Origin of the sequence: Cecembia calidifontis (genome assembly GCF_004216715.1) — a bacterium.
GTDB lineage: Bacteria > Bacteroidota > Bacteroidia > Cytophagales > Cyclobacteriaceae > Cecembia_A > Cecembia_A calidifontis.
This window is the reverse complement of record NZ_SGXG01000001.1, coordinates 4,765,515-4,880,857: the sequence shown is the minus strand read 5'-3', so window position 1 is coordinate 4,880,857 and position 115,343 is coordinate 4,765,515. Positions and strand designations below refer to the sequence as shown.

Genomic DNA, 115,343 nt, shown 5'->3' with positions numbered 1-115,343 from the left:
GAGCTATTCTTAACAGTTTCCTGCTTATATTTGGTGATAGGGTCAGGCTTCTTGATACCTGACAATAAAACCATAATTTGAAGTTTACACACTTATCGGGATAGTGTCCATTTGAGGTTGAACTTGCCCTCTTTTGTGGAAGATAATTCGCTCACGTGAACATCGATACAATCTTCTAGGTTAGCATAAGTCGTACTTTCATCAGTTTGGAGCACGGCTTTTTTGTCAATCAGTCCTTTTATCAGTTTTTCGGCTGTTTTTGCCTTCAAGTTATCTATTTTGACCATCTTGAAATATCTGCAGCTTTTGTCCTTTTCTCCAGTAATTAGGTCTTCAAGAATAGATGATTCAGCCATAACAGCGACAGTAGCTTGTTTTTGGCTTCCACGGCCTTTCTTCAGCTTCGTCTTTTCCGAAGATTTTGTTGCCTTGCTTACAAAAGCCTCATCATATTCAACCATATCTTCTAGTTTATATTGGCTGTCACGTTTACCCATTGCTTCCCGGAGCTTGTGATACAGTCTGAAAACAGTCTCGTATCTGCTATGACCCATCTGCCTCTGTAGTTCAAGGCAGCTAAATCCCTTCTTGGTTGCGCTTACAAGAGTCATTGCAAGCAACCAAGTCCTCAATGGTAACTTGCTGTTTTCCATAATAGTACCATTTTTCAGTCCTGTCCTAAATTTACAATGTTTACATTGGAACATATTGAGAGAATTAAGCCAGTAGTGATCCTTGGAATTACAATTCTTGCAAATAACACCTTCTCTTTCCCTTTGTTCCTTCAAGTAATGGATGCAACTTGCCTCATCAGGATATCTTTCATTGAATTGTAGAATATTCATGGCCTTCTTATTTATTTACAGCCAATTAAACACTTACAATTCAGCCCTGAAAGTTATTGACACTTATTGTCAAAGTATAAAATTTGCCCACTTGTATGTAGGCGGATATTCATAAAAGGTAAACCAGGAGAAACAAAAAAAAGGTAGTGCCCAGATGGTTGTTGATATAGTTTCTGGTAATATTCAGATTGAATCTGAATGAATCTCTGAAAATGAGAATTAATCTTTCTGTACTGGGGAAATCCCTGGGTTCCCAGATAAAATTGGTCTCTTTTTCGAAAAGTGCTTTTTCCAAATCCCTCTTTTGCCCAATGATCCTTTCCCTGATATCGCTGAGTCGTATTACCAGATTGGACGCCCTGGATTGATAGCTGGCAGCCAATAACCTTTGCTGGTTAAGTGTGCTGTCTGTTTTGCTTAGATTTGTTTTTAAGGTGCTGATGGTTTGCTGGTATTCAGGTAGGAGGGTGGTGTCTCGAAGATTTGCCCTCAATAAGCCGTCTTGTTGAATGGAGTCCAATTTCAGTCTTGCCTCCATCAATTGCGTAACCCTGGCGCTGATTAACTTTTCACCATTATTAAGTTCTTCTGAAGTATATCCGAGCCAGTTTTCCAGTGCATTTAAAAACCTTAGGTTAATTTTAGACTCTTGGTTTTCTAGCCTATCCCCTACAATGATGGCAAAAGCCTCTACCCTTGGAAGAACACGCTCCAAGGTGCTGGTGTCCAATGTCTGATTTACCGTCTGGTTGATCCTGTTGAGTTGGAAAGTATAAAGCTGTGCTTTTTTAATGTTTTCTTCTAATGTGCTCCTGTCCAGTTTGGGGCTTTCTTCTTGTAATTGTTCATCAAAAAACTCCAATAAGCTATCAATTGGCGTGGTGATATCCTGGATGTTCTGTGCTTTGTTTGTCAGAGCGATCAGAAAAAAGAATAGCATAAGGGAAAAAGTCCTCAACATTTGCTTTATGGCTTTTTCTTTTAAATGTAAACAGAATTTTATTTCCAGTCTATGCCTGAGCGTCAAATACTGGTAATTTTATAAGGCTTGGGAACCTTAATTCATGAAGACAAAATGGCGGATTTTATTTGTTTTTTTCAGAAAAATAAGCCAAAACGACAGTTTTTATGGCTTGGTATGTTTTTTTCTGGTAGGTCAGTATCACGTTTAACTTAATAAAAAAACTATGAAACTTGTAAGATACAACCAATTTGAGCCAGCTTACCCAAGTACATTTGGAAGCCTTTTGGACAAATTCTTCAATGAATCTTTGTCCCAAACGACAAAGCAATTTATACCCGCAGTGGATATTTCCGAGGATGAGAAGCAATATGAAATCCAGGTTTCTGTTCCCGGTATGAAAAAGTCCGATTTCCACCTTGATTTAACAGAAGGCCGTCTGACCATTTCCGGTGAAAGAAAAATGGAAGAAAAGAAAGAGGGTAAAAATTTCCATTCTATAGAAACCCATTACGGCTCTTTCAGCAGGTCATTTTATGTACCGGAAACCATCAGCGTAGAGAATATCTCGGCGGTTTATGAAGATGGGCTTTTGAAAGTAGTTTTGCCAAAAACCGAAAAAAAGGTCAATAATTTAAAAATCGAAGTAAAATAAAGGAGAGTGGGGAAACCCACTTTCTGTTTTTTTGTTATTAACTTGTTGTCTGTTAGCTCATAGGAAGAATTCCTGTTAAACATTGTTAAAGCTATATGCCATCCTAAAAAAGAAGCTTGATTATTGCGGAGGTAAAATTATAAATTACGTGTACAATCAATAGAACTTAAAGCAGAGATCAAATGAATAGAAAGCAATTTTTCCTAGGAATTATCTTGGCCTCATTAATAGGAGGAGTGGTAGCCCTAGCCGGGGCTAACTACCTTTCTAAACAGAATTCGGCTAACAATTTCACAGAGAAACAGGAGTCCAGTCTTGTTAACTGGTTGAACAATGAAAAGTTTACTATTCCTGATGGAATTAATTTCGTGGCCGCAGCAGGATTGGTTACACCTGCGGTGGTCCATGTTAAAAGTACAGTTACGGTAACCCAGGGACAGAGAGGAGCAGATCCTTTTGAGGAATTTTTTGGATTTAGGATGCCTGATAGGGGACAAGTGCCAAGAGAGGGAAGAAGTTCAGGTTCAGGTGTTATCATATCCCCAGATGGCTATATCGTCACCAATAATCACGTGATCGAAAATGCTTCGAGAATAGATATTTCTTTGGAGGACAATACCAGGTATTCAGCCAGGGTTATCGGTACTGACCCCACCACGGATCTCGCCTTACTTAAAATTGAAGCAGAGGGTTTGCCCTTTGTGAAATTTGGTGATTCTGATCAGATGAAAGTTGGACAGTGGGTATTGGCTGTAGGGAATCCATTTGATTTGACTTCTACTGTTACTGCTGGGATTATCAGTGCCAAAGCTAGAAATATCGGAATTCTGAGAGATTTGGAGAATAACCTACAGATTGAATCTTTCCTTCAGACAGATGCAGTGGTGAACCCGGGTAACTCTGGTGGGGCCTTGGTTAATTTGGCAGGGGAACTGATCGGCATCAATACGGCGATAGCATCCAGGACTGGGACTTTCAATGGTTATGCTTTTGCCATACCATCATCCATCGTAAAGAAAGTAATGGATGATCTATTGGAGTTTGGTGCCGTACAAAGGGGACTTCTTGGTGTTCAAATAAGGGATGTCAGTCCCGAGCTGGAAGAATACCTGGGAGAAAAAATTGGAGTAAACCGTGGAGTTTACATCATGGAGGTAAATGAAGGCAGTGCTGGTGCAGAAGCCGGTCTTAAAAAAGGTGACGTTATTATTGGAGTAGATGGAGTTGAAACCTTCAATGTTGCCAAGCTTCAGGAAATGGTGGCCAGAAAAAGACCCGGTGATAAGGTAGAAGTCAAATTCCTGAGAGCCGGCAAAGAAATGACTGCCAGGGCAATCTTGAAAAATATTGCAGGTGACACCAAAATAGTCAGGAAAGAAGTGCCTAAGCAGGTTAGTTTCAGTGGTATTGTCTTTGAGGATGTCAAAGGAGATGTTAAAAATAGGCTCAAGCTTCAGGGTGGAGCGTCGATCATTTCTGTGGATAATGAAGCATGGAAGAAAGCAGGTGCCAAAGTAGGTTTCATCATTACCTCTGTCATTGGGCCTGAAGGTAGGTACAGGATTTCCAATGCCGAGGACATGTCCAATATCCTGAACAAAAGTAAAGGCGAAGAAGTGGTCATCCTTGGAGTTTATCCAAATGGACAGGAGTATTACTTTGAAGTAAAAATAGAGTAGTGTAATAAGTTGTTTTGTGTTTGATAGTAAAAAAGGTCGGCCCAGTTTGGGCCGGCCTTTTTTTATTTTCTCACCCAATCCTGTCTTTCTATCTTCCTATATTTTGAATATCTTGGATGAATTCTCAAAGAACACATGGATCCCATAAAAATCTCCACAGCTCAATTTGAAAACAGAAGCGGTGATAAAGCCTATAACCTTGCTGTTATAGATAAACTGGCTGGTCAGGCAGCGGCAGAAGGATCCCAGGTTATTACCTTTCACGAATGTTCCATTACAGGTTACACTTTTGCCAGGAAACTTTCCAAAGAGGAATTATTGGCAATATCCGAAAGGATTCCAGAGGGAGAAAGTGTGCAGGAATTGATCGCGATATTTTCAAATCCAATAGGAATGGATGATGACCAATTGAAAAACGGGTGTTCCATGATTATAGATCCATTTGGAGATATTTTGGAAGAGTGCAGAAGTTTTAAAGACTCCTTTGTTACCGCTACCCTCTACCCCAAGAAACTAACTGATGCAGGAGGTAGTCGGTATATCAAAGCAAGACGTCCAGAATTATATAAAGACATTATTGGCCAAAGTCACCAGCCCGAACAAAAGGTTGCCTGGTTAAAGTCCTGATTTAAAAATTTGAATAGTCTCAATTTAACCCAAGAACACCAACATGAAAAGTTTCCTTCTTTTTTCCATAGGATTGCTCCTCATTATCAATCCAGGCTGGACACAGACAGCGTCCATCAAAAAATCCCCTCCTCTGTCAGAAGCTGCCCCACAAAGTGTAGGCATTTCTTCCGAGCGATTGAAAAAACTCGATGCCATGCTGGAAGAAGCAGTGCAGAATAATGAAATACCGGGCTTGGTGGCCTTGGTGGCCAGAAACGGAAAAATTGTCTATCATGCAGCCAAGGGCAAAGCGGATGCCGGGGACGAAAAAGCCATGTCCAAAGATGCCATCTTCAGAATTGCCTCCCAGACAAAAGCCATTACCGCCACAGCTGTGATGATGCTTTGGGAAGAAGGTAAATTCAGATTGGATGACCCTATCTCTAATTGGATCCCGGAATTCAAAAACCCACAGGTCATTCAGAATTTCCGGTATGCAGATACTACTTATACTGCCCGGCCCGCCAATAAGGAAATAACCATCCGCCACCTGCTTACCCATACCTCAGGGTTGGGATATGGGGTGATTGACGGAGATGAGCGGATGAAGATGATTTACCAAAAAGCCGGTATCGTAGATCTTTACACCACCGAAAATGTCAGCATTGCTGAAAACATCAAAAAGCTGGCTGCCCTGCCGCTGCACCACAACCCGGGGGAGAAATACACCTATTCCGAAGGTTTGGATGTGTTGGGCTATTTGATAGAAATCGTCTCCGGAATGCCTTTTGATCAGTTTTTGAGAACAAGGCTTTTTGATCCTTTGGGTATGAATGATACCTGGTTTTACCTGCCCGATTCAAAGTCAAATAGGTTGGTCAAGGTTCAGCGTAAAGTGGATGGGAAATGGGAGAATTTTCCGGTCACTTTCTATGACCCTCAATATCCCATCACGGGAGCAAAGAAGTTCTTTTCGGGAGGAGCCGGACTTTCCAGTACAGCAAAGGACTATGCGATTTTCCTGCAAATGTACCTGAACGGTGGGGAACTTAACGGTGTAAGAATTCTTAGCCGTAAAACTATCGAATCGATGATGAAAAATCAGGTTGGGGACCTTTGGTCCGGGGCAAAGCATTATGGCTTGGCCTTTGGGGTAGTGACCGAAAAGGGTGTGGCTGAAGGAGGTATAGGAAGTGAGGGTACTTTTGACTGGGGAGGTTATTTCAACACGCAGTACTTTGCCGATCCGCAGGAAAAAGTCATTGGCATCCTGTTGAAGCAGACGAGTCAAACTTCCGGTGATCAGACAGGCTGGAAATTCAGGCAAATGGTGTTCATGCTATTGGATGATTAAGGGTAAGGGGCCGGAACTGGATTCAATAAAGGAAACCGGCCCTTGAGTATTGGGTCTTGTTTCTGTCCATTCTCTTAAACTCAATTGCTCACTGTCTGATCCTGTAATTTAAACTCAGATTGATCTGCCTGCGGACATTGAGGAAGTCTCCAACCGTGAGAAATCCTTCTCCTTCCAAAATATAGCGGTCTCTTCTGGAGTTGAAAATATCGGCGATATTTAGAACAAGCGTGCCCCGCCTTTTTAGGACCTCCTTACTGGCTGAAATATCCATAAAGAAGATTCCTTTTCTGATCCCTTGTGCTATCCGCTGCCTTCCCTGGTAATTGTTTCTTACCTGGGCGGTGATTCCGTTGCCAAAGCTGAACCTGGAATTCTGCCGGGCATTCCAAGAGTAGGTGGTGGCCGTAAAGCTGTTTTGTATATTGCTGCCATCTACAGCAGCATAGAAGAAATTCATGTTAAAGTCGATTTTCCACCAATTGAAAATCTGGTAATCCGTGGCAAATTCCAAACCGAAAGACTGTTCTCCCAGCAAATTCTCTGGCCGGATAGTAGCATTTCCTTCATTGTCCACTGTTCGGATCCGCTCGATTTTATCTGTCGTATTCCTATAAAAAACAGTGGAAAACAAGGTGCCTTTTTCGAAATATTTGATATGCCCCAATTCTATGGCATCAGTAAACTCAGGGTCAAGATCGGGATTTCCGCTAAAGAAATTCCTGGCATCTGAAAAGGTCATAAATGGACTGAGGTCATTGTAAAATGGTCTCCTGACCCTTCTGCTGTAGCTGAGCTGCATTCCATTTTCCTTATCGAAATTATAGGTCAGATGGGCACTGGGAAAAAGGTTGAGGTAATCCCTGGGGTTCACTTCATTGGTTTTGACCAAAGTGGTCTTGACATCCGTCCATTCAGCCCTCATTCCGCCCTGGTAACTCAGTTTTTTGGTTTTATTGCCAAGAATGCCGTACCAAGCATGAATGTTTTCCTGATAGAGAAATATGTTGTCCAGTCCAGGGATAGGATTGAAATTGCCCTGCTCATCCCGCTCTTTGACGACAAAATCATTTTCCATGTTTCGGAAGCTGCTCCGAAGCCCGGTTTCAAGTTTACCTTCCGAACCAATGGGTTTGGTATAGTCTACCTGGATCAGGTATTGCTTCTCAAATTCATCGTTTATGGAGGTCTGAAGTAGAGACCGGGAGGGAATAGGATTTCCTTCCGGCGAAAAAGTATTTTCGGTAAAAACCTGATCTGAATTTTCCCAATAATCCAGGTAAGTAAGTACGGTGGTCAGTTCATGTCCTTTTTGTTCAAATGACCTCTTGTAGGTAAGTAATACCTCAGAATTTGGTTCCTTCTCCTGTTCGTCCTGTCTTCTTAAAGAATAGCTTTGAAGATTTTCTGCGTCAAACAGGAAATCGTTGTACCTGATATCTGTGATCCTGTTGGCATCACTTCTTCTGAGGAGGTAAGAACCTGTTAAGACACTTTTTTCATTGAAATAATAGTCCAGTCCTGCTCTGACATTATTGTCTAATGTATATAACCTTCCATCGGTTTCCTGTTTGGAGATAAATAAGCTGTCCCCACCAAATGCTTCCTGGTACAAGGTGCCCTCCCTTAGGATCTTTCTTTTGGCCACACCGTAGTTAATGAACCAGTTGATTTTTTTGTGCCTGTAATTCAAGTTGGCAGACAGGCCCAGGTTGGTGGGATTACCGGCAATCACTTCAAAAGAGCCGTTAAAACCTTGATTACTTTCTTTTTTTAGGATGATGTTGATGACTCCGGCCATACCTTCTGCCTCATACCGGGCGGATGGATTGGTAATGATCTCCACCCTTTCCACCATACTCGCAGGCAATTGCTGTAAGCCTTGGCTACCTTTAAAACTCACCAGTCCTGAAGGTTTTCCGTCCACCAGAATCCTTACGTTATCTGAACCGCGGAGCCGGACATTTCCCTGAGAATCTACGGTCACTGAAGGCAGGTTCATCAGGATATCGGCAGTAGTCCTGCCTGCATTGGCGAGGTCTTCGCCTACATTGAAGATTCTTTTGTCCAGGGATAATTCCATCAAAGGCTTTTCACCCTGAATGATCACTTCGTCCAATTGGCTTAAGCCGCTGCTCAGCTCAATTATTCCAACATCTAAGGGGGAATTGTTTCTTGATAAAGTGAAAAGATCAGATTGGTAGGCTTCATAACCCATGAATTCTACTATAAAAAAGTATGAACCATAGGTCAGGGATATCTCAAATTTCCCATCAGCATCAGTGATGCTTCCTGCCAACATTTCCTTTTCCACATTGTACACCGTTACGGTGGCAAAAGGTAAAGCTGATTGAGAGTCTTTTTCTATTATAGTGCCTTTAATCAGTCCCTTTCCGGATTGTTGTGAAAAGACAGAACCGACCGTCATCGCAAAAATTAAGGTCAGTAGAATTTTTATACCCTTGGAATGGAAAATTTGGGAGTACGCAGATTTCACTTTGATGGGTGAGGCTTTATAGGTTCAGGTTAAGTTTAAGATTTTGAAGAATTTCTCTTCTTTATCTTAGTCCTACTTTTTCAGGTTTAACTTCTAACCTTAAGTTGGCTGATTTTTTCTGACTTGATTAAGTAGGATAAGTAATGTAGTAAAAATACCATGGTCTTTTTTGTCTTTTTTGACCAGTGGGTGTTTGGCGATTTTAGTTCCAAAAATTTCAAAATGTTTTTCAAATATCAGATTTTTTTATGAAATCATTTGCTTGCCGGCAAAATGTGTATTTGTGGTAAGAGAATGTTAAATTGATGCATGGAAAATTTCACCGACAATGCTCTCCGAATCCTACAAGAAAGATACCTTTGGAGGAAGGGAAATGGGGAAGAACTGGAGTCCCCGGAAGAAATGCTCCGGAGGGTGGCAAAGTATGTGGCTCAGGCGGAATTGAAATGGTCAGGGAAAGCAGAAGCGGAAAAGTGGGAAAGCTTCTTTTTTGACATGATGTCCACCTTGGTTTTTTTGCCCAATTCGCCTACCCTGATGAATGCGGGCCTTCCCAAGTCTCAATTGAGCGCTTGTTTTGTATTGCCAGTAAAAGATAACCTTTCTGGAATTTTTGATACCCTCAAGTTGGCGGCTTTGGTACATCAGAAGGGTGGGGGCACAGGTTTCAACTTTTCAAGGCTCCGGCCGGCAGGCGATCCTCTGGGTTCTCAAGGAGGGCATGCATCAGGACCAGTTTCTTTTATCAAGCTCTATGATTTTGCTACAGAACAGGTCAAGCAGGGAGGGAAACGCAGGGGAGCCAATATGGGGATACTGAATGTGGATCATCCCGATATTTTGGAATTCATCCGGCTTAAGGTTAACGGCAAAGCTTTGCAAAATTTCAATCTTTCGGTAGGAATTTTCGACCGTTTTATGGAAGCGGTGGCCGAGGGCAGGGATTGGCAACTCATTCATCCCAATTCTAGAAAAGTGGCCCAAACCTTACCAGCTAAAGAAGTTTGGGAAGCCATTTTGGAAGGGGCCTGGGAAAACGGAAACCCGGGCATGGTCTTTCTGGATACCATTCATGCAGCCAATCCCTTGTCTAAAATTGGAAGGATTTGGGCGACCAATCCCTGCGGAGAAGTTCCCATGTTGGATTACGAATCCTGTAACCTGGGATCGGTCAATTTGTCCAGATTCGTCAGCAATGGGAAGGTGGATTACCAAAAACTGAAAGAGACCGTCAGAACTGGAATCCGGTTTTTGGATAACGTCATTGAAGTCAACCATTATCCCACCATTAAAATAGAGAAAGCAACCCTTTCTAACAGGAAAATCGGATTAGGGGTGATGGGTTGGGCGGAGATGTTGTTGCGGCTTCAGATTCCATACGATACAGAGGAAGCTGTCCATCTTGGGGATCAGGTCATGTCCTTTATCTGCCGTGTAAGTCAGGAAGCTTCCCATGAATTGGCATTGGAAAGGGGCTGTTTTCCCAACTGGGAGGTCAGTGCCTTCAATCCCCAAAAGGTTATGCGGAATGCTACAGTCAACAGTATTGCCCCGACAGGTACGATTTCAATTTTGGCGGATACCTCTTCTTCTATTGAGCCCCTATTCGCACTGGCTTTTCAAAGGAAAAAAGTTTTGAATTCAGGGTCTTTGACTACAGAAGTGCATCCATTGTTTAAAAAAGCAGTGGAGGAAGGGGGATTCCCTGTTCAGGAAATTCTGGCCGAAGTCAGGGCAAGCGGTAGATGCGGCCATATTGCGGATTTGCCTTATCAGCTGAGATCTGTTTTCAAAACTGCCCTGGAGATTCAGCCTGAATGGCACCTTAAGCATCAGTTGATCTTCCAAAAACATACCGACAATGCCGTGTCAAAAACTGTTAATCTACCGGAAACGGCTTCCCCCAAAGATATTGGAAGGATTTATTGTGAAGCTTGGAAAAATAAGGCCAAGGGAATTACAGTTTTCAGGAACAATTCCGGAAATGAGCAGGTAATCTATCAGGGAATAGGCAAGTCCTGCAAAGTTTGAAATTAAAATCTCCGAAAAAATCGGATCCTCTTAAGGATTACAAAAATCACAGTACATGGGATCCTCCGTTTGTTTTTCATTTGGAAAAGGAATTTCTTTTTGAAATGAACAGGCAGCACAAATCATCAGATGGCTTAATACCGACCGTGTGGGCCTTCCACAGTGGGCACATGGTAGTCCTTGTATTCTTTCTGTCACGCTAAAGCCAGGAGTCTGACAGTTTGGACAGTTATTGAGCGCTTTTTGAGCCAACTTATCACTCAGCTTCTCAATGAATGTCATCCTCATAGGATTATGCATAGCCCGCATATCCGTTTCTACATAAACATCTCCAAATGCTGTTTTCAATGCTTTGAAATGACGCAAAAGTGTATCGGCAGTATGTATCCCTTTGTATATCGGAGCTTTGGCCTCTTTATGGGGGCGAAGAATGAGTGCATGTTCCGGGAAACCTGTTCTTTCCGCAAATCTTAACAAATCCTCTTCTGAAGAAACTTGTAAACCATCGAAGTTGGTTTCGGTCGTCAATTCCCTGACCAGGATTTCAAGCCCATGCCTTTGGTCAATCAACAGGATGATTTCCTCATGACCAGCTATAAAGGGAAAGTAAGGATGCGGGCCAAATGAACCCTCCGTAGCCACTCCCAGGTCGATATTTGCCTCCCTCATACCTACCTGGCATTTTTCTCTTACGGTAGCCAAAGCATCTTTTTTCCTTTCAATTTCCCCGCTGAATGTACCCAGGCTGTCAGTATCAAATTCAGAAGAGAGGACACAACTCACCCCCAATAACCTTTCAAGTACAGGTGCAATGGCATGGTGTTTTTCGTGTTTGGTGGTGATGATCAATTGTCGACCATGAAAGATTGACTGCATATTTCAAACGGCTTAATTTTATTTAGAAAAAATCTAAATAAATATTGACTGGTATTTTTTTCCAGATTAAGTTTGTGCTGTAATTTTAAATCAATCTAAATAAAAACGCAAATTTGGTATGAGGTTCATCTTTACATCTTGTCTTCTTTTACTGTTGGTAAGTTTCCAGGTACAGGCTCAGAAGAATACTTTGAGGGGGGTTATTGTGGATGAAAAACAACAGCCTGTAGTAGGTGCTTCTGTTTATTTACAAGGTACAGTGAGGGGAGTTCAGACGGATGCTTCGGGTAATTTTATACTAAGGGATTTTCCAAAGGGAAATTATATTTTGCGTGTAAGTATGATAGGGTTCAAAGATGCTTCTATTACTTTTTCCATAGAGGAAAGAGAAACCAAGGAGATGAATTTGGTGATGGAGGAGGATTTGTTATTGTTGGATGCCTTTGAATTTTCTGTGAGCAGGGGGATTATGGGTCAGGAAAAAATGCCAGAGGTGGATAATTTCCGAATCAATGCCGCCCGAAAGAACGAGGTGATAAGGGTAGGTGAAATTAATGCCAACCTTGCCATGAATAATAGCAGGCAGATTTTTGGACGTACACCAGGAATTTCTATCTGGGAAAATGACGGTTCAGGTATCCAGTTGGGCGTTGCTTCCAGAGGATTGAGCCCTAACCGGTCCTGGGAATTCAATGTTAGAATGAACGGCTATGATGTTACTCCAGATCCAATGGGTTATCCTGAAGCTTACTTTACCCCTCCAATGGAAGTAGTCGAGCAGATTGAAATTGTAAGAGGTGCTTCCTCGCTTCAATATGGTCCTCAGTTTGGCGGTTTGATGAATTTTGTCATGAGAAAGCCGGATAAATCCACCAGATTTACTTTCGAAACTTTGAATACGGTAGGTAATAATGGGCTTTTTAGTACTTTCAACTATTTAGGGGGTACTGAAGGTAAGTGGAACTATACCGCATACTATCAGAAAAGGATTGGTAATGGCTGGAGAGAAAATGGTTATTTCAATACTGACCACGCTCACGTGGAAGTCAATTATGCAGCCAATAATAGACTGAAATTAGGTTTGGAAATGACTTACATGACCATGGAAAGCCAACAGCCCGGAGGACTCACAGATGAGCAGTTTGCACAGGACGCAAGACAAAGCACCAGAGGAAGAAACTGGTTCAGTACGCCTTGGTTTGTCCCGGCACTTACAGCGGAGTATATTGTTTCAGAAAACACCAAATTGAGCTGGAAGGCTTATGGGACATTTGCTGAAAGAAGTTCAGTAGGATTTATGAGACCGATCAATCAGGAAGACGATCTGGGCAGCCGTCAATTGGACAGGGATTTTTATACCACCTATGGTTCTGAATTGAGAATGATTACCGATTACCAGCTTTTTGGTAAAAAACAGACTTTGGCATCAGGTTTACGCTATTTCAATGGAGTAATTGACCGTAAACAAAACGGACAAGGAGATGCAGGTACAAGAATGAATTTTGATTTGATAGAAGGGGGTGTGTACAATAGGGACCTGGATTTCACCAATATCAATTATGCAGCCTTTGCTGAAAATATTTTCAGGTTTTCGGATAAGTTTTTAGCCACTGCCGGTGTCCGTTTAGAAAGCATTTTTTCCAATATGGAGGGCAGATTCAATATCGTCAATGGACAGGAAGTATTGCTCAGTCCACAGTCGAGAACCAGAAATTTTCTACTCTTTGGTGTAGGGTCTGAATATAAGCTTACAAAAAGCACAGAATTCTATACCAATTTCTCACAAGCGTACAGGCCGGTATTGATTTCCGATCTTACCCCACCTGCGACTACCGATATCATTGATGAAAATCTGCAGGACTCCAGGGGGTACAATTTTGATTTTGGATACAGAGGAAGTTTAGGCAGTTACCTGAAATTTGATGCCAGCTATTTCTACCTCAAATATGCAGACCGAATTGGTACCATTGCGCAATTGAATCCCAATGGATCCATCAATCAGTTCAGGACTAATTTGGGCAATTCGGTAAGCCAAGGCTTTGAAGGATATGTGGAATTTGATCCGATAACCGCTTTTATGAAAAGCTCCAGATTCGGATATGTCCACCTGTTTGCTTCTCTTGCTCTTGTTGATGCCCGCTATGGGGATTTTATGACTACGACGGTTGTAGATGGGGAAATCAGGCAGGGTAACCTCAAAGGAAATAGAGTGGAAAATGCCCCAAGAAAAATCAACCGCTATGGTGTAACTTATCAGTTGAAAAACTTCTCGGTCACCTGGCAGTTGAGCGATATTGGAGAAGCTTTTGCGGATGCCTCCAATACCGTGGCGCCCAATGCCGCCGCCACTGTTGGTCTCATCCCGGCTTATCAGGTGCAGGACCTCTCAGGAAGTGCCATTTTTGCAAAAAGGTATATTTTCAAAGCAGGTATCAACAACCTGACGGATCAAATGTACTTTACCAGAAGGGCAGGAGGTTATCCAGGACCTGGCATCATGCCAGCTGATGGCAGGACTTTTTACCTAACATTTGGTTTGAAACTCTGATAAGTATCGGATAAATTGACAAAAAAGCTGCATTAAATCCCAGGCAGCTTTTTTGTGGATAAATTGTGGTTATCCTTGGTTTTTGTGTGGAAAATTTGTGGGTAAATATAATTTGCTTAAATTTTTGTTTTTCAGCTATTTAAATGCTATTTATGATCATATCAAGTAAGAGATAAAAGGCCGGAAGTAGAATTCCGGGCAAGGATTGAAAACCTGAAATGTGATTGTGAAGGGGCTGGAGATAAATTCGATAGTCTGAGAAGGGTAACACCGCAGAAACATTGACATCAAGCTTGAGATTCGAAAGGATTGAAAAGTCAAGGTTTGAAAATCTAAAGCCATGAATCCGGGCAACTGGGGGAAAGTCAAAATAACTGTAGCTTGGCATAGTTTGAGGGTCAAGGCTTTCAAATTACGAAGCGGGAATAATCTGAGAAGGTTGTTCCCGCTTTTGTTTTTAAAAGAATCATCGAATTTTACCCTTACCTAGACTGCAACTATCCGCTGCCCATCTTTTCGACAAAAAAAGGAGGCTGATCCTATTTAGGAGACAGCCTCTTTTTTGGTTTGATTTGGGTGTTAAACAACTTCGTTGTTGAGTAATATGGCATCCAGATCTTCTCCCGGAAGGGCAATGATTGCTTCTCTTTCTTCATCCCACTCAATTTTTCTTCCAATTTTATAGGACAAGCCTCCCATATGTGCTGTGATGGCCTCTTCAAAACCTTCCTGAATGCCACAGCTTGGATCTCCTCCATTTCGGATACAACTCAGCCATTCCCTGATGTGCAGGAAGGTGGAGTCCACCCTTTTTCCATCCCTGTAAGTCCAGAGCAGCCCTTTGTCTGCAAAGTATTTGGCAGTGGCAGAGGTTACCGCATCCACTCCGTTGGCACTTGGATCATACTGGTAGATTGGAACCTTTGGATCAATCCTACCTTCCTTGATCAGTTCCCTGTATTTGGTTGATCGGGGATCTGCATAAATTGTCAGCGTATTACCCAGTTCCATGGAGGCGTCATGCCCCATCAGTAGGGTGCCTCTGTCAAACTGATTTCCCAAGGTAGCACTGTACACCAGTGTCATGCCTTTTTCCTTTCCTGCTTCCTGACTGCCGCCGGAAGTAAAGTCCGGGAATTCCATATTGATGTGCATGACATCCGGTACATTCCTGCCATCTCTATGGGTATAGATTCCCCCAGAGGCGGATACATATTTTGGAATACCCATTTTCAAAATGCAGTTGATTCTGTCATAATCATGGGTCAACAGATCTCCCGATAAACCTGAGCCATAAGCCCACCATTTTCTCCATCGGAAGAAATGCTCAGCGTTGAAAGGAATTTGTGGTGCAGTGCCCAAAAATTCATTCCAGTCTATGGTAGATGTGGAAGCATCGGGATGTATTTCATATTGCCAAGCGCCATTGTCATCATTCCTGTTAGTTGTGGTCATAATCAGGGAAATATGTCCTAAGGTATTTTTGGCTATGGCATCCATGGCAGTAAGGAAACTCTGGGTCTGCCTGTGCTGATGCCCAACAGCGAAAACCACTCCCGGATTTTTTCTCACGGCATCTCTCAATTCGTAAGTTTCCTGTATAGTATGGGTCATCGGTTTTTCCAAATAAACATGGACTCCTGCTTCTACCGCTACTTTGGCCATGGGGGCATGCCAGTGATCCGGAGTCGAAATGATGACAGCGTCCACTTCACCGCTGTTGATTAAGTCCAGATGGCTCTTGTACCTTTTGCAGGTATTGCCGTTGCTGTTAAATGAGCGAAGTGCTTTTTCCGCCCTGACATCAAAGATGTCGCAAATGGCCGTGAGCTTTACATTGAGGTTTTCCTGGGCTTTGAAATCCTCCAACCTTTTGTCATTGGGGTTTTCGGCTGAAGACTTGGCCATATCTTCCAACCACTCCTGGGTGGCAAAGCCCAATGAGCGCATCAATTGTTCTCCCCTGATGCCGAAGCCAATAAGCCCTACACGCAAGGGCTCACCGCTCATCGGACCCGAATCAGGTGGAGGGGTGGCTTTGATATTGAGTTTTTCAAGCAAAAACTCCCTTTCCAGTTTAGCTTTTTCGGTATTGCTAAGGCCGGCATACCAAACAGCCCCTAAAATCGGAACTCCTGCAAGGCTTTTGAGCAAATCCCTTCTCGAAAATCCTTTGAATAATTTTTTATCGTTTGACATGGTTGCAGTGGTTTAAGGAGTGGAAGTTTGTACCTGTTTTTTTACAAATAGCCTTTCCAGACCAAAATGGGTGGAAGTAGGGAAAAGAAAAATCACCATCAAAGCAGCAGCCTCAATCAGGTTTTTGTTGACGATCCAATAGCTGCCTTCAGTGATGCCCTGGGGATATCCCGGAAAGGGAGGATGGGCGAAATAGTATAACAGCAATAAGCCTATGCCTATGATGCTGGCCAGTTTGGTTTTGAAACCAATCACCAATGCTACTCCTACCAGGAGAAGTGCTGCAATATTCATGGTGTCCACAATTGAAATCATGGATTCGCCGGCAAGCCACTGAAAGAAAGATTTCATGTAAGTGGCGCTCAGTAGATACCCCTTGGCAGTCCAATAAGGGCTGTAAAGTTTGATTACACCTTCATAGAGAAAGTGCCAGCCTACAAACAAGCGCATCAATACCAATGCGCTAGTCTGGGCGGTGGAAAGTTTTATGGTCTGGGACATATCCTAATAGTTTGAATGAACAGACGATGTTAGGGTCTTTTGTCCTAAAAAATCATGATCTAAGTCAGTTAATAGCCTGATAATTGATTGTAATTCAGGAAATCAGTAGCTCATTTCATCTAATTTCACTTTTCCTCTGTAAGTCCAATAAATGATAATGGTGTAAGAAGTTACAAACGGCAATCCAAATGCCGCCAAAATTGCCATTGTCCTTAAGGTGTATGGAGAAGAGGAAGCATTGTAGATGTCCAGGTTAAACCCCGGATCAAGGTTGGAAATCATCATGTTGGGGAAAATTCCCAAAGCAAACAACATGACCACAGCGGCAATCATACTTGCAGAAGAAATAAATGTCCAGCCATAACTACCCTTGTGAAGGGTCCTGGGAATGTTGGCAATAGCTAAGATGTTCAGGGCTACCACAGTCCAGGCAAAGATGGAAATCAGGACTTCATGTTTTTCTATCAATGCGTGTTTATTACCAGGCAAATCAATCATTCCAAAGGAAAAATTTGCGATCATTTCCGGTTTGAGGTATAATGTCAACAATGAAAAGACAACGAAAAGCGGCACAAATATCCAGTATGCCACTTTGATCCATTTTTGGACCTGCAATTGAAGCTCTCCCTCGGTTTTCATATTCAGATAGATGGCTCCGTGAAGTGCAAACATGCTTAAAGCAAAAATTCCCGCGGTAAGCGCATAAGGGTTCAGCAGATCAAAGACATTTCCCTGGTATTCCATGTCATCTCCAATGGCAAAACCCATGACCACATTTCCTATGGCCAACCCAAATAACAAAGCTGCAAGAATGGATCCTATTGAAAAACCCTTGTCCCAAAAACTTCTCCACCTGGTACTTTTTTCCTTGCTCCGGAATTCTATCGATACTGCCCTGAAAATCAAGGCAATCAATAAAAGCATAAAGGGCAAGTAAAAGCTGGAAAAAGCAGTGGCATAAACATTAGGAAAAGCTGCAAAAAGAGCACCTCCGGCCGTGATCAACCAAACTTCATTGCCATCCCAAACGGGCCCTATAGAATTCATTAAAATTCTTCTATTGTAATCACCTTTTGAGAAAAGGTGTAAAATTCCTACGCCTAAGTCAAATCCATCCAAAATTGCGTAGCCAATTAATAAAACCCCTACAAGAATATACCAGATAATATTATAGTCCATGGTGATTAATTCGTTTTGATGACATCCATTTTTTCCGATCTTTTTTTGAATCCGGCCTCAATAACCTGCAAATGATCTGGGCCATGCTTGATTTCCCTGTCCAAGACATAAAGCCAGACAAAGAACAAGAGGGTATAGACGATCATGAACAGGACCAGTGATATCATTACTTCTTCTGAGGTGATGGATTTCGATATCCCTTCACTGGTACGCAACAGCCCCTGAACTATCCAAGGCTGCCTGCCTCTTTCTGCAGATATCCATCCAAGCTGATTGGCTATCACAGGAAGAGCTACTGCGGGTAAATAGAGCTTCAAAAGCCAGGTCATCTCAAATAATTTCCCCCTCCATAGCATAAAAAGACTGAAAAGCGTCAGGGCAATAAAAAACATCCCCAATGCCACCATCAGATGGTAACTTTGAAACACTCCTTTTACAGGGGGCCAATCTTCTTTTGGGAACTCCTTTAAACCTTTAACTTCTCCTTCAAAGGTTCCGTGTACAAGGTAGCTTAACATCCCAGGGATAGCTAAACCGGTAGTCTCCTGAGTGACAGGATCGGTCCAGCCAATTATGTAAAGAGGGGCATTTTTTTGGGTTTCGTAAAGGCCTTCAAAAGCAGCCAATTTAGCCGGTTGGTATTTTTCAACCACCTGGGCATGGGTATGTCCTATCAGTGGTTGCGCCAAAGAGCCCATCGCAGCCACCATAAGCGCTATGGAAAAGGATATTTTGGCAAATTCAAGGTGTTTCTTTTTCAAAATGTAATAAGCTCCCACACTCATCACCAAAAATGCGCCCTGAATAAATGCGCCTACAATTACATGACTGAACCTTACCATGGCAGATGGGTTGAATACCATCTCCCAAAAATCTGTAATGACAGCCCTTCTGATTCCGAAGTCTTCCACAATTTCGAAAGCAACGGGTGTTTGCTGCCAACTATTGGCTACTACAATCCAAAAACCTGACAGGATAGAACCCAGTGCGACCATAATGGTAGCGAAAAGGTGCATGCCAGGTTTGACGCGGTTCCATCCAAAGAGCAGGATGGCCAAAAAACCTGATTCCAGGAAGAAGGCAAAAATCCCCTCAGCTGCCAAAGGAGACCCGAAAATATCCCCTACAAATCTTGAATAGGTGGCCCAGTTGGTTCCAAATTCAAATTCCATGACAATTCCGGATGCAACTCCTACAGCAAAGTTGGCCGCAAATATTTTGATCCAGAACCGGGTAATTTTCTCATAAATTGCCTTACGGGTAATCAGGTACAAGGATTCGAAAATGACCAAGAGCAATCCCATGCCTATGCTAAAAGGCGGGAAAATATAATGGAACATGATCGTGAAAGCGAATTGTATCCGCGAGAGGGTTTCTACATCCCAATTCATAAGCTTTTGCCTTTTGAAGGTTTTCGGTATAAAAAGAAAGCCGATCCAATAAAGATCAAGCCTGTTAAAATTTTAAGTATTTTGGGTGTATGAAAACTGTAAATATGTTCGGGTAAGAATGGTAGTCTGGCAGTTATCCTGTACATAAGCATTAGGATCAAACCTATCAGAAAAAGCCACTGTACAGAATTTTTTTTCATTTTTTCCGTTTTTTGAAACTGTTTTCGGAATTTATGATTTAAAATTACGGGGCTTGTTTTAATAAAAACGTGATGTAAATCACGCTTTCAATTATCATATGAAGGGAACAGATAGGGATATCGAAAAATTGATCAGTGAAAAATTTCCTCATTTTGAGGAAAAACTGGTCAAAGCAATAGCTGAGGAGGGTGTTTTGGTCAATTTTCCTGTCGATGAGTTGATCATGGATATCGGCCAGAAAGTGGAACAAATACCCTTGATCGTAGATGGAATTGTCAAAGTTTTCCGTGAAGATGAAGATGACAATGAAATATTTTTGTACTATCTGAATGCCGGAGAGGCTTGTGCCATTACCATGATCTGTTCTGCCAGGGAAGGGTACTCCAAGATCAAAGCCATTCCTATGGAAGATACAAGAGCCGTGGTTTTGCCGATCAGTAAGCTGGATGAATGGATGCCCAAATTCCAGTCCTGGTACTTTTTTGTAATGGACAGCTATCAGGATAGGTTTGAGGAATTATTGAAAGTAGTGGATGCCATCGCTTTCCGTCAAATGGATGATCGTCTCATTGAGTACCTGGACAAAACTGCCAAGGCCAGTCAGTCCACAATTATCAAGGAAACACAAAGTCAAATTGCCCTTGAGTTAAACTCAAGCAGGGAGGTGATCGGCAGATTGCTGAAAAAGTTGGAACAACAGGGTATTGTCAAGGTGAAAAGAAATCAGATTGAGTTGATCAAATAAAAAAAAAGCGGGTAATCCCGCTTTTTTTTATAATTCCTTTTTAGCCAAATAGAAGTCAATCATCTCATAATCACTTGCTTCTCTTTCCTGCATTTCGGCTACAGTTTTTGGTGGAGGAACGATTACTTTTTCGCCGGGGGTCCAGTTCAATGGAAGGGCTACTTTGTGTTTGTCAGCTGTTTGTAATGCAATCAAAACTCTTTTTATTTCATCCATGTTTCTGCCCACATTCAAAGGATAGTACATGATCAGTCTGATTTTGCCATTTGGATCAATGAAAAACACTGCCCTTACTGCTGCTGTTTCGCTTTCACCTGGCTGAAGCATCCCGTAAAGCTTGGAAACTCTCATGTCAATGTCCGCAACGATCGGGAACTCAAATAGTACACCTGTATTTTTCTTCACATTATTGACCCAAGCAATGTGGGCATGAATGGAGTCAATACTTAAACCCACCAATTTGGTGTTGTGCTCGTCAAAAAACTTCTGATCCAGTGCAAACCCACTCATTTCTGTAGTACATACAGGGGTAAAGTCTGCAGGGTGAGAGAAGAAGATGGTCCAGCTGCCTTTTATATATTCAGAAAACTGCATAGGACCAGTCGTAGTCATCGCTTTGAAATCGGGAGCCTGGTCACCAATTCTTGGCATGGAGATTATTTCTTGTTCACTCATAACTTTATTGATTTTATGGTTATCGTATAATTTTTAATACTTCAAATTTCGGTATAACCTATCGCTTGATATGAGACCCAGATCACTATGGGAAGACAAATCCTATAGAAAAAATCTATCGGCAATCGGTTTTATAAATTTACTCAATTTCCTCCAAAATTGCCATAACCAGCTTGGCAGAATTGATCGATGCTGGCTCCACAAATTGGTTGAAATTGACACGGGCATTGTTATTGGCATTGTCACTGCAGCTTCGAATAACAATAAATGGTATATTCAGTGTTTGGCAGAGATGGGCTACTGCTGCTCCTTCCATTTCCGTAGCGAGGGCATCAAATTCCTTGAATAACCACAGGGCTTTTTCATTGCTGCTGACAAACATGTCACCAGTGGCGATTACTCCTGCAAAAACTTTGGGCTGTCTTTCTGCAATAGGGACAAAATCTACTTTTTCGGCCGCTTGGATACTTTTTGCCAAGAGTTTTTCATCAGCCTCTACAAAGAGATTTGTCAAATGTCCTCCTGTGAGTTTTCGGTAGGGAGTCACAGAAAAGCCCAAAGAATCAAACTTTCCGAAATCATGCTGCATAAGTTTTTCACCAATAACCAAATCTCCGGGCAGGGACTCTGGATGCAATCCTCCTGCCACCCCGGTGAAGATGAGGGCGCTGAGCTTGAAATTTTGGGTGAGCACTGCAGTGCTGTAGGAAGCATTGACTTTACCAACCCCTGCTTTGAGAACGACTACTTTTTGGCCTTGGAGTTTACCCGTATAAAAATCAATTCCTCCCCGGTGTAGCTTTTTCGGTTTTTTCATGTTCTCCAAAAGGATAGCGATTTCCTGATCCAAAGCCCCCATAATGGCTATTTTTTGGGCTTGGGTGCTTAGGTGAACAAGCAGGAAGAAAGATAGCAATAGGATTTTTTTCATTGCCAAAGGAAGAATAAGGACAGTAGGGATATGATGATTAAGATAGGGTTGATCTCTTTTGATTTGCCGCTTAGGAGTTTTAGGACAGTCCAGCTCACAAAACCGAAGGAGATTCCGGTAGATAAGCTGTAGGTAAACGGAATCAAAACCATGGTCAAAAATGCAGGGATCGCTTCGTCTGACTTTTTCCAATCAATCATGGCTGCGGGCATGATCATAAAAGAACCTACCAGCACCAAAGCGATTGAACTTGCTATGGATGGGATAATAGACAACAGGGGAGAAAGAAACATGAATGGAAGAAATAATAAACCTGCCGTAATGGCTGTTTTTCCTGTCCTTCCTCCTGCTTCTATGCCCACAGCAGACTCTATAAATGCCGTACCCGAACTACTGCCTACCAAACCTGCAAATAAGGTGGCAAAAGCATCTGTCAGTAAAGATTTCCGCATATTTCGGGGTGTTCCATCTGGGTCCTTAAGTCCGGAAGCCTCCGCTAAGCCCACAAAGGTAGATATGCCGTCAAACAAAATCGTAAAAGTAAAGACAAAGATCACAGAGAGATAAGAAAACCTCAGAGATCCCAGGATATCAGCTTTACCCACCAGGCTGAAATCGGGCCAGGAAAATGCCCCCTCGTAGTTTACCAAAGTGGGTACTCCAAAATTAATGGCTGAGGCATCGCCCCACCACCTTCCAATGGGCCAGGCCAAGAGCGTGGTGAACAAAATCCCATAAATGATAGCGCCGCTGACTTTTCTTACAATCAATGCACCGGTCACAAATAAACCCAAGAGGAAGGTTAAACTGATGGGATTTTGGAGGGAGGCCACACTTACCAACGTTTCAGGATTGTCCACGATGAAATGGGCATTTTGAAAGCCAATGAAACAAATAAAGAGCCCGATTCCTGCCGCTACGGCATGACGGATTGCATGAGGAATCGCTGCGATGATTTTCTCCCGTGTTTTGAATGCGGACAACAAAAGAAAAATGATACCGGACCAAAAGACCGCTCCCAATGCTTCCCCGTAGCTGAGTCCGTAACCTTTTACCGCTATATAGGCAAAAAAAGCATTGATGCCCATTCCCGGAGCCACCACTATGGGGTTTTTTGCATACAGTCCCATCATCAAGCTTCCGAATGCGGAAACCAAGACTGTGGCAGTCAAAACAGCAGAAAAAGGCATTTCTGCGGCTGAAAGTATGGCCGGATTAACGATAATAATGTAAAATGAAGCAAGAAATGTACTGATCCCCGCAAGGATTTCAGTTTTGAGCGACTGTTGGGAATTTTCCATTTTTTCTGGGTCAGGGGAAAAAGGTGATTTCCTGATTAATATTTTTCAGCAGTCCATTGTGTCTAAGAAGGGCTGAGAGGCCTTTCTACTGGCGTAATGGGTAATTTACTTTTTTTGACCTTTTTGGCCAAGGTGAGTATGACCACGGTAATAATGATGACGAAAGTGCCCAACCAATCCATGAACGTGAACTGAAGATTTAACCAAATCACCGCGGTTAGGGCAGCGGAAAGTGGCTCAACCGAGCAAAGCAAACTGGCTGTTTGTGCGCCGATGAAATTCAGGGAAGCAAGGAAAATGGAAAAAGAAATGACTGTGCCAAACAGGATGATGTAAGAAAAAGCTGCCCATGTCCCCAAATCCCAAAGCCCTGAACTTTCCCAAGGATTGGTGTAAATGGAAAACGAAATCCCTCCAATCAACATTCCCCACCCTGTGACAGTCGGAGCGGAATACCTTCTCAGCAATTGAACTGGCTGAATGGTGTAGAAAGCCAAAGCAATAGCAGACAGAATACCCCAAAATACTGCTGCTTCAGAGATGACCAAACTGTCCCAAGTTCCATGGGTAACCAAGAGGAAAGTGCCTGTCAACGCCAAAATCAAGGCCAGGTATTCCATGAAAATGGGCCATCGCCTGTTTTTGACGGCATAAAATGCCACTACAAACACGGGGCCTATGTACTGCAAAACTGTTGCCGTAGCCGCATTGGATAGGCTGATGCTGTAAAAGTAGGTAAACTGAACGGCTACCATCCCTAAAATACCAAAAAGCAGGACCTGAACCGCATCCTGAGGCTTTCTCCAGATTTTCCATACATCTGAATTTTTCCTGACGATGGCAAAAGTTACAAGGATTAATCCAGCAATTAACATCCTCCAGGATACCAACCAGGCAGGATCTACATTTCTTTGTTCAAATAAAAATTGGGCACAGGTACCGGAGATACCCCAGAATATGGCAGCAGACAGGGCCATGATAAAGCCGGAAATGATCTGACGGTCTGTAGCAGAAGACATAGGTTAGGTTGGAGAAAGATTTTGCAAATAAAGCGCATTTTTGGGAATAAGTTTGCCCAGCCACCTGTATAAAATTTTATGCTTATCGGATAAATGCGGGTTTTGTTTTTTACATTTAAGCTAAACCACGCTGCCTTTTATCTATGAAGATTTCTATGAAATTCAATTGGGTGCTAACCTTGTTGATTTTGATCTTGGCCTGTAGCCCCAAACCCTCTGAAACGATAGTCTCCAAAAGACCCAATATTATTTTTATCATGTCAGATGATCATGCCTATCAGGCGATATCTGCTTATGATAAGCGATTGATCCAAACGCCAAACATCGACAGACTGGCCAGCATGGGCATGTTGTTTACCAATGCCAGTGTGACCAATTCGATCTGTGCCCCATCCCGGGCTACCATACTTACAGGTAAGCATTCCCACCTCAACGGTAAAGTGGATAACCATTTCCATTTTGATACTACGAATATCACCTTTCCACAAATTCTCCAACAGGCCGGTTACCAGACAGCCATGTTCGGAAAATTACATTTTGGCAACAATCCCAAGGGCTTTGACCAGTTTAAAATCCTTCCCGGCCAAGGGGCCTATTACAATCCTGAATTCATTACCAAGTATGAAGGCAATATTACTGTCAATGGTTACGTGACAGACATTATCACCGATATGACCTTGTATTGGTTGGGAAATGAGCGCAAAGAAGACCAGCCATTCTTATTGATGTACCTGCATAAGGCTCCTCATAGGTCTTGGTTGATGGCGGAAAGGCATTTGGAGGAATTTACCAACCGGACCTTTCCAGAGCCTGCCACGCTCTTTGATGATTATAGTGGTAGGACTTCCCCGGCAGCAGAAGCTGAAATGAATATCCTGAAGCACATGAGCTGGGCGGGGGACCATAAGGTTTTTCCTGAATTGATGGATGAATTGGGGATTCCAGAAATTGGCTTTGATAAGCCCAGGTATGAATTTGAATACAGCCGGTTTGATGCTTCACAAATGGAGAATTTCAGGAGAGCTTATGGCAAAGTAAATGAAGCTTTTGCCAAGGTTTATCCTAGCATGACAGATGAGGAGAAAATGCGCTGGAAATACCAACGCTACATGCAGGATTATCTGGGAACCATACAGGCGGTAGATGAAAATATGGGCCGCTTGTTAGATTATTTAGAAGCCAATGGCCTGATGGAAAATACCATCATCGTGTATACCTCGGACCAAGGTTTTTATTTGGGAGAGCATGGTTGGTACGACAAGCGATTTATTTATGATGAGTCCTTTAAGACACCTCTCCTGATATCCTGGCCAGGAAAAGTAAAAGCAGGTTCCCGATCAGATGAATTGGTTCAGAATCTTGATTTTGCCCAAACATTCCTGGAGGCTGCAGGTATCCAAGCTCCCTCGGACATGCAGGGAGAGAGCCTGATTCCTATTCTCACAGGGCAGAATGATAAATGGACTCGGGATGCAGTATATTACCATTATTATGAGTACCCAGCCGAACACATGGTCAATAGGCACTATGCCATCGTGACCAAAGATTACAAATTGGTGCATTATTATTACGTGGAAGATCAGTGGGAATTATTGGATAGAAATAAGGATCCCCTGGAGTTAAAAAATTTTTATGATGATCCGGCCTATGTAGAAATCAAAGCAGATCTTCACCGAAGACTTGCGGCACTTAGGGAAAAATACCAGGACAATACCGCTATCTCTCAGCGCTATATCGATGAATTTATGAAAGATGCCCTGGATGGGAAAGTATTTGGGGTAAGTAAAGAAAAGGCCTATGAGATTATGCAGAGGCGGGAAAGGGGGACCGAGCGTTAAAAATTAGTCCAGTTGACTAATTTAGCGAGGGGCCAGGATGTAGGGTGGGAATGTGAATAAGAGCCAAGTAAAAAGGCAAAAGTAAAAAGGGGGGGGTCGAAAGTCGGATTTCGGAACTTTGAAGTCGGATTTTAAACCATTAGGAAGTTCAGAAATTAAGGGTTTCATTAAGAAGATGGATTTCGAAAGTGGGATGTCGAAGGTCGGATTTGGGAACACAAAAACGGGTAAAGGCCTGAAGGGCCGATCTGTGTTAGCCCGGGGAAAACCCCTGTGTAAAAAGATCAAAGCCTAAAAATGTATCGTAATAGATTCCTGAAGATTTAATCCTCACCACCTATCCAGTCCAAGTAATTTCCTGCCCAAAGGTGATAAAACAGCTGTTTCATATCTGGTCTGTTCCCAGTTTCTTGGATCTCCCGGAAATGCATATCCTGTAGGGGCTGTACGGTTTTTCCAGGAATTGATGCGCCATTCTCTAAGAAGATCATTCTCCTCCTCAGCGGGCACCATCGAGATATACTGCGCCATCCTGACTTTATCGGATCGGTTGGCACGGATGCCATGGGGCAGCAAACTGTTGAAAATCAATAAATCACCTGCTTCAAGTTTGACTTTGACAATCTTGTCTTCCATACCGCTGATATCAGGAAGGAAGCGGTTTCTATCAGTTGGCTGGGTAAGTTTCCATGTCTCATACTCCCGGTAAAGTTCAGGGATACACTGAAATCCACCCATGTTTTCATCCGTTTGGTCTGCCAATGCCAGTACACCCTGTACATTTTGAGGCCTGGTTTCCGGGTCATAATCCCAATGGATGAAAGCCTTGTATTCATGGCCGGGCCGGATTGGGAAATTTAAGTTGGCCCGATCGATTGTCACCCATAGCTTTTCAGTACCCCAAATATCCACAAAGGCATGATAGATTTTCGGCATTTGCCGGTTGTTCCAGAGATGTTGATGATTGTACACTTCCACCATCCCGGTCCCTACCAATTCCTTCATTTCCATTTCATTGTAGGGGTTTTTATACCAGGTATCGGGATTGTTGGGATCCTTGTCTTCAAATTCCCACAGAAAATCTGCTGTATCTTTTACCTGAGATTTGGGGACTGCATTTTTGATGACAACATAACCATTCTGGATCCAAAATTGCCAATCTTCCTCGCTGAGTATCCTTAAGGGTTTCCCATTTGATCTGTCATTGAGACGGTTGCTGCCGTTGACGGAAGTGGTAGGGTTACCGGGTAAGTCATCAGAACCATCTATTTTATCCTTTGTATTTTCATAACCTGTTTGCATAAGGCTTACCTGAACTGGTGATAAGACAAGGTAGTCATAATCAATGATTTGGCAAATAGGATTTGCTGAAGGTTGGATAAATTTCAAACCTTACTTTATCATTTTATGGCTTATCAATAAGCCCTCTAATCCGGAGCCAATGTTCAAAATTAATTGTCCATTGGTCTGAGCTTGTTCCTTTTTTCGCAAATCCAAATCCATGTCCGCCATTTTCATACACATGCAATTCTGAAGGATGGCCTGCTGCAAACCAATCCTGATAGAGGGATACACTGTGGGGCATAAAGTCCAGCTCATCATCAGAAGCAACAGCCACGAAAATCGGGGTCTTTTTCTGCGGCATTAACGAGCCTATAACTGCTTTTCTGTAAAGGTAAACCGGAGCCAGAAAATCAGGTTTCCATTCTTCAGGAGCACTTAATGCTACAGACATCGTGACAGTTCCTCCAGCCGAAAAACCCATAAACCCGATTTTTTGGGGATCTATGCCCAATTCATCGGCATTGGTCCTGAGATATTTCATAGCCTCAATTCCATCATTTTTGGCCATTTCCACGACAGGGGCATTGATGGAGTCAAGTTTATCCTTGTCCTGCATTAAGGGCATTAAGGTTTCAAAAGGGTTATCGGTTTTACTTTTTACCAATCTGTATTTCAACACAAAAGCCGAAATACCTAATCCGTTTAACCATTCAGCTATCCTGATACCTTCATTGTCTATGGATAAAATATGAAATGCGCCTCCGGGAGCTACGATTATGGCTGTGCCATTGGCATTATCCTTTGGTGCGGGAAAATGCAACAATTCCGGTTCCGATACATCAAAGAGGATGCGGTTGCCAGGAGATGGGGTAATTACTTTTTCTGTCCAGGTCCATTCTTCAGAACCGGTGGCCTTTCCAGCATATAGCTTAATGCTGCTTTGGGCGTGTAACCCGAGGCTTGAAAGAAACAAGAAGTAAAGGAAAAAAACGGCTTTCATCATTATGGTTGTTTTTATGGATTCCCTGAAAATTTAAGCCCCTGACTTGAAGTATTCAAATCAGGGGATAAGGGTTATTATCAGAAGAGATTAATCTTGGGAGTCTTTATTGGAAAATTGGATTTCAGCCACACTCATCAGGATATCTTCCTTGCCTGCGTCAGTGTTTCTGAAGATAAAGAAAACATCCTGTAATCCATGGGTTTTCTTGATTTTGATCTTCGCTTGAGGGGTGTTTTCCCTACGCCATTGAATGGGGTTCATACCTGCTGGTGGCCTTCTGAAGCCCTGGTTCAAGGGTTCCATTTTTGGGGATTGACCGATTATTTCACCCTCCGGACTACCCAACCTGGCTTCAATAATTCCTCCCACAGCTCCATTTCTTGGGCTCACATTGACAAAGATGTTGATAGCTTCCACGCCAGTCAGGTCAATGGATTTGAAACCGATGTGGGACTGATCTCCCACCATAAAGAAATTGATGCTTGGTGTGGTCAATAAATTGACTCCCTTTCTGATCTCTGCTGACTGAGGGTCTACATATGGGTTTTTAAGCGCTACAAAATCCACTCCACTTAGGGAAGCAATTTGGCCTGCTCCTTTGTCGGTATAGGAAGCCCTCAGAAGGAAACTTCCCTGCCCATCTTCTCCATCAGGAATTTCCGGTTTGATGCTACCGCTTAGTGGCAAAGGAATTACAGTTGGTTTCACTTCATTCATACTAAGGATAAAGTCCACCATTCTTTTGGCATCTGCCTCACTGAGTTCGGGATGGGCGCTCATTCCATGGTCACCCCATACGCCGCTGCCCCCATTGAGGATTTTATCCACCAAATATTCGATGTTACCCGGTGTTTTAGCATACTTTTCCGCCACGGCCACATAGCTTGGACCTATGGATGATTTGTCATATTGGTGACATGATTTGCAATCACTGCCTTCGATCAGATTTTTTCCTAGGTTCAGGATAGCCATGGTTTCTGCTCCGCTTTGCTTGGAAGCTATTTCAATCGGATCAAATCCGGATGGTACATAATCAAAGGTAATGGCGACTTCTTCTGCCTTGATTTTTCCCTCTTGGGTAGATCCGTCTTCCTTGTCCGAAACCATTACAGCATATTGGATTTCAGGTTGTCCAAAATAGAATGTCCTGTTTCCTGAAAATTCAATTTTTACCTGTGGGGGTTCGTTACCTGCAAAGATCTGGAATCCGGCGCTGTTTTGCTCCCCTTTGGTGTCCGTCACCGTTAATGTCACCTGATAGGTTCCGGCTTCATTGAAATTAAAAGAAGGGTTTTTTTCTTTCAAAAGCGTTTGTGTGCCCTTGTCTGAAAGGATCTTCCATTCATATTTTAATTTTCCCTGATCATAGGAATCATAATCCAGTGTGCCTTCAGCGGATAGATGAGCGGTAAAAGGCACAGCCCCGGCATTTTTATCAGCAGAAGCCTGTACAATTGGCTTTCGGTTACCGCCATTGTATTCGATTTTCACAATCCTGGAATTGGGGTTGCCACGGAACCAGGCAGAGCCATATTCCAGGATGTAGAGCGCGCCATCAGGACCAAAATCCATGTCTATTGCAGAACTAAAGGTTTCATTGGGCAAAAATCGCTCCATAGAGACATAATCCCCATTATTATCCATGGTCACGGCCATGATCCAGCCACGCATAAAGTCCACGATCAACCATTTGCCCTCATAGTAAGCCGGAAAGACAAATGGTGCATCTTTTTTGAAATCTGTTTTTCTAAAAACAGGTCCTCCTGTAGCGGAACGGCCGGAACTTCCCAGCATAGGGAATTCTTCTGAGACGCCATAAGGATACCAAATCATGGCCGGGATAGGAGGGGGGAGTTCTTTCAATCCTGTGTTGTTGACAGATTCGTTGACAGGGTTATTGACATCATAGGGTTCCCCATAGGTATTGGTCTCATAGTCATGTCTGGTATAAGCTTGGTTATCACCAATAAAATAAGGCCAGCCAAAAAATCCGGGGCCTTTGGCCTGATTAAATTCATCATAACCTTTAGGGCCCCAAATGGAATCAGTAACTGCATCAGGTCCCACTTCTCCCCAATACAGGTATCCTGTTTTGCTGTCCAAAGTTGGCCTCCATGGATTTCGATGGCCCATGGTATAGATTTCAGGACGGGTTTTTTCCATGCCCACCGGGAATAAATTTCCCTTGGGAATGCTGTAAGTGCCGTCAGGTTCGGGTTTGATCCTGAGGATTTTTCCTCTCAGGTCATTGGTATTGCTGGGTGCCCTTTGATCATCTGAGTTTTCATGCCCTGGCCTTTCATCCAAATTGGAAGTCCCTTCTCTTGGATTGACGGTATTGTTACCCGTAGTCAGGTAAAGATTTCCATCCTTGTCAAATACCATTCCACCGCCGGTATGGCAGCATTCTTCCCTTTGGGTAGGGACTTCCAGAAGGATTTTCTTGGAAGCCTCAATCAGTTCATTTCCTTTGAGTTCCCATCTTGCCAAAACATGTTTGGGTACATCCGGATCTGCATAGTACATGTAAATCCAGTTGTTTTTTTCATAATTGGGATCTGCGATTACTCCCATCAGCCCTTCCTCTGCTTCTCTGACCACCCCTTCTTTGTTGGTGTATTTGGTATTCACAGGAACAAAACCCACTTGGGTCAATTCCCCTGTATTTTCATCAAATACTTTGACCGCTCCTTTTCTTTCTACAAACAGGATGCGTCTACCGGGTAGAAAGGTCATTTCCATAGGCTCGTCCATTCCTTCTGTCAGGACTACCTTGGTAAAGCGGTTGTCTTCGGGCTTGATGCTGGGATCATCCTGGCGGTCTTTACAGGAGAAAAGCAGGAGGGTGCAGAAAGTAAATATCAGGCTAAACCTCATGGGATTTGGGATGCACATATATTGCTTACAATTTATTTGAGTAAAATTAAACTAGGGCCTTTCTACAGAATTCAAGGCATTTTTGTACTTCTTTAACGGCGTCAGAATTGCCCGGAACCTGGTATTCCAGCTCGATGGTGGCAGGAAATTTATATTTTTTGTCGCGCATCATCCTCAATACTTCTTCAACAGGCGTATCTCCCGTTCCCCAAGCTAAATTGCCTTTTCCGTTAGCGGGGGTTTGACGGTCTTTGATGTGCATGCTCCAGATTCTTGCCTGTTGTTTTTGGATGAGTTCCATCATGTCGGGATGGCCTGCTGCTATGTAGTGGCCAATATCGAAGTTCAGTCCATTGCTTTTGCTCTGTGCCAAGGAAGTGTCCCAAAAGGTAAAAGTCTGCTGCTCGTGTCCGTGATAGCCCACTTTCATTTTGTGGATATCTCCCAGTTTTCCCAGACGGAGGGTTTGAGCATCATCGGATGGATGCTCCAAGGTGATATGGCTGGCACCCAGAATTTTCGCTGCTTTCATGCCATAAGCTACTTCGGCGTCTGAATTATTTACGCCAAAAGCATTGGGCTTAAAAGCATAAACCTCAATTCCGGCATCTTTAAACATTTTGGCTGCCTGCTCAAATTTTTTGAAATCAGTCTTGTTTCTCCAATCCGCTACAAGCTTGGCGTATGCCTCTGATTGGGATCTGATTTCCGCCAATTCTTCCTTTTCACTTGCGGTCAGTTCCTCACCCCTTCGCTGTTTGCCCCCTAATTGGAAAGCCCTCATCCGGTTGAAGGTTGGTTGTGGCATCCCGGCAAAATATTCCACTGGTTCCCCCATCATTTCCACTGCACTTATGCCCGACTCTTTGATATACTGAATGTTTGCTTCAAGGCTCTGATCCTGCATAGAGCGATAAGAATAGGTTATACAACCTATCTGCACCCCATTGATCTTGGAATTGGGCTTATTGTAGGATTTGATGATGGCCGGAGCCCCTTCCAGCCACAAAGGCGTCAGGGATAGTCCAGTTGCAACCATTAAGGAGTTTTTCAAAAATTCTCTTCTGTTTTTCATCAGGAAATCGGGTTATTTGAGGTTGAGCAAATTAGCCTAAGTTTAGTTCTATGTGTAATAATAACATAATGAAAATCGACCGAATGAAAAATCAGCCGTTTAACTGGTGAAAATCAGGTATGGACGAATGATGAAATTTAAATATTTCAGTATTTGATTTTCAGGTTTTTGATGAGAAAAACGTAGGATAAGGCCAAAAAAATTGCCTGGATCAGGAATGAGACCGGAATGATTTCCAAACCAAAGGTATCTGTAAGAAAACCTGAAACAGCCGGCAGAATAGCTCCTCCAATCATGGCTGCAGAGACTTGGAAACCAATAATATTGGCAGCAAACTTTTCCCCAAAAAGGTTTGGCACCAGGGCTATCATCGAAGGGAAAATAGGAGCACAAGAAAATCCAATTAAAAAGATTCCTGTGAAGCTCATTAAAGTGGATAGATCAGTCATAAAAGCCCCCGCCCCCAATATGATCCCGGCCATGGCTATATACAGTACCTGAATGGCATTGTTTCTTTGCAATAGGAACCCGAATAAAATCCTCCCGATGGTTAGGCTTCCCCAAAATGTACTTACCCATAAGCCTGCTGATTCTTCCGGAATAGTCCTGGACTTGGTCAGGATGGTAAATAACCATTGGCCCACACTTACCTCTAGTCCTGTATATATGAAAAAAATCACAATGCTCAGCCAGACCAAGGGTTTTTGGAGGGTCAAGCGGTAAGATATCTTTTCTTGTTTGCTTTCTTTGTTATCCTCTTTTACTGCCCACATCTTGGAAGTAAGTAAGAACAGGATGCCAAGGGAAATCTGTATGGAACCCACAAAGAAATAACCTGATTTCCAGGTGTGCCCCATGGTAAAGAACCAGGTCAAGATGAGAGGGCCTGAGGTGGCGCCGATACCATAAAAAGCATGGAGCCAATTGACCACACTGGGGCTGAATTTTGCAGAGGCAAAAATATTGAGCAAAGTGTCTATGGCCCCGCCTCCGGCACCAAGAAAATAGACCGAAAAAATCAGAAAAATCCAGTAATCCGAAACCGCAAATCCAAATAAGCTTGTCCCTGTAAGAAAACAGCTGAACGCAAGGAGCCAACCCAGACTGATTTTGGACATGATTTTACTGTTCGTCAAACTGGAACTCAGGTAGCCCGCCACAAAAAACATCAAGAGTACACCGAGGTTGTCCAGAGGAATTCCCAGTTTATTAGAAATAAAAGGCCAGGCAATTCCCAGTAATCCATCGGGTAGACCAAGACTGATAAAAGCAATAAAGGATATGAGTATAAGGAATCTGAGTCGGAGGGATTTGTCCATAAGTGGAAAAGTAAGCAATTTGACTTTTCATTGAAACAGTTTCAATGGATTTGGATTGAAAAATTGGCCTGGCTGAATTGAATTTTTCAAAAAAAAATCCATGGGTCTCCGCTCTTCTGACTGCTATTATCTCATTTAGAACAAATAATCATGATGTTTTTTTGCTGTTATTTCAGCAATTCCATTAACTCCCCAAAATCCCAATTTTCCCTTAGGTAGTAGGCGAGGCGGTTGAGATGCAGGTGAGTATTTTCCAGGTTGACAATTTCCAATGCAATCATTTGGGGTACATCAGGGGAAAGGGTAGCATCAAAATACTCCGGATTGATATAAACAATCTGCGTATTGAGTCCCCATACCCTTTCAGGCATAGGAGCATTCAGTTCCTCAAGAAGATGTTGGATGGCGGCAACTTCATAACTGAAAATGATATCAAACTTTCTGATCGGTTTTTTCAATATGGACTCCGGTTGGGTGTCCAAATACTCCTTAATTAAATTGGTACTTTCTTTAAATTGTTTATCAATTTCAGCAGACTGAACTGAGATTTTATTTTTCTCCTCCTCCAGTTTATTTCTATAAAATTCTTCTGTCGTTTTCAGGGAATGTTCCAGGCTATTTTGCGATAAACCTCTTTCTTCGGCATTTTTCTTAATTTCAGCAATTCGGGCGTCCCGTTCTGCCAGTATTTCTTCAGGACTGTATACTTGGGTATGGTTGACGATCAGATTTCTGACTTCCAGATAAAATTTCTCCAATCCAATCAAGTACTCCTGGAGAAATTCCCTTTGGGTTAAAGGTATAAAAAAAGGCTTCTCAGAATTTCGGAGAATAAATGCATGTTTAAACCACCAACCGGTATAATTCACCACATAATCAGGAGCATCTCCCGGGTATTCATAATAATCAATTCTTCCATTGGAAGAATGTAATTCCGGAATTTCATAAATCGGTTTTCCATTCAGGAGATAGGGTCCATCTTTTGTCCTGATAGTAGTGGCAATATGGTCGAAATGGTTGAAACGGATATGTACCCATGCCGGACCAAGATATTCTTTAGCTTTTTCCCCCTCACAAGAGGTAAATCTTGAACTGATAGAAAGGTAATAATGTCCCAACCTTCCGGTGGATTGATACCAAGAATCACTGGCAAGTGCATCAGGATGTGGATTTCCAGGTGAAAAATGATTCCTTGACCAAACCCTAAATGCACCATCCAGTAATTTTTCATGTCTTTTGAACCAATCCAAGGCTTTGTTTAGACGGGGAATCATTGCTGGTTGAGAAGATAGGAAGGCTGCATTTAGGCGGTTATTTTTATCTATCCCAGTGGGATCTGTAAAATCATCAGACTTTGTCCACCTGATGGTCAAAAAACCGGGAGGACAAGGCTCTTGAGACCATCCTATTCGGATCAGGCCAAAAATCAAAATGCAAAAAAACAGCATGGATTTATTCATGGCACTGGACATTTTAACTTATTTGAGCAGGTTTGATTCAGTAAACCTTCTGTCAAAATAATAGGCGTTGGAATAGGCGGTGTTGGAACTGAAACTACCGTCTCTTGCTGTGGGTTTATCCGCCTGTAATACCAGATTCCACAATTGGATCCCTTCAAAAAAATGGAATCCATACCTGTAACTGGTAGATTCCAAAGCCCTGCTTTTTCTTTCTTCCAAGGCACCCAATTCATCCACCCCGTTTTTCTTGGTATACTTTTCCACCCAGCTTTCTTTGGGGTTGACAGTAAGTAAGCCATCCCTCGCTGTGTAATCTCCAAATTCCCTCACCACAATGATGGATTCAAAGGAGTTGCTGAAATTCCTTTCGGTGTATTCATAGGTACCGTTGTCCAAAAAATTATAGCGGCAGGTAGTGTAACCTGATGTGCCCCAATGGGCAGGACTGACCCAAAGCGGTGAAATAGAGGCTGACCTGTTCCATTTTCCCAAAAGCTGTTGGTCTATCATCAGTTCTTTGGGTAAAGGTTTGCTTTGCTCTTTTTTATTGGCATTAGCAACTATCGACGGATCAGAAAAATCCATGGAACTGCCAAAAGCTTCCAATTCTTTTTCATAAGTGGTTGAATTGCTGAGGAAGACATAGCTTGTCTTCCGTTCTCCATTGGAAATAGTCACCAGGACTACTGCCTGATTTTGGTTTTGGTAGGTATAAGGAGCAACACCCACGATTGCATTCCAACTGGAATTGAAGGAAGTCTTGAAAAAATCGGTCAATTCCTTGGGCTGATAATTTTTTACAACCAAGGATTGCCAATCTTCTTTAAAATCCACATCCAGGGAGCCGGAGGACTTTTCTTCCTGGTAAAGGATGATCCTGGCGAATTCACCTGAATTTTGATCGACCTTGGTGAAGGCAAGGTAGCCTGCTGCCGTATTTCTGATCCAATCTTTGGGGGCAGTAAAGGTTACATTCCCATATTTTTCAGCTTGTTGGGGAAATGTCCTGACAATTGTTCCAAAAAAAATAGTAGTAATCATTGTAGTCCTAAGTAGGCTTGTTCTGAGAAAATTGGTTTGAAATCCTAGAGCTTTCATGGCGTTTTGGTAGCTTGTTATCCTTAAATTTAAGTCTATCAATAGCCCTGCACCATCCCTTTTTTTCAGGATATTAATGTAAAAAAAAGCCGTGCAGGGCAATATTTATTGATTGAAGATGTTGCCTACGGTAGTTACTTTTGGAACATCTCCTCTGAAGCCACTTAAAATGGATATTTCATATTCTTTTGAAACCCCAATCGATGCTGCCTGTCTGATATCGAGACCGCTATCATTTGGGTCTGTTGATTTAGGGACATGTAATCCCAATTCTGTTCCTATTGAGGCTTTTACAATGATGTCTTTAAGCTGAAAATTCCCATCCAGTTTCACTGTCGTCACCAGTTCAGCTCCAATTTTTGATTCCAGTGATTTTCCCATAGTCACTCCTCTTTCTCGGACTTTTCCTCCTAGGTATAAAGAATGTTCAACAGTTTCTAATGTCGATGGGTCATATTTTTGTCCACCTCCGAATTCTATATCATAAAGTTTACCGCCTACGGTCGCTTCCTTGCAGGTAAACTTACTTTTTACAAAGTGGAAATCAAGATCCCAGTAGGTAATGCAATGCGAGTCCTCCCATACTGACATCTTTCCATTTGCTTTAGGAGATTCTTTTGGAATTAAATCGCAACCAATTTCATCATAATTTACAACAGGGTATGGGTAGTATTTCTGAAGTTTGGCTAATGTATTCAAGTAATCACCGTATAAGGCATAGTTAAACTCTACAGGATCCTGAGGTAGAAAGTAGAGTGTATACCAATAGGTTAACTCTTGCAATTGTTGAAATGCTAAAGATTCCATTTCATGTACAAATGCATTGTTTATTGCAGCTGATTTTTCCATTCTTGATTTTTCTAAGCGCTTTCTCATTTCGCACAATTGTTTTATCAGCGCATTAATTTCACTACCTGAACCATTACCGTCTTCCAGGACAGCTATTCTATTGGAGGTTTCATTTATTTTTTGGATTTCAGGACCAAACGATTTCTCCATTGCGTCTATCTGAGCATCTCTGGATTTTTGTAACTTTTCTATCCTTTTTGTAAAACTGCTCGCATAGGAATCATCAATTTCAGCCATCAACACTTCTTGAGCCTGGATTTTAAAAGGGTGCCAAATTTGGGCAGCTAATTGATATTGTTTCTGAACATCTTCAAGACTGTTCATTTTTTTGGTGTTGATTGCCATTTGATTACTTATATTACTGTAGCCGGTAAGTATATTATCTGTGGCAGATGGATACTTTGCTCTCAATGCCTCAAGGGTAAGTTGGAGCCCATGAAAAAAATCTGCAATATCCTGTTCCCTGCTTAAAGCTACATGTACATTTTCAGGTACTTTTGGCATTGTAAACCGTTTCGTAATGGCAATTTCTTTGTGTTTACCCTGGTGATTTATTTTAATGGACTCTATTCTTTCCTGAGTTTGGCCAGGATCGAGGTCTTTTAATTCGTAGTAAGCTTCCTGTGAAAATCCGCCTTTTAGTGCATTTTTAAGATAGACCTTTGCCATAGTATGATTACCTTCCTTTAATGCTATCCTGGCCAGGCTTCGGTTTGCTTCAGGGTGTTGTTCATAGGCTGTTACAGCCTTTTCCAGATATGGTTTAGCTTTTGTAACTTGACCGAGACTGAGCCATGCCTGTCCCAGATTGTTGTTGATGATACTGCTTTGGGGATATTTTGCATAGAGGTATTCAAGGATCGGAATGCTTTTTTCTGCATAGCCTGCCATAGTGATGACTGAGGAAAGATTGCTAAGAAGAACCTCATCCTGTGGATCTGAGATTGAAGCTTTCAGCAAGAGATAAGCTGCAGGTTCTTGTTTACCTACCAGCCACATCATGTAAGCAGCTTCTTTGGTCTGAAGCCCTTTGTTCAAATGGGGGGTCACCTCCTTTTTTGCTTGCGGACTGAGGGCCCGCTCTGCGCCGTTTTCGAAATTTTTGATATAATTCAACAGCTCTGCTCCATTCTTAGGTGTGGCTTTTATACTGGCCAATACTTTTTCGTCCGGCTCAGGAATCATTCTTGGATTGGATTCGGGGCCTTCTTCCATCATCCTTTTGACGTCATCTGGGTTATGTCCCAGTTGCCGGATCATCTTATCCGCCAATTTGTCAATATCCTCCTCATCTTCATCAAAAATTTCTTCTTCAGGATCTTCTACCTCTTCTTCAGATTGCCCTTCTTTCTTTTCAGAATTTTTTCCTTTTGAATTGCTTTCTTTTTCATCTTGCTTTTTTCCTCCCAGTACTTCCGGAATGGCTTTTTCCTTGAATTTTGACCCCAGCCCTTTCAAAGGGGGTTGTTTTCCTTCCTTGACCTGTGCTTCTGCTTGTATGCTGAAGAACAGAACAGCAATCACGATAAAGAATGCTTTAACGGATCTTGAAATCTTGAGGGTTTTCATATGGCATTCATGTTATGGAGTTTGGAATATTCTTCATTTTAGTATTTTAGTAAGCCCAATTATTTTGGGTTTTGGTCTTTGATGCAGCGGCAGGAATAGCCGTTGTTTGCGAGCGTGTAAATTCTTCCTACAGCATCTGTATTGTAATGCACATGGTGGTTCCAGAGATACAAGAGACCATACCGGTCATCATACACCGTGTAAGTCCAAAAATTTCCGTACTGCCCCATTGTGGTGAATTCCCCATTAGGGATCCTGGAACCTGCAGGGAGTATCCCAAAACCGCTGGAATTGTCCCCTGTGAATGAAGAAGGGTTCCATCCGGTACCTGTTTTAAGTTTTGGGGCTATATTTCCCCTTTCCCCTGTCCGTTCCAGTTCAGAGGCGGCCAAGCCAAGAAATTGCTCCAGATCCCGCCATTCCTTATCACTTGGAATATGCCAGCCAATGGGGCAAAGTTTTCCTGTGACGACGGCATAGCCATTGTAAAGCAGGCCATATTTGGAAATATTCTTGGGATTGTTTTCATAGGCTGCATACGCGCCGGACTTGGTACTGGACCAGGCTGTGTCATCCAATCCACCGGAAATGCGTGTGGTGTCCCTGTAATGTGTAGTCTTCAGGTTTTCTTTGAACCAGTACTGATTACCGATTTTGATCACCTCGTAGCGGTTGCTGTCGATGTCGTAGACAGGTCTGAGATTAATGTCCAAACTGTCAGATTTGGGATTGTTCTGTGCTGAACTTTGGCCAAAAGCCAACATGAGTGAAATGGAAAACAGAATTGTCAACAGGAATTTCATAGCAGAATTTTTAGGAAAGCTAATGCATTCCAGGAGCCTCCGACATCCTGTAAAAAGGGGATTTTATAAAAAGAGATGGGTTTAGGGCTCTTTTGCCAATACCCTGGAAATAAGGCATTGTTCAAGGCCTTTTAAAAAAGTCATCCTTTAAATTAAAAATTCGCAAAACTTCAAATAATAATTGGTTTCTCGCAGCGGGCGCAGGGTAGCCGCTGCGATCGCAGCGTGAAATTTTAACTTGTTATTGATGCCGATAAGTTGCTTTTAAAAATGGAATTAAAGAAAAAGTAGTTGCTTGCCTTCATTTCCAGTGATTTTTACGGTACGATGAAAAATGTAAATCAAACAGGTTATTTTTTTTTTAAATGTCACCTGCGATTGATCTGCCAAAAGGGCTTTGAATTGGGGGATATTTTCCTCAATGCCTTTAGAAATTGTGCTGTAAATATGTTCAAATACCGGATCACCATGACTGATGGTAAGGACAATGCTGAACATTTGGGGAGCAGAAAGCGGGAGCTTGGTATTGTAATAAGACAAATCAGGTCTGATCAGGATAAAGGAATAGGGACTCCCTAATTCCACAAACTTATCTAAAGGATAACCGCTACCATCACTGGCAATAATGGCAGGTTCTGAAAGCTCCTTTTCACTTAGATTTTTTAGCATTTCGTTGATTTCATCTATAGGTTGTTGATACCAAAGTCTGGTAGAAGCATTCCTTTCAGTATAGTAAACCATCACTTCTTCGGGAAGGTTTTTGGTTTTCATACAGTGTAGGATAGTGTCTTAATAGGAATTAAAGTTTAGGGATTACTTTGCATTCACATGCTTTTAGGTTCAAGAGATTAATGGCTATTGATTTTTAATTGGATTGGAATTTCTGACCGGTGGCAATGGTGGAATATGGTCAGGAAAGGCAACTGTATTGTTTGCGCTTCCGGTTTTTGTGGATGGAGTTGATCTGTTATCCGGCAATTTGTTGGCTTTGGCGAGGTACAGATTGCTGGCCTTTTCATCCAAAGAAAGGAAGGTGAAGTAGGTCACTCCCTGCTTGCTTACCCAGGCAAAATTGTCATTGTCAAGGGGATTGACCTGGAATCCTGACTTCTCCAACAACATCAGCAAAGAATCCGCTACAAAACCCGATGCCGACCTCGAAGGAAGGATGTACACTTCTGTTCCGGAAAGCTTGACTTTGGGATCGGAGATTTCGGCTTCCAATAAGGAGGCCGCTGCTGCTACCGATAAAAAACGTTTGTCCTGCTTGCTTCCTTTAGGTAATGTAATATCGAAGGCCGGGATGGAGGATACAGGGACTACATTCTTTTGCGCCATTGCCAATGTTGGAAGTAACCCTATCAAGAAAAGAAACAGCAAATTTTTCATGGTGAGCCAAGATTGATTTTTTGGAAATTTAGAGGGTTTTTGATCCTCGTTCTATCCCGTAAAAGCAGGATTTTTCACCTGCTAAAAATCCTGTAAAACAGGGAGAAGTCAGGAAATGAAAATTGGTAAGTTTGAAAAAAACATTAGCCTTTCTAATTGCGGAATCCTTGAAGAAATTGAGTAGATTATTGGGGATAATAAGCCATTCCCGATCAGCCCCTATGAAAAGACTGTTTTTCCTGATATCCCTGTTGATTTCCCCATCTTTGTTTGGGCAACAGGTTTTGAATTTGGACAGTCTTCTGGGTCTTTTGCCCAATGCCAAGGAGGAAAAATCCACCGTGGAACTATATTATCTGATCGGACAGCAAGTGGAGAATTCAGAACCGGAACTGGCCAAGTCCTACTACCGCAGGGCACTCGATCTGAGCAAAAAAATCGGCTATCCAGTTGGGGAAATCAAATTTGCCCATAATTACACTTTTGTCCTCAATATGGAGGGAAAATTTGATTCTGCCCTCTATTACAATCTAAAGGCCATTGACCTGGCTAAGGAGATTCAGGACTCCCTGCATTTGGGCAAGGCCCTATTGAATACCGGGACGGTTTATCGCTACCTGTCCGAATATGAAATTGCAGCGGAATATTATCAACAGGGCAAAATGGTTTTTGATCAGATTGGGGAAGAGGATATGAAGGGGTTTATCCTAAACCTTCTTCAAATCCTTTACTCAGATTTGGGGTGGCACCAGCGCTCTATTGAGGTGGGAAAAGAAGCTTTAAGCTATTATGAGCAGGCCAATGATCCAATCATACTGGCAACTGTCCTGAATAATTTGGGCCTTCCTTATTCGAGGCTTGGCCAAAACGAGAAAGCAATTCCGCTTTATTACAGGGCTTTGAAATTAGGAGAGTCAATCCGGGATTTCAACATACAGGGTACAGCTTTATTGAATTTAGGGGATAGCTATGAGCAAACCCAAGATTTTTTGAATATGGAAAAAAACTTTAGTAAAGCTTTGGAATTGTTTGAACAAATGGACAGAAAGGATGGGAAAATAATTGCTTTACGGGGCTTGAGTATTGCGAGATTGTATCAAAAACAGTTTCAACAAGCTTTGGATCTCATCAATCAGTCTTTGGATTTGGCCGATGAAAATAACTTCCCGGTCGAAAGGCAAAAATCCTTACTGCATCTTTCCAATGTTTTTTTTGCTTTGAATGATATTGGCAAGGCAAGAAAATTCATGAAAGAGGCTTCAATTCTGGCAGATAAAATAATCAATGACGAAATCCAGGAAAAAACTCTCGAACTTGAAAAAAAATATGAATCTGAAAAACAGAAAAACCAAATCCTGAACCTGGAAGCGGAAAATGCAGCCCAAATGGCAATAAGCCAAAAAAGGATCTTGGTCATCTGGATCCTGGTTATATTGGCAGCTTCTTTGACCATTATTGGACTTTTGATCCAAAGGAAAAACCTGCACAAACAAAGGCTTCAGGAGCAACGTATCCGGGAACTCGAAACAGAAAAACAGCTGACCGCCGCAGAGGCTGTCATCAAAGGAGAAGAGCAGGAGAGGAGCAGATTGGCCAAGGAGCTCCATGATGGGTTGGGCGGGTTACTTTCAGGGATTAAATTTTCATTCCAAACGATGAAAGGCAATCTTGTCCTTACCCATGAAAATGCCCGGCTTTTCGAAAGAAGCCTGGATATGTTGGATACCTCTATAATGGAAATGAGGCGGGTTGCCCATAATTTGATGCCGGAAAACCTGATCAAATTTGGTTTGGATGCGGCTTTGAGGGATTTCTGCGAAGACATCAATCAGACTGGGGTGATCGATCTCCGCTATCAGTCATTCGGTCTTCAGGGAGAGCCAATCGATCAGACCTCTTCTATTTCCATTTACAGAATCGTACAGGAGCTCGTCAATAATATCCTCAAACATGCAGAAGCCAGAAATGGCCTGGTGCAGATTACGAAAACAGGAAAACAGGTTTTATTGGACGTGGAAGATGATGGTAAGGGATTTGAGCACTCCAAGATGCTGCTCAGCAATGGGATCGGTTGGTCCAATATTAAAAGCCGATTGGAATACCTGAATGCAAAGTTTACACTGGACTCCGCTCCGGGAAAGGGAAGCAGTATCCATATTGAAATTGAATTGCCATGAAAACAAGGCTTTTTATAGTTGATGACCACTACCTCGTAATTGAGGGCATACGTTCCATGCTGCAGCAGGAGGAGTCTATAGAGTGGATGGGGCATGCGACCAATGGGGAATCCTGTTTGGCATTTCTTCAAATACAAGAGCCTGAGGTGATTCTGATGGATATCAGTATGCCGGGAATGTCTGGAATTGAGCTTTGTAAAGAAGTAAAAAGCCGGTACCCTGGTATTCGGATTTTGGGGCTTAGCACCTTCAATCAGCGCAGTTTTGTGGAAAAAATGATAGAAAGCGGGGCAAGCGGCTATGTTTTAAAAAATGCCAATAAAGAAGAACTGCTCAAAGCGATACAGGCGGCCAAAGCTTTCAAATCCTACCTGAGTTTTGATGCCTCACAGGTTTTGAAAAGCAATTTGGAAAAAGAAGCACCTGTTTTAACCCGAAGGGAAAAAGAGGTGCTCGACCAAATCGCAGAGGGCATGACCAATCAGGAAATTGCTGAAAAACTCTTTATCAGTGCTACCACCGTGGACACCCACCGCAAAAACCTGATGCTGAAATTTGAGGCCAAAAATGTCGCCTCATTGATCCATCTTGCCGCGAAAGCGGGCTATTTGTAAGACATTTACTGTTTTGTCGCTACAATCACGCCCCGGAAATACCCGATGGATTCAGCGATTCCGGAGAAAGGATTGTCAAAATTACGTTCATGTTCCAAACTGCACACCCCGGAATAACCGGTTTTTCTCAGCATCTGTACCAAGGCGGGGATATCTAAGATGCCTCTTCCGATTTCTATGGATTTTCCTTCCTTGCTCGCCGCTGTGACATCCTTGATGTGCATGTCAAATATACGGTCATTGTATTTCTCCAGATCGGCTACCGGATCTTTTCCGTTCCGGGCAGTATGGCCTATATCCAGGCACATGCCCATTCTCGGATCCAGGTCCTTGATATGGGACCAGATATCATCGGCATCCGGATAAAGGGCAATATCAGGCCCGTGCATGTGGATGGCATATTTGAAATCATAGGCCTTCACTTTTTCATTGATGTAGGGGAGGAGCTCGTGATTGGGTACCCCTACGATCAGTTTTACCCCAACTCTTTTTGCGTAGTCAAAAGCATTGTCCACATCCGCTTTGCTTCTCATGTAGATAGGGCCTACTGCATAGCCGGTCACCCCTTTTTCCGCCAGTTTTTGGTGGAAAGCGGCGATTTCCTGTTCGGAGCTGTTGAAGGGCAAATGAAAATCCTTGATGCAGAGGTATTTGACCTGATTGGTGGCCAGGTCGTCCAAAGTCCTGTCCAGGTCGAATTTATGGTAAGTATATCCTGCCATCCCTATTTTGAAGTGTTCATTGGCCTCCGGGAGTTTTTGGGAAAAGGAGAGAAAATGGACGCAAAGGAACAGGGTTAAAGAAATACAGAGGGAAAGGTAAGTTTTGCTCATGGTTTTTTGGGATCTTGTGAATTGTGGTTAAAATTAAGTTTACTTGGCAAAAAAAGAAACCCATTTTCTTTTGTGACTTATGATGTTTCAATTAAGGCCTGATCCCATTTAATACAGCGTTAAAAATTTTATTTTTTAGTTGGTTATTAAAAAGTTATAGTTTATATTGACATAATTAAATAATGCACTATGAAAACAAACAAACAAACATTTATTATTTAAATGCTTTGTTATCGGGTTGATGCTTTCAGTAGCGATTTCAGCAAATACTGATTTTTACTTTTTAGGAACTTGTAATGGTATGACTTTGCCATCAAGTATTAGACCTGCCCTTACAGCTATGGGGATGCAATCTAATGGAAGTGTTTCAACATTTAATCCTAATTTGTTAAGAAATGAATTGTCTCAAGGTTATCTAGCTATTTTTTATGGTCATGATAATGTTTTTACAGAATGGCACATATGGACAAGTGATGGATATAGGAGACATAATTATAAATCTTACAATTGTGATACAGATGGCTGCGTAGAGTGGCATTATTCATGGTTTTATATGAATTGGGGCTGGAATGGTGGTGCAAATGCTTGGTATGCTTCTGGTGTGTTTCAACCCAATGGATCTAATTCCAATTACAACAATAATTTAAGAATGATAACTGGTATCCTATGAAAAATCACATTTTATTAATAATAGTTATTCTATTTGCCAGTTGCGATAGAATCAAATATCCTGAAGGTTCATTTCCTGTGACACCAGTAAACCTTGATTTTATAAACTCTTCCTCAGATGATATCAATTCAAATGCCCATTTTTTTGAAGATAGGATTGAATTTGTTTTTTCAACCAATAGACCTGGTCCATTTGGCAATGATTTTAATCTATTGACTTTCAATATTGCTTTTTCTTGGGATCAAAAGGAGGGAATATTTGCAGTAAGAGAATTGAGTCCAAATTTTCAAACTGCTAAATATACCAGTATAAAAAGGTTAGCAGAAAGTACAGCATCTCCCTCTGATGAAAAGGGGCCTTATAGTTATCAAGAAGCAAAAGATAATATGATTTTATTGTTTTCTCGTAATTATGAAGGAGTACATTCAATTACTTCATTACCTCAAAAGCCTGTAACTTCATTAAATTCCAATAGCCTCCCATACTTTCGTATGAAAGAAGATTCCTCTAATGAAATGTATCCCTGTTTTTATGGGAAGGAATTTATCAAGGGAAATTTGAACGGAGACGGAATTCCTGAAAAAATACTCTTTAGTTCGGATAAGGATGGTCAATTTGATATTTATGAGATGGACATTCCAACAGGAATGACACCTTTGGAATTTCTGGCTGATTCCGCACCCAAGGAAATCAGGAAGCTATCCATCAATACTTCATCCAATGACCATATGCCTTTTGTGTTGGGAGATAAGCTTGTATTTGCTTCGGACAGACCTGGTGGATTGGGAGGATATGACCTTTATTATGCCAAGAAAACAGCAGAGGGCTGGTCTAGTCCTGTTAACTTTGGGCATCCTATTAATTCTGAGTTTGACGAATACAGGCCTATTATTTCCCCATCAGAAATGTTTCAAAATAACCCGATGATATTTTCCTCCAACCGACCGGGAGGTAAGGGAGGCTTTGACCTGTACTATGTAGGGGTGCCTAAGTGAACTTAAGGATGATTTAAATCTTTTGCTCAGGCCATTTTTCAGAATAATTTTATGAAGAAGGGGGTCTGAGTTTTTTAAAAATTGTATGAAAGTAGCCAATAAAGTAATCATCGTAACTGGTGGAGGGAACGGCATCGGAAGGGAACTGGTGCTGGCATTGCTCCAAAAGCAGGCCAAAGTGGTTGCTGTGGACCTTTCCATGGACAAATTATTGGAAACCCAGGAATTGTCCGGAATACATGGAGGACGCCTGCTGCTTAAACAAATGGACATTACTGATAAGGATAAAGTAATGGCTTTTCCGGGAGAAGTAATTGCATATTATGGACAAGTGGATGGGTTGATCAACAATGCAGGCATTATACAGCCTTTTAAGGTGCTCAATGATTTGGAACTGGAAGCAGCAGTAAAGGTCATGAACGTGAATTATTATGGTCCGCTTTACCTTATCAAAGCCTTTTTGCCGCATTTTATTCAGAGACCGGCGGCACATATAGTCAATATCTGCAGTATGGGAGCCTTTTTACCGGTTCCAGGACAGTCCGTGTACGGGGCTTCCAAAGCTGCCCTGAAGTTGTTGACAGAAGGGTTATATGCAGAACTCAAAGGTTCCCCTGTTAATGTTACCGTAGTTTTTCCAGGTGCTACAAAGACCAATATTGCAGCCAATTCGGGGATTGAAATAAAAGTAAATGCCCAAGCTGATTCAGGCTCCTTTAAAATGCTGCCCGCTGACAAAGCCGCCAGGCAGATAATTGAAGGAATGGAAAAGGACAAATTCAGGGTTTTGGTGGGTTCAGATTCAAAATTCATGGACTTTTTGTACAGGTTAAATCCTCATTACGCGGTAAACTTTATACAAAACAAAATGAAGGGCTTATTGGGGCGATAATTTCCGTCCCTGTAATAAAGATTCCCAAATTCATGGGCAAAGTTTAATTTTTACAGAACCAACCCAAATAAACCCCAAAATGAAAAAAATACATTTCTTGATCTTGCTGATTGCCGGCCTTGGCCTTTGGATTCATCCGGTTTTTGCTTTTCTGCCCAATGATGCGCCTTCCACAGGAGGGGACTACCGCTGGGTAGTGGAAGGCTTTGATTGGGGGCCAGCAGTCAATAAAGTCATTCTTTCCTTACCGGAGAGCACCAGGGAAGCCCATGCGGCCCATTACCAGGTCTTTGCCAATAGGTCATTGGAGGGCGTGGAAATTCCCGCAGATAATGCATCTGGCATGCGTTCGGTGGTCTATGCCTATGTGTCTGATGAAAATGGCAACAGGTTGGAGGAAGGGAAGCATATTACCTTAGTCCTATCCGTCAACCCCTCTATGCCATTGGGATCCCCTTTCCAATATACCAGGATCAATAACAGGGGAGGTAACTATTGGGTAGATTACAGGTTAACCGTCATTCATACCAAATCCGGTCAGGTATGGAACAATCCCGTAGGCAAAATCATGCCTTTGGTGGATAATTTTGACCTCAAAGGAAAATACACTTACGGCAACAATCAGTCTATGTCTTTTGCGGCTTACGCTCCTTCCCCAATCAAAGGCAAAGTGCCTTTGATCATCTGGCTGCATGGAGGGGGCGAAGGAGGGTATGACCCTACTGTTGCCTTATTGGGCAACAGGGCAGCTAACTACGCCTCGCCTGAAATCCAGGTTCTTTTTGGAGGAGCCTATGTCCTTGTCCCTCAAGCCCCAACTTTTTGGATGCAGGCAGCAGAAGGGATGACCAGAGGCAAGGACAATGACGTGTACAATGCAGCACTTTTTGACTTGATTAGGGATTATGTGTCCAAAAATCCCAATATAGACCCCAAGAGAATCTATGTGGGGGGGTGTTCAAATGGTGGCTATATGGCACTCAAACTCATCTTAGAGCATCCGGATTATTTTGCCGCGGGCTATATCAGTGCTTTGGCTTACAGCAATGAGTTCATATCCGATGCACAGATCCAAAAGATCAAAAATGTGCCTATGTGGTTTATCCATGCCAAGGGAGATCCCACCACAGTGGCAGATCAGACGGTGGTTCCATTATACCATAGGTTGAAAGCAGCCGGGGCCAAAAATGTGTTCTTTACCTTTTATGATCATGTCACGGACATTACAGGATTTTTTGGAGGGGAAAATTACCGATACAATGCCCATTGGTCATGGATTTATAGCCATGCCAATTTGGCAAGAACGGATTTTGATGGCTCTCCGGTAATGGTAAATGGACGGCCTGTAACCATCATGGAATGGATGGCAGCACAGCGCAAAAAGTAATAATAGCGATACGGATTATTTTAATGATTTGACTGGGGGCATTTGTTTGATTTTGTCCTTAGTCAATTTTTTATTTTCGTTTTTTTTCAGGTGAAAAAGCCTTAAATTGTTCAAAGTTACCTCCCAGACCACAGGATTACCGGCTTGAGGCCGGATTGAGTTTCAAAGCACTTATTTTCAGTTTATTTAACAGTTGCCTGATGCATTTTATGCCTGTTGAAACAGTCCGCGATAGGCATCAATGCTTCTTGTCCCAATTGATTTTTTCGATAAGTATTCGAAAAAATCGATTTCTTAAGCCGGTTCTAAAAAATTAAATTTGTCTTTATATATGATCATCCTTTAAAAACAAAATAATATGTATATGAAAAAAATCATGCTACTCAGCTTCTTGTCTTTCGCCTTCATCTGGGGCGTAAATGCACAGGAAAGCCACAAAGGAGCCCATGTGGACGGCTGGTCCGGAGCCACAAAAAAGAGCAGTACTGCCATGAGGGCTACAGGAAATACTGACTGGTGGCCCAATCAATTGAATTTGAATATTCTACGCCAGAATTCTTCCCTGTCCAATCCCATGGATCCAAACTTCAATTACATTGAAGCATTTAAGAGTCTGGATTACGAAGCGCTAAAGGCAGATCTCCGCGCTCTGATGTCAGATTCCCAGGATTGGTGGCCTGCTGACCATGGTTATTATGGAGGTCTGATGATCCGTATGGCATGGCACAGTGCCGGAACTTACAGGACCGGTGATGGCCGTGGAGGTTCCCGTGCAGGACAACAGCGTTTTGCGCCTTTGAACAGCTGGCCTGACAATGCCAACCTGGACAAGGCCAGAAGATTGTTATGGCCTATCAAGCAGAAATATGGCAACAAAATCTCTTGGGCAGACTTGATGATCCTTGCCGGTAATGTGGCTTTGGAGGCAGCAGGATTTGAAACTTACGGATTTGCCGGAGGTAGAGAAGATGTATGGGAGCCTGAAATCGATGTGTATTGGGGTGCTGAAAATGAGTGGCTGAGTGATGCCAAGCGTTATTCCGGAGAAAGAGAGTTGGAAAATCCTTTGGCTGCCGTTCAAATGGGTTTGATCTATGTGAATCCGGAAGGTCCAAATGGCAATCCTGATCCACTTTTGGCTGCCCATGATATCCGTGAGACGTTCGGAAGAATGGGTATGAATGACGAAGAGACTGTGGCTTTGATTGCCGGGGGGCATACTTTGGGTAAAACCCACGGTGCAGGTCCTGCCAGCTATGTAGGGCCCGAGCCTGAGGCAGCCCCTATCGAAGAGCAGGGTTTTGGTTGGAAGAGTTCATATAAATCAGGCAAAGGCGCTGATGCCATCACTTCAGGTTTGGAAGTGATCTGGACACTTACACCAAATGAGTGGAGCCAAGGTTTCTTCAAAAGCTTATTTGAGCATGAGTGGGAGCTTACCAAAAGTCCTGCAGGAGCCCATCAGTGGGTAGCCAAAGATCCGAAGGTGTTGTACCCTGATGCTTTCGATCCGAACGTGAAGCATAAGCCAACCATGTTGACCACTGACCTTTCTTTGAGATTTGACCCTGTTTATGAGAAAATCTCCAGAAGGTTCTATGAAAATCCGGAAGAGTTCAACAAAGCCTTTGCAAAAGCATGGTTTAAGTTGACCCACAGGGATATGGGGCCAAGATCCACTTATTTAGGTCCTGAAGCACCTAAAGAAGACCTGATCTGGCAGGATCCTATCCCGGCCGTGAACCATGAATTGGTTAACGCCCAGGATATCGCCGCTTTGAAAACCCAACTGCTCAATTCCGGTCTATCTCTTTCTGAAATGGTTTCTACCGCTTGGGCTTCTGCTTCTACTTACAGAGGTTCTGACAGAAGGGGAGGTGCCAATGGTGCCAGAATCATGTTGGCACCCCAGAGAAACTGGGAGGTAAACAATCCTGCTCAGCTGAACAAGGTGCTGGCAGCTTATGAAAAAATCCAGAAGGATTTCAATGCCAAGTCGAGAACCAAAAAAGTCTCCATGGCTGACCTGATTGTATTGGGTGGTACTGCTGCCGTAGAAAAAGCAGCTGCAAATGCAGGATTTAAGGTTAATGTGCCCTTCACTCCAGGCAGGATGGATGCCAGTCAGGAGCAGACGGATGAGGCTTCCTTCGCATTGCTTGAGCCAATGGCTGATGGTTTCCGTAACTACCTGAAGAAGCAATACACTGTTTCTACAGAGGAACTTTTGGTGGACAAGGCACAGTTACTGACCCTCACCGCTCCTGAAATGACTGTATTGGTAGGTGGTATGAGGGCTTTGAATACCAACTATGATGGCTCTAAGCATGGCATCTTCACTGATAAGAAAGACATGTTGACCAATGATTTCTTTGTGAATCTATTGGATATGAGCACAGAATGGAAAGCGATTGACGATACCAAAGAAAAATTTGAAGGCAGGGACAGAAAAACAGGTGAATTGAAATATACCGCTACAAGGGCTGACCTGATCTTTGGTTCCCACTCTGAATTGAGGGCTTTGGCTGAGGTGTACGCCCAGGATGACAACAAAGAGAAATTTGTAAAAGACTTTGTTGCCGCATGGACCAAGGTAATGAACCTTGATAGATTTGATTTGATCTACAAGTAATCAAAGCGCATCTTACTGTGTTTAAATAATTAACAGTGCCTTTGCCTTTTTAGAATTATCAGCAATAGTTCTACCAAGGCGAAGGCACAACTTTTTTATCCATCTTCAAAAATTCATCAATGTTTCTAATTTTGGAGGTAAATGGGATCAGTGACACTTTTGATATTTGCTGTATTGTTACGGATTTTTTCCAATCCCTTTTCCAATGTTATACAAAAACAGCTGACCGTCAATCAGCATCCCTTTTTTGTCAATTTCATTTCCTACGCAGTTCTGGCCATACTAAGTCTTTTTTTAATCGTGGATTTTCCTTTACACCAATTGCCGGTAGGATTTTGGTTCTATGTCATATTAGGAGGTATATGTGGGGCTTTTGGTAATGGTTTTTTGCTGAAGGCTTTAGAGTTGGGGCAATTATCCGTTTTAGGCCCAATCATTGCCTATAAATCTCTGGTGGGGATTGTTTTTGGCTTTGTATTACTGGGTGAAGTTCCGGGAATCTGGGGATTTTCGGGAATTGTCTTGATCATCTTTGGGAGCTATTTTGTTCTGAAAGATCATTCCGGGAAATTTTCCTGGAGATTATTCAGACAAGAGGCCATTTTGTACCGTTTTTTGGCTTTGTTATTGACAGGTATGCAGGCGGTTTTTGATAAGCAGGTGATCTTACATTCCAACCTCACCCTGGCATTTGCCAGTTGGTGCTTTTTTGGAGCACTCTTTTCTTTGCCCATTTTGTTTCTATTCAGGGTAGATATCCAATCAGAGTGGGCAAAAATGAACCAAAGTTATTGGGTCAAATACTTTTTCCTTATCCTGTCAATAGGCTTCATGGTGATGTCTACCAATTATACCTTCAGCCAAATGCAAGTCGGTCCGGCATTGGCCTTGTTTCAATTATCCATTTTGATTACTGTATTTTTTGGTTACCGTTTTTTTCAGGAAAAGCATTTACTCCGAAAAATTATCGGCTCCCTGATTATGATCGGAGGCTCGGTATTGATTATTTTATTGAATTGAGTTGGTATTGTTTTAGCAATCGGGGAAAAATCCCTTGCCGGAACTCTAAAATTTCATCAACTTTCCCAAACCCATCTTTCGTATGGCCTTTAGCTTGAGCTCTTCGTTCAGGTTGATTTTTCCGGTAAAAAGGTCGGTCAGCACTTCACAGAATTTCTGCCCTTCTTTGTTGACAAGGTAATTTCTGATCTTGCCATAGGAATAAAAAAATCCCGAAAGCATTCCGTTGAACCGAAGCTCCGGTAAAATCCTCTCTTCCAGCGAAGACAGGTAAGTGCTTTCTGCCTTCTGGGGATTGTCAAAATGTTGGGAAATGGCTTTTCCGGCCAATATTCCCGAATGAATTCCATTGGTGATTCCCTCAGCAGTCAAAGGGTCAGCCAGACCGGCTGCATCTCCTGTGAGGAAGGTATTGCGGTTTGCCAATTTTTCCGTACGGAATCCCACAGGTATCTGAAAGCCATGAGCTTGCTCGGAAACAATTTGTTGAATGCCCAATTTTTTGATGTATTGTTGGTAATGATCCCTAAGGTTTATCCGCTCTTTTTTAAAAGTAGCCACACCAATGGATAGGTGTTTGGCCTTGGGAAAACACCAGGCATATCCATGGGGGATGGCATCTATATCAAATCTTGCCTCTTTGCTGAGTCTTTCGAAATCTTGGGCATGGACTTCTGTTTCATATTCCAGAGCAGGAATCAATTTTCTGGTCTCTTTCCAACCCGCCAGTTTTGCAGTAGGACCAAGGGCACCATCGGCAGCTACGACATATCGGGTTCGAAGCGTTTGTGAACCTGTATGCAGCAGGATTTCATCCTGAAAATCTATTTTTTGTAGGGCTTGGTTTTCAAGTAGGGTGGCTCCTGATTTGATGGCTTCCCCGCAGATCAATTGGTCCAGTTTGTCACGCATGACCATACTGATGATGGGAAAATCTCTTTTAGAAACAAATGGATTTTCTAAATGCTTGAAATAAATATGGATAAGGGAGTATTCTTTTTCTATAGCCTCATGCAAGTCAAACGGAAGCATTGCTCTTCCCCTGAAAACCAGACCGCCGCCACAGGTTTTGTACCTGGGCAATGTTTCTTTTTCCAAGATGGCCACTTTCAAACCGGCTTTTGCCATTTCATAGGCTGCCATTCCTCCCGATGGACCGGAGCCAATTACAACTGCATCAAATGTTAACATAGTTTTTTAGTAAAACCGGACCTTATCTCCTAAAAATAATGCTTTCAAAAGATTTTTTGTCTTTTAAAACCTGCCAGGTTTAAGGGTTAAATTTAAACAGGACATAACAATAATCAAGAATCCTACTGGATCCCATGAAAAATAAAACTGTTATAGAATAAGCGCTGACTTTGAACAGCCAGGAGCCTGTCCTATCTTTGGAAATAAAATCACAAATAGATGTTTGAAGGTCCCGACTATCCCAAACCCCTTGACGAGTCCCAATTTGAAGAATGGCTGGAAAAAGGCCGGTCCAGCAAGATTCCATTTGCCTATTTGCTCGTATTTTGGGATGAATTGGAGGGAAAATACCTGCCTTATTTCACCGAGGACCGATCTGAGATCCAGCGGTATCCCCGATTGGGAAGTTCACCCGAGAATCAGCTTTTGGTGGCCGCTTATGATTTGTATTCTGAAAGTAGAGTGCTTTAAGAGGTATGCTGGGCCGGATTTTTTTTTTAGGAGTTCGGGTTCATTTCAGATAGCGCTCGCATACTCCACATACTTAAAATTATGGCTTCCGTCTTCAAAGAGCTCAATCAGGCCATAGCCTTTATTTGTCTGCTCATAAGGCGCATCATCCCACCAATTTCCAGAAACTGCCCCGCTGCAATGGTAATGTACGTTTTGGTATACCAGGGATTCTACGAGATGGATATGTCCACTGATGCAGGCCTTGACATTTTTGTGTTGGAAGAATAGGTTGATCAGTGACTTGGCATCGGTATGCATCCATGCTCCAGGGACTATCCAATTTCCTGTTTTGGCATTGTCTCCATCCAAAAAGGGTGTAGCACCTAAAATCGGAATGTGGGAAATAATAAAAATAGGTTTATCGGAAGGGATTTTTTTAAGGGTGTCCTCCAGCCATTCCCTTTGTGCCATATCAAGTTTTGCCGTGTACCAGCTCCCATCTTCTTTTTGATGGGTACTGTCCAAAACAATAAAATGCCAGCCATTGGACTCAAAGCTGTAATAAGGACTGTCCATGCCATGTTCTTTCATCACCCATGCTTTTCCCGGAAATTTTTCTTCCTGAGGGGTTCTTCCCCAGACATCATGGTTGCCAATGCAATGGTAAAATTTCAACTCAGGGAATGTGGCCCTGATTTCTCGCCAAACAGCCCACTGTGCTTCCGTTTCTTCTTCATTTTTATCAAGGGCATCCATAATCAGGTCCCCACCGTTTACAAAAAAATCAACTGGCTCTTCTTTGCTTAAGATGTGATTTATGCAATTTTTCACTCCCTCCTCAGCGCCCAGACCAGGTTTGATGTGCATGTCGGTAAGATATGCGAACCTCAAGACGGGAGATTGCTTTTTTTCATCAGCTTGATTTGGCGCTGCACAACTCAGTGGAAGCATACTGGTACTGAAAGCTCCAAGGCCTAATACATGAAGTAGGTTTCTACGGGAGATTTTATTTTTCATAAATAGGGAGTGCTAAGTATTCAACTGAATGGGTTAACGAATATCTTTTTGTCGGTCAGAATTTATTAGCAAATAAACTGAAATCATTTGACGGTCAATCTTTTTGAAAATAATTTAATTATTAAATTTTTGTGTTTTCAGCGATATTGCTCTTTGAATTTATTACAGGTGAGAAAAATTTTATTGTTGACCACTTTATTGATTCTTGGGATTTCTATCTCCCAGGCCCAAAGGTTGATGGATGATAGCCGGAGGACAATAGGTTTTATCGAAAATAACAGGGTGATGAATGCTTCCAGAAGCACAATTGGTTTTTTGGAAAATAACAGGGTTCTTGATGCCTCCAGAAGAACTGTTGGATTTTATGAAAATGGAAGGGTATTGGATGCTTCCCGGAGAACCATTGGATATATTGATCATGATAGGGTGATGGATGCCTCCCGAAGGACTATTGGCTTTGCAGAATCAGATAGGGTATTGGATGCTTCCCGTAGGACGATTGGTTTTTTTGAAGGAGTGCGAAGGGAGGAGGCTGCATTGTACTTTTTTTTCTTTTTCCGATAAGTATTTTTCCCAAAGGGGATCCTACGCAAACCTTTCCGTTGATTTTCAAAGCTTGTAGCAGATTTTTGAGACAGACCACTTAGATTGGAATTCAAATTGCATAACACCAGTCATTAAAAGGAGCTTCCTAACCGGATTGGTGTAAACTGCGTCGTCTAACCAGTTCTAACAATGCCATAATAACCATACCATGCCCACTAATCGTAGAGACTTTCTGAAAACCGGAGCCACAGCGGCCTTAGGTTTATCTGGCTTCACTTTGATTTCACCATCTGTCCTTGGTAAATCCATGGGCTATATAGCTCCCTCTGATAAAGTCAATTTGGCTTGTGTTGGAATCGGCAACAGGGGAAATGAAATTATCAAAGCACTGAATGATACCGGTCTTTGTAATATTGTAGCCCTTTGTGATGTGGATATGGGGGCCAGCCAGACACTGGAAGTCATGAATATGTTTCCCAAAGCCAAAAAGTATCAGGATTTCCGAAAGATGTTTGATGAGATGGGTGGGCAATTTGACGCAGTAAGTGTGGCTACACCGGATTTTTCCCATTTTCCCGTGACCATGATGGCATTAGCTGAAGGAAAGCACGTGTATGTGGAAAAACCCATGGCCCGCACTTTTCAGGAGGTGGACCTCATGATGGCAGCGGCCAAGAAAAACCCGAAACTTGTTACGCAAATGGGTAACCAAGGGCACTCCGAGGGCAATTATTTTCAGTTTAAAGCCTGGAAAGAAGCAGGGATCATCAAGGATGTCACTGCGATCACTGCGCACATGAACATGAGACGGCGTTGGCATGGATGGGATCCCAATATTTCCAGATTTCCTAATGCTGAGCCAGTTCCATCAACTTTGGATTGGGATGTTTGGTTAAGTCAGGCACAACCCCGTGGTTATCACAAAGATTTTCACAATGGACAATGGCGCTGCTGGTACGACTATGGCATGGGCGCTTTAGGTGACTGGGGGGCACATATCATAGATACAGCCCACGAGTTTTTGGACCTGGGTTTACCTTACGAAATCAATCCTGTGAAATTGAGTGGACATAATGCTTTCTTTTTCCCCATGTCCACGACACTGGAGTTTAAATTTCCTGCCAGAGGCGCAATGCCGCCCGTGACCATTACCTGGTATGATGGAATGGATAATATACCAGCTGTACCAGAGGGTTATGGTGTGTCTGAATTGGATCCCAACATTCCACCACCAAGCACCGGTCAATTACAGCCTGCCAGACTCAATCCCGGGAAGATAATTTACAGCAAGGAACTCACTTTCAAAGGCGGTTCCCATGGAAGTACACTCTCCATCATTCCCGAGGATAAAGCCAAGGACTGGGAGTCCAAGTTGCCTGAAGTACCACAGAGTCCATCTAATCACTATGCCAATTTCCTCAAAGCCTGTAAAGGGGAGGAGAAGGCAAGGTCTCCATTTGAAATAGCCGGACCGCTGAGCCAGGTGTTCTGCTTGGGCGTGATGGCCCAGCAAATGGGCTTAAAACTGGAATTTGATCGAGAAACGAGACAGATCATCAACAATCCACTGGCAAATCAGGTACTGGCAGGTATGCCGCCACGGAAAGGTTGGGAGGAATTCTACAGGGTTTAGTTAATGATTTATAAAAAAAGTGCCATTGGAATCCTCCGGTGGCACTTTTTTATATTTCCACCTTAGCGTCAATTAAAAATCGATATCAATTACTTTTCAAACTCCACAATATACTCGGATAGGTATTTCCCCAAGTCCGCATATTTGAAGAAAAGTCTTGCTCTTTTTCCAAGTTTTAAACTGGTGTTTTTCTCCAATATGTCTTCGGATGTATTCATTGGCTGAAGTGAGGGATACCAAAGTATATGTCCCGGTTTTTGAACCAAAAGCTGTGGGCTGGTCCAGGCTTGGGAATTATTGCCGTCTCCTAATTCCCGATGGGGATTAAAAGAGATGTAAAGTTTGTCTCCTATCCAGTTTTGGCCTTCCACAAATCCCATGAGCATCACCCAGCATTCCAAATAGGTATTCCAGCTGACAGAAGGTCCCCAATGAAAGCCTCCTTGAGCAGAAGATGCTGGACCTCCGCCTTTTTCAAGAGGAACCTGAAGCGAAGCAATTGGAGATCCGATACCATCCCAAGTGGCATTGAAGCCCTTGCCATCCCATCTCTTGGCCTTACCTTGTGGATCGTCGAGATCTTCTAATCTGATTCTGGCCACACTGATACATTGGCCTGACCAATCTTTCTCAAATGAGTAAGTGTTGGGATCATAATCGCCCGGGTAACTGTACTCCCCATAAAATAAGTAGAGGTATTCTCCAACGGCCACTGCACTAGGATCCCCTACACCTCCGGCAAAGGTTTTGGAAGTGTTATGGGGCTTCAGGACCATTCGGGCCTGTTTGTCCTCTAGGAAAAGCCCTTTATTTACCCAGTTTAGCCCACCGTCAGTAGACTTCATCACGCCGATCCTTGGTACAGCAGCCGGTGTAATTCTTTCTGTAAGGCCCAGTGGCCAATTTTCATCTATATAGCCTTCACCGGTTTCAGGGTTGTAAGGAAGTGTTTCAGGATAATTTTCATTGTGATAAATGGCATAAAGCGTTCGGCCAGAGGGATCTTTATGGTCCTGATATAAGGTTTCAAACCAAACTGCTCCGTGAAGTCCTTTCTGGCCAAGGGGAGCGTTTTTTGGCAGATTGGGGGCGATGTAGCGTTCAGCAGGAGTGCTAAAGACCTCATCTGCATTCGTTCCTGAAGCAAATTTCAAATCTTCTGCAAATCCCCAAACTGGATCTTCCCCATATTTTCCAGGAAAAATCCGGAGAGTATCCCCCACCCAAGCTTCGGCCATGTTACAATCCACAAAGTTGTTGAAGTGAAATGTGTCGGTGGGGATTAATCGGTAATTTGGGGTTTTAAATTCTATTGCCACTGCTTGTTCATGGGCGTTTTTTGATTGACAGGCCCAATTAAAGCAGAGAGTGGACAAAATCAAATATGGAATATAGCGGGAATTTTTAAACGGATCCATTTTAGCAGCGAATTGAACAAGAACTACAGAGGATATTTTTCTTATAGAAAGATAAATGAAAAATCTTTCTATACATCCTTGCATTGTTAAATTTTAAGTCCTTATTGATAGCATTTTTTTATTTGATTTCATTATAAATTCGCCTAATCTCATGGTTAAACTTTCTAGGTTCTTCAAATACCGGACTATGTCCGGATTTTTCAAATAAAATAAATTCCTTGTGGGGTGCAATCAAATGGTCTAGGTATTCTTTTACCAACTCCCATGGTGTGTTATAATCATATGCTCCTGAAATGAAATATACAGGAACTTCAACTTTCGGGATTTCTTTAAAAAAGTCAATATCGTTAAACTGTTCATCAAAAATGATATTGCCAGCGGAAAAAGCTGACCCTTTTCCATACCTGATCAAATCCGCAAACGAATATTCCCTGGAAAACCAAATAGAGAAAATCCAATCTGTGTAGGTCGTTTTTTGATAGCGTTCCCCTCCAAATCTTAATAACCAGTATTTTTGCCTAACACCACCCCAAAAACCTGTCGCATACATGTCTTTATAATGCCCGCTCTGAGGAGCTCCCATTTCTTCTAATTCTTTCAGGGCCTTTTTATGCCCCTTCTCCTTAGCCTTTTCCAGTGTGTACTGATAGGATAAAAACTCTCCTCTGTAAGCATGCAATTCCTGTCCAATACCAACGAATGCGGAATAATTTTCAGGATTTCTCTTTATAGCATACATGCCAAGTCTGGAACCCCAGGAGTGTCCGATTAATAAAATTTTTTCCTTATTAAAACGGCTTTTTAAATAGTCTACAAGCCACTCTACATCCTGTATATAGTTTTCTACGGTTATCTCTTCTTTGGTGATATGTTTTGAGAAAGACTTGCCCGCACCCCTTTGGTCCCAATATACAACAGTGAAATCATCTTCCAGTTCATGGTTGAATTTCCGCAACAATGCCGTGGCTGATGCTCCAGGGCCACCGTGCAGAAAAAGTAGTATCGGGTTGTTGATGTCTTTCCCTCTGATCAACACATATTGCTTTCGATCATTTATTTCTAAATAGTTGATTTCTGCAATACCGGAAGAAGTTTTTATTTTTTTAGTAGAGGTACAGGCGGAAAATACCATTCCAATAAATAAAGCTTGTATGTAGATTTTCAATACTGTCTGTTTCATAAAGTTCTAGCATATTTTGTTTGTTTTTTTGATTTAATGCCTGCCTAGCTTACTTTTTGCCTCAAAAATTGTGTGGGAGAAGCCTCTTTCAACCTTAGAAAGGGACTTTCTAAGAAGCGGAAGGATAATCGGCAGAATATCAGGCTAAGCAGAAAAGTGGAAATGGTTTTGCCATAAAATACCCACCAAGATGACTCATGGATTCCACCCATCATTGCAAAACCCTCAGTAAACACCATAGCAGGGATATGCAGGCAATAGAGCCCATAGGTGAACTTGCCCCAAAAGCTTATTTTTTCAAAATTTCCAATTTTAAAAAGTGATGTCCTGGCGAATGTTTGATCGAAAATAATGAAGGCAAAATATATGGAGAATATCAAACGCTCAAGTATCACCATTACCGGACCTACGAACAATTCTTTTCTAAAAAGGATCAAAGTAAGGCCTAACAGATAAATAAGTACGCTGTATTTTTTGGGAAGTGAATTGCTTTCTTCCTGTTTAAGACTTTTTGTAAAACTCCACCAGGCTAGCCAAGCGCCAATTACCAAATCAGACATTACACTGAATGTATGATAAAAAATCAATGTGTGGTCCTGGTAGTTTATTCCTCTAAATACCAGGGATATGATGATCAACACAATGAATAAGAGCAATCTTGACCTTTTAAAAATAAGTAATAAGATAGGCCAAAAAAGGTAAAACTGTTCTTCAATGGCCAGGGACCAAAGTACTGACAAGCTGCCTGAAAGAGGATCGCCGTTAATGATGCTATTGAAGTTGCCAAGAAAAAAGACATAGTACCAGATATTTGAATGCTCTTCTATTCCCGCATTTACCAAATCCAGAAGCAGTTGAAAAATGAGATAACCAAATACCAATGTTGCATAATACAATGGCCAAATCCTAAGGGTTCGTCTCCAGTAAAAGCTTTTGATTGAAAAGACACCATTTACCTTTTCTTCCACTAAAAGAAGATAGGTGATCAAAAAACCTGAAAGGGTGAAAAAGAAATTAACCCCTAAATCTCCATTTTCCCATAATTTGTGGAAGACCAAATAAATAGTATTGTTTTCTCCGATTTCTGGAACTGCGAAGTAACAGTGATACATGAAGACATAAAAAAACGCAAGGAACCTTAGCCCATCGAGGTTCCGGAAATACAATTTTTGATTCATTATTTATGCTTTTTTAGGGCACAAATATTGAGGGCAGACTTTTCTTAGGCGTTGCAATAGGTAGGATGAAACCGATTTGATCCGAATTTTTTTTTATTTATGTTTTTTGCTCCTTGAGATATTCCGAAGGCGTTTGTCCCGTGTACTTTTTAAAAAACCGATTAAATGTTGCTTTAGAGTTAAAGCCAGCCTCAAGTGCAATCCCCAGAAGCGTTGTGTTTTTATGATCTCCATTGGCTAACCTATTTTTTACCGCTTCAATTCTGTATGAATTGATGTACTCATAAAAATTCTTTTTGTAAAACTGATTGATGACTTGGGAAAGTTGATTGTTACTAAGGTTAAGTTCAGTTGCCAATTTGGATAGGTTCAATTCCGGATCTATATATGGTTTTTTTTCAGCCATTAATTCCTCCAAAAGTTTTGCATACTGTTTGACCAAGGCTTCATCCAGTGATGAATGATGATATTTTTCCATCATAACTTCTTGTTCACTTCCGGCTTGTTTAGCAAATGTGGAAAGGGATCCCCCCAGAAAAACTGGAGCCTGTCTAAATCCATAATACCCCATATAAATTACCAAGACACTTACTGCGATATTGATGAATAGGTCTTCATTGGCCAGATCCAGTTTAAAAAGGTTTGTGATCACTGCGAGCTGACTAAAAAATCCGATAAACCACAAAAAGAGTACAGATTTTAAAGCCATTTTTAACCACGCCAAATGTTGACTTTCGATGTTAGAAAAATTATCCTCTGCAAATCTCAGGGTTTTGTTGATCGTATGAATTGACCAAAGGCAATAAATCAATATACTCCCTAGTTTTGCCCAAGCAAGAATAGTACGGGTAAAATCAGAAAAAGGAGCCAGCGTATTTTGAAGCGCATAGGGAGCAATGATGGCCAGGTTTATAACGAATGGCAAAAAGTGAACGCCTTAAATCCGCAGGGCGGATTTAAAAAAAGCCGAAAAAGTGGCTGAATTTATTCAATTCAGGCTTTTCCGGCTCGTTTTTTTTCACTTATTTAGGTGTTACCACACATCCTTGATAAGCGGTATGAAAATTACGAATTCGACAGAAAAAATCACACCTTTCGGAGGTTTTAATTTTGTTTTTAACTCTTTCAAAAATTCTGGTCTCCCAGAACTCATTGATAATCAATTGGGGGTTAGAGCCTTAAGGGGAGGGTTTTCATACAGTGACATTTTCGCCAATCATATGGCTATTTTCTTTAATGGTGGCGACTGTACTGAAGATATCAATGTTCACTTGAGAGACGCACTTGAACAGGTCCCTTCATTTTCAGTATGCAGTGCCGATACAATTCTGAGAGGTATCAAAGAGCTTGCTGTTGATACAGAACTCTTTATAAATCCGTCCAGTGGAGTAAGCCATGAATTTAATATCAATGGAAAACTCAACAGCTTGTTGTTAAAATCAGCTTGTAAGACCGGATTACTCAAGTCAGGTGTTGCTTACGACCTCGATTATGACAACACCGTCATTCCAACTGAAAAGTACGATTCAAAAAAGACATATAAACACGTCTATGGATATCAGCCAGGTGTAGCTTCCATAGCACATCCTGAATTTTCACAGGCCATTCCTGTGTACGTAGAGGGCAGAAATGGCAACAGTCAGGCCAAATATTTGCAGGCTGATACACTTACACGCATGTTTGGGCAGCTTACCAATGAAAATATCCGTATCGGAAGGTTCAGAGCCGATTCAGCATCCTATCAGGAAGAAGTTCTCCGCACACTGGAAGCACATACCGAAAGCTTTTATATACGGGCAAACAGATGTGCCAAACTGGATAATATCCTTGGAAGTATAGCCCCTGAGAAGTGGCAGAAAATACGTTTGGGTGTACAGGAAATGGAAGTTACTGACCTATCCGACTACAAACCTTTCGGTAAAGACAGGTCTTACAGGCTGGTCATTACCAGAATCAGGCGTAAAGACGGGCAGGCAGATGTGTTTAGTGGAGATGCATTTACTTACAGGGCTATTCTGACCAATGAACATACATCGTCCAATGAAGCTGTTGTAAGGTTTTATAACGCCCGGGGTGCAAGCGAACGCTTGTTTGATGTACTCAACAATGACTTTGGCTGGTCTAAGTTGCCCTGTTCGTTCCTTGCAGAGAATACCTCCTTTATGCTTATGACGGCTATGTATGCCAATTTTTACACCTATATCATTGGAGAGTATTCCAGAAAAGTTGATTGGCTTAAGCCTACCGACAGGCTCAAGAAGTTTATCTTCAGATTTATCACTGTTTCAGCCAAGTGGATAAGAACGGGAAGAAGAGAAGTGCTCAAACTGTTCACGAGTAAGGATTACAAGCCGATTTTGAACTAAATTCAGATAAAAACCCCTCAGGAGCTCAAAAAATAAAGATTTACAGGGAAGAGGTATGCCTTTTCCATTAAAATTGAGGAAAAAAACCGTCCATTTTATCCTCAAACCTAAAATCCATTGTCTCAAAACTATGAACACTCTTCAATCAAAGGGAAGAAATTCCCGAACTAGACCAAAAATGAACACAAACAAGCAGATTCAAATCTCCAAACTAAAATCCTGCGGATTTTAGGGAACGACTTCTTTCCATGAAATTCTTTTTTCGAATAAACTCCTTGTATAAAGCCATAAAACCGGACCATTGAGAAAAACGGCCGCGCTGCTGAGTTCTAATGAGAATGAAAAGCGATTATTGGCAGATAGGTAAAAAACAAAGATGTGGAACAGGATGATCGAAAACCACGAAATTAAAAGCCAATCATAAACCGCTTTATCTCTTTTGCTCATCAAAAGGATAATGAAAAAAGTGGTAATGGAGCCACTGAAAAAGTAGAGTTTTTCCATATCGATGAATAATTTTTTGAAAATACAATAACCCGAAGTTAGCGAAAGTGATTTTAAATTGAATGTAAATTGTTGGTTAATAAAATTTGGTTTCGGCCTGAGGATTTTTTCTTGGCGGCTTATCGAAGAACTCCCGTTTTTCTATCCATTTAAAACAGAAGATGGAAGCATCAGTAAAAAAGGAAGTGCTTTAGTATAATCCAATGCAGAGTATTCTAAGCCTAAAAGTCTGATGTTTGAGTAGTAGGTTTGATGTTGGTCGTAATACATTTTTTCACTTTGTACAAACCAGGCCTTATCCCCTAATTTTTCTGCTAAAAACCATTTTTCTATTAATCTGGCACTTCTGCCGTTTCCATCATTCCAAGGATGTATTTTGACAAAAACCAAATGAATCATTGAGGCATAAAAAAAAGCTTCTTCGATAGACATTTCTGTTTTAAGTAGTAGCGTCAAATCGGTATAAAACTTTTCCATTTCTGCCTCTAATTCAAAAGGTGTGGCCGCTACATATTCAATACGGCCATCAGGAGTGGATACATACATGTTTTGTGTGCGGTATTTCCCCTGTCGGTTTTTCGCAAGTATATTTTTGCTCAACAATGCATGAGCTTGGGCAATATTTTCTTTGTTAAGTGTATTGGTTTTTGCAAAGGTATAGGCGTCGTACAGGTCGTCTATTTTTCTTGTATAATCAGGTGAAAACTCAATGCCGAATTTCTTGTGCTTAACGTAACTATCTAATTCGATAGTTTCTCCTTCTATTTTGCTACTATATACGGAGGATACAGAGGTGTAAAAACTGAAGCTGTCTGTTGAGATTTCGGCGTCTTTTAATGCTTCAAAAGCAGGATTTAAACCATTCGGTGCTTTTTCCAAGTACTCTGAAAGTAAATCATTGCTTAGAATTAGTAGTTGTTTGTTCATCACTATTACAGCTCAATAAAAGACTAAGTTAGTCAACTATTGCATTGAAAAAAATAAATGGTTTCTAGAGTTGCCTTAAACAAAAAAAGCCCTGCATTGCTGCAAGGCTTTTGCTCCCCCTCTTGGGCTCGAACCAAGGACCCCATGATTAACAGAAGTGTGGTTTCGTTTTCTTACTTCCTGTAAATCAAATGGTTGAGAGAGGGTTGCGGTCGTTTTTGCACGCTTTTTGCACGCGAAAGCCTGTGAATGATGTTTTTTTTTCAAAATCAAGGGCGACGTTCGTTAACTTCGCTCTTATAAGTTTTGACCAAATCTAGGGAATTTTCCCCTCATCCGCAAAGCTGTAATACCGTGCATCAGGAGAGAGAATGATGTGGTCAAGCAGTTCAAGGTCCATCTCTTTGCAAGCGCTTTTGATTTTCCTTGTGAGAGAGATGTCAGCTTCTGAGGGATATAGATTTCCTGAGGGATGGTTGTGTGCAAGGATCAATCCTGTTGCAAGCGACTTGAGTGCTACAGCCAGAATGATTTTTGGATCACATACCACAGAAGAAACTCCTCCTTGAAATGCACAATGATAGCCGATGACCTGATTGGCGCGGTTCAGATACAAAACCACAAACTCTTCCCTTGCGGCAATGAGGTCCTGGTCAAATATCCCGTGCAGAATTCTGAAAGCGTCCTGAGACGATTTGATTTTTTGAAGGTCTTTTCCGTGGCCCTTCGGTGTATAGCTGAGCTTCAGCTCGTAGATTAGATTTGTCATGTTTGTTTAAAATGTGAAAAGCCCGCCTTTTTAGGGGCGAGCTCTTCGGGTTCAACGCAAATACCAGAAATTGTGTGATGGTGATTCCAAGGCCTCCTGTACCTGCCGTGTGAAGTCGAAACTGTTGACGCCACGTTCCAAGTACTTGTCAATATACGAGTGCTTGACCGCCCCAGTCATCAGATTGTAAAACCTCCACAGGTCGATACTGCCATTTTCACCACGTTGAAAGTTGGGGTCACTGTAATAGCATTCCGCAACTCTCGAAACTTGCGTGTCATTGATCAGCAGCTCGGGCACCTCAGCTTTCAGCTCTCTTGGGAGAAACTGGTACAGCCTTGCACGACCGATAATCTGTGCGAATTGGCGCTCTTCCAGATAGTAACCTGTGAACTGGTTCATGTGGCTGAGTTGCTTCACTGCATCATAGTCCTGAAAGAGCAGGAATACCTGCTGGTACAGATCTTCCAAACTCTTGGCACGCATGTCCAGCTTCGCGCCATCAGTTGAAACGCAGAGATTGGTGCAGACAAAGTTTCTGAAACCGACAAACACTTTGAAATGCTCGGGTGAACCTTTGATGCTGTTCAGGTTGTCCAAGTTGTAAGCTTTGACGCCTCCCACAGTCAGCTCAAGCAGATTCCCGTTGATTTCATCGGTGATGCCAGGAATGGTCAGCATGAAAGCCATCCTTTCGTAATAGATGGTTTTTTCATGAGGAAGCAGGTCATGCGCTTTTTTGTGTCTCGCTTCATAAGTCCTGCCTTTGATCGGAGGGGAAACCCTCACCTTAGGGGAAGGTGTGGCACTTAACCCAAAGACATCTCTGGCAGCTTCTGCGACAACCTCCACAAATTCCACTTGGGAAATTGTCGGCTCGTTGTCTTTGAGAAACACTGGTATCACATGCTTTTCCCTGATTTCCCGCAGTGCAATCTCAGAAGTGTTGGCTTCCAGAAAAGGTGGAGCGGACACCTCCACATGGGAGATGTCCAGTGCTTCCATTGTGTTGTTAATGCGCATGAGTTCCATTGGACATGAATTTTGGCTTGGTTAACAACTGACTTTTTCTGGCGACAAACTCTTCCTTATAGAGCTCTTGTAGGCCTGGGTTTTCGTTGTACAATTTGTACAGCTGATCAAGGCTTTTGCAGGAGTTGATGAGCTCTACAAAATCGCTTGGCTCCTCATCCAGATTTGATGCAGAAGATTGACACCAATCCCTGATCATTTCCCCTGTTTCTGCGGTGATTCTGAAATCTGGCAGTCCAACAAACATCCCAGTCCTGTCTTTGGAAGCAGTAACAAAGTGTTTGATGTTGACTTCGAATACAATGGTGAAATCGTACTCTAAGCCGTCACGCTGCACACCTTTCAGACCAACCTTCTCTGGTACCTGCTTTCCGTTCTTTTCAGTGAGCACATAATCCTGCTTGCTGCGGACTGTGGCGATGATGTGGGCGGAAGATGCCAGGATTTTGTTGATGAGGTTGTTGTGGCGAGGTGTAATCTTACCCCAATTGGTGAAGCTGTTACCAGGCATGCCACTGTGAATGTCTAGCAGGGTTTCCCACTCGTGGGACAGGCTGTCAATCACGATGGCTTCTATACCAGCAGATTCACAAAGCTGGATGGCTTCCAAATACTTCTCGGGTGTGTAAGGCGCCCCAAGAGAAATGACATTGTACCCTCCAAGATGGGCGTACAAGTCAGCACTTTGGTTTTCGGTGTCGATGACGGCTACCTTGGACCAGTCTCCGACTAAACCATAAGCAAGCAGCAGGGAAGAGTAAGTCTTGCCTGAACCGCTTGGACCCTGCATCGCAATTCTTATGCGAGCTTGGGAACGTTTCGAAACGCGTAGATGCATATTACTCCAATGTTTAATGGTTGAACACTGGATTTCCTGGGGGGTAGGAAGATAAAATGGGTTTTTAGGTCTTGGAGGTGGGGGGTAGCCGTTGGCTTGAAGAGACCCGGGGGAAGGTTATGGGGGTGGTACCCTATTATTCTTACACATTTGCGTTTTGCAGCCGTATTTTGGAAAAAGAAAAGGCGAGAATCAATCCCGCCCTTTACTGTTACTGCATGTCACAAATTCTTGGAGAAGCCGAAAGCAAGCTTCGAAAACCCCGTCATCGAACTTCTCTTGGGCAATGCCATTGTAGGCACTTTCTTTGACAAGTTCTAAGGTGAAAGCTTCACTTCGGTACTTCCAGCCTGCATCGTCTTCCTGATAGAACTCATGGTTTTTAGAAAGCCGTGCAACTGTTTCGTCCAGAAACACGCCTGCGTCTTCGATATCTCGGTATTCAGGACTGATGATGAGAACAGATTGATCACCTCTGTTCCATCGAAATGTGACGAAAAATGTGTTCGCCATGGCTTGAAAAAGTTTTGGTTTCGGAGCATGTACCCCTTACAATAATATAAGGAAAAACCCCGAAATTCGCTAGCCAGAGCGAGTTTTTTTATCAATTTCAACGTTTTTTAAAGAGTGAGCTGATGACCACTATAGCTACGACAATCCAGAACACCCAAATGCCCACCTGATAAATTTGGTAGAATAACCGCTCTGCAAGATTCAGGATTTCCGTGATAACGTACAGGGCTACAAAAGCAAGGATAACAATTCCCACCTTGTTCAAAATGCTTTGCTGTGCCCACCAGCTTTTGTGGTTAGGTTTTTTAGGGTTGAAATTTTCATGTTGGTTCGGTGTATGCCCATTGCCAACGATACGTTCGATGTCGTTGTGTTCCATCATATACAATTGAATTTGAAATGTGTTGTGTGTTCTAGCTTAGCTGAACCTCCTGATCTGCGGGTTTTTAAGGAAAAACCGTTCGTGCCAGATTGGTAGCTTTTTTGGGAGGTCAAACCATGGGGAAATTCCTCTGTCATGGCTCTTGACAATGTGTATGGACTGTGCAGGAGTGTAACCCTGGGCGAGCAGGTAGATATACTCTCCCTTGCTGTTCTTGGCACGGTCCACAATGATAACCGCATGTCCCGGACTGCCAGGATGAACGATCACGTCACCGATCTGGTAATCGCCTCCACGGTTGACTTTGGTCAATTCTCTCTCTAAGGAGATTGTACCGGCATACATGAACACAATGTCGAGATACCGTCGGAAGTTCTGATAGCTGTCATCCGATGTGGAGGTTTGTTTGAATTCCACTTTGTTGCCTTTGACTTCGGCTCTTATCCCTTTGGCGTGGTCAAGCCAGGCGTAACTGTGTCCGCTGGTAAACTGGAATTTGATTTTGTCAAACTCTTTGCGCTGATACAGATACTCCGCCCTGAGTCGAATCGTGGCATCTGCACACTGCTGCAGGTCTTTGGTACCGACATCGATATCCATGACTGCAAAATGATTCCGCTGGTCTGAGATTGGACGACCTTGAAAGTCTAAAACTTCGCTACCGTGTGGGAGCAACTTCAAGCTTTGTAAGTAGTGCTGCCAAGTCCCAGCAGTAGTAGATTCTCGTACATAGCCATAGGGTACAAGCACTCTTTCTGCTACAATTGAACCCTCCTTATAGAGGTGGCTTGAATCATCTTTTCCGTTACAAGTTGTGAAAAGCAGCAATAGCGTTATAGTACAGAGAATGAATGTGTGGGTGTGCTGTTTCATGGGGTTTCAAAAGTAACGCAAGATGCCGTTTTGCCTCCACATTTCAAATAGGCTATGGAAGGATTTGAGAAAGTGTGACAGTGGTTGTCTTATTTGGTTTCAATGGCTGATTCTGAGAATGGTCTTCCCAAGCAGTGGTGTCATGTAAGCTCCTGTTTTTCGGATTGTTGGAAGAACTTCCTTGTTCACCCATTTTCTAAAGGCTTTTGCTTCAGGTTTTCTTGATTTTCCAACAAGCTCGAAAAGCCCAGATTCTGAAATAATTGTAACTGTTTGCATACCATCAGGGGGGTGTCCGAAAAGTCGAGACACCCTTTTTTTATTGTTGATTTTCTCTAAAATTATTATTTTAGAGTTGAACAAAATACAACAATGTCTAAGGTAGTTTTTAAAAATCAGACTGGCAATTGTCCAGAATTATTTCCGGCAAATATTTTTGATAAAATCCCTGATAACCACCCTGCTCGATTGGTTGACACTGTGGTTAACTCTTTGGATATCAGTGATATTATAAAGAGGTACAAGGGAGGCGGTACATCAGCCTATCATCCACGAATGATGATTAAAGTGCTGTTCTACAGCTATTTATCCAATGTGTATTCATGTAGGAAAATAGCCAAAGCACTTAATGAGAACATACATTTCATGTTTATCTCAGGAAACTCAACCCCCGATTTCAGAACCATCAACGATTTCCGCGGTAAAATCTTAAAAGACTCCATCAAGACATTGTTTGCCGAAGTGGTAAAAATGCTTGTTGAGATGGGATATGTAAGCCTTGATGTACAATACATTGACGGAACCAAGATTGAAGCAAAATCCAATAAGTACACTTTTGTCTGGCGTAAGACAGTTGAAAAGCACAAAGAAAGGTTAGAAGGTAAGATCAAGAGTGTTTTATCAGATATCGAAGAAAGCATCCTATCAGATAATCAAGAAGTTAATCAAGAAGAATTGCCTAAAAAAATTGATTCTGAAGAATTAAGGGAGCGGCTTTCAGCCATAAATAAAAAGCTAAAAGAGCCTTCAAAGAAGATTGCTAAGGAGCTTCAAAAACTTCAGGAAGAACATCTTCCCAAGCTGGAGAAGTATGAAAAAGACCTGGAGATTTTGGGGGATAGAAATTCGTACAGTAAGACAGATCATGATGCCACATTCATGAGAATGAAAGAGGACCACATGAAAAACGGACAACTAAAACCCGCTTACAATCCTCAGATATCAACTGAAAATCAATTCATTACCCATGCTACTATCCACCAAACAGCAGGGGATACCACCACTTTAAAATCCCACTTGGACAGTTTTGAAAAATCGTATAGTAAACAAAGTAAAGAGATAGTAGCTGATGCAGGATACGGCAGTGAGGAGAATTATGAAATGCTTGAAAAAAAGGGAGTTGATGCCTATGTGAAATACAATTACTTCCACATGGAGCAAAAGAAGAAGACAAAGAACAATCCTTTTCTTCCCCAAAATCTTTTCTACAATGCAGCGCAAGATTTTTACGTATGCCCCATGGGACAGCGGATGGAGAATGTTGGACAAGGAAAGCGCACTTCAAGCAATGGGTATGTATCTCAAGTAACTTATTATCAGGCAAAAAACTGTGAAGGATGCCCCTTAAGAGCACAATGCCACAAAGCGACAGGTAACAGAAGAATCGAAGTGAACCATAGGTTAAACTTCTTAAAACAGCAGGCCAAGGAAAAACTAATGAATAAAAAGGGGCTTGAACACAGGAGCAAAAGACCAATAGAGGCGGAAGCTGCGTTTGGCCAGCTGAAAAGCAATAATAAATTCAACAGATTTACACTCACTGGTTTAGAAAAAGTGGAATTAGAGTTCTTATTGATGGCAATTGGCCATAATCTGAGAAAAATGGTGGCTAAAAGTATGCACTCTGGACTAAAACTATCTAAAAAATCATCTTTGGGTTATAAACCCTACAATAGTCGGCCGGTATTTTACGTTCCAAAGGAAAATTCTAATCAAAGATCACTGGTAATGGCATTGGATTTTCAAAATCAAAAAATAGCGGCATAAAAAAAGCTGCCCTTTTCGGACAGCCCCTTTTCATCATCGTCTAAGCTTGTTATTGCTCTTCTTGAATTTTTTATGTCCAAGAAATCTGCCACTTCTTTAGCCACAAACCAAGGTTCGTTTTTTTCATCAAGCAGCACCCTTACATTGTGCGTGCTGAAATGGTGGTGAGTTGTCAGACTTAGCTATCAAACGTTCTTGGCTCAGGCGGTTTGTTCTGAGAAGATGAAGGCCGAAAAGTGGTCGACGTGGAAGAACAGCTACCGCTTGTTCTCACAACTTACTTTAGCATTACTCTTCTTCGTCAACTGAAGGTATGTCAAAACCCATAATTGGAACAATTTGTCCGCGTCTTACAGGTGTGTTTGTCAGAAGGGATTCATTGACTTCTATGGGGTGGTTAATCTTTATCATAGGCAGAGCGTTGGTTGCTTTGGCTTTTGTGCCACCAGTGCTCAGAGTGTTCAAATGTTCGGCAATGATCTTTTGTAAAGGAAGTGTTTTTACCTGAGCCCAAACAACAGCAGTTAAGGCTGTTTGGCCCTTCCAGCTTGGGATTTTGGCTTGGACAAGTTTGGGGAACATCTTGTCATGTTTTTCGGACACCTTTGTTTTCCTCGTCTTCTTGCGAATTTTTTCAAGTTCTTTTTTTGCGCTTTCTTCCAATGTGTCGTTTAAGCCTGCTCCATCCAGCAGTGACTCTTTTACCTGTGCTTTGAGACCTGTTATGGTAGCAAATGATTCTTTGAATTCTTCTTTTACAAGTGCTGCAAACTCAGGTGTGGTAAGGATAGCGTCGTGTATGGTGAACAAAGGTGCTTCTGGGAATTTGTAGGCTATTTGTTTGGAGATTTTGTCGAGAATAAGAACGGATTCAAGCCGTTGCAAGAGAAGTGCTAGAAACTCTTTGGAGCCAGACTTCAAAGTGTCCATGATTTTGGTGATGGCGGGGAAAAGGATGCTAAAGGCTATATATGCTGACCTGCCTTTTTTTTCCATGGGACTATGACACAAACTGTGTAAGTTGGTTTCACTACTTACGAAGTTAAAGTTAAACCTCGAAATTCTCTGTGTGATTTAGAAGAAATCGCACAGGGAATTTGAGGAACCCGCGGTAGGCGCCCCCCGGTCTGTGTGTGGACAATTTCTTACCTTTATAACACACAGATTACAAAAATGAAAAAAGAAGATCTCCTAAATGATGACTTCCTCAAGCAGTTCAGGACTGCCGGGGAGCTTAATTCCTTCCTTCAACAGCTTCAGAAAAGAGCCGTTGAGAAAATGCTTGAAGGCGAGCTGGATGCCCATCTTGGCTATGAAAAGCATCAGAATTCCGATAATCCCAATTCAAGGAACGGCTATTCCACCAAAACAATAAAAAACACATTTGGGGAAGCTGAAATCAGAGTCCCAAGAGACAGGGACGGCAGCTTTGAGCCTGCCCTTGTGCCCAAACGCAGAAGCATGGCGGAGGGCGTTGAAAACGTGATCATTTCCATGTATGCCAAGGGAATGTCAAACCAGGACATCGAAGAACAGATCCGGGAGCTTTATGACATCAATGTTTCCTCCTCCACCATCTCAAGGGTTACCGGTGCCGTAGCGGAGGATATTGTTGCATGGAGAAACAGGCCGCTTGACCCTGTATACCTGATCGTTTGGATGGATGGTATATCCTTCAAAGTCAGGGAGAACTCCAAAGTGGTCAACAAGACCGTTTATATTGCCGTTGGCCTCAGAACTAACGGCCTTAAAGAGATCCTAGGCCTTTGGCTTGGCAAGAATGAATCTTCGGCTTTCTGGATGGGGGTACTCACCGACCTGAAAGCCAGAGGGGTTGAAGATATTCTCATAACGGCAACTGACAACCTGAACGGGTTTACTGATACGATAAAAGCTTCATTCCCCCAATCAGTCACTCAGATATGTGTCGTCCACCAGATCAGAAACGCATGTAGATATGTCGCATGGAAAGACCGCAGGGCGTTTACAAGGGATATGAAGGAAATTTATACCGCCCCTACAAAAGATGCTGCTTGGGCTGCCCTGAACGATTTTGCCAAAAAATGGGAATCCAAATACGCTTATGCCATCAAAAGCTGGAGGGACAACTGGGATGAACTCACCGTTTTCTTCGATTACCCGGCTGAAATCCGTAAAATCATCTATACCACCAACCTGATTGAAAATCTCAATGGAAAGATCAGAAAATACACCAAAAACAAGCTCTCTTTCCCGACAGATGATGCCGTAATGAAGTCTGTTTTTCTCGCTGCAAGAGAAGCATCGAAAAAATGGACTATGCCTATCAGAGACTGGGGAGCTATTTTTAACAGTTTCCTGCTTATATTTGGTGATAGGGTCAGGCTTCTTGATACCTGACCATAAAACCATAATTTGAAGTTTACACACTTATCGGGATAGTGTCCCTGCCTTTTTTTTCCATCGTGAACTCTTCAAACAACAAATACATTACCGATGATTTGGTGGCCGCTCTTGTTCTGAAACCGTCTATTGTGTGCGGAGATTTCTTCAGTATCGCGTTTTGCAAGTTTACATAGAAGTCCCCCTCAAACAGCTGCTCGAATGCCTTTAAATCTTCATCGAGACCGGACACCTCATAAAAAGTTTCCAACATATGGTATGATTTTTTTTTAAGGTCTGTTGTAAGGTGTCTGAACAGATCATGTACAAATGAAAATGAAGTTTTGCCCCCCTCGGACCAGGGTTTTGACTTCAACAGATAAAGAAGAAGCAATGGCTGTGATGCGGTAAGGTCGAGCTGAACCAGTGGTTTTCCGTCATATTGGACGAAATTTCTCAACTCGCGGTTAAGTTGGGTCAGGCTCGTGTTGAACCTTAGGTTGGAAATGGATCTTGAAAATGTAACACCCTTTTCTTTGACCCTTATGGCGGCATCGGCATACTGGGAGAAAGTTTTGTGGACGTTTCTGAGAAGCTTCGTCTTATACTCCTTCTTCTTTTTGCCGGTGTAGGTTGTTTCAATTTTCCTTGCCTGAGCAGAGAGAAGGCTGTGCACCATCTGTATGTAAAAGTCTGCTGCTTCTGCGTTGATTTCCAGTTTCCCGTCCTTCAGAAATTTGGTCAAATGGGGCAGGAAATCTTCTGGCGTGTTCTCAACGTCTGTTCCCAGAGAAGCTTCCAAATGTTTATTTTTGTTAATGTTGACGTGTGTTTTTACAGAAGCTACTTTTTTTTGCCCCATCAGGAAATCGCTTCCAAGTTCGTAGATAGCAGCTCTCTTTTTGAACGCGCTTGCCCCCACTTTTCTAGCTATAACTTCATGTTTCAAGAGGATTTTAAGAGCAGTGTCTGCCCGGTTTTTACCAACAACATCTCTAAAAAGCACCGTGTAAATTGGGACCCCTCCACGTTCATCTAGTATGTCTTTACCTTTTTCAGAATCTATGGGGTAAGAGATGATGTGGTCGAGGATGTAGTGCATGGCTTCGGTTACACCCTCTCTGAAGTCACTTTTCTTAAGGTGCGACGTATAATCTAAGGCGTTAAAGTTTGCTGGGACCGTGTACTCTTTCTTCATGCATTTGTGGCTTCCCTATAGAGGGTACAGCATGCAAAAGTATAAAAATTTTGTGTTGCCACATCTTTGGTTTTCGATCTTGGGTGGTCTTGTCTCAGAAACCTCCACCCCTTAAGCCGCCTCCGAAATCCCGTTGATAAACGTCTCCACAAATCCCAGGATTTTGTCCTTGATACGCTCGGCAATGCTTTTGCGTTCCTTGAGTGCGGGTTTTTGTTTGAGCAGGCCAATGATGTCGTCTCGCAGGGGTTCTTTCTCGGTGTAGATAAAGTCACCGATCACTTTTTCCAGTCCATCAGAGTCCAGTCCTTCACTCTCGCAGAGGCTTTTCAGAGCGTCCATGCGCTCCTTGGTCCAGAAGATGGCAAATTCTTCGGGGATGTTTTCGGTGTCCTGAATTTGTGGTAACTGTTCTCGTATAAACTTCTCGATCAGTTCCCGCTTGCTACGGAGTTGGGCTTCTCCCACCATGAGGTCAATGATGGCTTTCTTCTGTTTCTCCTGGTCTTCTGGTTTGGCATCTTTCAGGTTGGCCAGCAGCTTGAGAATGTAGGTCACGTTGATCTCGTCCCGGTGGATCAGTTCCAGCTCAAAGTCGATGTCGTTCAAGATGGAAACTTTCTCTTTTTGCTGGGAGCCTTTGCTGCGCTCGTACAGGTCCAGGTACTTGCTTTTGTAGTCTTCGAAGGACTGCTCGGGCATGGAGAGATCTTCAAACGTAAACTCCGTGAAGGTTCCCAGAACGTTCTTCAAGCGCATAAGCTCACGGAAGGCCTTGATGAATTCCAGCTGGGCTTCTTCGTCTGGTAGGTCATTTACAGCATTGACGGTGGGCGTTATGGTGAGCAGCTCGATATAGGCTTCGTTGAATTTCTGCACGTACTCCTCATAGGGAGCCATGATGATTTCGTCTTTGGCATCCAGATTGGAGAAGAGGGCAATGGCCTGGTCTGTGGCAGATTTGAGGTTGCGGAAAGCCACGATATTCCCCTGCGATTTGAGTTCGTCCAGGATGCGGTTGGTGCGGGAGTAAGCCTGTATCAGTCCGTGGTACTTGAGGTTCTTGTCCACGTACAGGGTGTTCAGGTTCTTGCTGTCAAAACCCGTCAGGAACATGTTCACCACCAAAAGGATGTCCACTTGCTTGTTCTTTACCCTTTTGGCAATGTCGTTGTAGTAGTTGTAAAAGCTTTGGCTGTCCTTGGTGGAAAAGTTGGTGCCAAATTCACGGTTGTAATCCAGAATGAAATCATCCAGAAATTCCCGTGGGTGTTTTTTTCCATAAGGCGGAATGTATTTGTCATCTGCTGCCATGGAGAGTTCGTCTTCACCAACCCAACTCGCATTCTCCACGTCTTCATCAATGAAGTCCACATTGGCACCATAAGAGAAGATGGTGGCCACACGGAGCTGGTGCTCTCCTGCTTCCTTTTTGGCTTGGAAAAGCTTGTAGTACTCGATAAGCACGGGCACGCTGGATACACAGAGAATAGCGGTGAATGTCCTGTTGTGGGTCTTTCTGCCGTGATGGGTGAGGATGTAGTCCACCACATTGTTCAGTCGCTGTGGGGCGTTCATGACTTCTTCTTCATCAATCGCTTCTACATTGATGTCGAAGATATGGTCTTTCTTTTTGAAGGTGCTGATGTACTCCACGGAAAACTTGAGTACGTTTTCATCCCGGATGGCATCGGTGATCACATACTTGTGGAGGCAGTCTCCAAAGAGCATGGTGGTGGTACGTTTGCCAAATTCGTTGGAACCTGCGTTTTCTTCAAAGATGGGTGTTCCTGTAAAACCGAACATCTGGCACTTCTCGAAAAAGTCCTTGATGTCGGCATGGGTTTTCCCAAACTGGCTCCGGTGACATTCGTCAAAGATGAATACAATGCGCTTGTCCCGCAGTGGCTCCATCTTGGACTTGTAGGCATTTTTGTTCACCGCATTGGCCAGCTTCTGTATAGTGGTGACGATGAGTTTATCGTTTCCGCTCAGCTGCTCCACAAGTTTCTTGGTGTTGCTGGTGGCATCAATACTGCCTTTGCTGAAGCTGTTGAATTCCTGCGAAGTCTGGGTATCCAGATCTTTTCTGTCCACCACAAAGACCACTTTGTGTACCTGCGGCAGGTTGGTCAGGATTTGTGCGGTTTTGAAGGATGTGAGCGTCTTTCCCGAGCCTGTGGTGTGCCAGATGTAGCCGTACTTAGGGGAGGTTTTGACCCTCTCCACGATGGCTTCGGTGGCATAGTACTGGTATGGGCGCAGTACCATTAGGGACTTGGCGGTCTCATTCAGGACGATGTATTTGGTGATCATCTTGGAGAGGTGGCATTTCTCCAGAAAGATGTCCGTAAATTCCGATAATTGGGTAATCAGTTTGTTTTTGCTGTCGGTCCAGTAAAAGGTCTGCTTGAATGAGCGCTGGTTGAAAGAGCTATTGGCGTAGTACTTGGTGTTGACGCCGTTGCTGATTACAAAGATCTGAATGTATTGGAACAGTCCCTGACCAGCTTCGTAGGAGTGGAGGCCATAGCGTTTGGTCTGCTTGAAGGCTTCCTTGAGTTCCAGACCACGGCGCTTGAGTTCTACCTGCACCAAGGGCAGTCCGTTGATCAGGATGGTGACGTCGTAGCGGTTTTTGTACTTCCCTTCCATGGTCACCTGCTGGGCAACCTGGAATTCATTTTGACACCAATGGATTTGGTTGATCAGTTCGATGGTTCGGGATTCTCCGCTGTCATCGGTATAGTCCACACGGTCACGGAGGATTTTGGCCCGCTCGAAGACCGATCCCTTATTGAGTGCGTTCAGAATCTGGGCAAACTCCTTCTCGCTCAGCTGGGTTTTGTTGTGTTTTTCCAGCTGGGATTTCAGGTTTTTGAGCAGGGCTGCTTCATCCGGTATCAGCACCTTCTGATAGCCCAGCTGCTGCAATTGCTGCACCAGGTTATTTTCTAAAGCCTGTTCGGGTTGCGTGGTCATGTATGAAAAATGCCTCTGTGATCAAAACAAAACGGTTCCTGAAGCAAGATGTGGAAATATCAACGTAAAACCAAGTGTTGGTATGGGTAGAATGTCTTTCCAACGTCATGCAATGCTGTTTTACATTTTGCGGAGAAGTTTTGCACTTTCAATTAGGCCGCAATTCTCAAGTGTTTTCAAGGTTTCCTGCTTGCTTTGTGCTGGGTTTTTTAGTCTCGCAACCATTCTTTCAAAGCTTTGTGCAGCAGCTTCTTTATTTTCAGAAATTAGCAAGGCGACAAATTCGTCCGGGTGGATTATTTCCACGTTGAATTTCTGTCCAGCCTTAGAATCAAAATCTTTCAGATTTACTGTAACGAGAAAATGTGCTGAGGCTTCCAAAGCTGCGGCTAAGACGTGACGATCATCCGTGTCAGAAAGCGAAAGTTCGGGAATTCTATGTTCAAATCCCTCCACGTTGGCATCTGGAAAAGCAGTGTCCATCAATAAGATCGTCCGATCAATCCGTAAAGGATCAAGCTCTGGTCTGTTTGCGAGTAAATTTCTTTTCCACTCCTCATGGATTTGTCTGCTCCAAAAGGGCTTAAAAAGTTCTTCCTCTGCCAAACTGAGTAACAGATCCCTTATAGGTGCAGGGTAAAGGACGTTTGCATCCAACAATGCTTTTATCATGCCTTGGAAAGATCAGTACCCCATATCCATTTCCTGTGCCTCTTTTGCGATTTCTTCCAAAGCTTTGCGTCTGGATTCTTTCAAGGCCGTTTCGTATTTTTTGATGTCTTCCAGTTTAACCCTACGGTGTGCACCAACCTTATTAAATGGGATTTTCCCACTTTCCAGTAATTTCACCAAATGGGGGCGTGATACGTTCAGTAAATCCGCTGCCTCCTGTGTGCTTAGTTCTTCAGCAAATGATGTGATGGCTACTGATTTTCCGTCCGCCATTTCTTCCAGCACCTTTTCCAATAGCCGAATTGCATAATGTGGAAGCTTGATGTTTGTTCCTTCTACTTGGAAAGTCAGCTCCTCTTTGCTTGTTGCTTTGTCCGTGATACTTTTCAGCAATTCGACCGACTGTTTGGCAGCTAATCTGTCTTTTGCTGTGGGTTTTTTGGAAGTTGTGGAAGTTGCCATGATGGAATGATTGTGCGTTTTCGTAAAGTTAGTAAACGAAATAAACGAAACAAAGGGTTTTTTTAAAAAGCTCTTAAACTACCGCAAACGAAAAAGACCCGTCAGATTTTCAAAACCTGACGGGTTTAAAGCAAAAGCCACGCCCTGGGACGCTGTTCAAGTGGGTAGCGTGGCGTGTACTGTTAATGCAAAGGAATAAAAAAAATGATCTGAGAGTAGATCTTACAATTAATAACCCAGGTACTTTTGAAACAAATATTTGATTTTAATATGGTTAAATAAAACTCCGTTAGGAGTTTACTACCGCAGGTTATTAGCCCCGAGTGAGAACTCGGGGATTTGGGAAGGTTTGTCAATTGGTTTTTCCAACTCCGGAGGAGTTGAATTTTTCACGGAGGGGATACGTGTTTTTGTAATTCAACTCCTGTCGGAGTTGGGGGATTGGGGTATAGATTCGTTTTTTACCCCGAGTGAGAACTCGGGGATTTAGGATGGTTTGTCGATTGGTTATTCCAACTCCGGAGGAGTTGAATTATTCAGAATCTGATTTTATCCGATTATAACCGTTTAATTGTCGAATTGATAGGATATGAATTTTTAGATTTAACCTTCAAAGTTCATATATATGGCAAGCACATACACTTCTATACACTATCATGTCATCTGGACAACCTATTTAAGGAAACCCACTTTAAGAAAAGAAGGGAGAAAAGAGCTTTTCAATTATTTGTATGGGATATTGAAGAATAAAAACTGTCACGTCCATCGAATTAATGGAGTAGAAGACCATTTGCACTTGGCTTTTTCACTTCATCCTTCTATATCCTTGGCTAATTTGGTGAAAGACATGAAGCTGGCATCCAACCAAATGATTAAATCCCAAAACCTCTTTGATGCTTTTGAAGGATGGCAGGAAGGGTATGGAGCGTTTACATTTGGGTATTCAGCTCTTGGTGATATCGTAAATTATATCATAAATCAGGAAGCGCACCATAAGAAGGTTAGTTTTTTAGAAGAGTATGTGATGATTTTGAACGAATACGGAGTCAAATATGATCCTAGGTACCTCCTTTAATTCAACTCCTATCGGAGTTTTGAGATTGGGGGGATGGATGCATTTTTTTACCCCGAGTAGCGACTCGGGGCTAATGCCCTTGCGGGATTGAACCCCTACCGGGGTTTGGAGGAATGTTTGCTTTCTCTGATTTGGGGCTAATACCTTTGCGGGATTGAACCCTTGCCGGGTTTTGGAGGAATGGCGGGTAGGAATATGGTGGATACGTGGTTGCTTGTTTCCTCTGATTTCGGGTTTTGGGGCTAATGGCCTGATGGGTTTGAGCCTCTAGTGGGATTTTGGTATTTCCGATTTGGTTTTTCATTATGTTTTTTAGAGGCATGTAAAAACTCCGATAGGAGTTTACTACCGCAGGTTATTAGCCCCGAGTGCAAACTCGGGGATTTGGATGGTTTGTCGATTGGTCATTCCAACTCTGGAGGAGTTGAATTTTTCACGGTGGAGGTGGTTGTTTGTGTAATTCAACCCCTATCGGGGTTGGGAGGATTTGGGGTGATGGATGCATTTTTTTACCCCGAGTGGTGACTCGGGGTTAATGCCCTGACGGGATTAAACACCTCTCGGGGTTTTGAATTTTGGAAAAAGGATAGGTTTAAGGTGTAAAAAGTCAAATTAAAAAGGAGATTTTTATTTCTCCTTTTTGTCTTCTTTATTAATCTCATCTGCAGGTTTACCTTTTGCTTCTTTAAAACCATCTTTTAATTTTTCAATGAATTCACTATAAGGTTTTAACAGATATCTTTTCTCAATCAAAATCTCAAAAGCCAAAAAAACTGCAAATGACTGAAGCGTGAGAGCCATCATTTTTTGAGATTCGTCTTCATTAAAACCATTAATTAATTCTAGATTAGTTGATAATATCAATAAAATACAATACAACACATATATCCCATATTTGATTTGCTCCTGACTGAGAAGCCATTGGATTATCGGTAGTTCTCTTTCTCTTGTTTCTTTGCTCCCTCCGAAAATCCTGATGATTTTTTTAATCAAAACATTTCCTTTGAAAGAAAAAACAATGGCCGTTAGGGTAAATGAGTTAAAATATGCAATTTCGATCGCATTATTCAGACCAAAAAATTCTAGTGTTTTTGCTCCCAAAGCTGTCAATACCATCATTGGTATTATCATTGAGAACATTACTTTTAGGAAAATTGTAGAAGCATATAAAAGTATAAAAACAATAGCTCCAGTTAATTCCAAAAATAAGTATAAACCTTTTGTAATTTTATATTTTTCTAAAAATGGTTTGAATGGATTCAAGATCATTAAAAGTCCAAAAATTCCAAATGGTATTGATAAAACCTGAAAGCTAAAGGTTCCTTTTCCTTCAATATTCCATGACCACCAACTCATTCCTAAGAGTAAAATACCAAGAAGAGTTGAGAATAAAATTTCTTTTTTTTTCATATTCAAACAAACATCTGCTGCAACAGCCCCTTCTTCCAAGTGCGCAAGCCCTGGATCTGGCTGTCAAGCGTTTCAAGATTTTCGTCAATTGTGTTCAGGAAAGCAGCGATTTTTTCCTGTTCTTCAAATTCTGGTAAAGATATTTTGATACTTTCAATATCAGATGAACTTATGTTTGGCTGTGCTCCTGCCACCAATAATGATTTCAGCTGATTTTTAAACATGGTGGAAAACACGAATTGAATTAAAAATGCATAACAAAGAGATTTTGATTTTCTTTTGAACAGACCAACACGCTGATTCAAGTACGCTTTATCGTTTAGATTGTAAATGCTGGATTTTCCTGTGGTTGCCCCAGACATTGCAATTAATAGATCCCCTTTGTTAATTGTGAAATTCACGTCGTTTTTAATTGTGTCATAGAATACAAGGTTTTCTGTTTCAATGAAGTTGTTATTGTTTGATATGTTCGAAATTCTTATCACAGGAATCCCTGTTTGTTTAAATTTTTCGCTTTTGAAGGCAAATCCACCTTGAACTTTCACTACCTCCCCCAACCGCTTCTCCTCCCAATCCGGAAACTCACTCCCATCATCCTGTTTGAAGCGGATCTGCTGGGTGAAGATCTGCTGCATCACGCCCTTTTTGTAGGCTTCCAGCTTTTCCTTCTTCCGCTCCAGCAACTCGATCCGCTCGTCCACCGAGGAAAGGAAAGACGCGATCTTTTGCTGCTCGGGGAGGGAGGGGTAACATACCTCAAGTGATTTCACAATTTCGCCAGACAGATTTCCTTGTCCACCTTGAAGGAATTTGTTCAGGATTTTTTCTTTGTTCACCAACAGCCAGTTCTTTAAAAACTCTTTTTCGATATCTGGCCTGATACACAAGATCGCTTGGTTGATTGCACCTCTTATTTTTGAAATTGCAACTTCTCCACTAGTCGCACCATAAATAGCGTAAAGCAAATCACCTTTGTTCACCATTTTTGCAGAGGATTCCATGAGTCCTTTTTCAGTGAGAAATAATTCAGTTGTAGTAGAGTTAATCTCCCCTGACCGAATAAATGGTATCTCCCCACCATATAAGTTTGATTGGGATGAGCTTGGAGTGCCACCAGAGAAAAGTTTGGAGATTTTACCAAGTCGATTCCTCTCCCACAATTCGTTAAATCCAGGCCATCTGAGTTTCGGTCTTCTTGTTTCCATCATCAAAACGGCGTTTTAATTCCCAATTCCTCACAAAAGCTTATCCCAAGTGTAGTCCTGTCAGGTTTCCAAAACCTGACAGGACTTGTATTGCAGCTCGCTATTTTACTTACTTTCATATTCCTATCGAAACAAGTTGATATATTCCTTAAATGCAAAGATCCTATTCCGCTTGAAGCCGGTGAGCTCCTCCAAAATCCCCAGGTCCTGAAAGTCACGGATCATTCGGTTGGCAGTGGAGTTGTGGACGTCGAGCATCTTTTCCACTTGCCCTACATCCACGATGGGCTGCCGGTAGAGTTCCGTAATCAAGCGCTTGGCATCTCCCTGTTTCTTGCCCAGCTTGATCAGTTCCTGAAACTCGTATTTTTCCCGCAGGCGGATGATTTCCTGAAAGGTACGGATCCCGGAAGCGGTGGTCTCGATCACCCCCTTTAGGAAAAAGGCGATCCATTCTCCCATGGCATCTTTTTCCCGTACGCGCATCAGGTTGTCATAATAATCCCTCCTGTTGCGTTCAAAGTAATCGGAGAGGTATAAGGTAGGATATTTTAGCAGCCCCTTGTCTAATAGATACAAGGTAATCAAGAGCCTTCCTACCCGTCCATTGCCATCCAAGAAAGGGTGGATAGTTTCAAACTGATAGTGGACCATGGCAATCTTTACCAGATGAGGGATCTGCAGGTGATCATCATGGATGAATTTTTCGAGATCGCTCATCAGGGCATGCACTTCCGTGTGCACAGGAGGGACAAATATTGCATGCTTTAAGCTAGGCCCTATCCAGTTTTGGCTGTTGCGGAATTCCCCCGGCAGCTTCTCTTGTCCTCTAACCCCATCAAGAAGCACAGCATGTGTCTTTCGGATCAGACGGGTAGAAATAGGCAGCTTCTCCATATCCTGAATGGCCTGATTCATGGCTTCGATATAGGCATGTACCTCCTGCCAGTCATCCCTACGCTCCGGGTCCAGATCCTCTTCTTTGGCCAAAGCCTCTTGAAAAGAAGTCTGTGTTCCTTCGATTTTACTGGATACCGTAGCTTCCTTAGTGACGTGCATTTTGATAAAAAAATCAATGTCCGGCACCAAGTCAGAAAAAGCATCCAATCTGCCCAGATTTCTGTCAGCCTGACTCAATAATGTCAAAATAGCAGGGTCACTCAGCACCCATGATTCATGGATGTGATTGGGACTAAAACTCCTGTATTCGATCTGTTTTAGCCAAGTACCTGCTTTGAAGTTCTTGATATCTTTCATTCCCTATGTTTTGCTGCAAGTATAACCTATCATATTTGCACAAAATTCAATATCTGCAAATATAGAAAATTATATTTGCACTTAATTAATTTTCTGCAAATACAGGTTTTTATATTTGCAGGAACTCAGACTAAGACCTGCCAGGTTTTCAAAACCTGGCAGGTCTAATCTAAAACGGCGATTTAATTCCCAATTCCTCACAAAATGCTTTCAGTACGGCATCGTTGCTTTTCAGTGCTGCGTCCAGTTGCTGTATCTCTGCTGCGGTGGCGTCCAGGTCCACAGGCTCTTCTTCCTCAAAGGTGTCCACATAGCGGGGGATGTTGAGGTTGTAGTCGTTTTCGGCGATCTCTGCCAGGGAAGCCACGTAACTGTACTTGTCAATGGTCTTGCGCTCACGGTAGGTCTGCACGATTTTGTCCACGTCTTCATCCCGTAGCTCATTTTGATTGCCGACTTTGATGTAATTGCCCTCTCCGCTGGCATCGATAAAGACCACGTTGTCATCCTGCTCCCTGCACTTCTTCAGTACCACTATACAGGTCGGGATGCTGGTGCCATAGAAGATGTTAGCAGGAAGTCCGATCACGGCATCGAGCACGTTCATCTCTTTGATCATGTACTCCCGGATCTGACCCTCTGCACCTCCACGGAAGAGTACCCCGTGTGGAAAAACGCTGGCCATGATGCCGTTTTCCGCCAGTTGGTACAGCATGTGCTGCATAAAGGCAAAGTCGGCCTTGGTCTTGGGAGCCAGTCTGCCGTATTGTGAGAAGCGCTCGTCCGTATGGAACAAGGGATGATCGTCCCCTTTCCAGTGGGCAGAAAATGGTGGATTGGCTACCACGGCTTCAAATCTATAATCGAGATGCTGTGGATGCATCAGCGTATCTTCCTGCGCGATGTTGAACCTGCGGTAATGGATGCCGTGCAGGATCATGTTCATGCGGGCCAGGTTGTAGGTGGTACGGGTGAGTTCCTGTCCGAAAAACTCACTGACCTCTACTTCTTTGGCCACGCGTAAGAGGAGGGAGCCAGAACCCGTCGTGGGGTCATACACGGATTTGAGTTTGTCCTTCCCGGTGGTTACGATCTTCGCAAGGATCTTCGAAACCTGCTGTGGGGTGTAGAATTCCCCGGCGGTTTTGCCCGCACCTGCTGCAAACTTTCCGATCAGGTACTCGTAGGCATCTCCCAGTACGTCGGATTCTATGTCGTCCAGCTTGAAGTCGATTTTGCTCAGGTGGTTAAGAATCTGTACCACGACTTCATTTCGGGCTTTGGGGGTACGTCCGATTTTGCTGGAACTGAGATCAATGTCAGAAAACAGATCGTTGAAGTCTTCTTCGGAGTCCGTACCCATGGTGCTTTGTTCGATGTGGTTGAGCACGGCTTTGAGGTCTTCCAGGATGTAATTGCTGTCCGTCTCGGTGGAGGCGTTGCCCTTGGCTGTCATGGATTCGAAGAGTTCCTCAGGTTTGAGGAAATAACCCAGGTGTTGAAGGGATTCTTCTTTGATGGCATCCAGCAGTTCGGGGTCAGTAAGTTGCAGGTAATCCTTCACTTCCTCTGTTTCCAGAAGTTTGTTAGCATATAGGTATTGTCGCTCGGACAGGTATTTGTAGAATATAAAGCCCAGGATGTAGTCGCGGTAATCGTCTGCGCTTACTTTGCCCCGGAGGACGTTGGCGATATTCCAGAGCTGGCTTTCCAGCAGTTGTTTTTGGTCTTCTGACATAAAATTTTTGGCTTGAACGTTTTTGGGCGGTCAAGTTTTGCCCCTGTATGAAAAACATTTCATTGGCTAAGATAAGGGTTGTGGTGGGAAATTGCCAGTATTGGATATGGGAAAGCCTTACCAATATGATGAGGCTTTCGTATTTAAATCAGTTGCGTTTAAATTGTCGGCATTTACCGTTTTACCCAAATACCTTTCGGCAGAAAAGCTCTTCATTTTGTTTAATACAACACAGTGTTAAAGAGTTCCAGATAAATACCTAAAGATTTTCGAGAAGTTTGGGGTTTCCTTCGGGATTGTTGCGGTATTGTCCGCCTTTTTTTGGAAAACTCCGCTTTTTTTGCACGCACTTTGGAAAAATAGGGTGAAAATGCTGGTTTTTCAGCTTGTTCTCCCTGCGTTTTTCGGTGAATGCTTTTCCGCTTGTTGTAATGAAAAAAGCCCCAGAAACGCATTCTGAGGCCGTTTTTAAAGCAGAAAAGCCCTGCATTGCTGCAAGGCTTTTGCTCCCCCTCTTGGGCTCGAACCAAGGACCCCATGATTAACAGTCATGTGCTCTAACCAGCTGAGCTAAGGAGGAATGTTGCTGTTACCGTTTAAGGTGATGCAAAAGTAATAGGCTCTTGGCTTTTATGCAAGCCCCTAACTTAAAAAAATGTGATTTTTAACTGCATGGCAGTTTTTTTAATTCACAATCAGTCACTTATTTTTTGCTGGGAAAGCAACTTATTATAAATAAAGGTGACCCCCAAAACCATCAGCCCTGCTATAACTGCCAATAGCACGTTGTAATATGCCGGCGCAGATAATGTCAGCCTCAGGAAGATGGTGGCCAAAGCGAAGGAGGAATACCTGAACAGGTTATAATATTTGGTGGTGTACCGAAGTGAAAATAAGAGGATAAAAACATCCGTAAAGATCAACAAGGTATAAAACAGCTTAATACTGTAGATGAATTGGTGGTTTTGGTAAGCAGAAAACAGGTCATAAATGCCCAATCCGATAAAAGAAAGGGTCAGGTAAATGGAAATCAGTTTTTTGATGCCAATAAAGCGCTGCTGTTCCTCATAGCTCCCGGTAATCCTTACATGCTTTTGAGCCCTGTAAAAAAGGCCTGTGATCAGGAATATCAATATAGCTCCAAAAGCATCAGAAATAATGGGCAGTAGTTCCATCAGGAATTCAAGCTCCCAGTTCACTTCACCCAAGTAATGTCCAAACTCTTTGAAAGCATCCCTTAGCAGAACAAGGGAAATGATCTCAAATTGCTTGCCTACTGCATCTGCTACCGATTTTGGAATCAAAAAGATAAGCCCCAAAACCTCAAAGATCAATAGCACATTAAAGGCCAATTCAATGGCAAAAAAAGCACTGTAGCCTGTGCTGATTTGATAAATGTCCAAATATGCCAGCAGGCCAAGGGCCAATCCTGCCAGGAAAAACGCTACGACGATATTGCTGATGGTCTTAGAAACGGGCCCACTTTCCCAGCGCTCCTCAAGAAAATCAAAGGCTTCAATTTGGAATTTGAAAAATTGTTTCAACATGGCATTTTACTTTAAACGTATTGATTAGGAAACTAATCTTATAATACTCCCCATTTGTTGGACCAAAAGTATCAGTTGCTAAGTTAATTTATTTATTTGTTAATATATCCTTAGTTGTCCTATTTCCCAAGGGGACCCTTGGGAAATAAGACAACTAACTTTTGCTTTATGCTGCTTTTTGGGTTGCCCCAAAATACCTTTCCCCGGGCTTCTCCCTGGTGGTATGATGGACCTTTTGGTTGTAATATTCAATATACTTTTTGACACCTTTGAGCAGGTCATAACCGTCCTCGCTTGGGTTCAGATAGATGTAATCATACTTGATCGACTTCCAGAACCTTTCAATATATACATTGTCCAAAGCCCTTCCCTTTCCGTCCATTGATACTTTGATATCCAGCCCTTCAAGGTAATTGATCCATAAGGCTGATGTGTACTGGCTTCCCTGATCGGAATTGACTATCTCTGGCTTACCATATTCTCTGATGGCCTCTTCGATTACCTGCTTACACCATTTGGCGTCCTGACTGTTGGATATACCCCATGACAGTATCCTTCTGCTGTAAACATCCATGACTGCGGTCAGGAACATAAACCCCTTCTGCATCGGAATGTAGGTGATATCGGTTACCCACACTTGGTTGGGTCTTTCAATCTTTAAGTTCCTGAGAAGATAAGGCCTGATATATTCACGCAAACCGGATTTGGTAAGGTTCTTCCTCCTGTAAAGGGTTTCCCTGCCCATCAGCCTGAAAAGCCTCCTGATGCGCTTTGGGCCGACAACGAAGCCCAGTCCTGTCAACAGATAGACCATCGACACAACGCCTTCAGTAGGGTGATCGGTAAGATGCCTGTCCATGATTCCCATAAGTTTCAGATTGACCTCGTTTTCCCCTTTTGGTTTGTAATATAGACTGCTTCGGGGAACCTCCAATACTTCACACTGTCTCCTTATAGACAGCCCCTTATAATCAGAACAAATCAATGTCGCCCGATCTTTCATATCCCCAGTTTCTTGCAGCTTTTTTTTAAAAAGTCATTCTCTACTTTTAGCTCTCCGATCTGGGCATAGAGCTGCTCAAGGGCAGGGCCTTCTTCCTTTTTCTTTGAATGCTCCTTTTCAAATACAGCTGACATATTATCCAAAAACTCACCCTTCCACTTGGATATAATCACAGGGCTAACATCGAACTTCTTGGACAATTCAGCCAATGTAAACTGATTCTTGATTGCTTCAAGGGCTACTTTTGCCTTGAACTCAGGAGAAAACTTTCGTCTTGTTTGCTTGTTCATAAGGTTAAATTTAAACAGTTTTTTTTAACTTAACCTCTGGTCTCAATTTTGGGGAGTATTATATCTCCCAAAATAAAAAGTATGGATTGCTTTTTCGGGGACAAAAATCACATTAACTTAATTTGCTTAAATTCAGAGGCAATTAATCACCAACAAAATAATCAACAAGCAATGGAAAAATTCAACCTGATCATCAATGGAAAAAAGCTGCAGGTAGAGGTAGAACCGGACATGCCTTTGCTTTGGGTACTGCGGGATATACTTTCCATGAAAGGTACCAAATATGGATGTGGTCAGGCCCTCTGTGGTGCCTGTACCGTTTTATTGGACGATGAAGCCATCCGGGCCTGTACTTATCCGGTGTCAGAAGTGGGTGACCAGAAAATCACCACCATAGAAGGGCTCTCCAAAGAGGGCAATCACCCTATCCAAAAGGCATGGGTGGAACATGTAGTCCCCCAGTGCGGCTATTGTCAGACAGGGCAGATCATGAATGCGGCAGCCTTGCTGAAGCGTAACCCGAAGCCATCAGACGCTGAAATCGAATCAGCCATGGCGGGCAATATCTGCCGTTGCGGAACCTACAACCGCATCAAGGAAGCTATCCTCACTGCTTCCAAGTCCTATTAATTTTTCCACCGAAAAGAAAAAAGCCATGATGCCAAAACTTCCCTTTCTTAAAACAAAAGAACCTGAGAATAAAAGCAAAGTATTTGTTCCTTCCCGAAGGGACTTCCTGAAAATAGGTTCCCTCGCTACAGGTGGGCTCATCCTGGGTGTCAACTTCCAATGCAGTGGACCTAAAGGGGAGACAATCACATTTGCCCCCAACGTGTACCTGAGTATAGATTCCGATAACCTTGTTACCATTATTGCCCACCGCTCGGAGATGGGTACAGGTATCAGGACATCCCTTCCCATGATCGTGGCAGATGAGCTTGGAGCAGATTGGGCCAAGGTCAAAATAGTCCAGGCAGAGGGTGATGAAGAAAAATATGGAGACCAGAATACGGATGGGTCTTATTCTGTAAGGATGTTTTACGAGCCCATGCGTCAGGCAGGGGCTACGGCCAGGCACATGCTGTTGGCCGCCGCTGCCCAGAAATGGGGGGTAGAGGTATCCGAATGCCGCACAGAAAATGGGCAGGTGATCCATTCAGGCGGAAAAAAAATTAAGTTCGGCGACCTGGTCGAAACAGCAAGAGAAATGGAAATGCCCAAAGCGGAAAATATTACGCTGAAGGAATTTTCTTCCTATAAGCTTATAGGAAAGGATGTCGCGATTTATGATAACCTGGACATTGCCATGGGCAAGGCAACATTTGGAGCAGACATTGATCTGCCCAATATGCAGATAGCCGTAGTGAAAAGAAGTCCGGTCATCGGGGCCAAAGTAATTTCCTACAATGATGCCAAAGCATTGGCCATTCCAGGTGTCAACAAGGTGGTGAAAATTGAAGGGGCAGGAATTCCTCCCGGGCTGGATAAAGCACTGGAAGGGGTTGCGGTCATAGCAGACAATACCTGGGCGGCCATCAAAGGAAGGGATGCCCTGGAGATTGAATGGGACCTTGGCCCAAACCAGAATTATTCCTCTGAGAGACAGCTGCAGGAGATGTTGCAAAGTACAAGAGGCAATGGAAAGGTGAGAAGGGAAAGAGGGAATTTCAATGCGGCCATGCAACAGGCAGGCAGAGTAATCGAAAGAACTTATCTGGCGCCTTTTTATGCCCATGCGACCATGGAGCCTCCGGTAGCCATCGCAGATTATAAGGGCGATGGCACCTGTGAAGTGTGGGCGCCAACCCAGCACCCGCAATGGGCCAGGCAGGCTGTGGGACAAGCCTTGGGTATAGATTATCAAAATGTCAAAATGAACATTACCCTGCTGGGTGGAGGATTTGGAAGAAAATCCAAGCCGGATTTTGTGGTAGAGGCAGCCTTGCTTTCAAAAGCAGCCAAATCACCGGTCAGGGTGCAGTGGACGAGGGAAGATGATCTTCACCATGACTTTTACCACGCCCAAAGTGCCCAAAGAATCCGGGCAGTCCTTGATAAAAATGGAAACCTTAGTGGCTGGAACCACCATACCGTATTCCCTGCAATCGGTGCGACAGGTAATGCGGATGAACTCCATCCCTCGGATGGTGAATTGGGTTTGGGTTGTATCGATTTTCCTTATGAAGTGCCCCATATCCGTATCGAGACCCATGAATCCAAGGCACATACCCGCATCGGATGGTTGCGCTCGGTGAGTAATATCCACCATTCCTTTGCCATCAACTGTATGCTGGATGAAGTGGCGGAAGCCAAAGGGTCAGACCCGGTGGATTTTCTTTTGAGTATGCTGGATGCAGACAAAAACCTGACTTTTGAAGGGGAGCTGAAAGGTGATTTTGGTAACTATGGTGAACCGCTGGATAAATTCCCTTGGAATACTCGAAGATTGAGGGGGGTCATAGAAAGAGTAGCCAAAGAAGCCAACTGGAAACAGGCCCTTGCCTCCGGGAAATCAATAGGATTTGCCGTCCACAAAAGCTTCCTGACTTATGTGGCCTGCATTGTGGAAGTGGAAAGGGGCAGCAATGGGCAGATATTGATTCCTGAAGTCCATTATGCCGTAGACTGCGGAATTGGCGTCAATACAGACCGTATCAGGTCCCAGTTTGAAGGTGGAGCACAGTTTGCTACCAGCTTGGTACTTACTTCGGCCATTACTTTTGAAAACGGGAAGGTCCAACAGAACAATTATGATGGCTATCAGGTCATCAGAATGCCACAATCGCCCAAGAAAATCCACGTACATTTGGTGGAAAACATGGAAAAACCTACCGGAGTGGGCGAACCTCCTGTTCCTCCATTCATACCGGCATTGTGTAATGCCATATACAAATTAACAGGTGACAGGATTTACCGACTGCCTTATAAGGGATAAAGATCATGGAGTGCTTCAACTTCAGGTGTACTCAAAGGTCCTTTTAAAATACAAGTTCAAAAAAACACCTTTGTTTTTGTCCTGGTGGACTCAAAGTTTGGTCGTACCTTCGGAGCTGCTTAAGCAAATCCGAAGGTTTTTTATTTTCAATGTAACCATCTCATGGTGGCTTATCGTTTGTGTAGGAAATTACAAATGAGCCATGAAACCCTGGATCAAAAAGGCCCTCTTCATTCTTCTTTTATTGCCTCTATTCCTGATAGGTCTGACAGCTGCTGTTCTTGCATGGAAACAAGAAGCTATCACCCAAAAAGCGATCGAGGCTGCCAATAGACAATTTGTTGGTAAGCTCACTGTAGAAAGAAGCCGGATTTCGGTTTTGGGGGACTTTCCTTACATATCCATTGACCTTAAAGGGGTTGCATTTTATGAAAACAAAAACAGGGATACCAGACCTTTTTATAAGGCATCGGACCTGTATGTAGGATTTAATATTTGGGATATTTTAGATGGAAACTACAAGGTCAAAAGTATCCGGATTAGTGATGGCCATGTTGACCTTGTAAAATATCCCAATGGCGATATCAATATCCTCTTAGCAAAGGGAATTGAGTCCAAGGAGTCTGAGTCCGAGGAAATCCTGGCCTTTGACCTGGCAAAATTTAAAATTTCAAACTTTTCGGTATCCTATGAAGACCAATCAGATACCGTGTCCTACAAAATCTATATTGACAACTGGAAAAGCAGTATACGTCACAAAAAAGAGCAATTGGAAGTTTCACTGATTGCCGACATGATGTTTGACCTGCTTCGCCATGGAAAGCCTACTTTTTTTTCTGAAAAGCAGATCAGACTGGATCTGGGTTTTAACTTCAATACCGGACAACAGGTGTTGAATCTGAGTCCATCCAGTATACAGCTGGAAGATGCACTATTTACCGCTTCCGGTAAAGTGGATGTATTGGAGGAAGGAGTGGAACTTGATTTGAAATTTGAAGGCCAAAAGCCTGATTTTAATATGCTTGGGGCATTTATGCCAAAAGAAGTGGCCAAGGCCCTCAATGAGTACCAAAACCAGGGTGAAGTCTTCTTCAAAGGCTCTGTCAATGGTGTGCTCGCCGAAGGAAGTAAGCCAATGATTTTGGCTGAATTTGGGTGTGAAAATGCCTTTTTCCTAAGATCGGACAATAACCTGAAAGTGGATGATCTGAGGTTTTTTGGGTTTTTTACCAATGGTCCTGAAAGAAGTCTTCAAACATCCGAATTACGCATCCAAAATTTCAACGCCCGTCCTGAACAAGGGATTTTTCAGGGGGATCTCATCATCCGCAATTTTGAAGATCCTTATGTCAAGGTCAAGTTAAAAGCTGATCTTGACCTGGGTTTTGTAGGCAATTTTTTTAGGCTTGAACAATTTGAGGGGATTAGCGGAAAGGTGTTACTGAATATGGATTTTGATGAACTGGTGGAGCTTGATGCATCTGCTGCAGACCTGGCGCAGCTGAAGCAAAGTTTACAGTCAGAACTGATTTTGAGGGACCTTAGTTTTTCCATTGCCGGTTATCCCCATCCCATCCAACAGGTCAATGCCTCTGCCATCATGCAATCCGGAAAGATTACGCTCAATAGGTTAAATTTTAAGATCAAGGATTCCGATTTTCAAGTTAAAGGGAGTTTGAGCGATTTTCCTGCACTTTTTCACAGGTTTTCTAAACCGGTAAATATGCAAATTGAAGCCAAATCGAAAAAAATTGACCTTGGACAGTTGCTGGGTGGGGAAGGGAAAACTGAAAAGATCCACGATCTTTCCTTTAGATTTGGATTCCTGGCCAATGCCGATGAGCTTTTCGGGTTCGATTATTTGCCAAAAGGAAAATTCAGGATAGAGGAATTTCATGCGCGGCTGGAAAATTATCCCCATACTTTCCATGACTTTGATGCAGAAGTTCTTGTAGGCGACACAAACCTGGAAATTAAGAAATTCAAGGGCGAGATTGACCGCTCTGATTTTCTGTTGACAGGACTCGTGGAAAATTACCCGAAATGGTTCAGGGAAGAACTTAAAGGAGAATCGGGGATTCGATGGGCCATTCAGTCCAAAGAGCTCAGGATCAATGACCTGTTGAGTTATAATGGGGTCAATTACCTCCCCGAATCCTGGAGCTCAGAAGTCCTCCATTCCCTGAAACTTGACGGGAAAATCGACCTTTATTTTAAAAATGGCCTTCAGTCAGCTGAGCTCACCCTCCACCAGTTGTCAGGAAGGACCCAAATGCATCCTTTGAAGTTGGAACAGTTCAAGGGTAAAATCAGGTATGAAAAGGATTATTTAGCGATAAATGGATTTGGTGGGAAGATGGGTTTGTCGGAGTTTAGCATGGACTTGGGACTGAACCTGGTGGACAGCCTTAGGACCAAAAAGGATTATTTCCGTTTTCGTGCAGCAGCCCTGGACCTGGATGCTTTAATGGGCTTTAAGGGTTTTGAAGAAGATACCAACCATGCCGAAGCATTTAATGTTTTTAAGCTTCCATTCAGGGATATGGAATTTACAGCCGACATCAAAAAGCTGAATTACCATAATTTCTGGTTGGAGGATGTCAGGGCTAAGTTAAGGACAAAAACAGACCATTTTCTGTATATAGATACATTAGGTCTGAAGGTTGCAAACGGTACATTGGGAATGAAAGGTTATTTTAATGGAAGGAATCCCGATAAAATATACCTTCATGCCAGAGCTCAGGCCAATAAGCTCAACTTGGATAATTTATTGTTCAAGTTTGAGAATTTTGGACAGGACGTACTCATCAATGAAAATCTAAAAGGTCATGTATCCGGAAATCTGGAAGGTAAATTCCTGGTGTATCCCGACTTAACCCCCATCATCGATCAATCAGAGGCAAAGTTGACATTGACCGTCTATGATGGGGCTTTGGTGAATTTTGCTCCTTTCAGGGCGCTTTCTGATTATTTCTCCGACCGGAATCTGAACAGGGTGAGGTTTGATACCCTTTCCAATACCTTTGAATTAAAAGAAGGGGCTTTGATCATTCCTAGGATGAATATCAATTCAAGTCTTGGGTTCCTGGAGATTTCCGGAAGACAGAGTCTTGACATGGATATGAATTACCAGATCAGGGTTCCTTTAAGCCTTGTGACCCAGGTGGGCTTTAGGGCATTGTTTGGGGGTAGGTCGAGGGAAGAAATCGATCCGGAACAGGAAGATGTCATCATTTTCAGGGATCAAAACCGTAGGGTAAGGTTCCTCCATATCAACATGCAAGGCAGGCCGGACAACTATCGGGTTTCTTTGGGCAGAAGGTAGGTTTAGGACCTTTGGGTGCGCTGCGGCTTACCCAAAGGTCTTTTTGATTTTTTTTCAACATAATTCACGAGTCGGGTTAAACACTTCATTTCTACCAATGACAAATAGTCATTTCTCGCAGCGATCGCTGCGACTGCTGCGTGAAACCTTTTGTCATTTTATGATCTGTAAATAGTGAATTTTAAAATCTCAGCGTGATGCGACGCACTGGATATCATTCCCTTCTCTGTAAATACTGAGTTTTAAAACCTCAGGAAGAGCCCAAAGGCCGATCATCACAATCCACATCTCCTACCACATATTGCAAACCATTCAAAAAGAACCGGAGCAAGTCCGGGTTTTCAAAACTCTGGGCATTGTGGGAGGGGGAACAATACATTACCTTTCCCTTTCCTTCAGGTCTTATCCAGGAGACATAAGTTTTTCCTGTTTTTGCAGGTTGCCTTTGACCGGTGATTTCTTCATTGTTGAAATAAAGCAGGGGCCTGAAATCCTTGTCTTCGTATGCTTTGCTGTAGAAGTAAGGTTCATCAATATGGTTGAAACCTTCTTTGGGAAACGCCTTTACCAAGGGGTGTTCCGGATCAACTAAGCGGACTTGAATAGGCTGCTGGGGAGGATGGTAATCAAAGCTGGCCCCCACCAATCTGCTGAATGCCCTGGATTTATTTTGGGTGGTAATGCCACCATGGACTACCATTAGCCCGCCGCCGTTTTCGACATAATTCAGTAAGTTTTTTTCCAGGTCCAAAGCTTTTTGCATCAAAATCAGGCTGTCCTCCTCAGACTCAGCCCTTAACTTATCCCAAAAAAGATTACGGTGTTCAGGTTTTGAACAGGTGTTATTCAGTACTACTGCACTGAAATTTTTTAGGTTTTCGGATTCAAACATACGGATATCTTTACTGTCCACTGTTTCGAAAGCACCGCTTTTTTCGCTGATGATCCGGATCATTTCCGAGGTATGGGGGATGACCCAGTGCTCAAAGCCGGTATGGAGGGAAAATACCAAAATCTTTTTCTTGCCTGAAAAGGGGAAGCTGGGTTTTTCCGGAGCCAATGTATGAATTTTGTCAGTCCAGAGGGCATCCAATGGCACTACGGGAAGATCCTGTGCACTGGAGGTCAGCACTGGTCCGCTCAGGATAAGGGTCAGCAGCATAATTTTTCCGATAATCCTAAAATGGGCGTTTTGCATGGCGACTTTGGATATTTTGTATAAATTGAAAGGACCAAACCAAATAACCTAAAAACCTATGATTTTCAAAAGACTTTTCTGTTTGATGTTTTTGACCATTACTTTGCCGGTTTTAGTTTTTGGGCAGGAAATTCACTTGTCAGAATCACAAAGAGGGATTGATTTTGTATTTGAAGGAAAGGTTTTATTGACCTATCAGACCGCTATTGCTGATGTACCTGAAGGCGTGGATTCCAAATTCAGAAAATCAGGATTTATCCATCCGCTGGCTTCACTTTCCGGACAGGAACTCACCCGGATTCAGCCACCTGACCATTACCATCATTACGGCATCTGGGGTCCCTGGACCAGGACTTTGGTAGAAGGCAGAGAAGTTGATTTTTGGAATCTGGGTGAAGGACAGGGCAGGGTGGATTTTGATCACCTGATTTCGAAAAAGGAGCATGCGGAATATGCTGAAATCATCGTCAGGCAGAATCATGTGGACCTTTTGGCTCCGAAGGGTGCCCAAGTGGCCATCGAAGAGGATTTGGGAATAAGGGTCTGGAATACACAGGGGAATAGATATGCCGTGGACTACACTACCCAAATCTCGACTCCCCTGAGCAGTCCGGTGGTATTAGATGCTTACCGATACGGTGGCGGGATAGGTTTTAGAGCGACAGCCCGGTGGGGTACTGCCAATAGCCATATCCTTACTTCCGAAGGCAAAGACCGCAAATCCGCCGATGGGAGTTTTGCCAAATGGGTGATGGTATATGGGGAGTCAGATGATCCTTCAGGCCAAAGTGGTATCCTTTTCCTAAGTCATCCAAAAAACAGGGCCCATCCTGAGCCTATGCGTGTATGGCCCGAGGATTTTTATGATGGAAAGGAAAATGTCTTTATAGAATTTTGTCCCATCCGGCATAAAGCCTGGGAAATCCTTCCCGGAAAATCCAATGTGCTCAAATACAGGATGATCGTATTTGACGGTAACTTAAGCCCCGAAGAGGCGGAGGACTTTTGGAATGAATTTGCAAGATATTGAGAACCTTAAACCTGGGAAAACCTATGAATAGAAGGGATTTTATCAAAACTACAGCTTTAACGGGGGCTGCATTGGGCTTTCCTACCATTGTTCCTGCTTCTGTTTTGGGTAAAAATGCTCCCAGTAATAAAATTCATATCGGACAGATCGGTTGTGGTAGAATCGCAAGGTATCATGATTTACCGGGTACATGGGCGCATGATGTGGCCCGAATAGTGGCAGTGTCTGATGTGGACATCAAAAGGATGAGAGAGGGGAAGGAATTGATTGAAGAGCATTACAGCAAAAAAATGGGTAAACCATACATGGATGTCAAACAATATGGGGATTACCGGGAAATGCTTTTGGATAAGGATATAGATGCGGTCATTATCAGCACTCCGGATCATTGGCATTCACAGCCGGCCATGGAGGCAGCATTGGCAGGCAAACATATTTATTTGCAAAAACCTACCTCCCTCACGATCAAAGAAGGGAGGCAATTGACCGATTTGGTTAAAAGAACAGGTGTGGTGGTGCAGTTGGGAACCCAGCAGCGCTCCAGTCCCCAATTTAGGATAGCGGCGGAACTGGTCCGCAATGGAAGGATTGGAAAGCTGCATACTGTTAGGATAGGCCTGCCAGGTGATCCATCGGGGCCGGAAGCAGTTTCTATGGCTGTACCTAAAAACCTGAATTTCGACATGTGGCTGGGTTCTACGCCGGAATTGCCCTATTCTGAAATCGGTGTGCACCCCCAAGAGGGGTATGACCGGCCGGGATGGTTGAGGCATGAGAACTATGGTGCCGGGATGATTACCGGTTGGGGGCAGCATCATTTTGACTGTGCTGCATGGGGTATGGATACAGAATATACAGGGCCAAGGTATATTGAAGCGGTGGCTGAGTTTCCCAGGGCGGGATTTTGGAATGTTCACGGGGATTTTATGGTCAAAGCAGAATACGATAATGGAATTACCATGCTTACCAGTGGAGGATATCCCAACGGCATACGCTATGAAGGAACGGAGGGTTGGATATGGGTCTCCCGGGGGGACTATGTCGCTTCTGCCAGCGATCCGGTAAGTAAAAGCGAAAGCGCTAAGGCATTAGATGCATCGGACCCGAGGATTTTGGAGTCGGTAATTGGTCCCAATGAAATACATTTGTATAAGAGTGATGACCAGCACGGCAATTGGCTGGATTGTATCCAAAGCGGAAAAGAGCCCATTTCTCCAATTGAAATCGGCCATCGTTCCTGCTCGGTTTGTCTGATCAGCCATGTGGCCATGAAAGTGGGCAGAAGACTGGAATGGGATGTGGTGAAAGAAAGATTTGTCAATGATGAAGCTGCCAATGTGCATTTGAGCAGACCGCAAAGAGCACCTTATGGAACAGATTATGTTAAAGTTTGAAGGAAAGAAAATGAAAAAAATATTGGCCTTTTCGGCCCTGATTGCTTTGATTGCATGCCAAGCTCCAAAGAAAGAAAATATGCCTGATAGGGAAAAAGTGGTATTTATGAGCCTGGATCCCGGACATTTTCATGCCGGTCTGATCCACAAATCCATGTATCCCGAGGTGGATTCCACGGTATATGTTTTTGCACCTGATGGAGAGGAACTCAAGGATTATCTCCGCAGGTTGGAGGGCTACAATACCCGGGTTGACCATCCTACTGCTTGGAAAGTGGAGGTTTATAAGGGAAATGATTACCTGCAGCAAATGATTGCCCAAAAGCCAGGAAATGTGATGATGGTAGCGGGGAAAAATGACCAAAAAATCGATTATATCTTAGCAGCAATTCAAAATGGAATACACGTCTATGCGGATAAACCTTTGGTGATTGATCAGGAGGGATTCGGGAAATTGCAGCAGGCATTTGCATTGCCAAAGGAGAAAGACCTCTTGCTTTATGATATCATGACGGAGCGCTTTGAGATTACTTCCATTTTACAAAAGGAACTGTCCATGATTCCTGAGGTTTTTGGGACTTTGGTGGATGGAACCCTCGAAGAACCTGCCATCACCAAGGAAAGTGTCCACCATTTTTTCAAATATGTTTCCGGACAGCCCCTGATCCGTCCGGATTGGTTTTTTGATGTGACCAAACAGGGAGAGGGTTTGGTGGATGTGACCACGCATTTGGTAGATCTGATTCAATGGGCAGCCTTTCCTGAACAGGTTTTGGACATGTCAGATGTGGAGATGCTTGCTGCCAAGAGATGGACCACACCGCTTTCAGCTGAACAGTTTCAGCAAGTAACCGGCAAGGAAGGGTTTCCCGAATTTCTGCAAAAAGACATTCAGGACAATAAACTTCAAGTATTTGGTAACGGGGAGATGCATTACACTTTGCGGGGCAAGCATGCCAAGGTCAGTGTGATCTGGGATTTTCAGGCGCCAGAGGGTGGGGGAGATACCCATTACAGTGTGATGCGGGGCACCAAGGCCCTTCTGATCATCCAACAGGGGGAAGCTGAAGCTTTCAAACCTACTTTATATGTTGAGTTGTATGATGGACAGGAAAAGGAATTGGAGGAAGCGGTCCTTAAGACCCTACAGGCAAAGTATCCCGGGCTTGGCTTGGAGAGACTGCCCGATGCAAAGTACCTGGTGCAGATTCCTGATAGCTACCATGTGGGTCATGAGGCACACTTTGCCCAAGTGACGGAAAAGTTTTTGGAATACTTCCAAAAAGGCAATATGCCCAATTGGGAAGTACCCAATATGCTGGTGAAGTACTTTACCACTACAAAAGCGCTGGAAGTAGCGAGGCAAAATCCATAAAAAGACCGATGGGGTACCTGTGAAGTTTTTTTACGAACCACCAAATAGACAAAAGGAACACGAATGCTGGATTTATTTTAAGAGCTAGAAGTCAGCTGTTCGGGATTACAAATCCCGAACCGTTATACCATGGATTTGAGAATCAGTTTTTTTTGCCCCATAGCCGCAGTAGATTACTAACTGTCCTTTTTCCACGGGATGGAAAAACTTCTCTTCTTATAGTTTTCCAATATGAGTCTTTAAATTTGGAGATTCCAAAAACTATCCCGTAAAGACGGGATAAGTTCTTTTCTACGGGTCTCCTATCTGGCCCAAATAATGAGCTGAAAATGTTCATCCGGAAACCTTTCATTAGGGCCTCTTGGAAAATTCCTTCGGAATTAGGGAGTAGAGCTTAAACTAAGTTCTACTTTCTTTTTTTTGGAGACTTTGGGCATTAATTTGCGGTCAATTTGAGTACGGAAAAGTACAATTTAGGCTTCGGTTTTGGATGCGTTGGGCCATGATTTGCAGTATGGGCACACTGCTCCCATGAAGATCTTTTTTGGTGATTTTTATGCTGATCGTTGTAGGGGTGGGCTTTCCTTTGCTGCCCTTCTTTTTGCTATCAGAACCGCATTTGCTGACATAATCCCAAAAAATATCATCAGTTTTTCTCTTTTCTCCCCTTTCACCTTGATTTTGCCAAGCCCATAATGGTTTTTGTTTGTCCCAAAAACACCTTCCATTACAGTAGCTCTCTGTCTGGAGATTTCAGAGCTTAGTACTTTTTCTGCTTTGCTTAATTGTTTGGGGCCTTTTTTTGGGAAGCAGGTGAAGATCTTCTGATGGGTACAGAATACACGGTTTTTGTTTGTTGCATATATTCTGTCCGCTCCAAGCTGTCTGGCAGGACCGAAAAATCTTTTATGCTTTGCTACTGACAGCTTCAGTCTTGTACATTCATTGAATGCATTAAAATCCAGTTTGTCAATAAAAGCAAGACCATCCACCTGTAAGATATGGGCTTTGGCACCAAACTCTACAGGCTTATTCTCCTTCCCTCTCACTATTGGTCGGAGATATGGTTTATGAAGTGACACAATCCTATCCTTGAGTTTGGAAGGAGGATTGTCCAACAGGAACTCCTGTTGCTGACATATCTTTTTTACCACCCCAAACCTTGAAAAGTCTTTCAGATCAAGGCCCGCTCCTTTGTTTTTGTCCAAAACCTCCTGAAGCTGTTCTATGCCTTTGTTGAGAAGATACACCAATGCTTTTCTTCTTCTGAGTGTTTCCTTAAAACTGTTTTTCCTTTTTCTCGAATAAGTCGTTTGGGCGAGTTTCTGCTCCCTGAATTTGGATCTTGGCCTTTTGATACCCAGGTCTGAACAGATCCTGAATAGCTGATCTTCAAAAACCCATTCACAGCACTCCCAAAGAAGCTTTACGTCAGTTGGAAAACGTATGTACGACTCATAGCAGGTGGCATCCATCAGAAGTACATGGCTGTTATTGACATCATGTTTCCAGTGCAGGATAAGAATCTCCTGAAGCTTCTCCCATTCACAATGGGTTTCAATATAAGCCCTTATACGGGTCATAATGGTCATGTCTTTAATCTGCTCATTTTCTGCCAATACTTTCCCGCAGAAATACTGGAGAGACCAGTCAGTATTGAAGCGTTCCAGAAGATGCCGGTCGCTGACATTCAGATATGCTTTTAAAAACATAAGTGCAAACATACCCTTGGGACCAAACCAGCTTGGAGCACCTCTTCCCGAAAGTTCTCTTGGGAGACATGAAACAAGTTCATCCCAAGGGATACTGTCATGAACCTGACCTAACAATGAATTCTTGAAAAAGTGATATTTTGGAGAATATCCATCGAAATCTTTGAAAAGAGGAAGCTGAGCCATATCTTTAATCGTATTTAAGTCTGCAACCTTAAAATACAAAAAAGAAAACCCCGAAAAAAGCTCAAAACAGCCGATTTCGTGGTTTTTGTGTTATGTTTTTGTTATTTATTTAATTGACTTTCAGTCAATTAAGAATTAAACAAGAGACCCTCATTAAACTTAAGTATGTTCATATCACTTGCTTTAATATGATTCCAATTTCACCATCTTAAAGACCCTGCTCAAGTTTTTGTCACAAGCTATCCGTTTAAAATTTAGTTACTGGCAAAGTAGCGTATAATCATTATCAAATTTAAACTATTCTTTTGGAAAAAATCTTTTGACTAAATATAGAAATTCTCCCCTTTTCAAAGCACCTAAATAAAAATCATTACTCTCCAAAGTTTTTACGAAGACATAATCCTTCAAAAAAAATTCCCTATTAAAATGTTCATTTCCAAAATTCATTAAAAAAGAATCTGAATACCTATTGACCGAATCCCTTTGAAGTATTTTACTTATTAAATAAAACTTCTCATTCTTATAAGAATTTCCAACAAACTCATCTGGGAAAGTTCTATTTTTCTCATATTTATCTTTGTTTTTCCAGTTTGATAAGTCTGACCCTACATCATCCAGTTTTCCTTGGTAACGGATATTAGAATCAGGCAAAAATAAAGAGTCCGTAATCCCAAGGAACGGCTTCCAAATTAATGCTCTGTCTTTATTAGGATGAATAATATAATAATTTGAATCATTATATAACCCAATTTTTATATATGCCGCATTTTCACCTATATCATATTCAAAAATTTTCTTTGATTTCCCACTATCCAAAGAAATCAAATATAGTTCAAAATAGGTTGGATTAAGACCTGGATGGTATACTTTAACAATAATCTGGCTTTCCTTGGCCCAAACCAAATCATGAAAAACACCATAGTTATATTCAGGAATTAATACATCAAATTCAACTCCTTTTAAGTCTGTTACTAGTATATTTCCAGGGTTATGTCCTAAAAAATAAACCTTATCTTTCCATATATGAAATGAGCGGATCATATTTTTAGGATAATAATTCACAGTGCCATCAGAGTTTAAATCAACATACAGGATATTCTTTTTGGATTTGTTTTCTCCTTTATTTTTCAAAACGTAAAAATTATGCTTATTGGTAAGGAGGTAAAAGGTCTCTTGATGATATGCAATATCCCAAATAGTTTCCTTATTATCTAAATAAAACTGTATTTCCGTTTCTTTTTCATCTAAAACTTTTTGAATACATGCTTGAGAAAAAAAGAACTGAAAAACAACTATTAAGAATAATTTAATTTTCATCAATAAACCTATCAATTATTTCGGGACTAATCACTTCGATTACGGTACCATCTGTTAAATAAATTCTTGGTAAAGACTCAAGGATTTGGTAATTAAAGGCTAAGTTCTTTACATCGTGGAATACGTTAGCATTTTTCGAATTTGATAATAAGTTCGCCTTTTTACTTTCTTTTGCTATTACGACAATTATATAGTTCTTTAATTCAAATTTCTTGACAGATTGAAAAAAAACTGAATAACATGAAGAGCAACTATCTAGATTGATAACTAATGCAGGTCTATCAAATACTATATCTAATTCTTTTGTGTATTTTCGGAATTTTGCAGATTCACTTTGGCAAGAGACAAAGGAGAATATACTCAAAAAACATATGAATAAAACATATTTCATCTTGAAAAATTAAAAATATGATAATGTAAAATATCCTCTTTTTGACCATTGTAGTTAGGATTATTCAAAGGTAAATAAACACCTTTTTCTCCAACAAATAACCTGTAAATGTTATAAATCCCGCCTTTGAATAATACTTCATCTATAATGTTAAAACTATCATCTAAGATAATGATTGAAAAATCTCTGTTAGCATCCAATAATTTTGCATCCGCTCTTTTTTGATATGACCCTGGAAGTTGAACAGTCCTGTAATATAATTTTCTGAATTGATCATAATAAATACCATAGTATTTTAGATTAGTTAAAGTAAATTGGATTTTTTGATCATTATTGGGCATCATTCTAAAAGGTTCAAATTCCTTATTTTTAAACTTGCTTTTTGCATTAATATAAGTTGAATTTTCATTTTCCCTGTCAATTACTAAAATACTGTCTTCCATATTCCAAGAATAAATCCATTTACCGCAATTTACTTCCCTAGATACTTGTAAGTGATTAGAGGGCCATATCTTATTGTGATAAAAATTTGGAAAAGATGACTCATCCAAATATTCTACTTTATTTAATTTTGTGTCATAAATGACTTCAAATTTAAAATCACTATTAATATTCGAAGGATTGCTCATTTCAAAAAGAGGATAATGAATAAAGTAAATTTTATCACCAAAAATTAATGTTCTCTGAGCGCCAAAAGAAATATGATTAACTAAAGAAGTCTCTAAATCCTTGGTCTTATCCGGAAGGTACCTTTGAATTAATTCACCATTATCATTTATTAGGATTGTACCCCTGATCCCTAATGAAGGATATAAAAAGATAGAATCTTCGTTTACCACAGAAATCCCCTGGACCAGTTTAATTACATAAGGTTCATCATTTGGATAACCAATTGTTTTTGCCAGCAAACCAGTCTCAAGGTCAAATTTTTCTATTTTATCTTTAAACTGATTATAATGATATAAAAACTCTTTTTCGCCTGATTTTAAATATTGAGTCCGCATAAATTCATTAGATGTAGAGTCATCTAAATTTATCCCTACGGAGTCATTCAAAAATTTTAAATAATCGTATTCTAAAGAGTTTTCATTTTTAATATCACAAGAAATTAAAAATAAAGCTATATGAATATTTATAAAATAATTTTTTTTCATTGGTAAATAATACACTTACAAAAAGATCTTTTTTGGATGATAAAAAGAGCTGGTTCCTTTCAATCAAGGAACCAGAACCTTTTACCACTGAGAAATTGGTCTTGCACAATTCCAATCACAATCTGAACAAGAGCCATCAAAATTATCCCCAGAAAACACCTGGCCATGGATTATAGCAATATTTCCATTAGAATCATAACAAATCGCATTAGCTGTTGTCATATTTATCCACATAAATACAACTGCTATCATAATAACAATTTTATTTTTCATAAACTTTTACTTTAGCTCCCATCGCAATATGCAGGCAGGGATATTAAGCCTGTTCAAAAGTTTACCGGTAAAAAAGAACAGTTTAAAAGTAAAAAAAAAAAGAATAGTTGTCAAGTTTAATTTCAAAAATTGCCATGTTCAAGTCATAAATGCAACACTAAGGGTTTAAGGGAAGGAACCTGGGTTCCTTCCCTTAGGCTGAAAATATTAATTTAGTGTTGTCATGAATAAATTTAAACATCTCAGCCAGGAACAAAGGTACCAAATAGAGGCTTTATTTAGAAACGGAACTTCCCAGACCAAAATCGCTGCGATTATCGGTGTCAACAAAAGTACTGTATCCAGAGAACTTCAAAGAAATACCGGCAAGAGGGGCCGTTATAGCGGTGAATATAAGGCTGCAGTTGCCCAGAACCGTACAGACGAAAGACATAGACTCAAGAGAAAGCGAATCAAATTTACCGAGTCCCTTAAAGAAGAGGCCCGCAAATTCCTTGTTGTTGACAAATTGAGCCCAGAGCTAATATCGGTCACCTGGAAGAAACAAGGTAAAGAAGGGGTTTGTCATGAGACACTCTACAACTGGATATTTACTGCCAAAAAAAGTAGCCATTGGAGATACCGAAGGGACAGGGAGCTTTACAAGAATCTCCGGCATGGTAAAAGAAAGCGTAAGAGAGGTAATTACAGGCATACCAGAGGAATTATCAGGGAGAGAGTTCCAATTGACCAAAGGCCTCCTGTAGTTGAAAAAAGACAAAGGATAGGAGATATTGAAGTAGACCTTATGATGGGGAAAAACCACAAATCAGCTCTTTTGGTACTGGTGGACAGGGCAACCTTGGTTACTACCATAGAGAAACTTGATGGTAAAAATGCAGATATCATTGAACAGAAAATAGCAAAGAGAATACAGAGAATTGGTGCTTCGTTCTTCAAATCAATCACTTTCGATAATGATATGGCATTCGCAAACCATTATAAAATCAGAGATAAATTCAATATCCCAACATTCTTTACAAGACCATACACTTCACAGGATAAAGGAACAGTGGAAAACAGAATCGGACTTATCAGGGCTTTCCTGCCAAAGGGTACTGACCTCAATCAAATCTCTCGGGAACAGATCCAAAATATAGAAACCAAAATCAATAACAGGCCAATAAGAAAGTTTAATTATCTTAGTCCTATCGAATGTCTAATGAAAAAATTAGGCGTTGCATTTATGACTTGAACATGGCTTTAACTAAAACTTAACATATAAAAAGAAATTTTTTATATAGTTCTTTCCTTTTTAGTTCATTTGTCTCTTTTAGCTTTTATGTTTTCAATAGTTTATTCAACCAGATTCGATTTTAACTTTACTAGTTTACCCATTCTGTTTCCAATATATCTTACTGTAATTTACCAAAACTGTCATTTCATAGCGCCACTCCATTAAAAGGATTGAAGCGTCTTCTTCCTACTTGCATGCCAATGGCCCGGCAGACAGTTTTGTCTCCGTATTTCACGTTGATCTTGTCCAGGGCCTGATAGAGGCGGATCTGCTCTTCGGTGTCCTCAAAGAGGTTGATCTGATAATTTCCATGGACAAGGTGGCTGAAGCGCACACCGATCAACCGGATGAGCAGACGGCGTGTGTACAGTTTTTTGAAGAGCTCTTTCACCGTTTTGATGAGCCTATGGTCCGCAGAGGTGTAAGGGATGCGCTGCTGTACCGTATGCGTATCAAAGTCCGAATAGCGGATTTTGACACTTACACAGGCTGTAAGCTGTTGCTTTTGCCGCAATTTGCCCGCCAATTGTTCTGTCATGGCGATGAGATTGGCCTCCAGCATCTTGACATCTATCGTGTCCTGCTCGAAGGTGTTTTCCGAAGAGATGGACTTGGCCTCTGAGTAGGGCACCACAGGGGAGCGGTCTATGCCATTGGCTTTTTCCCAGATGCTCAATCCGTTTTTGCCGAAAGTAGCTTCCAGTAATTCCGCCGGCATGACCTGCAGGGTTTTGACGGTCTTTACTCCCATGTTATAGAGTGTAAGGGAGGTCTTTTCGCCGATCATGGGGATTTTCCGCACAGAGAGGGGAGCAAGGAAGGGTTTTTCTGTTCCCCTGATTACCTCTTTGTAATTGTTGGGCTTGGCCTCTCCCGTGGCCACTTTGGATACGGTCTTGTTCTCAGAAAGCCCCAGGGAAATGGGTAGGCCGCTTTCTTTCAGGATCTTTTCCCGCAGTTCTTTGGCCATCTTGAAGCAGCCAAAAAACCTGTCCATGCCGGTGTAATCTATGTAAAACTCATCAATCGAAGATTTTTCAAATAAGGGGACTTCTTCCCGGATGATTTCCGTGATTTCATGGGATTTTTGACTGTATTTCTCAAAATCCCCCCGAATGATCAGGGCCTCCGGGCAGAGTTGTCTTGCCGTCCGCATCGGCATGGCCGAGTGTACCCCAAATTTTCTCGCTTCATAGCTGCAGGAAGCCACCACTCCCCGGTCTCCCGATCCCCCGATCAGGATGGGTTTACCATTCAACCTGCTGTCGTACAGTCGCTCCACCGACACAAAAAACGAATCCAAATCCATATGCACTATACTTCGCCCACTGCTCATTTTGTCAAATATTTTAACATTTTACTGTTTATAATTTAGACATATTTTGTATATTTGGAAAGGGAAATCAGAATGTATGACAGTAGCTGACAGAAAAAATGCATCTCAACGCCAATATTAAATTTCTACGCAAGCAGAAAGGCCTCACGCAGGAAACTTTGGCCAATGCTTTAGGTATTAGTAGGTCCAAACTGGCAGGCTATGAGCTGAACATCAATCCTCCTTTGGAGACCATTTTGGAGATGGCGGATTATTTCGGGGTTTCGGTGGATATCCTTTTGAGGAAGGATCTGGGCGCACTTTCTGAATACAAACTCCGGCAGCTTTTGGAGACAGATCAGTTTCTCCGGGGTCGCAACCTCCGTATTCTCAGTACCACGGTGGATGCTGAGGGGAAGGAGTTGATCGAAGTGGTCTCACAAAAAGCCAAGGCTTCCTATTTGGCGGGGTTTTCGGATCCGGATTTTATAGAAGAGCTGCCCCGCTTTTCTCTGCCCTTTTTACCCCAGGACAAGAAGCACAGGGTGTTTCAGGTGGATGGGGATTCCATGTTGCCCATTCCCGAAGGCGCTTGGTTGGTCTGCGAGTATGTGGATGACTGGTTTTCCATCAAGGATGGGGGAAAATATGTCATCGTCACCGAGCAGGATGGGGTGACTTTTAAGATTGCCTACAATCAGATCAAGGACCAGGAAAGGCTGCTTTTGTGTTCCAGCAATCCCATTTACAAGCCTTTCTATGTCAATATCTCAGATGTGAGGGAAGTGTGGAGGTACAGGTTGATGATGGTGTGAGTTTGGCTTAGCCAAACAAATTGACTAATCTGCCTAAAATCAGAATCTAAACGCCCTTAATGATAATGAAATGAAACTTATTTCAAAAAAACAGGTAATATAGGGATAATAGGTAGTCGTTCACATTCAATATTTACCGGACTAATGAAGCTACAGATGATACAGGACAGTAATGGTGAGGACATGGGAGTTTTTATTCCGATTAAGGAATGGCTTGCCATAAAAAATCTATATCCGGATATTGAAGAAATAAGTAAAGATCTTCCAAAATGGGAGAAAGATTTGATTGATCGGAGACTGGAAGAGATTTCTCAAAATCCAGAAAGGTTGATAAAGGAAAAAAAATCTTTGAAGAGCTGAAGAGAAAATTATAATGGCTTTTAGTCTGCTATTTTTTGATGAAGTGCTTAATGATGTAGAGTAGGCAAAAGAGCGGTATAAAACTCAACACCAAGGCTTGGAAGAAGAGTTTGCATTGGCCATAGAAATAGCAATCCAACAGTTATTGAATAAGCCATTTGGTTATGCAATCAGGTATAGGAATGTTCGAATTGCCCACCCGAAGCGATTTCCTTATAATATTCATTTTTACATAGATGAGGCCAATTTAACGGTGGTGATTACAGCAATTGTTCATATCAAAAGAGACCCAAGGAGATTTTTCAATCGAAAAAGGTGATTTTAAGTTGCCCCTTGTTTCCGGACGCGGATCAATGAACGCTGAGTTCTTTTAAGCTTAGATTTCAACATCAAAACACAAATCTTGCGTTAAAGCGCATGATGACAAAGATTAAGGCTCAAAAAATCTCAAACAACAAATGATTTGTGTATGAGTCAGGAAGCATTTTGTCCTGAGCAGAAATAAAATCCTTTTTCAAAGACAAAATCCATTGAAATCCGTTATACCTTGTAGCACGCTTGCGTTTTAACCCTAACGCATATTTCGGGTTTAATTGACATATTGAATTATCCTCACCCTTAAAAGAGTAATGGCATGAAAGAATTTGCAGTGATGGAAACTCCCTTGGGTAATGTCCGGGCAGAAGCCTGGGATGGATACCTTGTTAGGCTACAATTTACGGATGAACCTACAACAGACACCTTTCTGGATGGTGTATTGATGGATGTCAGGATACAGTTGGGGCTCTATTTTCAGGGAAAACAGAAAACTTTTGATATACCGGTTGCATTTGGTGGCACAGATTTCCAACATCAGGTATGGATGGAAGTCAATAAAGTACCTTTTGGGGAAACAAGTACTTATGAGAAAATCGCCCGTAATTTAGGAAACCCCAATGCCGTAAGGGCTGTCGGTACTGCTATTGGTGCCAACCCAATTCTGATCATGCTGCCCTGCCACCGCATTGTCGGTAAGTATGGCCAATTGACAGGTTACGCAGGGGGGCTTTGGCGCAAGTCCAAACTCCTGGAATTAGAGCAAAAAGAAAAAGTGGGGCAACAGGTCAAGTTGGAATTTTGAGACATATCCATTCATGAAAGTTTGCCTTAGCCAAGTGGTTTTACATGGGATTTCCATTTTTTTCTCTGCCCAAAAGCCTTATTTTTGCGTAGCTTATTTGAAAATTAAACTTTAAAAATATGTCTTCAACAAAATATGATGTGATTGTTGTAGGGTCAGGTCCCGGAGGGTATGTAGCGGCTATCCGTGCTTCTCAACTGGGTCTGAAAACTGCAGTAGTGGAAGCTGCCGAATTGGGCGGAATCTGTTTGAACTGGGGTTGTATCCCTACCAAAGCATTGATCAAGAGTGCTCAGGTTTTTGAATACATCAACCATTCGGAAGACTATGGCATCAAAGTAAAAGGTGCTGAAGTCGATTTCGGGGGCATGATCAAAAGGAGCCGCGACGTGGCTGCCGGTATGTCCAAAGGTATTCAGTTCCTTTTCAAAAAAAACAAAATCGACCAATTATTGGGCTGGGGTAAAGTGCAGCCGGGCAAAAAAGTAGAAGTTGAAGATAAAGACGGAAAGAAGACAGTTTATTCAGCAGACCATATCATCATTGCCACCGGTGGTAGAGCCAGAGAACTTCCTGCGCTGAAAATAGACAATGAAAAAATCATTGGCTATCGTAAGGCCATGGTTCTTGAGAAAAAGCCTGCCAAAATGGTAGTAGTAGGTTCAGGTGCCATAGGTGTTGAATTTGCTTACGTGTATAGTTCCATTGGCACGGAAGTTACCATTGTGGAATTCATGGACAGGATAGTGCCCAATGAAGATGAGGAAGTATCCAAGGCTTTGGAAAGAATCTACAAGAAAAATGGTGTCAATATCATGACCAGTACCGAAGTGACCGCTGTGGATACCAAAGGTAAAGGTTGCAAAGTGACCGTTAAGGATAAGAAAGGGAACGAGTCTGTTATCGAATGTGATGTAGTGCTTTCTGCTGTGGGTGTAGTTTCCAATATCGAAAATATTGGACTGGAAGATGTTGGAATCCTGGTGGAGAAAGGAAAGATCAAAGTGGATGAGTTCTACAAAACCAATATGCCGGGCTATTATGCCATAGGTGATGTAACCCCCGGTCCGGCCTTAGCACACGTAGCTTCTGCTGAAGGGATCATCTGCGTGGAGAAAATCGCCGGCCATCATCCTGAGCCATTGGATTACAATAACATTCCCGGCTGTACCTATTGTGTGCCTGAAATCGCTTCCGTGGGCTATACCGAAGCAAAGGCCAAAGAAGCAGGTTATGAAGTGAAAGTAGGTAAATTCCCATTCTCTGCTTCCGGTAAAGCATCAGCTGCAGGGGCCAAAGACGGGTTTGTGAAATTGGTTTTTGACGCGAAGTATGGGGAGCTTTTAGGAGCCCATATGATCGGGGCCAATGTAACAGAGATGATCGCTGAGATTGTGGCTATCCGTAAATTGGAGACTACAGGTCATGAACTGATCAAGACTGTCCATCCTCATCCAACTATGTCTGAAGCAGTAATGGAAGCAGCAGCTGCAGCTTATGGTGAAGTGATTCATATTTGATGGATTTTTCAGCCCTATGGGCTGTTATATATGATATGCCTTGAAACCCGTCAATTCTGACGGGTTTCATTTTTTTAAGTTAAGGCATCTGTTGGTAGGCCTAAATGATTTTTAGAAAAAAATTACTAAATCACTGCTTAAGGTTTTTTTAATGGTATATTGGAAAAAAACACGATTACATTATGTCCAATACCAAAGTACCTAAGTCCAGTAAAAATGTCAGGGGTACCATTACCTGTGACAATACCACCATCCATTTGCTTCAGGCCAATGATTTTGTGGCAGAGAGTATCCGCAATCAGATGGCGGAAAAAAAAGTGCTGATGATCAACATCACCTCATCTGCTGGAAGCGGTAAAACCACACTTATGCAAGAAACAGTCAAACGATTAAAGGATGAGATAAGCATGGGTATTCTTGTTGGTGACCTTGAAACGGAAAGAGATGCAGACCGCATCAAACAAGTAGGAGGGAAAGCTTTGCAAATTGTGACAGGTGGAATTTGCCATTTGGAGGCTCAAATGGTTTGGCAAGCATTAAAGAGTTTTGACATTTCAGGTTTAGATGTACTCTTCGTCGAAAATGTAGGCAATTTGGTTTGTCCAGCATCTTTTGATCTGGGAGAAGATTATCGGGTCACCCTCATTGCCACTACAGAAGGTGACGATAAACCCCAAAAATATCCTAAAATGTTTTTGACCAGTGAATTGATGTTGGTTTCCAAATCTGACCTTTTACCTTATCTTCCATTTAGTGTGGAAGCAGTAACAAATGACGCCAGGGCCATTAATCCCAGTATCGAGGTGATTGAAGTTTCATCTGTGGACGGTACAGGTATTGATGCTTGGTGCGATTGGCTTAAGGCTAAAATCAAGGAAAAAAAATCAGCTGACTCGATTGCTGTATAGTGCCATTTTGGAGCATTCATATTGAAGGACAGGTTCAGGGAGTGGGGTTTAGACCAACTGTTTTACGTGTTGCCTATGCAATGGGTTTGTGCGGTAAGGTTTTCAATACAAACGCCGGAGTAACCATTGATCTCTTTTGTTCAAAAAGAGAATTAGATGAGTTTTTGAAAAAATTAAGATCCAAGCTTTCATCCCTGGCTGTCATTTCCAAGTTGTGGATCGAAGAACTTCCTAAGATAGACAGTTTTCCAAATGATTTTTATATTTCACCCTCGCTGCTAGGCGAGAACAAGAGCGCAAATATCAGTCCTGATTTTGGAATTTGCCCATCCTGTCAATCAGAGGTATTGAATTCAGAAAATCCCCGCTATTTGTATCCTTTTATTTCCTGTACGCAGTGCGGTCCCAGGTATTCTATTTTAAATGGTATCCCTTATGACAGGCTTCGCTCTTCCATGGGGCATTTTGAGATGTGTACTTCCTGTGAGGAGGAATATTTGGACTTACAAAACAGGCGTTTTCACTCCCAAACCAATTCATGTCCTGATTGTCCAATAGATTTGAGGATTTTTCCCGAAACGGATCATACTTTTCCTATGCCTGTTGATCTGATGGATCATGCAGTAACAATTATCCAATCGGGTGGAATTCTTGCAGTTAAGGGGACAGGCGGGTTTTTATTGCTAACAGATGCAACAAATCCTGATGCAATTCAAATGCTTAGAAAAAGAAAGCGGAGACCCAGAAAACCTTTAGCTTTGATGGTTCATGATGAAATTATGCTTTCAGATTTTTTCACAGTTTCACATGAAGAAAAAGAGTTGTTAAGGTCAGCTGCCCGGCCCATTGTGCTTTGCAAACCTAAGAAATATACTGATCTTCATGGCACTCAAGCTTGGGTTGCTCCTGGTCTTTCTCTTTTAGGTGTGTGTTTGCCTGCAGACCCATTGATGTTCCTTATTTCCAGGAAAGTTGGCAGACCGATTATTGCCACCAGTGGCAATCTTCACCAAAGTCCTTTACAGTATAAAGACCAGGAAGCTATTGAAAAACTAATGGGATTTGCCGATGCAATCATTTATCATAATAGGGAAATTTATTTCCCTCAAGATGATAGCGTTTTTCGGATAGCGGAAAATTCCGGGCAAAAAATAGTTTTGAGAAGAAGCAGGGGCTTGGCTCCGACTTTTTGGAATAAGGTCAGGATAAAAGCTGAACTTCCTGTTTTGGCATTAGGAGCTGATCTAAAAGGTACTTTTGCACTTTGGGAGGGGCATAATGTTTATGTGAGTCAATACTTAGGAAATCTGGAAAGTTTTGATACGCAGGAGAGATATTTGGACACATTGACCAAGTTTTTGGATCTTACCGGCATCCAACCTCAGCAAATATTGATGGATAAGCATCCTTTATACCATAGCAGAAGGTTTGCTGACAATTTCCCTTATGTAAATGTAACAGAAGTTCCCCACCATGAAGCGCACTTTGCCGCCTTGCTTTGGGAACATGCTGCTCTTGATGCTGATGAACCTATCTTGGGAGTGATTTGGGATGGGCTGGGATTTGGAAATGATTCAGCTTTATGGGGTTCTGAGTTTTTTGTGTTCCATTCAGGAGCTTTTGAGCGGGCTTGCTCTTTTGATTATTATGATTATCTCTTGGGGGACAAAATGTCCATTGAACCACGACTTTCAGCTTTGGCTATATGTTACATTTCAGGTGGAACTCTCGATCTGATTAAAGGAAAATTTTCTTCACAGGAATGGTCCCTCTTTACAAGGATGCTAGATAAAGGGGGCCATGCCCAGACCAATAGCATGGGAAGGTTGTTTGATGCGGTATCTTCCATCTTGGGGCTTTGTGATTTCAATACGTATGAAGGGGAGGCCGCCATGCTATTGGAACAATTGGCCAGGAACTACTTTGACGCGAATGGTCAAGCGGCCATCCAATCTTATTTTATGGATTCCATTGTAAAAGATAAGATTTCGGGTGCTGATTTAATTTCTCAAATAATAAAGGACAAGTCAAACGGCTTGGATTCAGGCCTTATTGCTGCCAAATTTCATCTGACCTTGGTTCACATCATTTCTCAAGTCATCCAAAATACAGGTTGTAGAAAAGTAGGATTTTCAGGAGGGGTTTTCCAAAATGCCCTTTTGGTTGATTTGCTCCATCAATACCTGGGAGAAGAATACCAACTGTTATTCCATGAGCAGTTACCTCCTAATGACGAGAATATATCCCTAGGCCAAATGGCCTGGTTTCATATAAAAAACAGATCACAAAAACTTAAAATAAAATCTTATGTGCTTGGCGATTCCCGGTAAAATAAAAAGTATTGAGACCATGTATGATGGTCTGGTCAGAATGGCTAAGATCCAATTTGGCGGTATTGTAAAACAGGCAAGTCTTGAGATGGTTCCCCAGGCAAAAGTGGGGGATTATGTGCTTGTCCATGTAGGTGTAGCCATCAGTATTGTGGATGAGGAGGAAGCCAGAAAATCATTCGAATACTTGGAGATGATTGGTGAGATTGATGAATTGATCGAACATACCCAAACCGATAGGAATGACCTGCCTCCAATCGATTCCAGTAAAAGCCAATCAGCGGATGGTGCCTAAGGTTATATTATAAGAAAGGCTAGATTTTCAAATGTCTCGCTCTAAAAACAACAAACTCACTTGACCACAAAACCTGTTTAAAATGAAGTACCTATCGGAATACAGAGATCCTGAATTGGTGAAAAAATATTTGGATGAAATACATCAAAGCACTACAAAACCATGGATCATTATGGAAGTATGTGGAGGTCAGACCCACAGCATTGTGAAAAACGGATTGCTCCAATTGCTTCCCAAAGAAATTACTATGGTCCATGGACCAGGTTGTCCTGTCTGTGTGACACCGATGCATCTAATAGATAAAGCGGTTTATCTGGCATTTAACGAGAGGGTGATTTTATGCTCTTTTGGGGATATGCTAAGGGTACCGGGATCCACAGACAGTTTATTGGAAGCAAAGTCCAAAGGTGCAGATGTAAGGATATTGTATTCCCCTTTAGAGGCAGTGAAGTTGGCAAAGGATAATCCTGATAAACAGGTGGTATTCTTTGCGGTAGGTTTTGAGACCACCGCCCCTGCCAATGCCCTTTCTGTGCTTCATGCCCACAGAGAGGGTTTGAAAAATTACTCCATTCTGGCTTCTCATGTACTTGTTCCACCAGCAATAGATGCAGTAATGAATGATGATTTGGTCAAAATCCAGGGTTTTCTTGCAGCAGGACACGTATGTACAATTATGGGAATTGGGGAATATGGCCCTCTGGTAGAGAAATACCAAGTACCTATTGTCGTTACAGGGTTTGAGCCTGTAGATATTTTGCATGGGATATTAATGGTAGTCAAGCAATTAGAAAAAAGTGAGCATAAACTTGAAAACCAGTATGCCAGAGTAGTCAGGCCGGAGGGCAATCCGGAGGCAAGAAAAGTGATTGAGGAGGTTTTTGAAATTACGGATAGGGAATGGAGAGGAGTGGGGAATATCCCCTTAAGTGGATATCAAGTAAAAGAGCAGTATGCAGCATTTGATGCCAATAAAAAATTCTCTATCAAAATACCCAAAGTGGAGGAAAACCCGGAATGTATTGCAGGTCAGGTGTTGAAAGGTATAAAAAAACCACACGAATGCC

Annotated in this window: 97 protein-coding genes, 1 tRNA gene and 1 pseudogene (2 of these 99 cut by a window edge); 40 read left to right on the top strand and 59 right to left on the bottom strand. The window is 42.4% G+C overall.

Annotation, left to right across the window (positions count from 1 at the left end; genetic code table 11):
- Window positions 1–62, top strand: the 3' end of a protein-coding gene (locus BC751_RS21085; RefSeq protein ID WP_130274032.1) for an IS256 family transposase. Its footprint begins 1,144 nt before the window's first position; 62 of the gene's 1,206 nt are visible here — the last part of the coding sequence; its start codon lies off the left edge, out of view; the stop codon is at window positions 60–62.
- A 45-nt stretch (window positions 63–107) separates the two neighbouring features.
- On the opposite strand, the pseudogene BC751_RS21080 reads toward BC751_RS21085, so the two are convergent.
- Together BC751_RS21080 and BC751_RS21075 are read right to left on the bottom strand one after the other, a co-directional pair.
- Window positions 108–845 (bottom strand): annotated as a pseudogene (locus BC751_RS21080) (IS1595 family transposase); the annotation flags it as partial.
- 109 nt (window positions 846–954) lie between these two features.
- Complete coding sequence (locus tag BC751_RS21075; protein ID WP_130277323.1) at window positions 955–1,785, bottom strand: hypothetical protein; 831 nt, start codon at window positions 1,783–1,785, stop codon at window positions 955–957.
- A gap of 247 nt (window positions 1,786–2,032) precedes the next feature.
- On the opposite strand from BC751_RS21075, the gene BC751_RS21070 reads away from it, so the two are divergent.
- From BC751_RS21070 to BC751_RS21055, 4 genes are all read left to right on the top strand, one after another.
- Window positions 2,033–2,461, top strand: a complete 429-nt coding sequence (locus BC751_RS21070; RefSeq protein ID WP_130277322.1) for an Hsp20/alpha crystallin family protein — start codon at window positions 2,033–2,035, stop codon at window positions 2,459–2,461.
- A 182-nt stretch (window positions 2,462–2,643) separates the two neighbouring features.
- A complete protein-coding gene (locus BC751_RS21065; protein ID WP_130277321.1) occupies window positions 2,644–4,140 on the top strand; it encodes a Do family serine endopeptidase in 1,497 nt (498 codons plus the stop codon).
- A gap of 135 nt (window positions 4,141–4,275) precedes the next feature.
- Window positions 4,276–4,767, top strand: a complete 492-nt coding sequence (locus tag BC751_RS21060) for a nitrilase-related carbon-nitrogen hydrolase (RefSeq protein ID WP_130277320.1) — start codon at window positions 4,276–4,278, stop codon at window positions 4,765–4,767.
- Window positions 4,768–4,810: 43 nt separating this feature from the next.
- Complete coding sequence (locus tag BC751_RS21055) at window positions 4,811–6,103, top strand: serine hydrolase domain-containing protein (protein ID WP_130277319.1); 1,293 nt, start codon at window positions 4,811–4,813, stop codon at window positions 6,101–6,103.
- Window positions 6,104–6,191: 88 nt separating this feature from the next.
- Here the strand turns inward: BC751_RS21055 and BC751_RS21050 are convergent, their stop codons facing one another.
- A complete protein-coding gene (locus tag BC751_RS21050; RefSeq protein ID WP_130277318.1) occupies window positions 6,192–8,531 on the bottom strand; it encodes a TonB-dependent receptor in 2,340 nt (779 codons plus the stop codon).
- Window positions 8,532–8,909: 378 nt separating this feature from the next.
- Here BC751_RS21050 and BC751_RS21045 point away from each other — a divergent pair, with 378 nt between their 5' ends.
- Window positions 8,910–10,631 (top strand): adenosylcobalamin-dependent ribonucleoside-diphosphate reductase, encoded by a 1,722-nt coding sequence (locus BC751_RS21045; protein ID WP_130277317.1) that lies wholly within the window; start codon window positions 8,910–8,912, stop codon window positions 10,629–10,631.
- A 30-nt stretch (window positions 10,632–10,661) separates the two neighbouring features.
- On the opposite strand, the gene BC751_RS21040 is transcribed toward BC751_RS21045, so the two are convergent.
- Complete coding sequence (locus BC751_RS21040; protein ID WP_207226934.1) at window positions 10,662–11,507, bottom strand: DUF6671 family protein; 846 nt, start codon at window positions 11,505–11,507, stop codon at window positions 10,662–10,664.
- A gap of 118 nt (window positions 11,508–11,625) precedes the next feature.
- Between BC751_RS21040 and BC751_RS21035 the strand changes: the two genes are divergently transcribed.
- Window positions 11,626–14,055, top strand: a complete 2,430-nt coding sequence (locus BC751_RS21035; protein WP_130277316.1) for a TonB-dependent receptor — start codon at window positions 11,626–11,628, stop codon at window positions 14,053–14,055.
- A 579-nt stretch (window positions 14,056–14,634) separates the two neighbouring features.
- Here the strand turns inward: BC751_RS21035 and BC751_RS21030 are convergent.
- From BC751_RS21030 to BC751_RS21015, 4 genes are all read right to left on the bottom strand, one after another.
- Window positions 14,635–16,254, bottom strand: a complete 1,620-nt coding sequence (locus BC751_RS21030) for a Gfo/Idh/MocA family protein (protein WP_130277315.1) — start codon at window positions 16,252–16,254, stop codon at window positions 14,635–14,637.
- Window positions 16,255–16,266: 12 nt separating this feature from the next.
- The gene (locus BC751_RS21025) at window positions 16,267–16,755 is read right to left on the bottom strand and encodes a DoxX family membrane protein (RefSeq protein WP_130277314.1); all 489 of its coding nucleotides are present in this window, start codon (window positions 16,753–16,755) and stop codon (window positions 16,267–16,269) included.
- A gap of 102 nt (window positions 16,756–16,857) precedes the next feature.
- Complete coding sequence (cydB, locus tag BC751_RS21020; RefSeq protein ID WP_130277313.1) at window positions 16,858–17,934, bottom strand: cytochrome d ubiquinol oxidase subunit II; 1,077 nt, start codon at window positions 17,932–17,934, stop codon at window positions 16,858–16,860.
- Window positions 17,935–17,939: 5 nt separating this feature from the next.
- Window positions 17,940–19,325 (bottom strand): cytochrome ubiquinol oxidase subunit I, encoded by a 1,386-nt coding sequence (locus BC751_RS21015; protein ID WP_130277312.1) that lies wholly within the window; start codon window positions 19,323–19,325, stop codon window positions 17,940–17,942.
- A gap of 298 nt (window positions 19,326–19,623) precedes the next feature.
- Here BC751_RS21015 and BC751_RS21010 point away from each other — a divergent pair, with 298 nt between their 5' ends.
- Window positions 19,624–20,271 carry a Crp/Fnr family transcriptional regulator gene (locus BC751_RS21010; protein ID WP_130277311.1) on the top strand — a complete coding sequence of 216 codons (648 nt, stop codon included), beginning with the start codon at window positions 19,624–19,626 and terminating at the stop codon, window positions 20,269–20,271.
- 27 nt (window positions 20,272–20,298) lie between these two features.
- Here the strand turns inward: BC751_RS21010 and BC751_RS21005 are convergent, their stop codons facing one another.
- The 4 genes from BC751_RS21005 to BC751_RS20990 form a co-directional block, all read right to left on the bottom strand.
- Window positions 20,299–20,946: a peroxiredoxin gene (locus BC751_RS21005; protein ID WP_130277310.1), complete on the bottom strand. Its 648-nt coding sequence runs from the start codon at window positions 20,944–20,946 to the stop codon at window positions 20,299–20,301.
- Window positions 20,947–21,085: 139 nt separating this feature from the next.
- The gene (locus BC751_RS21000; protein ID WP_130277309.1) at window positions 21,086–21,877 is read right to left on the bottom strand and encodes a 5'-methylthioadenosine/adenosylhomocysteine nucleosidase; all 792 of its coding nucleotides are present in this window, start codon (window positions 21,875–21,877) and stop codon (window positions 21,086–21,088) included.
- Window positions 21,874–23,178, bottom strand: coding sequence for an NCS2 family permease (locus tag BC751_RS20995; RefSeq protein ID WP_130277308.1), 1,305 nt, complete (start codon window positions 23,176–23,178; stop codon window positions 21,874–21,876). The genes BC751_RS21000 and BC751_RS20995 overlap by 4 nt, the downstream gene beginning before the upstream one ends.
- Before the next feature lie 62 nt (window positions 23,179–23,240).
- Window positions 23,241–24,197, bottom strand: coding sequence for an EamA family transporter (locus BC751_RS20990; protein WP_130277307.1), 957 nt, complete (start codon window positions 24,195–24,197; stop codon window positions 23,241–23,243).
- A gap of 155 nt (window positions 24,198–24,352) precedes the next feature.
- Between BC751_RS20990 and BC751_RS20985 the strand changes: the two genes are divergently transcribed.
- Complete coding sequence (locus BC751_RS20985) at window positions 24,353–26,035, top strand: sulfatase family protein (protein WP_130277306.1); 1,683 nt, start codon at window positions 24,353–24,355, stop codon at window positions 26,033–26,035.
- A 330-nt stretch (window positions 26,036–26,365) separates the two neighbouring features.
- On the opposite strand, the gene BC751_RS20980 is transcribed toward BC751_RS20985, so the two are convergent.
- From BC751_RS20980 to BC751_RS20930, 11 genes are all read right to left on the bottom strand, one after another.
- Window positions 26,366–27,337 (bottom strand): phytanoyl-CoA dioxygenase family protein, encoded by a 972-nt coding sequence (locus tag BC751_RS20980; protein WP_130277666.1) that lies wholly within the window; start codon window positions 27,335–27,337, stop codon window positions 26,366–26,368.
- Window positions 27,338–27,440: 103 nt separating this feature from the next.
- Window positions 27,441–28,322, bottom strand: coding sequence for an alpha/beta hydrolase (locus tag BC751_RS20975; RefSeq protein WP_242617560.1), 882 nt, complete (start codon window positions 28,320–28,322; stop codon window positions 27,441–27,443).
- Window positions 28,323–28,409: 87 nt separating this feature from the next.
- Window positions 28,410–31,199 carry a PQQ-dependent sugar dehydrogenase gene (locus tag BC751_RS20970; protein WP_242617559.1) on the bottom strand — a complete coding sequence of 930 codons (2,790 nt, stop codon included), beginning with the start codon at window positions 31,197–31,199 and terminating at the stop codon, window positions 28,410–28,412.
- Between the two features lie 46 nt (window positions 31,200–31,245).
- Window positions 31,246–32,274 (bottom strand): sugar phosphate isomerase/epimerase family protein, encoded by a 1,029-nt coding sequence (locus tag BC751_RS20965; protein ID WP_130277304.1) that lies wholly within the window; start codon window positions 32,272–32,274, stop codon window positions 31,246–31,248.
- A 146-nt stretch (window positions 32,275–32,420) separates the two neighbouring features.
- Complete coding sequence (locus tag BC751_RS20960) at window positions 32,421–33,593, bottom strand: MFS transporter (RefSeq protein WP_130277303.1); 1,173 nt, start codon at window positions 33,591–33,593, stop codon at window positions 32,421–32,423.
- Window positions 33,594–33,760: 167 nt separating this feature from the next.
- A complete protein-coding gene (locus tag BC751_RS20955) occupies window positions 33,761–35,053 on the bottom strand; it encodes a hypothetical protein (protein WP_130277302.1) in 1,293 nt (430 codons plus the stop codon).
- Between the two features lie 18 nt (window positions 35,054–35,071).
- On the bottom strand, window positions 35,072–36,151 hold the full coding sequence (locus BC751_RS20950; protein WP_165389873.1) for a hypothetical protein: 1,080 nt from the start codon (window positions 36,149–36,151) through the stop codon (window positions 35,072–35,074).
- 105 nt (window positions 36,152–36,256) lie between these two features.
- Window positions 36,257–38,569, bottom strand: coding sequence for a tetratricopeptide repeat protein (locus tag BC751_RS20945; RefSeq protein ID WP_130277300.1), 2,313 nt, complete (start codon window positions 38,567–38,569; stop codon window positions 36,257–36,259).
- A gap of 59 nt (window positions 38,570–38,628) precedes the next feature.
- Window positions 38,629–39,372, bottom strand: a complete 744-nt coding sequence (locus BC751_RS20940; protein WP_130277299.1) for a fibrobacter succinogenes major paralogous domain-containing protein — start codon at window positions 39,370–39,372, stop codon at window positions 38,629–38,631.
- 276 nt (window positions 39,373–39,648) lie between these two features.
- Entirely contained in the window at window positions 39,649–40,143 is a 495-nt protein-coding gene (locus BC751_RS20935; RefSeq protein ID WP_130277298.1) for a hypothetical protein, read from the bottom strand.
- Window positions 40,144–40,227: 84 nt separating this feature from the next.
- On the bottom strand, window positions 40,228–40,761 hold the full coding sequence (locus BC751_RS20930) for a hypothetical protein (RefSeq protein WP_130277297.1): 534 nt from the start codon (window positions 40,759–40,761) through the stop codon (window positions 40,228–40,230).
- Window positions 40,762–40,982: 221 nt separating this feature from the next.
- Between BC751_RS20930 and BC751_RS20925 the strand changes: the two genes are divergently transcribed.
- Complete coding sequence (locus BC751_RS20925; protein ID WP_130277296.1) at window positions 40,983–42,938, top strand: tetratricopeptide repeat-containing sensor histidine kinase; 1,956 nt, start codon at window positions 40,983–40,985, stop codon at window positions 42,936–42,938.
- On the top strand, window positions 42,935–43,552 hold the full coding sequence (locus BC751_RS20920; RefSeq protein WP_130277295.1) for a response regulator: 618 nt from the start codon (window positions 42,935–42,937) through the stop codon (window positions 43,550–43,552). The genes BC751_RS20925 and BC751_RS20920 overlap by 4 nt, the downstream gene beginning before the upstream one ends.
- Window positions 43,553–43,557: 5 nt before the next feature.
- Here BC751_RS20920 and BC751_RS20915 read toward each other — a convergent pair whose 3' ends face one another.
- A complete protein-coding gene (locus BC751_RS20915) occupies window positions 43,558–44,385 on the bottom strand; it encodes a sugar phosphate isomerase/epimerase family protein (protein ID WP_130277294.1) in 828 nt (275 codons plus the stop codon).
- Between the two features lie 241 nt (window positions 44,386–44,626).
- On the opposite strand from BC751_RS20915, the gene BC751_RS20910 reads away from it, so the two are divergent.
- From BC751_RS20910 to BC751_RS20885, 6 genes are all read left to right on the top strand, one after another.
- The gene (locus BC751_RS20910) at window positions 44,627–45,055 is read left to right on the top strand and encodes a C10 family peptidase (RefSeq protein WP_130277293.1); all 429 of its coding nucleotides are present in this window, start codon (window positions 44,627–44,629) and stop codon (window positions 45,053–45,055) included.
- Window positions 45,052–46,050, top strand: a complete 999-nt coding sequence (locus tag BC751_RS20905; protein WP_130277292.1) for a TolB family protein — start codon at window positions 45,052–45,054, stop codon at window positions 46,048–46,050. Before BC751_RS20910 ends, BC751_RS20905 begins: the two co-directional genes overlap by 4 nt.
- A gap of 85 nt (window positions 46,051–46,135) precedes the next feature.
- A complete protein-coding gene (locus BC751_RS20900; RefSeq protein WP_130277291.1) occupies window positions 46,136–46,942 on the top strand; it encodes an SDR family NAD(P)-dependent oxidoreductase in 807 nt (268 codons plus the stop codon).
- Between the two features lie 79 nt (window positions 46,943–47,021).
- Window positions 47,022–48,329, top strand: coding sequence for a prolyl oligopeptidase family serine peptidase (locus BC751_RS20895; RefSeq protein ID WP_130277290.1), 1,308 nt, complete (start codon window positions 47,022–47,024; stop codon window positions 48,327–48,329).
- 364 nt (window positions 48,330–48,693) lie between these two features.
- On the top strand, window positions 48,694–50,961 hold the full coding sequence (gene katG, locus BC751_RS20890; RefSeq protein ID WP_130277289.1) for a catalase/peroxidase HPI: 2,268 nt from the start codon (window positions 48,694–48,696) through the stop codon (window positions 50,959–50,961).
- A gap of 141 nt (window positions 50,962–51,102) precedes the next feature.
- On the top strand, window positions 51,103–51,981 hold the full coding sequence (locus BC751_RS20885) for a DMT family transporter (RefSeq protein WP_130277288.1): 879 nt from the start codon (window positions 51,103–51,105) through the stop codon (window positions 51,979–51,981).
- Between the two features lie 45 nt (window positions 51,982–52,026).
- Here the strand turns inward: BC751_RS20885 and BC751_RS20880 are convergent, their stop codons facing one another.
- Complete coding sequence (locus tag BC751_RS20880) at window positions 52,027–53,172, bottom strand: geranylgeranyl reductase family protein (protein WP_130277287.1); 1,146 nt, start codon at window positions 53,170–53,172, stop codon at window positions 52,027–52,029.
- 219 nt (window positions 53,173–53,391) lie between these two features.
- On the opposite strand from BC751_RS20880, the gene BC751_RS20875 reads away from it, so the two are divergent.
- A complete protein-coding gene (locus tag BC751_RS20875) occupies window positions 53,392–53,643 on the top strand; it encodes a hypothetical protein (protein WP_130277286.1) in 252 nt (83 codons plus the stop codon).
- Window positions 53,644–53,688: 45 nt separating this feature from the next.
- Here the strand turns inward: BC751_RS20875 and BC751_RS20870 are convergent, their stop codons facing one another.
- On the bottom strand, window positions 53,689–54,642 hold the full coding sequence (locus tag BC751_RS20870) for a metallophosphoesterase family protein (RefSeq protein ID WP_130277285.1): 954 nt from the start codon (window positions 54,640–54,642) through the stop codon (window positions 53,689–53,691).
- Window positions 54,643–54,810: 168 nt separating this feature from the next.
- Here BC751_RS20870 and BC751_RS20865 point away from each other — a divergent pair, with 168 nt between their 5' ends.
- Together BC751_RS20865 and BC751_RS20860 are read left to right on the top strand one after the other, a co-directional pair.
- Complete coding sequence (locus tag BC751_RS20865; protein WP_130277284.1) at window positions 54,811–55,206, top strand: 5-fold beta-flower protein; 396 nt, start codon at window positions 54,811–54,813, stop codon at window positions 55,204–55,206.
- Window positions 55,207–55,396: 190 nt separating this feature from the next.
- Complete coding sequence (locus BC751_RS20860) at window positions 55,397–56,821, top strand: Gfo/Idh/MocA family oxidoreductase (protein WP_130277283.1); 1,425 nt, start codon at window positions 55,397–55,399, stop codon at window positions 56,819–56,821.
- A gap of 89 nt (window positions 56,822–56,910) precedes the next feature.
- Here BC751_RS20860 and BC751_RS20855 read toward each other — a convergent pair whose 3' ends face one another.
- The 4 genes from BC751_RS20855 to BC751_RS20840 all read right to left on the bottom strand — a co-directional run bounded on the left by BC751_RS20855 (window position 56,911) and on the right by BC751_RS20840 (window position 61,522).
- On the bottom strand, window positions 56,911–58,239 hold the full coding sequence (locus BC751_RS20855) for a hypothetical protein (protein ID WP_207226933.1): 1,329 nt from the start codon (window positions 58,237–58,239) through the stop codon (window positions 56,911–56,913).
- 118 nt (window positions 58,240–58,357) lie between these two features.
- Entirely contained in the window at window positions 58,358–59,419 is a 1,062-nt protein-coding gene (locus BC751_RS20850; RefSeq protein WP_130277281.1) for an alpha/beta fold hydrolase, read from the bottom strand.
- A gap of 44 nt (window positions 59,420–59,463) precedes the next feature.
- Complete coding sequence (locus BC751_RS20845) at window positions 59,464–60,597, bottom strand: acyltransferase family protein (protein WP_130277280.1); 1,134 nt, start codon at window positions 60,595–60,597, stop codon at window positions 59,464–59,466.
- Window positions 60,598–60,694: 97 nt separating this feature from the next.
- The gene (locus BC751_RS20840; RefSeq protein WP_130277279.1) at window positions 60,695–61,522 is read right to left on the bottom strand and encodes a helix-turn-helix domain-containing protein; all 828 of its coding nucleotides are present in this window, start codon (window positions 61,520–61,522) and stop codon (window positions 60,695–60,697) included.
- Window positions 61,523–61,655: 133 nt separating this feature from the next.
- Here BC751_RS20840 and BC751_RS20835 point away from each other — a divergent pair, with 133 nt between their 5' ends.
- Window positions 61,656–62,963 carry an IS1380 family transposase gene (locus tag BC751_RS20835; protein WP_130273823.1) on the top strand — a complete coding sequence of 436 codons (1,308 nt, stop codon included), beginning with the start codon at window positions 61,656–61,658 and terminating at the stop codon, window positions 62,961–62,963.
- Window positions 62,964–63,191: 228 nt separating this feature from the next.
- Here the strand turns inward: BC751_RS20835 and BC751_RS20830 are convergent, their stop codons facing one another.
- The 9 genes from BC751_RS20830 to BC751_RS20790 form a co-directional block, all read right to left on the bottom strand.
- Entirely contained in the window at window positions 63,192–63,467 is a 276-nt protein-coding gene (locus BC751_RS20830; RefSeq protein WP_130277278.1) for a hypothetical protein, read from the bottom strand.
- Between the two features lie 141 nt (window positions 63,468–63,608).
- Window positions 63,609–64,394 carry a Fic family protein gene (locus BC751_RS20825; protein ID WP_130277277.1) on the bottom strand — a complete coding sequence of 262 codons (786 nt, stop codon included), beginning with the start codon at window positions 64,392–64,394 and terminating at the stop codon, window positions 63,609–63,611.
- A 316-nt stretch (window positions 64,395–64,710) separates the two neighbouring features.
- Entirely contained in the window at window positions 64,711–65,163 is a 453-nt protein-coding gene (locus BC751_RS20820; protein ID WP_130277276.1) for a JAB domain-containing protein, read from the bottom strand.
- Window positions 65,164–65,214: 51 nt separating this feature from the next.
- Window positions 65,215–66,186, bottom strand: coding sequence for a DUF3871 family protein (locus BC751_RS20815; RefSeq protein ID WP_242617558.1), 972 nt, complete (start codon window positions 66,184–66,186; stop codon window positions 65,215–65,217).
- Entirely contained in the window at window positions 66,176–67,033 is an 858-nt protein-coding gene (locus BC751_RS20810) for an AAA family ATPase (RefSeq protein WP_130277275.1), read from the bottom strand. The genes BC751_RS20815 and BC751_RS20810 overlap by 11 nt, the downstream gene beginning before the upstream one ends.
- 192 nt (window positions 67,034–67,225) lie before the next feature.
- Window positions 67,226–67,546, bottom strand: a complete 321-nt coding sequence (locus tag BC751_RS20805) for a hypothetical protein (RefSeq protein WP_130277274.1) — start codon at window positions 67,544–67,546, stop codon at window positions 67,226–67,228.
- A gap of 97 nt (window positions 67,547–67,643) precedes the next feature.
- On the bottom strand, window positions 67,644–67,928 hold the full coding sequence (locus tag BC751_RS20800) for a hypothetical protein (RefSeq protein WP_130277273.1): 285 nt from the start codon (window positions 67,926–67,928) through the stop codon (window positions 67,644–67,646).
- Window positions 67,929–67,964: 36 nt separating this feature from the next.
- On the bottom strand, window positions 67,965–68,678 hold the full coding sequence (locus BC751_RS20795) for a DUF4846 domain-containing protein (RefSeq protein WP_165389872.1): 714 nt from the start codon (window positions 68,676–68,678) through the stop codon (window positions 67,965–67,967).
- 222 nt (window positions 68,679–68,900) lie between these two features.
- Complete coding sequence (locus tag BC751_RS20790; protein ID WP_242617557.1) at window positions 68,901–69,164, bottom strand: BRO-N domain-containing protein; 264 nt, start codon at window positions 69,162–69,164, stop codon at window positions 68,901–68,903.
- 9 nt (window positions 69,165–69,173) lie between these two features.
- On the opposite strand from BC751_RS20790, the gene BC751_RS20785 reads away from it, so the two are divergent.
- Window positions 69,174–70,847: an IS1182 family transposase gene (locus BC751_RS20785; RefSeq protein WP_130273766.1), complete on the top strand. Its 1,674-nt coding sequence runs from the start codon at window positions 69,174–69,176 to the stop codon at window positions 70,845–70,847.
- Here BC751_RS20785 and BC751_RS22740 read toward each other — a convergent pair.
- A complete protein-coding gene (locus tag BC751_RS22740; RefSeq protein ID WP_207226931.1) occupies window positions 70,829–70,984 on the bottom strand; it encodes a BRO family protein in 156 nt (51 codons plus the stop codon). The two genes, BC751_RS20785 and BC751_RS22740, sit on opposite strands and share 19 nt — an antisense overlap.
- Window positions 70,985–71,135: 151 nt before the next feature.
- Window positions 71,136–71,843 (bottom strand): hypothetical protein, encoded by a 708-nt coding sequence (locus BC751_RS20775; RefSeq protein WP_130277271.1) that lies wholly within the window; start codon window positions 71,841–71,843, stop codon window positions 71,136–71,138.
- Between the two features lie 177 nt (window positions 71,844–72,020).
- On the opposite strand from BC751_RS20775, the gene BC751_RS20770 reads away from it, so the two are divergent.
- Entirely contained in the window at window positions 72,021–73,226 is a 1,206-nt protein-coding gene (locus BC751_RS20770) for an IS256 family transposase (protein ID WP_130277270.1), read from the top strand.
- Window positions 73,227–73,248: 22 nt separating this feature from the next.
- On the opposite strand, the gene BC751_RS20765 is transcribed toward BC751_RS20770, so the two are convergent.
- The 4 genes from BC751_RS20765 to BC751_RS20750 all read right to left on the bottom strand — a co-directional run bounded on the left by BC751_RS20765 (window position 73,249) and on the right by BC751_RS20750 (window position 78,522).
- On the bottom strand, window positions 73,249–74,406 hold the full coding sequence (locus BC751_RS20765) for a hypothetical protein (protein ID WP_130277269.1): 1,158 nt from the start codon (window positions 74,404–74,406) through the stop codon (window positions 73,249–73,251).
- Between the two features lie 111 nt (window positions 74,407–74,517).
- Window positions 74,518–77,388 (bottom strand): type I restriction endonuclease subunit R, encoded by a 2,871-nt coding sequence (locus BC751_RS20760; RefSeq protein WP_130277268.1) that lies wholly within the window; start codon window positions 77,386–77,388, stop codon window positions 74,518–74,520.
- A gap of 120 nt (window positions 77,389–77,508) precedes the next feature.
- Window positions 77,509–78,060: a PIN domain-containing protein gene (locus BC751_RS20755; protein WP_207226930.1), complete on the bottom strand. Its 552-nt coding sequence runs from the start codon at window positions 78,058–78,060 to the stop codon at window positions 77,509–77,511.
- A 12-nt stretch (window positions 78,061–78,072) separates the two neighbouring features.
- Complete coding sequence (locus BC751_RS20750) at window positions 78,073–78,522, bottom strand: helix-turn-helix domain-containing protein (RefSeq protein ID WP_130277267.1); 450 nt, start codon at window positions 78,520–78,522, stop codon at window positions 78,073–78,075.
- Window positions 78,523–79,147: 625 nt separating this feature from the next.
- Here BC751_RS20750 and tnpA point away from each other — a divergent pair.
- Window positions 79,148–79,597 carry an IS200/IS605 family transposase gene (gene tnpA / locus BC751_RS20745; protein ID WP_130277266.1) on the top strand — a complete coding sequence of 150 codons (450 nt, stop codon included), beginning with the start codon at window positions 79,148–79,150 and terminating at the stop codon, window positions 79,595–79,597.
- 627 nt (window positions 79,598–80,224) lie between these two features.
- On the opposite strand, the gene BC751_RS20740 is transcribed toward tnpA, so the two are convergent.
- The 8 genes from BC751_RS20740 to BC751_RS20700 all read right to left on the bottom strand — a co-directional run bounded on the left by BC751_RS20740 (window position 80,225) and on the right by BC751_RS20700 (window position 88,047).
- Complete coding sequence (locus BC751_RS20740; RefSeq protein WP_130277265.1) at window positions 80,225–81,046, bottom strand: hypothetical protein; 822 nt, start codon at window positions 81,044–81,046, stop codon at window positions 80,225–80,227.
- Window positions 81,010–82,215 carry a restriction endonuclease subunit S gene (locus tag BC751_RS20735; RefSeq protein ID WP_130277264.1) on the bottom strand — a complete coding sequence of 402 codons (1,206 nt, stop codon included), beginning with the start codon at window positions 82,213–82,215 and terminating at the stop codon, window positions 81,010–81,012. Before BC751_RS20735 ends, BC751_RS20740 begins: the two co-directional genes overlap by 37 nt.
- Window positions 82,216–82,335: 120 nt before the next feature.
- Window positions 82,336–83,469, bottom strand: a complete 1,134-nt coding sequence (locus tag BC751_RS20730; RefSeq protein WP_130277263.1) for a Fic family protein — start codon at window positions 83,467–83,469, stop codon at window positions 82,336–82,338.
- Between the two features lie 169 nt (window positions 83,470–83,638).
- Window positions 83,639–85,207 carry a type I restriction-modification system subunit M gene (locus BC751_RS20725; protein WP_130277262.1) on the bottom strand — a complete coding sequence of 523 codons (1,569 nt, stop codon included), beginning with the start codon at window positions 85,205–85,207 and terminating at the stop codon, window positions 83,639–83,641.
- 506 nt (window positions 85,208–85,713) lie between these two features.
- A tRNA-Asn gene (locus BC751_RS20715) sits at window positions 85,714–85,787 on the bottom strand.
- A gap of 115 nt (window positions 85,788–85,902) precedes the next feature.
- Window positions 85,903–86,754: a hypothetical protein gene (locus BC751_RS20710; protein ID WP_130277260.1), complete on the bottom strand. Its 852-nt coding sequence runs from the start codon at window positions 86,752–86,754 to the stop codon at window positions 85,903–85,905.
- Between the two features lie 166 nt (window positions 86,755–86,920).
- Window positions 86,921–87,757, bottom strand: a complete 837-nt coding sequence (locus BC751_RS20705) for an IS3 family transposase (protein WP_130273825.1) — start codon at window positions 87,755–87,757, stop codon at window positions 86,921–86,923.
- Window positions 87,754–88,047, bottom strand: a complete 294-nt coding sequence (locus BC751_RS20700; RefSeq protein ID WP_130273826.1) for a transposase — start codon at window positions 88,045–88,047, stop codon at window positions 87,754–87,756. The genes BC751_RS20705 and BC751_RS20700 overlap by 4 nt, the downstream gene beginning before the upstream one ends.
- A gap of 171 nt (window positions 88,048–88,218) precedes the next feature.
- Between BC751_RS20700 and BC751_RS20695 the strand changes: the two genes are divergently transcribed.
- The 3 genes from BC751_RS20695 (at window position 88,219) to BC751_RS20685 (ending at window position 94,307) form a co-directional block, all read left to right on the top strand.
- Entirely contained in the window at window positions 88,219–88,677 is a 459-nt protein-coding gene (locus BC751_RS20695) for a (2Fe-2S)-binding protein (protein ID WP_130277259.1), read from the top strand.
- A 25-nt stretch (window positions 88,678–88,702) separates the two neighbouring features.
- Window positions 88,703–90,982, top strand: coding sequence for a xanthine dehydrogenase family protein molybdopterin-binding subunit (locus tag BC751_RS20690; RefSeq protein WP_130277258.1), 2,280 nt, complete (start codon window positions 88,703–88,705; stop codon window positions 90,980–90,982).
- 202 nt (window positions 90,983–91,184) lie between these two features.
- Entirely contained in the window at window positions 91,185–94,307 is a 3,123-nt protein-coding gene (locus BC751_RS20685) for an AsmA family protein (RefSeq protein WP_130277257.1), read from the top strand.
- Window positions 94,308–94,557: 250 nt separating this feature from the next.
- Here the strand turns inward: BC751_RS20685 and BC751_RS20680 are convergent, their stop codons facing one another.
- Window positions 94,558–95,505 carry a ThuA domain-containing protein gene (locus BC751_RS20680; protein WP_130277256.1) on the bottom strand — a complete coding sequence of 316 codons (948 nt, stop codon included), beginning with the start codon at window positions 95,503–95,505 and terminating at the stop codon, window positions 94,558–94,560.
- A 58-nt stretch (window positions 95,506–95,563) separates the two neighbouring features.
- On the opposite strand from BC751_RS20680, the gene BC751_RS20675 reads away from it, so the two are divergent.
- The 3 genes from BC751_RS20675 to BC751_RS20665 are packed head-to-tail and all read left to right on the top strand — an operon-like array spanning window position 95,564 to window position 99,304.
- Window positions 95,564–96,535 carry a DUF6807 domain-containing protein gene (locus BC751_RS20675; RefSeq protein ID WP_130277255.1) on the top strand — a complete coding sequence of 324 codons (972 nt, stop codon included), beginning with the start codon at window positions 95,564–95,566 and terminating at the stop codon, window positions 96,533–96,535.
- A gap of 23 nt (window positions 96,536–96,558) precedes the next feature.
- Window positions 96,559–97,929: a Gfo/Idh/MocA family oxidoreductase gene (locus tag BC751_RS20670; protein WP_130277254.1), complete on the top strand. Its 1,371-nt coding sequence runs from the start codon at window positions 96,559–96,561 to the stop codon at window positions 97,927–97,929.
- Window positions 97,930–97,939: 10 nt separating this feature from the next.
- Window positions 97,940–99,304, top strand: a complete 1,365-nt coding sequence (locus BC751_RS20665; RefSeq protein ID WP_165389871.1) for a putative oxidoreductase C-terminal domain-containing protein — start codon at window positions 97,940–97,942, stop codon at window positions 99,302–99,304.
- A gap of 554 nt (window positions 99,305–99,858) precedes the next feature.
- Here BC751_RS20665 and BC751_RS20660 read toward each other — a convergent pair.
- The 4 genes from BC751_RS20660 to BC751_RS20645 all read right to left on the bottom strand — a co-directional run bounded on the left by BC751_RS20660 (window position 99,859) and on the right by BC751_RS20645 (window position 104,337).
- Window positions 99,859–101,202 (bottom strand): transposase, encoded by a 1,344-nt coding sequence (locus tag BC751_RS20660; RefSeq protein WP_242617407.1) that lies wholly within the window; start codon window positions 101,200–101,202, stop codon window positions 99,859–99,861.
- 297 nt (window positions 101,203–101,499) lie between these two features.
- A complete protein-coding gene (locus BC751_RS20655) occupies window positions 101,500–102,519 on the bottom strand; it encodes a hypothetical protein (protein ID WP_130277252.1) in 1,020 nt (339 codons plus the stop codon).
- A 387-nt stretch (window positions 102,520–102,906) separates the two neighbouring features.
- Window positions 102,907–104,064 (bottom strand): DUF4221 family protein, encoded by a 1,158-nt coding sequence (locus tag BC751_RS20650; protein WP_130277251.1) that lies wholly within the window; start codon window positions 104,062–104,064, stop codon window positions 102,907–102,909.
- Window positions 104,065–104,145: 81 nt separating this feature from the next.
- Window positions 104,146–104,337, bottom strand: a complete 192-nt coding sequence (locus tag BC751_RS20645) for a hypothetical protein (RefSeq protein WP_130277250.1) — start codon at window positions 104,335–104,337, stop codon at window positions 104,146–104,148.
- 223 nt (window positions 104,338–104,560) lie between these two features.
- On the opposite strand from BC751_RS20645, the gene BC751_RS20640 reads away from it, so the two are divergent.
- The gene (locus BC751_RS20640) at window positions 104,561–105,571 is read left to right on the top strand and encodes an IS30 family transposase (protein WP_130273814.1); all 1,011 of its coding nucleotides are present in this window, start codon (window positions 104,561–104,563) and stop codon (window positions 105,569–105,571) included.
- Window positions 105,572–105,758: 187 nt separating this feature from the next.
- On the opposite strand, the gene dinB is transcribed toward BC751_RS20640, so the two are convergent.
- Complete coding sequence (dinB, locus tag BC751_RS20635) at window positions 105,759–106,949, bottom strand: DNA polymerase IV (protein WP_130277249.1); 1,191 nt, start codon at window positions 106,947–106,949, stop codon at window positions 105,759–105,761.
- A 98-nt stretch (window positions 106,950–107,047) separates the two neighbouring features.
- On the opposite strand from dinB, the gene BC751_RS20630 reads away from it, so the two are divergent.
- The 9 genes from BC751_RS20630 to hypD form a co-directional block, all read left to right on the top strand.
- Complete coding sequence (locus BC751_RS20630; RefSeq protein WP_130277248.1) at window positions 107,048–107,743, top strand: XRE family transcriptional regulator; 696 nt, start codon at window positions 107,048–107,050, stop codon at window positions 107,741–107,743.
- Window positions 107,744–107,887: 144 nt separating this feature from the next.
- A complete protein-coding gene (locus BC751_RS20625; protein ID WP_242617556.1) occupies window positions 107,888–108,103 on the top strand; it encodes an addiction module component CHP02574 family protein in 216 nt (71 codons plus the stop codon).
- Window positions 108,104–108,200: 97 nt separating this feature from the next.
- The gene (locus BC751_RS20620) at window positions 108,201–108,422 is read left to right on the top strand and encodes a plasmid stabilization system (protein ID WP_130277247.1); all 222 of its coding nucleotides are present in this window, start codon (window positions 108,201–108,203) and stop codon (window positions 108,420–108,422) included.
- A 315-nt stretch (window positions 108,423–108,737) separates the two neighbouring features.
- A complete protein-coding gene (locus tag BC751_RS20615; RefSeq protein ID WP_130277246.1) occupies window positions 108,738–109,223 on the top strand; it encodes a methylated-DNA--[protein]-cysteine S-methyltransferase in 486 nt (161 codons plus the stop codon).
- Between the two features lie 119 nt (window positions 109,224–109,342).
- Entirely contained in the window at window positions 109,343–110,743 is a 1,401-nt protein-coding gene (gene lpdA, locus BC751_RS20610) for a dihydrolipoyl dehydrogenase (protein WP_130277245.1), read from the top strand.
- A gap of 182 nt (window positions 110,744–110,925) precedes the next feature.
- The gene (hypB, locus tag BC751_RS20605) at window positions 110,926–111,651 is read left to right on the top strand and encodes a hydrogenase nickel incorporation protein HypB (RefSeq protein WP_106567519.1); all 726 of its coding nucleotides are present in this window, start codon (window positions 110,926–110,928) and stop codon (window positions 111,649–111,651) included.
- Window positions 111,651–113,981 (top strand): carbamoyltransferase HypF, encoded by a 2,331-nt coding sequence (gene hypF, locus BC751_RS20600; RefSeq protein ID WP_165389870.1) that lies wholly within the window; start codon window positions 111,651–111,653, stop codon window positions 113,979–113,981. The genes hypB and hypF overlap by 1 nt, the downstream gene beginning before the upstream one ends.
- Window positions 113,959–114,276, top strand: a complete 318-nt coding sequence (locus tag BC751_RS20595) for a HypC/HybG/HupF family hydrogenase formation chaperone (RefSeq protein ID WP_106567521.1) — start codon at window positions 113,959–113,961, stop codon at window positions 114,274–114,276. The genes hypF and BC751_RS20595 overlap by 23 nt, the downstream gene beginning before the upstream one ends.
- Before the next feature lie 82 nt (window positions 114,277–114,358).
- On the top strand, window positions 114,359–115,343 hold the 5' portion of the coding sequence (gene hypD / locus BC751_RS20590; RefSeq protein ID WP_130277244.1) for a hydrogenase formation protein HypD. Its footprint extends 122 nt past the window's final position; only the first 985 of its 1,107 coding nucleotides appear in the window; it begins with the start codon at window positions 114,359–114,361; its stop codon lies beyond the right edge, outside the window.

Excerpts from the sequence above, each read along its gene's own strand:
- BC751_RS21035 (WP_130277316.1), top strand. The coding sequence starts at position 11,626 with ATGAGGTTCATCTTTACATCTTGTCTTCTTTTACTGTTGGTAAGTTTC.
- BC751_RS20985 (WP_130277306.1), top strand. The coding sequence starts at position 24,353 with ATGAAATTCAATTGGGTGCTAACCTTGTTGATTTTGATCTTGGCCTGT.
- BC751_RS20755 (WP_207226930.1), bottom strand. The coding sequence starts at position 78,060 with ATGATAAAAGCATTGTTGGATGCAAACGTCCTTTACCCTGCACCTATA.
- BC751_RS21015 (WP_130277312.1), bottom strand. The coding sequence starts at position 19,325 with ATGAATTGGGATGTAGAAACCCTCTCGCGGATACAATTCGCTTTCACG.
- BC751_RS20660 (WP_242617407.1), bottom strand. The coding sequence starts at position 101,202 with ATGGCTCAGCTTCCTCTTTTCAAAGATTTCGATGGATATTCTCCAAAA.
- BC751_RS20775 (WP_130277271.1), bottom strand. The coding sequence starts at position 71,843 with ATGGAAAAAAAAGGCAGGTCAGCATATATAGCCTTTAGCATCCTTTTC.
- BC751_RS20860 (WP_130277283.1), top strand. The coding sequence starts at position 55,397 with ATGCCCACTAATCGTAGAGACTTTCTGAAAACCGGAGCCACAGCGGCC.
- BC751_RS21000 (WP_130277309.1), bottom strand. The coding sequence starts at position 21,877 with ATGAAAAAAATCCTATTGCTATCTTTCTTCCTGCTTGTTCACCTAAGC.
- BC751_RS20625 (WP_242617556.1), top strand. The coding sequence starts at position 107,888 with ATGAAGCTACAGATGATACAGGACAGTAATGGTGAGGACATGGGAGTT.
- BC751_RS20855 (WP_207226933.1), bottom strand. The coding sequence starts at position 58,239 with ATGGATCCGTTTAAAAATTCCCGCTATATTCCATATTTGATTTTGTCC.
- BC751_RS21065 (WP_130277321.1), top strand. The coding sequence starts at position 2,644 with ATGAATAGAAAGCAATTTTTCCTAGGAATTATCTTGGCCTCATTAATA.
- BC751_RS20695 (WP_130277259.1), top strand. The coding sequence starts at position 88,219 with ATGGAAAAATTCAACCTGATCATCAATGGAAAAAAGCTGCAGGTAGAG.
- BC751_RS20910 (WP_130277293.1), top strand. The coding sequence starts at position 44,627 with ATGCTTTCAGTAGCGATTTCAGCAAATACTGATTTTTACTTTTTAGGA.
- BC751_RS20760 (WP_130277268.1), bottom strand. The coding sequence starts at position 77,388 with ATGACCACGCAACCCGAACAGGCTTTAGAAAATAACCTGGTGCAGCAA.
- BC751_RS20750 (WP_130277267.1), bottom strand. The coding sequence starts at position 78,522 with ATGGCAACTTCCACAACTTCCAAAAAACCCACAGCAAAAGACAGATTA.
- lpdA (WP_130277245.1), top strand. The coding sequence starts at position 109,343 with ATGTCTTCAACAAAATATGATGTGATTGTTGTAGGGTCAGGTCCCGGA.
- BC751_RS20945 (WP_130277300.1), bottom strand. The coding sequence starts at position 38,569 with ATGAAAACCCTCAAGATTTCAAGATCCGTTAAAGCATTCTTTATCGTG.
- BC751_RS20645 (WP_130277250.1), bottom strand. The coding sequence starts at position 104,337 with ATGAAAAATAAAATTGTTATTATGATAGCAGTTGTATTTATGTGGATA.
- BC751_RS20885 (WP_130277288.1), top strand. The coding sequence starts at position 51,103 with ATGGGATCAGTGACACTTTTGATATTTGCTGTATTGTTACGGATTTTT.
- BC751_RS20725 (WP_130277262.1), bottom strand. The coding sequence starts at position 85,207 with ATGTCAGAAGACCAAAAACAACTGCTGGAAAGCCAGCTCTGGAATATC.
- BC751_RS20680 (WP_130277256.1), bottom strand. The coding sequence starts at position 95,505 with ATGCAAAACGCCCATTTTAGGATTATCGGAAAAATTATGCTGCTGACC.
- BC751_RS20845 (WP_130277280.1), bottom strand. The coding sequence starts at position 60,597 with ATGAATCAAAAATTGTATTTCCGGAACCTCGATGGGCTAAGGTTCCTT.
- BC751_RS20955 (WP_130277302.1), bottom strand. The coding sequence starts at position 35,053 with ATGAATAAATCCATGCTGTTTTTTTGCATTTTGATTTTTGGCCTGATC.
- BC751_RS20810 (WP_130277275.1), bottom strand. The coding sequence starts at position 67,033 with ATGCATCTACGCGTTTCGAAACGTTCCCAAGCTCGCATAAGAATTGCG.
- BC751_RS20630 (WP_130277248.1), top strand. The coding sequence starts at position 107,048 with ATGCATCTCAACGCCAATATTAAATTTCTACGCAAGCAGAAAGGCCTC.
- hypB (WP_106567519.1), top strand. The coding sequence starts at position 110,926 with ATGTCCAATACCAAAGTACCTAAGTCCAGTAAAAATGTCAGGGGTACC.
- tnpA (WP_130277266.1), top strand. The coding sequence starts at position 79,148 with ATGGCAAGCACATACACTTCTATACACTATCATGTCATCTGGACAACC.
- BC751_RS20640 (WP_130273814.1), top strand. The coding sequence starts at position 104,561 with ATGAATAAATTTAAACATCTCAGCCAGGAACAAAGGTACCAAATAGAG.
- BC751_RS21005 (WP_130277310.1), bottom strand. The coding sequence starts at position 20,946 with ATGAGTGAACAAGAAATAATCTCCATGCCAAGAATTGGTGACCAGGCT.
- BC751_RS21025 (WP_130277314.1), bottom strand. The coding sequence starts at position 16,755 with ATGTCCCAGACCATAAAACTTTCCACCGCCCAGACTAGCGCATTGGTA.
- BC751_RS20710 (WP_130277260.1), bottom strand. The coding sequence starts at position 86,754 with ATGTTGAAACAATTTTTCAAATTCCAAATTGAAGCCTTTGATTTTCTT.
- BC751_RS20925 (WP_130277296.1), top strand. The coding sequence starts at position 40,983 with ATGAAAAGACTGTTTTTCCTGATATCCCTGTTGATTTCCCCATCTTTG.
- BC751_RS20920 (WP_130277295.1), top strand. The coding sequence starts at position 42,935 with ATGAAAACAAGGCTTTTTATAGTTGATGACCACTACCTCGTAATTGAG.
- BC751_RS21050 (WP_130277318.1), bottom strand. The coding sequence starts at position 8,531 with ATGACGGTCGGTTCTGTCTTTTCACAACAATCCGGAAAGGGACTGATT.
- BC751_RS20940 (WP_130277299.1), bottom strand. The coding sequence starts at position 39,372 with ATGAAATTCCTGTTGACAATTCTGTTTTCCATTTCACTCATGTTGGCT.
- BC751_RS20785 (WP_130273766.1), top strand. The coding sequence starts at position 69,174 with ATGTCTAAGGTAGTTTTTAAAAATCAGACTGGCAATTGTCCAGAATTA.
- BC751_RS20615 (WP_130277246.1), top strand. The coding sequence starts at position 108,738 with ATGAAAGAATTTGCAGTGATGGAAACTCCCTTGGGTAATGTCCGGGCA.
- cydB (WP_130277313.1), bottom strand. The coding sequence starts at position 17,934 with ATGGACTATAATATTATCTGGTATATTCTTGTAGGGGTTTTATTAATT.
- BC751_RS20950 (WP_165389873.1), bottom strand. The coding sequence starts at position 36,151 with ATGAAAGCTCTAGGATTTCAAACCAATTTTCTCAGAACAAGCCTACTT.
- BC751_RS20995 (WP_130277308.1), bottom strand. The coding sequence starts at position 23,178 with ATGGAAAATTCCCAACAGTCGCTCAAAACTGAAATCCTTGCGGGGATC.
- BC751_RS20700 (WP_130273826.1), bottom strand. The coding sequence starts at position 88,047 with ATGAACAAGCAAACAAGACGAAAGTTTTCTCCTGAGTTCAAGGCAAAA.
- BC751_RS20965 (WP_130277304.1), bottom strand. The coding sequence starts at position 32,274 with ATGAAAAACAGAAGAGAATTTTTGAAAAACTCCTTAATGGTTGCAACT.
- BC751_RS20655 (WP_130277252.1), bottom strand. The coding sequence starts at position 102,519 with ATGAAAATTAAATTATTCTTAATAGTTGTTTTTCAGTTCTTTTTTTCT.
- BC751_RS20850 (WP_130277281.1), bottom strand. The coding sequence starts at position 59,419 with ATGAAACAGACAGTATTGAAAATCTACATACAAGCTTTATTTATTGGA.
- BC751_RS21070 (WP_130277322.1), top strand. The coding sequence starts at position 2,033 with ATGAAACTTGTAAGATACAACCAATTTGAGCCAGCTTACCCAAGTACA.
- BC751_RS21010 (WP_130277311.1), top strand. The coding sequence starts at position 19,624 with ATGAAGGGAACAGATAGGGATATCGAAAAATTGATCAGTGAAAAATTT.
- BC751_RS20895 (WP_130277290.1), top strand. The coding sequence starts at position 47,022 with ATGAAAAAAATACATTTCTTGATCTTGCTGATTGCCGGCCTTGGCCTT.
- BC751_RS20765 (WP_130277269.1), bottom strand. The coding sequence starts at position 74,406 with ATGAAGAAAGAGTACACGGTCCCAGCAAACTTTAACGCCTTAGATTAT.
- BC751_RS20735 (WP_130277264.1), bottom strand. The coding sequence starts at position 82,215 with ATGATGGAAACAAGAAGACCGAAACTCAGATGGCCTGGATTTAACGAA.
- BC751_RS20880 (WP_130277287.1), bottom strand. The coding sequence starts at position 53,172 with ATGTTAACATTTGATGCAGTTGTAATTGGCTCCGGTCCATCGGGAGGA.
- BC751_RS20970 (WP_242617559.1), bottom strand. The coding sequence starts at position 31,199 with ATGAGGTTTAGCCTGATATTTACTTTCTGCACCCTCCTGCTTTTCTCC.
- BC751_RS20705 (WP_130273825.1), bottom strand. The coding sequence starts at position 87,757 with ATGAAAGATCGGGCGACATTGATTTGTTCTGATTATAAGGGGCTGTCT.
- BC751_RS20870 (WP_130277285.1), bottom strand. The coding sequence starts at position 54,642 with ATGAAAAATAAAATCTCCCGTAGAAACCTACTTCATGTATTAGGCCTT.
- BC751_RS20815 (WP_242617558.1), bottom strand. The coding sequence starts at position 66,186 with ATGCGCATTAACAACACAATGGAAGCACTGGACATCTCCCATGTGGAG.
- BC751_RS21060 (WP_130277320.1), top strand. The coding sequence starts at position 4,276 with ATGGATCCCATAAAAATCTCCACAGCTCAATTTGAAAACAGAAGCGGT.
- BC751_RS20820 (WP_130277276.1), bottom strand. The coding sequence starts at position 65,163 with ATGACAAATCTAATCTACGAGCTGAAGCTCAGCTATACACCGAAGGGC.
- BC751_RS20935 (WP_130277298.1), bottom strand. The coding sequence starts at position 40,143 with ATGAAAACCAAAAACCTTCCCGAAGAAGTGATGGTTTACTATACTGAA.
- BC751_RS20975 (WP_242617560.1), bottom strand. The coding sequence starts at position 28,322 with ATGATGAAAGCCGTTTTTTTCCTTTACTTCTTGTTTCTTTCAAGCCTC.
- BC751_RS20670 (WP_130277254.1), top strand. The coding sequence starts at position 96,559 with ATGAATAGAAGGGATTTTATCAAAACTACAGCTTTAACGGGGGCTGCA.
- BC751_RS20650 (WP_130277251.1), bottom strand. The coding sequence starts at position 104,064 with ATGAAAAAAAATTATTTTATAAATATTCATATAGCTTTATTTTTAATT.
- BC751_RS20770 (WP_130277270.1), top strand. The coding sequence starts at position 72,021 with ATGAAAAAAGAAGATCTCCTAAATGATGACTTCCTCAAGCAGTTCAGG.
- BC751_RS20690 (WP_130277258.1), top strand. The coding sequence starts at position 88,703 with ATGATGCCAAAACTTCCCTTTCTTAAAACAAAAGAACCTGAGAATAAA.
- BC751_RS21045 (WP_130277317.1), top strand. The coding sequence starts at position 8,910 with ATGGAAAATTTCACCGACAATGCTCTCCGAATCCTACAAGAAAGATAC.
- BC751_RS20960 (WP_130277303.1), bottom strand. The coding sequence starts at position 33,593 with ATGGACAAATCCCTCCGACTCAGATTCCTTATACTCATATCCTTTATT.
- BC751_RS20980 (WP_130277666.1), bottom strand. The coding sequence starts at position 27,337 with ATGCAAACAGGTTATGAAAATACAAAGGATAAAATAGATGGTTCTGAT.
- BC751_RS20730 (WP_130277263.1), bottom strand. The coding sequence starts at position 83,469 with ATGAAAGATATCAAGAACTTCAAAGCAGGTACTTGGCTAAAACAGATC.
- dinB (WP_130277249.1), bottom strand. The coding sequence starts at position 106,949 with ATGAGCAGTGGGCGAAGTATAGTGCATATGGATTTGGATTCGTTTTTT.
- BC751_RS20685 (WP_130277257.1), top strand. The coding sequence starts at position 91,185 with ATGAAACCCTGGATCAAAAAGGCCCTCTTCATTCTTCTTTTATTGCCT.
- BC751_RS20900 (WP_130277291.1), top strand. The coding sequence starts at position 46,136 with ATGAAAGTAGCCAATAAAGTAATCATCGTAACTGGTGGAGGGAACGGC.
- katG (WP_130277289.1), top strand. The coding sequence starts at position 48,694 with ATGAAAAAAATCATGCTACTCAGCTTCTTGTCTTTCGCCTTCATCTGG.
- BC751_RS21030 (WP_130277315.1), bottom strand. The coding sequence starts at position 16,254 with ATGTCAAACGATAAAAAATTATTCAAAGGATTTTCGAGAAGGGATTTG.
- BC751_RS20805 (WP_130277274.1), bottom strand. The coding sequence starts at position 67,546 with ATGGCGAACACATTTTTCGTCACATTTCGATGGAACAGAGGTGATCAA.
- BC751_RS20665 (WP_165389871.1), top strand. The coding sequence starts at position 97,940 with ATGAAAAAAATATTGGCCTTTTCGGCCCTGATTGCTTTGATTGCATGC.
- BC751_RS20905 (WP_130277292.1), top strand. The coding sequence starts at position 45,052 with ATGAAAAATCACATTTTATTAATAATAGTTATTCTATTTGCCAGTTGC.
- BC751_RS20595 (WP_106567521.1), top strand. The coding sequence starts at position 113,959 with ATGTGCTTGGCGATTCCCGGTAAAATAAAAAGTATTGAGACCATGTAT.
- BC751_RS20800 (WP_130277273.1), bottom strand. The coding sequence starts at position 67,928 with ATGATGGAACACAACGACATCGAACGTATCGTTGGCAATGGGCATACA.
- BC751_RS20990 (WP_130277307.1), bottom strand. The coding sequence starts at position 24,197 with ATGTCTTCTGCTACAGACCGTCAGATCATTTCCGGCTTTATCATGGCC.
- BC751_RS21040 (WP_207226934.1), bottom strand. The coding sequence starts at position 11,507 with ATGCAGTCAATCTTTCATGGTCGACAATTGATCATCACCACCAAACAC.
- BC751_RS20825 (WP_130277277.1), bottom strand. The coding sequence starts at position 64,394 with ATGAACAAACAACTACTAATTCTAAGCAATGATTTACTTTCAGAGTAC.
- BC751_RS20835 (WP_130273823.1), top strand. The coding sequence starts at position 61,656 with ATGAAAATTACGAATTCGACAGAAAAAATCACACCTTTCGGAGGTTTT.
- BC751_RS20930 (WP_130277297.1), bottom strand. The coding sequence starts at position 40,761 with ATGAAAAATTTGCTGTTTCTTTTCTTGATAGGGTTACTTCCAACATTG.
- BC751_RS20675 (WP_130277255.1), top strand. The coding sequence starts at position 95,564 with ATGATTTTCAAAAGACTTTTCTGTTTGATGTTTTTGACCATTACTTTG.
- BC751_RS21055 (WP_130277319.1), top strand. The coding sequence starts at position 4,811 with ATGAAAAGTTTCCTTCTTTTTTCCATAGGATTGCTCCTCATTATCAAT.
- BC751_RS20875 (WP_130277286.1), top strand. The coding sequence starts at position 53,392 with ATGTTTGAAGGTCCCGACTATCCCAAACCCCTTGACGAGTCCCAATTT.
- BC751_RS21075 (WP_130277323.1), bottom strand. The coding sequence starts at position 1,785 with ATGCTATTCTTTTTTCTGATCGCTCTGACAAACAAAGCACAGAACATC.
- BC751_RS20830 (WP_130277278.1), bottom strand. The coding sequence starts at position 63,467 with ATGGAAAAACTCTACTTTTTCAGTGGCTCCATTACCACTTTTTTCATT.
- BC751_RS20915 (WP_130277294.1), bottom strand. The coding sequence starts at position 44,385 with ATGAGCAAAACTTACCTTTCCCTCTGTATTTCTTTAACCCTGTTCCTT.